The sequence below is a fragment of the Nicoliella sp. ESL1149 genome (assembly GCF_058107265.1).
Genome location: NZ_JBYLUE010000002.1, coordinates 1 through 115343 on the forward strand (window position 1 = coordinate 1; position 115343 = coordinate 115343).

Annotated in this window: 75 protein-coding genes, 1 tRNA gene and 1 other RNA gene (1 of these 77 running past the window's edge); 17 read left to right on the plus strand and 60 right to left on the minus strand. The window is 38.2% G+C overall.

The window, feature by feature from the left end; translation table 11 throughout:
* Positions 1-1044: 1044 nt before the first annotated feature.
* On the minus strand, positions 1045-2217 hold the full coding sequence (locus AC3B6G_RS00205) for an aminotransferase class I/II-fold pyridoxal phosphate-dependent enzyme (protein ID WP_489848448.1): 1173 nt from the start codon (positions 2215-2217) through the stop codon (positions 1045-1047).
* Positions 2218-2388: 171 nt separating this feature from the next.
* Positions 2389-3354 carry a ketopantoate reductase family protein gene (locus AC3B6G_RS00210; RefSeq protein WP_489848449.1) on the minus strand — a complete coding sequence of 322 codons (966 nt, stop codon included), beginning with the start codon at positions 3352-3354 and terminating at the stop codon, positions 2389-2391.
* 228 nt (positions 3355-3582) lie between these two features.
* Here AC3B6G_RS00210 and AC3B6G_RS00215 point away from each other — a divergent pair, with 228 nt between their 5' ends.
* Complete coding sequence (locus AC3B6G_RS00215; RefSeq protein ID WP_489848450.1) at positions 3583-3720, plus strand: hypothetical protein; 138 nt, start codon at positions 3583-3585, stop codon at positions 3718-3720.
* Between the two features lie 740 nt (positions 3721-4460).
* Here the strand turns inward: AC3B6G_RS00215 and AC3B6G_RS00220 are convergent.
* The 11 genes from AC3B6G_RS00220 to AC3B6G_RS00270 all read right to left on the minus strand — a co-directional run bounded on the left by AC3B6G_RS00220 (position 4461) and on the right by AC3B6G_RS00270 (position 52279).
* Positions 4461-4952 carry a hypothetical protein gene (locus AC3B6G_RS00220; RefSeq protein WP_489848451.1) on the minus strand — a complete coding sequence of 164 codons (492 nt, stop codon included), beginning with the start codon at positions 4950-4952 and terminating at the stop codon, positions 4461-4463.
* Positions 4953-5451: 499 nt separating this feature from the next.
* The gene (locus tag AC3B6G_RS00225; RefSeq protein WP_489848452.1) at positions 5452-6597 is read right to left on the minus strand and encodes an NAD(P)-dependent alcohol dehydrogenase; all 1146 of its coding nucleotides are present in this window, start codon (positions 6595-6597) and stop codon (positions 5452-5454) included.
* 159 nt (positions 6598-6756) lie between these two features.
* On the minus strand, positions 6757-6963 hold the full coding sequence (locus AC3B6G_RS00230) for a hypothetical protein (protein ID WP_489848453.1): 207 nt from the start codon (positions 6961-6963) through the stop codon (positions 6757-6759).
* Positions 6964-7216: 253 nt separating this feature from the next.
* Positions 7217-7289 (minus strand) — tRNA-His (locus AC3B6G_RS00235).
* A gap of 369 nt (positions 7290-7658) precedes the next feature.
* Positions 7659-11735, minus strand: a complete 4077-nt coding sequence (locus AC3B6G_RS00240; protein WP_489848454.1) for a DUF5776 domain-containing protein — start codon at positions 11733-11735, stop codon at positions 7659-7661.
* Positions 11732-11959, minus strand: coding sequence for a hypothetical protein (locus tag AC3B6G_RS00245; RefSeq protein WP_489848455.1), 228 nt, complete (start codon positions 11957-11959; stop codon positions 11732-11734). Before AC3B6G_RS00245 ends, AC3B6G_RS00240 begins: the two co-directional genes overlap by 4 nt.
* Positions 11960-11967: 8 nt before the next feature.
* Positions 11968-17004 (minus strand): LPXTG cell wall anchor domain-containing protein, encoded by a 5037-nt coding sequence (locus tag AC3B6G_RS00250; protein ID WP_489848456.1) that lies wholly within the window; start codon positions 17002-17004, stop codon positions 11968-11970.
* Complete coding sequence (locus AC3B6G_RS00255; protein WP_489848457.1) at positions 16970-20386, minus strand: hypothetical protein; 3417 nt, start codon at positions 20384-20386, stop codon at positions 16970-16972. The genes AC3B6G_RS00250 and AC3B6G_RS00255 overlap by 35 nt, the downstream gene beginning before the upstream one ends.
* Positions 20387-25516: 5130 nt before the next feature.
* Entirely contained in the window at positions 25517-37927 is a 12411-nt protein-coding gene (locus AC3B6G_RS00260; protein WP_489848458.1) for a hypothetical protein, read from the minus strand.
* Positions 37928-37956: 29 nt separating this feature from the next.
* Positions 37957-51726: a BspA family leucine-rich repeat surface protein gene (locus AC3B6G_RS00265; RefSeq protein WP_489848459.1), complete on the minus strand. Its 13770-nt coding sequence runs from the start codon at positions 51724-51726 to the stop codon at positions 37957-37959.
* Between the two features lie 319 nt (positions 51727-52045).
* Positions 52046-52279 carry a hypothetical protein gene (locus tag AC3B6G_RS00270; RefSeq protein ID WP_489848460.1) on the minus strand — a complete coding sequence of 78 codons (234 nt, stop codon included), beginning with the start codon at positions 52277-52279 and terminating at the stop codon, positions 52046-52048.
* Between the two features lie 134 nt (positions 52280-52413).
* Here AC3B6G_RS00270 and AC3B6G_RS00275 point away from each other — a divergent pair, with 134 nt between their 5' ends.
* A complete protein-coding gene (locus tag AC3B6G_RS00275; protein ID WP_489848461.1) occupies positions 52414-52956 on the plus strand; it encodes a hypothetical protein in 543 nt (180 codons plus the stop codon).
* A 31-nt stretch (positions 52957-52987) separates the two neighbouring features.
* On the opposite strand, the gene AC3B6G_RS00280 is transcribed toward AC3B6G_RS00275, so the two are convergent.
* Both AC3B6G_RS00280 and AC3B6G_RS00285 read right to left on the minus strand, forming a co-directional pair.
* Positions 52988-53269 carry a hypothetical protein gene (locus AC3B6G_RS00280; RefSeq protein ID WP_489848462.1) on the minus strand — a complete coding sequence of 94 codons (282 nt, stop codon included), beginning with the start codon at positions 53267-53269 and terminating at the stop codon, positions 52988-52990.
* Between the two features lie 16 nt (positions 53270-53285).
* Positions 53286-53777 carry a thioredoxin domain-containing protein gene (locus AC3B6G_RS00285; RefSeq protein ID WP_489848463.1) on the minus strand — a complete coding sequence of 164 codons (492 nt, stop codon included), beginning with the start codon at positions 53775-53777 and terminating at the stop codon, positions 53286-53288.
* A gap of 76 nt (positions 53778-53853) precedes the next feature.
* On the opposite strand from AC3B6G_RS00285, the gene AC3B6G_RS00290 reads away from it, so the two are divergent.
* Positions 53854-54357 (plus strand): O-acetyl-ADP-ribose deacetylase, encoded by a 504-nt coding sequence (locus AC3B6G_RS00290; RefSeq protein WP_489848464.1) that lies wholly within the window; start codon positions 53854-53856, stop codon positions 54355-54357.
* A gap of 69 nt (positions 54358-54426) precedes the next feature.
* Positions 54427-55176 (plus strand): hypothetical protein, encoded by a 750-nt coding sequence (locus tag AC3B6G_RS00295; protein WP_489848465.1) that lies wholly within the window; start codon positions 54427-54429, stop codon positions 55174-55176.
* A 35-nt stretch (positions 55177-55211) separates the two neighbouring features.
* Here the strand turns inward: AC3B6G_RS00295 and AC3B6G_RS00300 are convergent, their stop codons facing one another.
* Positions 55212-55712: a GNAT family N-acetyltransferase gene (locus AC3B6G_RS00300; protein WP_489848466.1), complete on the minus strand. Its 501-nt coding sequence runs from the start codon at positions 55710-55712 to the stop codon at positions 55212-55214.
* A 49-nt stretch (positions 55713-55761) separates the two neighbouring features.
* Positions 55762-56106, minus strand: a complete 345-nt coding sequence (locus AC3B6G_RS00305; protein ID WP_489848467.1) for a hypothetical protein — start codon at positions 56104-56106, stop codon at positions 55762-55764.
* A gap of 142 nt (positions 56107-56248) precedes the next feature.
* Here AC3B6G_RS00305 and pepF point away from each other — a divergent pair, with 142 nt between their 5' ends.
* From pepF to AC3B6G_RS00320, 3 genes are all read left to right on the plus strand, one after another.
* Positions 56249-58054: an oligoendopeptidase F gene (gene pepF, locus AC3B6G_RS00310; RefSeq protein ID WP_489848468.1), complete on the plus strand. Its 1806-nt coding sequence runs from the start codon at positions 56249-56251 to the stop codon at positions 58052-58054.
* A 27-nt stretch (positions 58055-58081) separates the two neighbouring features.
* Positions 58082-58258, plus strand: coding sequence for a hypothetical protein (locus tag AC3B6G_RS00315; protein WP_489848469.1), 177 nt, complete (start codon positions 58082-58084; stop codon positions 58256-58258).
* A 430-nt stretch (positions 58259-58688) separates the two neighbouring features.
* On the plus strand, positions 58689-59567 hold the full coding sequence (locus tag AC3B6G_RS00320) for a GRP family sugar transporter (protein WP_489848470.1): 879 nt from the start codon (positions 58689-58691) through the stop codon (positions 59565-59567).
* Positions 59568-59606: 39 nt separating this feature from the next.
* Here AC3B6G_RS00320 and AC3B6G_RS00325 read toward each other — a convergent pair whose 3' ends face one another.
* The 7 genes from AC3B6G_RS00325 to AC3B6G_RS00355 are packed head-to-tail and all read right to left on the minus strand — an operon-like array spanning position 59607 to position 67178.
* Positions 59607-62096: a carbamoyl phosphate synthase preATP-grasp domain-containing protein gene (locus AC3B6G_RS00325; RefSeq protein WP_489848471.1), complete on the minus strand. Its 2490-nt coding sequence runs from the start codon at positions 62094-62096 to the stop codon at positions 59607-59609.
* Position 62097: 1 nt separating this feature from the next.
* Positions 62098-63171 carry a carbamoyl phosphate synthase small subunit gene (locus tag AC3B6G_RS00330; RefSeq protein ID WP_489848472.1) on the minus strand — a complete coding sequence of 358 codons (1074 nt, stop codon included), beginning with the start codon at positions 63169-63171 and terminating at the stop codon, positions 62098-62100.
* Positions 63172-63198: 27 nt separating this feature from the next.
* A complete protein-coding gene (pyrR, locus tag AC3B6G_RS00335; protein WP_489848473.1) occupies positions 63199-63720 on the minus strand; it encodes a bifunctional pyr operon transcriptional regulator/uracil phosphoribosyltransferase PyrR in 522 nt (173 codons plus the stop codon).
* 12 nt (positions 63721-63732) lie between these two features.
* Positions 63733-64635 carry an RluA family pseudouridine synthase gene (locus tag AC3B6G_RS00340; RefSeq protein WP_489848474.1) on the minus strand — a complete coding sequence of 301 codons (903 nt, stop codon included), beginning with the start codon at positions 64633-64635 and terminating at the stop codon, positions 63733-63735.
* A 19-nt stretch (positions 64636-64654) separates the two neighbouring features.
* On the minus strand, positions 64655-65098 hold the full coding sequence (gene lspA, locus AC3B6G_RS00345; protein WP_489848475.1) for a signal peptidase II: 444 nt from the start codon (positions 65096-65098) through the stop codon (positions 64655-64657).
* A gap of 10 nt (positions 65099-65108) precedes the next feature.
* Positions 65109-66770, minus strand: a complete 1662-nt coding sequence (locus AC3B6G_RS00350; RefSeq protein ID WP_489848476.1) for a formate--tetrahydrofolate ligase — start codon at positions 66768-66770, stop codon at positions 65109-65111.
* Positions 66771-66788: 18 nt separating this feature from the next.
* A complete protein-coding gene (locus tag AC3B6G_RS00355) occupies positions 66789-67178 on the minus strand; it encodes an EbsA family protein (RefSeq protein WP_489848477.1) in 390 nt (129 codons plus the stop codon).
* Between the two features lie 41 nt (positions 67179-67219).
* Here AC3B6G_RS00355 and AC3B6G_RS00360 point away from each other — a divergent pair, with 41 nt between their 5' ends.
* Positions 67220-67615, plus strand: coding sequence for an RNase H family protein (locus tag AC3B6G_RS00360; RefSeq protein ID WP_489848478.1), 396 nt, complete (start codon positions 67220-67222; stop codon positions 67613-67615).
* Here AC3B6G_RS00360 and AC3B6G_RS00365 read toward each other — a convergent pair.
* The 5 genes from AC3B6G_RS00365 to AC3B6G_RS00385 form a co-directional block, all read right to left on the minus strand.
* Positions 67603-68700, minus strand: coding sequence for an NAD(P)/FAD-dependent oxidoreductase (locus AC3B6G_RS00365; protein ID WP_489848479.1), 1098 nt, complete (start codon positions 68698-68700; stop codon positions 67603-67605). The two genes, AC3B6G_RS00360 and AC3B6G_RS00365, sit on opposite strands and share 13 nt — an antisense overlap.
* An 11-nt stretch (positions 68701-68711) precedes the next feature.
* A complete protein-coding gene (locus AC3B6G_RS00370) occupies positions 68712-69848 on the minus strand; it encodes a THUMP domain-containing class I SAM-dependent RNA methyltransferase (protein ID WP_489848480.1) in 1137 nt (378 codons plus the stop codon).
* Between the two features lie 82 nt (positions 69849-69930).
* Positions 69931-70307: RNase P RNA component class B (gene rnpB / locus AC3B6G_RS00375), an RNA gene on the minus strand.
* A 24-nt stretch (positions 70308-70331) separates the two neighbouring features.
* Positions 70332-70715, minus strand: coding sequence for a cell division regulator GpsB (gpsB, locus tag AC3B6G_RS00380; RefSeq protein ID WP_489848481.1), 384 nt, complete (start codon positions 70713-70715; stop codon positions 70332-70334).
* Positions 70716-70765: 50 nt separating this feature from the next.
* Positions 70766-71335: an SLOG family protein gene (locus tag AC3B6G_RS00385; RefSeq protein WP_489848482.1), complete on the minus strand. Its 570-nt coding sequence runs from the start codon at positions 71333-71335 to the stop codon at positions 70766-70768.
* A gap of 79 nt (positions 71336-71414) precedes the next feature.
* Here AC3B6G_RS00385 and recU point away from each other — a divergent pair, with 79 nt between their 5' ends.
* On the plus strand, positions 71415-72026 hold the full coding sequence (recU, locus tag AC3B6G_RS00390) for a Holliday junction resolvase RecU (RefSeq protein ID WP_489848483.1): 612 nt from the start codon (positions 71415-71417) through the stop codon (positions 72024-72026).
* A gap of 13 nt (positions 72027-72039) precedes the next feature.
* On the plus strand, positions 72040-74352 hold the full coding sequence (locus tag AC3B6G_RS00395) for a PBP1A family penicillin-binding protein (RefSeq protein WP_489848484.1): 2313 nt from the start codon (positions 72040-72042) through the stop codon (positions 74350-74352).
* Positions 74353-74419: 67 nt separating this feature from the next.
* Here AC3B6G_RS00395 and AC3B6G_RS00400 read toward each other — a convergent pair whose 3' ends face one another.
* The 4 genes from AC3B6G_RS00400 to AC3B6G_RS00415 all read right to left on the minus strand — a co-directional run bounded on the left by AC3B6G_RS00400 (position 74420) and on the right by AC3B6G_RS00415 (position 79661).
* Positions 74420-75142, minus strand: coding sequence for a DnaD domain protein (locus AC3B6G_RS00400; protein ID WP_489848485.1), 723 nt, complete (start codon positions 75140-75142; stop codon positions 74420-74422).
* 63 nt (positions 75143-75205) lie between these two features.
* The gene (gene asnS, locus AC3B6G_RS00405) at positions 75206-76501 is read right to left on the minus strand and encodes an asparagine--tRNA ligase (RefSeq protein ID WP_489848486.1); all 1296 of its coding nucleotides are present in this window, start codon (positions 76499-76501) and stop codon (positions 75206-75208) included.
* 30 nt (positions 76502-76531) lie between these two features.
* Positions 76532-77035, minus strand: coding sequence for a cell wall elongation regulator TseB-like domain-containing protein (locus AC3B6G_RS00410; RefSeq protein ID WP_489848487.1), 504 nt, complete (start codon positions 77033-77035; stop codon positions 76532-76534).
* A 61-nt stretch (positions 77036-77096) separates the two neighbouring features.
* Positions 77097-79661, minus strand: a complete 2565-nt coding sequence (locus tag AC3B6G_RS00415; RefSeq protein ID WP_489848488.1) for an exonuclease domain-containing protein — start codon at positions 79659-79661, stop codon at positions 77097-77099.
* A 191-nt stretch (positions 79662-79852) separates the two neighbouring features.
* Here AC3B6G_RS00415 and mvk point away from each other — a divergent pair, with 191 nt between their 5' ends.
* Genes mvk through fni form a run of 4 tightly spaced genes read left to right on the plus strand, consistent with a single transcriptional unit; the run spans position 79853 to position 83919 of the window.
* Positions 79853-80782: a mevalonate kinase gene (mvk, locus tag AC3B6G_RS00420; protein WP_489848489.1), complete on the plus strand. Its 930-nt coding sequence runs from the start codon at positions 79853-79855 to the stop codon at positions 80780-80782.
* Positions 80783-80799: 17 nt separating this feature from the next.
* The gene (gene mvaD / locus AC3B6G_RS00425; protein ID WP_489848490.1) at positions 80800-81774 is read left to right on the plus strand and encodes a diphosphomevalonate decarboxylase; all 975 of its coding nucleotides are present in this window, start codon (positions 80800-80802) and stop codon (positions 81772-81774) included.
* A gap of 23 nt (positions 81775-81797) precedes the next feature.
* Positions 81798-82865: a phosphomevalonate kinase gene (locus AC3B6G_RS00430; RefSeq protein ID WP_489848491.1), complete on the plus strand. Its 1068-nt coding sequence runs from the start codon at positions 81798-81800 to the stop codon at positions 82863-82865.
* A 10-nt stretch (positions 82866-82875) separates the two neighbouring features.
* Entirely contained in the window at positions 82876-83919 is a 1044-nt protein-coding gene (gene fni / locus AC3B6G_RS00435) for a type 2 isopentenyl-diphosphate Delta-isomerase (protein WP_489848492.1), read from the plus strand.
* A gap of 50 nt (positions 83920-83969) precedes the next feature.
* Here fni and AC3B6G_RS00440 read toward each other — a convergent pair whose 3' ends face one another.
* Positions 83970-85310 (minus strand): RsmF rRNA methyltransferase first C-terminal domain-containing protein, encoded by a 1341-nt coding sequence (locus tag AC3B6G_RS00440; protein ID WP_489848493.1) that lies wholly within the window; start codon positions 85308-85310, stop codon positions 83970-83972.
* A gap of 78 nt (positions 85311-85388) precedes the next feature.
* Between AC3B6G_RS00440 and AC3B6G_RS00445 the strand changes: the two genes are divergently transcribed.
* Positions 85389-86213, plus strand: coding sequence for a Cof-type HAD-IIB family hydrolase (locus AC3B6G_RS00445; RefSeq protein WP_489848494.1), 825 nt, complete (start codon positions 85389-85391; stop codon positions 86211-86213).
* Here the strand turns inward: AC3B6G_RS00445 and glpK are convergent.
* The gene (gene glpK / locus AC3B6G_RS00450) at positions 86210-87709 is read right to left on the minus strand and encodes a glycerol kinase GlpK (protein ID WP_489848495.1); all 1500 of its coding nucleotides are present in this window, start codon (positions 87707-87709) and stop codon (positions 86210-86212) included. The genes AC3B6G_RS00445 and glpK overlap by 4 nt on opposite strands.
* A 121-nt stretch (positions 87710-87830) precedes the next feature.
* On the opposite strand from glpK, the gene AC3B6G_RS00455 reads away from it, so the two are divergent.
* Entirely contained in the window at positions 87831-89255 is a 1425-nt protein-coding gene (locus AC3B6G_RS00455; RefSeq protein WP_489848496.1) for a C69 family dipeptidase, read from the plus strand.
* 109 nt (positions 89256-89364) lie between these two features.
* Here AC3B6G_RS00455 and rplS read toward each other — a convergent pair whose 3' ends face one another.
* The 18 genes from rplS to AC3B6G_RS00545 all read right to left on the minus strand — a co-directional run bounded on the left by rplS (position 89365) and on the right by AC3B6G_RS00545 (position 107726).
* The gene (gene rplS, locus AC3B6G_RS00460) at positions 89365-89724 is read right to left on the minus strand and encodes a 50S ribosomal protein L19 (protein WP_489848497.1); all 360 of its coding nucleotides are present in this window, start codon (positions 89722-89724) and stop codon (positions 89365-89367) included.
* 131 nt (positions 89725-89855) lie between these two features.
* Entirely contained in the window at positions 89856-90620 is a 765-nt protein-coding gene (trmD, locus tag AC3B6G_RS00465; protein WP_489848498.1) for a tRNA (guanosine(37)-N1)-methyltransferase TrmD, read from the minus strand.
* Positions 90620-91144 carry a ribosome maturation factor RimM gene (gene rimM, locus AC3B6G_RS00470; RefSeq protein ID WP_489848499.1) on the minus strand — a complete coding sequence of 175 codons (525 nt, stop codon included), beginning with the start codon at positions 91142-91144 and terminating at the stop codon, positions 90620-90622. The genes trmD and rimM overlap by 1 nt, the downstream gene beginning before the upstream one ends.
* Positions 91145-91187: 43 nt before the next feature.
* Positions 91188-91448 carry a KH domain-containing protein gene (locus tag AC3B6G_RS00475; RefSeq protein ID WP_489848500.1) on the minus strand — a complete coding sequence of 87 codons (261 nt, stop codon included), beginning with the start codon at positions 91446-91448 and terminating at the stop codon, positions 91188-91190.
* Between the two features lie 10 nt (positions 91449-91458).
* Positions 91459-91734, minus strand: a complete 276-nt coding sequence (gene rpsP / locus AC3B6G_RS00480) for a 30S ribosomal protein S16 (protein WP_489848501.1) — start codon at positions 91732-91734, stop codon at positions 91459-91461.
* Positions 91735-91826: 92 nt separating this feature from the next.
* Positions 91827-92090, minus strand: coding sequence for a hypothetical protein (locus tag AC3B6G_RS00485; protein ID WP_489848502.1), 264 nt, complete (start codon positions 92088-92090; stop codon positions 91827-91829).
* Positions 92091-92137: 47 nt separating this feature from the next.
* Positions 92138-93310, minus strand: a complete 1173-nt coding sequence (locus AC3B6G_RS00490; RefSeq protein ID WP_489848503.1) for a vWA domain-containing protein — start codon at positions 93308-93310, stop codon at positions 92138-92140.
* 1 nt (position 93311) lies between these two features.
* A complete protein-coding gene (locus tag AC3B6G_RS00495; protein WP_489848504.1) occupies positions 93312-94469 on the minus strand; it encodes an AAA family ATPase in 1158 nt (385 codons plus the stop codon).
* 48 nt (positions 94470-94517) lie between these two features.
* Positions 94518-95981, minus strand: coding sequence for a signal recognition particle protein (ffh, locus tag AC3B6G_RS00500; protein WP_489848505.1), 1464 nt, complete (start codon positions 95979-95981; stop codon positions 94518-94520).
* 14 nt (positions 95982-95995) lie between these two features.
* Positions 95996-96337, minus strand: coding sequence for a putative DNA-binding protein (locus AC3B6G_RS00505; RefSeq protein ID WP_489848506.1), 342 nt, complete (start codon positions 96335-96337; stop codon positions 95996-95998).
* Between the two features lie 21 nt (positions 96338-96358).
* Positions 96359-97921: a signal recognition particle-docking protein FtsY gene (ftsY, locus tag AC3B6G_RS00510; RefSeq protein WP_489848507.1), complete on the minus strand. Its 1563-nt coding sequence runs from the start codon at positions 97919-97921 to the stop codon at positions 96359-96361.
* Positions 97921-101448 carry a chromosome segregation protein SMC gene (gene smc / locus AC3B6G_RS00515; protein ID WP_489848508.1) on the minus strand — a complete coding sequence of 1176 codons (3528 nt, stop codon included), beginning with the start codon at positions 101446-101448 and terminating at the stop codon, positions 97921-97923. Before smc ends, ftsY begins: the two co-directional genes overlap by 1 nt.
* A 20-nt stretch (positions 101449-101468) precedes the next feature.
* Positions 101469-102167 (minus strand): ribonuclease III, encoded by a 699-nt coding sequence (gene rnc, locus AC3B6G_RS00520; RefSeq protein ID WP_489848509.1) that lies wholly within the window; start codon positions 102165-102167, stop codon positions 101469-101471.
* A gap of 54 nt (positions 102168-102221) precedes the next feature.
* A complete protein-coding gene (gene acpP, locus AC3B6G_RS00525) occupies positions 102222-102467 on the minus strand; it encodes an acyl carrier protein (RefSeq protein ID WP_489848510.1) in 246 nt (81 codons plus the stop codon).
* Between the two features lie 24 nt (positions 102468-102491).
* Complete coding sequence (plsX, locus tag AC3B6G_RS00530; RefSeq protein ID WP_489848511.1) at positions 102492-103532, minus strand: phosphate acyltransferase PlsX; 1041 nt, start codon at positions 103530-103532, stop codon at positions 102492-102494.
* A 17-nt stretch (positions 103533-103549) separates the two neighbouring features.
* Positions 103550-105580, minus strand: a complete 2031-nt coding sequence (gene recG, locus AC3B6G_RS00535; RefSeq protein ID WP_489849546.1) for an ATP-dependent DNA helicase RecG — start codon at positions 105578-105580, stop codon at positions 103550-103552.
* A gap of 61 nt (positions 105581-105641) precedes the next feature.
* A complete protein-coding gene (locus AC3B6G_RS00540; protein ID WP_489848512.1) occupies positions 105642-107330 on the minus strand; it encodes a DAK2 domain-containing protein in 1689 nt (562 codons plus the stop codon).
* A gap of 33 nt (positions 107331-107363) precedes the next feature.
* Positions 107364-107726, minus strand: coding sequence for an Asp23/Gls24 family envelope stress response protein (locus tag AC3B6G_RS00545; RefSeq protein WP_489848513.1), 363 nt, complete (start codon positions 107724-107726; stop codon positions 107364-107366).
* Between the two features lie 246 nt (positions 107727-107972).
* Here AC3B6G_RS00545 and rpmB point away from each other — a divergent pair, with 246 nt between their 5' ends.
* Positions 107973-108158, plus strand: coding sequence for a 50S ribosomal protein L28 (rpmB, locus tag AC3B6G_RS00550; protein WP_489848514.1), 186 nt, complete (start codon positions 107973-107975; stop codon positions 108156-108158).
* A 102-nt stretch (positions 108159-108260) separates the two neighbouring features.
* Here the strand turns inward: rpmB and AC3B6G_RS00555 are convergent, their stop codons facing one another.
* The 7 genes in view from AC3B6G_RS00555 to fmt are tightly spaced (at most 10 nt apart) and all read right to left on the minus strand, a layout consistent with a single transcriptional unit that may run on beyond the window.
* The gene (locus tag AC3B6G_RS00555; RefSeq protein ID WP_489848515.1) at positions 108261-108905 is read right to left on the minus strand and encodes a thiamine diphosphokinase; all 645 of its coding nucleotides are present in this window, start codon (positions 108903-108905) and stop codon (positions 108261-108263) included.
* Positions 108905-109558, minus strand: a complete 654-nt coding sequence (gene rpe / locus AC3B6G_RS00560; protein ID WP_489848516.1) for a ribulose-phosphate 3-epimerase — start codon at positions 109556-109558, stop codon at positions 108905-108907. The genes AC3B6G_RS00555 and rpe overlap by 1 nt, the downstream gene beginning before the upstream one ends.
* A 10-nt stretch (positions 109559-109568) precedes the next feature.
* A complete protein-coding gene (gene rsgA, locus AC3B6G_RS00565) occupies positions 109569-110477 on the minus strand; it encodes a ribosome small subunit-dependent GTPase A (RefSeq protein WP_489848517.1) in 909 nt (302 codons plus the stop codon).
* Positions 110458-112362 (minus strand): Stk1 family PASTA domain-containing Ser/Thr kinase, encoded by a 1905-nt coding sequence (gene pknB, locus AC3B6G_RS00570; RefSeq protein WP_489848518.1) that lies wholly within the window; start codon positions 112360-112362, stop codon positions 110458-110460. Before pknB ends, rsgA begins: the two co-directional genes overlap by 20 nt.
* Positions 112355-113104 (minus strand): Stp1/IreP family PP2C-type Ser/Thr phosphatase, encoded by a 750-nt coding sequence (locus tag AC3B6G_RS00575; RefSeq protein ID WP_489848519.1) that lies wholly within the window; start codon positions 113102-113104, stop codon positions 112355-112357. The genes pknB and AC3B6G_RS00575 overlap by 8 nt, the downstream gene beginning before the upstream one ends.
* A 1-nt stretch (position 113105) precedes the next feature.
* Complete coding sequence (gene rsmB, locus AC3B6G_RS00580) at positions 113106-114431, minus strand: 16S rRNA (cytosine(967)-C(5))-methyltransferase RsmB (protein ID WP_489848520.1); 1326 nt, start codon at positions 114429-114431, stop codon at positions 113106-113108.
* On the minus strand, positions 114421-115343 hold the 3' portion of the coding sequence (fmt, locus tag AC3B6G_RS00585) for a methionyl-tRNA formyltransferase (protein WP_489848521.1). It continues 31 nt past the right edge of the window; 923 of the gene's 954 nt are visible here — the last part of the coding sequence; its start codon lies off the right edge, out of view — the gene reads right to left on this strand; its stop codon occupies positions 114421-114423. Before fmt ends, rsmB begins: the two co-directional genes overlap by 11 nt.

Sequence of the window (115343 nt, forward strand, 5' to 3'; positions counted from 1 at the left end):
ACTCTCCCTATTGTCTTAAAAGGCCCCAGGGAGACGACTTCGATGAGATGTCATGTATCTTGAAAGTGCCATCCCTTAAAACTACGATCATTCATCCCTGTTTCAACGGCATTCCTATCTCACGATTACATACTAACAGTGACATAGGATAAAAATAACGTTAAATGATTAATAATAATGACGTTTGGTTATGTTTTTATATATATAATGTACAAACTTATTAACAAAATTTTTTTAAATAGATTATTATTATTGATTAATTAAGATGTTTTACTATTGTTAATATTACTGTGATAACAACATTTAAGACATTATTTAGACTATTCAGGATACAAATAGAGTCCTCATTCATTGTTTTGTTGTATAGTTTATTTGTTTTTTGTTTTATTAAGTTAAAAGTAAAATATATCAACTTACATTTTTTTTATAAATGTTAAATAAAAAGATAAATCCTGGGAATCTAATCCCGTGAGATTTATCTTTAACTCTAGCCAGTTATTCAACTGATTCATAATTCCTTAAGCATCTTCATAATAGTTCTTTTATTTAGAAAACGCAAGTGACATCCCTAATAAAATATAAAATAAATAAATAGATTCATCTGTTGAAAAATACAATACCATTAATTCGTTAGCTGACAAGTATTTTTACTTGTCAGCTAATTACTTTTTGAAATAAAAAGATAAGTCCTCGGCAACTCAGCCCTGCTAGACTTATCTAAATACCTTAGCCAGTTATTCAACTGATTCATAATTCCTTAAGTATCTTTATAGTAGTCCATTTATTTATAAAATGCAAGTAAATCTAAGTCTAATTTAAATTAATTATTTAAATATCAAGCATACCCTCCAAAAATGAATCATTATATATTTTTAATTAGTGCATAAAAAAGATAAGTCCTGGGCAACTAATCCCGTGAGACTTATCTAAATACCTTAGCCAGTTATTCAACTGATTCATAATTCCTTAAGCATCTTTATAATAGTTCTTTTAAACTAAGATAATGCAAGGACATTCGTAAATTAATTTATTTTTTCATCTCAACTAATTATTATCAACGAACTGTTGAATCTGTGCAACTACTTTTTTAAGATCATCACTACTAGCGGCATAACTAAAACGAAGATAACCTTCTCCACCAGGTCCAAAGATTACCCCCGGCATGACACCAACTTTAGCTTCTTTAGCTAGCCGTAATGCAAATGCGACACTATCATGGCCATATTTAGCAGGGATCTTTGCGAAGATGTAAAAAGCCCCTGTTGGTTCAGGACTTAAAAAACCGGCTTTCGTTAAACCATCCCGTAACAAAGCTCTTCGTTTAAGATAAGCTCGCTTCATTGGTTCAGCATCATCTTCACCATGTAAGAATGCCTCACTAGCCGCATATTCTGCATTATTAGTTGCATGAGTCGTGATTAAAGTATGAACCGCATTAATTTTTTTGATCAATGGAGCCGGACCACAGATCAAACCGATTCTCCAGCCAGTCATTGCGAACGTTTTTGAAGCTCCATTTAAAAGAATCGTTTGTTCTGGCAGGATCTTAGCGATTGAAAAATGAGGTTCATCGTAAGTCATTTCACTATAGATCTCATCACTGATCAAGAAGATATTATGTTTTTTAATCACATTGGCTAGCGCTGTTAACTGGTCTTTAGTATAGGTATTGCCGACTGGATTGTTAGGATAATTAATGATCACTGCTTTGGCTTTAGGATGGTCTTTTAAGGCCGTATTTAATCGCTCTGGGGTCAAAATGAAGTCATCTTTTGCGGTATTGATAAAGATCGGTTCACCACCGCAAAAATTGATATTAGCCGCATAGAGTGGATATGTTGGGGTAGGAACGATGACTTCATCTCCGGGGTTCAATAGAGTCGTAAAAACATCATGGATTCCTTCTGCTACCCCTACCGTTGTAATGATCTGATCATCTGGATCATAATCAAGGTCATATTTATCGTGAAGAAATTTAGCAGCGTTGACCCGTAATGGTTCGATACCCAGCGAATCAGTATAATGACTTTGGTCATCATTGATTGCTTGGATGGCAGCTGATTTAATGTGTTCTGGCGTCGGAAAATCTGGTTCCCCATAAGTAAGTGAGATCAGTCCTGGAATATTAGCGATTCGCATATTAAAATCAACGATTTGATTTGATTGCATCGTTTGCACTTTTTGATTCAAATGTTGTAATTGTTGTTTTAGATCCATCAATGATTCCCTCCTTCTGCAAGGCCCTTTTTAAATGTTTCCACAATTAGGCATCCCCATCGTTAAATTCAATCTAACAGCTAAACTATTCGTTAGAACCATCATCTCAAAAGGATGCCGCCTAGAGAAAGCCTCACTAAACATTTCAATAAATGCATAATTAGCTTGAACTTATTTAGCTTGGTCTCCGCGAATTTGATGCAATTTTTCTGCCAAGTGAACTAATCCAATTGCGAACTTATGATTATGTGCAATATAGCCATGCTTAAGGCCTAAGCGATAAATATAGCCATTAATGTATTCAACTTCGGTTGGTCGGTCAGTTACCAGATCTTGGTACATTGAAGGATAATGTTCTGGATTAACGTCATGGGCAGTATGATAGATTACTTGCCATTCTTCTTCACGCGTATTCAATAGTTCGATCCCAGCTCGTTCACAAACATCGAACGCTTCATTAATCAGGTCGATACTCATCGATTTAGCTGAAGGCGCTTCGATGAATTCACCATAGGCACATTGGAAACTAGTGGAAAGACTGTTCAAGACGGAATTGAAGATGACTTTAGACAATAACGTTCCCATGAAATTAGTATGGATACTAGCGTTCAATCCTGCTTCAGTAAATTCTTTAGCAATTTCTTTAGTCGTAGCATCAACTTTTTCGGTTTGATTAGCTAGATTACAGGAACCAGTCCCTTTTTTCGCTACATAATCAACATCCCCAGGTTTAGTTAAGATACTACCGATCAAAGCAGTTCCCCCGATCACATGTTGTTTAGGGAAATATTGATCGATCTTTTCAATATGACCCATCCCATTCATTAAAGTGACCGCATATTGGTCATCATTGAAGAAATGAGCACAACGTTTAAGCATTTCTGACAGACCGATCTGTTTGGTAAATGGGATCACAACATCAGGATGCCCATGATATTCTTCAGGATAATAAATATTGTCGATCGGAACTAAATGACGTCCTTGGCCTCGGCGAGAAACGTAAACACCATGTTGTTTCCTGATCGTTTCAACTTGAGGTTCCCAAGTATCGATAAAGTCAACTTGATACCCTACTTCTTGTAATAATGTTCCAAAATGAAGGCCCATGCCCCCAGCACCTAAAATTGCGTATTTCATCGTTCAACATCCTTTCTTGGTCAACGTTATTTAAAAATATGATCACAACTAAGTTGATCGTATAAGTATTGATAACACACTGAATATATTCCTGATTACCTTAATTTCGTAAAAAACAAAAAACCCCGCTTCTAAATTAATAGAAACGGGGTAACCGTGGTACCATTCTAATTCAGATACAGTTCAAGCTGCATCCCTCACTAACGTCTAACAACGCGTGCACTAGTAATGAAGTGCCAAGCCATCATTGCCTCATTGACAATGCCAAATCACAACCCATCTTCATTCGTCCGCTTCGATCGTCTCACAGCCAGTGACGATTTTCTGGCACCAAGAACGAATTACTCTGCTGCTCATTTTGTTTAATTACGAAATTAATTAATATATATTCTAGGCCAAAAGAAAATAAAGTCAATTATTTTAATAAAAAGCCTTTAATTAAATTTGGAGCGTTCTTAATTATTAATATTGTAAATTTTGATAGCTGACAAGTAAAATTACTTGTCAGTCGTTGCTTTTTAAAATAAAAAAAGATAAGTCCTGGTAACTGAGCCCGTGAGACTTATCTAAACATCTTAGCCAATTGATTCATAACTGATTCAAATTATTTTTAACTTTGTTAATTCCTTAAGCATCTTCATAATAAATCATTTTTAACTTTGTTGCAAGTTTTTAGTTAATTTGTTTTGTTATTTTTGTTTATTTAAAGTTAAAGTAAAATATAATTAATTACAATTATATAATTATAAATCAAAAATTATCGCCTTTATTATTCCTTACCATTCCAATCTAGTTCTTCCAAATAAAAAACGACCAATATTTTTACATTGATCGTTTTTTTATTGAATCTAATTTGATTAATAATTAGATGGAACTAGACTGCCACTTACGACCCATCCCTTAAGTGTATGATGTAACGAGTCAATCTGATAATAGGTATTGCCATCATTTGTCTTAGCAATTCTTTGCACTCTAAATAGTCGCCTTGTTTAGCTAATTGATTCACATCAACTTGATTTGAAATGATCTTGGCACCGTTCAATGCACTAGGTTTATTAAACACGCGTGCTTTACCATTCAAAACGTGGGTTATAGTTATGATCACTTTAATGATCATCTTTCAACACGATATTAGTGATCTTAACTTTAATAAAAGCATTCGTAACAATTGGAGCAGCTTTGATCCCATTCCATCCCCAAACACTGTGATGTTGAGAAACCACCTTATAATAGAAGGTCCCATCATTAGTTCGTGCCACTTGATAAGTCATGAAACGAGCTCCTTGATTGATCAACTTATTCACATCAGCTCCATTGGAAATCAATTTGGCATTCGCTAACCCACTAGGCCGGTCAAAGATCCATCGCATCCCAGTCAAACTCTTGTTATAGGTTTGATGAGCAAGTTTATGTTGAGCTACGATCTTTAAATTGTTATTAGATCGAACAATATTATTGGCACCACTATTAGAACTGTTAGTTTTCTTACTAGTCGTAATAGTAATTTTAGTATTAGCACTAGCAGGTAATACTCCCCCTACTATAAAAAATAATAAGACACTTACCAATAGACATATTTTAGTAATTTTCTTTCCCATAATTAAGACTCCATCCATATATAAAAATAGCTTTATTGGACTTATCGTATATCCTTTCATCTGACCTACCCACATAGTCAGAACTGATCATGGGACTCAAAATATTTTTCCTACCAGTTAGTAACATGCTTTATAATAACAATTTTTACTTCTAAGGTACAAACGTTTTAAAAGTGTCACCCATCAATAACATCGATTTACAAATTTTAATCTCATTTTTTGATGTTCGAATTAGTTACTAGACCTATTATTCATGGCTATGAACAATTTTTGAGCGAACAGCTTTTTTCATCAAATAACTTTTAAAAAAAGTGACAAACCATTCTTTTTATCCCATTCGTAATAGCAACACTTTTTATCCGTATGCATCCCGATACTTTTTTAGTTGCAAATCATAACTTTTAACAATAAAAAAGCTTACTGGAATTCACCAATAAGCTTTTTGCTTTCGTCCAATTACGAAATGAAATTTTTACTCTTGAACGATTTTAATTTTTAATTATTTTCCAGGAACATAGTCCTTGTCGATGATCAAAATTGGTTTAATAACAGAGCCATCGTTAGAAGCTTTATCGGCTTCATTAATGTCTTTAAAATCAAAAGTCTTTTCCAACGTATCAAATGGGAAGTTCCCTGCTTGCCAGAATTCGATCAATTTCTTGATCGTAATTTGAGGAACTGCATTACCCATTAAGACCCCATCAATATGTTTTTGACTAGCTTCAAGATCAGTCCATGGGTTAACGGTCATACTATGTTGAGTAACTGCTAATGGCGCAAAATGACCACCAGGAGCTAAGGCTGTCACACATTCTTCTTGTAACTTAGTCAAACCAGTCGTATCAACAACATAATCTGCACCTAAGCCATCAGTAAGATCTTGAACCGCTTTGATCCAATCGGTCTTCGCATTATTGATCACATCGGTTGCTCCTAACTTCTTAGCAACTTCCAACCGGGCATCATGGTGGTTAACACCAATTATCTTAGAACAACCCATGATCTTAGCAGCCATTAAAGCACCGAGACCAACAGCTCCAGTTCCCATGATAACGATCGAAGAACCAGGAGCTGGTTTCAAAGCGTTGAAGATAGTTCCAGCACCGGTAACAAAACCACAACCTAAAGGTCCTACCTTACGAAGATCGATATCCTTAGGAACCTTGATAATATTACGGTCGTTAACGATCGTTTCAGTCGTAAAACTAGATTGATCAAAGAAATTCGAAATAGGTGAACCATCTTTGGCAAAGAAAGCATGTTTACCGTTTGCACGAACTCCACAAGCATTCAATTTACCCCAGTTCACACAACTAGCTGGAAAACCAGCAAGACAGTTCTTACAAGTTCCATCATAAGCATAACTTAGAACAACATGATCACCGGCTTCGATACCCTTGACATCGTTACCAACTTTTTCAACGATCCCAGCCCCTTCATGTCCAGCAATTGCAGGATAAGGGAAGGTCCCAGTTTGTCCATCAACATCTCCGTTCCGGACAGTTTCATCAGTATGACAGATCCCAGAAGCGACCATGTGAACGAGCACTTCATTGCTATCTAATTCATCATCTAAATCTACTTTTTCTAACTTAAAGGCGGCGTTACGTTCATCAACGACGGCTGCGGTAATTTCTTTCTTCATTCTATTCCACTCCTTTTCACGATCATCGGGAGACTATCAAAACTTAGTTTCTCGAACTACCCTTAATATATTCTTTTCCCATTTAAAAGCAATCATTTAGTCTAAAAAGATGCTTTATTTTCCATAAAGCTAGTGCTAACTTAAATTATTTAGTTTTGATTAGGAACTAGTTAATTTGAGCCGTGGTAAATATAATTTGTCAGGTCCTGCTAGATCATGTTTTCGTTTTAAGTACCCCTGCGCTTCTAAACGATCCATGATCTGGACACACTGAACTACAGATACTTCCAACTGATGACTAAGTTCTTCCATTGGGTATGTAATGAAAGCTTCTTCCGGATGCATATATCGATAAGCTAAGCGCACTGCTCTTTCCGTTCCTCCAAACACCCCAACACATAAGCCGCTCGAATATCCCCATGTTCCATAATGTATTTTAAATCCATCCTGCTCCACCTCTTTTAATAGCACATAGGATTAAATACGTAGAAAAGAACATAAGTTGATGTGAAATGTTTTTTTATTATTTATTTTTTTATTTTTAAGTTAAAGTAAAATATTATAAATATACATGTAAAATGACACAAAAAAAGCATCCCTTTTCAGGAATGCCTACTTAGGCGGTATGTGGGAATCGAACCCACGCGTGCTGGATCCACAAACCAGTGTGTTAACCCCTTCACCAATACCGCCATATCATTATTAACAAGATATTATTGTAGCTTATTTTAAGAGTCCCGTCAAATCTATGAATATACTAAAGGTCAAATTATCATGCTCATTAATAATGATAAAATTATTTTATATTGACTAATAATATGAAAAATAGTCTAATTTTCTGCTAAAAATCGCTCTATTCATCTCTAAATTCATATTAAAGTAAATAATACTATTAAGATAATTATTCCTTGTTGAGGGAATTTTATTAACATTTTAATTAGTTTTATTTTTATATAAGTTAAAGTAAATAAGTATTATATTCATTTTATAATACTATCTATATAGAACACAAAAAAAGACATCCCCTTTTGGAGATGTCTTTTTTAATTAATCAGAAGTGATTAAAGTAATGATTTAACGCACTTCTTATTACTGGTAATGTAACGTCCATCGCTAAGATAGAAACGAGTAATGGTACCTTGTCTTACCGTCTTAACGATCTTGAACTTACGTCCCTTAGCAACCCATTTACCTTTATCGCTAAAGTCTTTGGTTGAATGGATTTGGATTCCACCACGTTTAGTAACTTTGACTAATCTAACTTTATCAGCCTTTTCGTAGTAAACATCGTGAAGATGTACATTAGCGAGAATGTACTTACCATTTGCTAATTTGTAGAACGTCTTACCATTCTTTGTGATCTTGCCAACAACTCTGAATACCTTGGCATCAGCAAGTTTTTCAGCCTTGTAATAAGCACCCTTAGCACTCTTAAGATCAGGTTGACTGTAAAGTTGAACCCCACGAGTACTGTAAAGATGTTTAGTTACAGGAACTAACTTGTCTGCAGCAGAGCTTGCGTTCGATGAAGCAGAACTAGCATTACTACCGTTAGAAGCACTACTGTTACCACCATTCGAAGCGCTAGAAGCACTTGAACTAGCATGACTACTGTTGGATGATGCAGCACTGGAGCCATTGGAACTAGAGTTACTACCGTTAGAAGCAGAACTTGAACCGTTATTAGAACCAGAGTTACCACCATTTGAAGTAGAGCCAGAACCATTGGATCCTGAGTTACCACCATTGGAAGCAGAACCGGAACCATTGGATCCTGAGTTACCACCATTGGAGGCAGAACCGGAACCATTGGAACTAGAACTGGATGGAGTAGCTGAGCTTCCGTTCGATGAAGCAGAACTGGAATTAGAACTGCTGGATGATGCGGAACTAGCGTGACTACTGTTGGATGATGCAGAACTAGAACTGGAGCTACTGGATGATGCGGAACTAGCATGACTACTGTTAGATGAAGCGGAGCTAGAACTGGAACTGCTGGATGATGCAGAGCTAGAACTACTGGATGATGCGGAGCTCTTTGCGGATGCACTTGAAGCAGAAGATGCAATTGATTTAGCAGTTGATTCTGCAGTAGCTGCACTAGATGCAATTGAAGCTTCAGATTTAGCAGCAGATGATGCTACTGAAATAGCAATATTAGCAGCTGAAACATCCTTGATTTGAGCAGCGTATGAAGCAGCAACATTATTTTCAGATTCTAGTTGAGCTATTTCACCCTTAGCTTGATATGACTTAGCAAGTGATTGAGCAGATTGCATAGCACTTTGAGCACTTGCATTAGAAACTGCTTGTGCCTTTACAGAATTACCTTCTCTATCAGCAGCAGATGCGTACTTAGATGCTGCAATTGAAGCAGCACTAAACTTAGCAGCTTCTGAACTAGCAGCAGCACTAGCACTAGCAATGATCGAATCATAGTTAGTAGCGGAACTAGCAGCGGATGCACTGGATGAAGTTGCACCGAATGTCCGAACAGCACCGAAGCCTTGAGTTGCGGAAACTGTTTGAGCATCGTTGTCATCACCCATTCTGTCGAAATCATCCCCATCAGTAACAGTAACATTGTTAATACCAGCAAATAATGAAGCAATGATACTATTTGCATCGGCACTAACTTGAGCAGCGTGGTCATTTCCAGAACTAACGATTGAATTAGTATTGGCCATGATGGAGTTAGCAACACTAACGTTGTTTGAAGCAACGGAAGCGGCACTAGCAACAATGCTCATTGGAACATCGATACCAGCAGCAGCATCGGAAACTGCCTTAGCAGCATCAGAAGCCTTAACTGTTTCACCATTCGTAGCACTAGCAGCACTAGCAGCCATGGAAGTGAACATGTTAACATTTGCAGAGTCACCTTCAACACTGGCAGCTAATCTAGCAGCATTGTTATCACCGCTTTGATAAGCATTAACAGCATCTTTGGCAGCATCATTAGCAGCTGTAACAGCTGATTGAGCACTGTTGTTATTAGCAACAGTACTTGCAACCAAGTTCAATGCGCTAGCATAAGCTTGGCTAGCAACGACCGTAGCGGAACTAGCAGCAGTCGTCAAGTTGTTGATCCGAGCGTTAGCACTATCAGCAGCAGCTTTAGCACTAGCAACCACAACGTTTTGTTGACTATTAGCAGCAAAACCACTCAACAAGTTGATGTTAGCTTGAGCTTGACCAGCAGTGGTGATCATACTTTGATAACCAGCACTAGCTTGGTTAGCGTAACTACCAGCAAGACTAGCAGAAGCACTAGCAGCACTAACACTTAATGAACCAGCAGCAGCCTTACTGTCAGCAGCGCTCTTAACGTTGTTAACAGCAGCAACTTCAGAGTTGATCTCGTTAACGATTTGATCAGCCTTGACCTTGTCAGTAGCAGTTCTGGTATTCAACTTAACAGCACTTGTAGCTAATGAGTTGACGTTAGAACCACCAGAATGACTACCATCAGTAGCAACACTAGCAACAGCGGAGTTAACAGCTGTTTGTGATTCAGCAGCACTTAAAGCATTCATAGCGTAACTAGCTTGCTTCAAGTAAGCATCCCCTAAGACGTTGTTACCAAATGCGTAAGCCATGGAAGCTTGAGCAGCATTCTTATCAACTAAGGAAGCAGCTTGACTTGCCAAAGCAGCATTGATAGCAGCATCATTAGCAGCTTGATCAGCCCGACTAGCATTGGAACTAGTCTTTTGAGCTTCTTGACTAGCTTGGTTAGCTAATGCGGAAGCGCTATTAGCAGCGTTAGAAGCATTAGAAGCAAGACTAGCTAAGGAAGCATTACCAGGGAACAAGTTGGCATCGCTTTGAACTGCGGCAGCACTTTGTTGTGCTTGAGCAGCTTCACTAGCCATTTGACTAGCAACGACACTGGCCATCTTAGCGTAGCTATCAGCAGCATCGGCGTTCATGCGAGCACCAGAAGCATTTGCACTAGCAGATGCGTTCATTGCAGCAGCACTAGCAATTGGAGTATTGGCAGCACTACTACCGGCATTAGCAGAAGCAGAAGTTAAGCTATCAGCACTAACGAGGTCAGCCACAGCCTTGGAAGCAGCAATTGAAGCATTGGCTTCATCACTGTTTGCAGAGGCAGCAGCAAGACTAGCAGTCTTAACAGCGGAAGTCATAGTAGACATTGCGCTGCGTGAGTTGAGCTTGTAAGCACTAGTTACAACACTAGCAGCACTGTTCAACAATGAATCGTAAGTTTCAGTTAATGAAACGTTACCTTCAGCACGAGCTGATTGTTCAGCACTAGCATACTTGGAAGCATCATCAGCAGCAGAACTACCGATCAAGTAATTTTGAACAGCCGCACTAGCAGCAACACTACCAACTAAGGAAGCACCGTTAGCCCGAGCAGATTCTTGTTCAGCTAATTGATCAGCAGCACTAGCTAAGCTGACTTGTTGTTCAGCATCACTAGCAAGTCCAGCGATAACAGCATTATCACTTTCGTTGACTGCAGCAGCCTTAGCAGCTTGACTAGCAGCACTCATTGCTAAGCTGACGTAACTTCTAGAAGCACTAGCAGCTTCGCTAGTAGCAATGGAGTAACTGTTAAGATCATTAGACATGCTGTTGACACTATCGATGATAGCACTATCAGCACTATTAGCACTGGATGCGGCAGATGAAGCACTAGCAGCGGATGAAGCACCACTGGTTTGAGCCTTAGCAGCTTGGCTAATTGCCTTGCTTGCGCTGTTAGCAGCGGAAGCAGCGGAACTAGCAATGCTCTTATCACTTTGAGCAGCACTATTAGCAGATTCAGCAGCAGAACGATCAGCACTAGCAGTACTACTATCGGCACTAGCCTTACTATCAGCGGAACTAGCAATTGCAGCAGCGGATGAAGCACCAGAAGCATCTCCATGAGCAGCAGCAGAACTAGCAGCCTTAGCAGCGGAACTGGCAATGCTTGCAGCATTAGAAGCATCACTAGCAGCAGAGTTAGCATCACTAGCAGCAGAACTAGCAGTTGAAGCAGCAGAACTAGCATCTGAGTTAGCACTATCGGCATCAGAAGCAGCGGAACTGATTACATCAGCAGCACTACTGATGACGCTGTTAGCAGGGTTGTTAGAAGCCATGCTTGCAGCACTGGAACTCATTGAATCGGTCTTAGAAGCAATGGAGTTCGTTGCAGATGATGCGGAACCAGCAGAACTAGCAGCTCTGGATGCAGCGGAAGCATCTGATTTAGCACCAGAAGCATCACTAGCAGCCTTAGAAGCATCACTAGCAGCGGAGTTAGCAGCATTGCTTGCACCACTTGTAGCGGAACTAGCATCGCTAGCGGCCTTAGAAGCGGCGGAACTAGCAGCGTTAGAAGCACTGGATGCTTCACTTCACTAGCAGCAGAACTTGCATCACTAGCAGCCTTAGAGGCAGCAGAGCTTTCACTCGATGCCTTAGAAGCAGCACTCGATGCAGCAGAAGCAGCACTCGATGCAGCGGAACTTGCACTCGATGCGATCGAAGCGGCACTGGATGCAGCGGAACTGTCACCACTTTGGGCAGCAGAACTAGCGGCAGAAGCAGCACTCGATGCTTGACTAGCAGCGGAGCTGGCAGCACTGGATGCGGAACTGGCATCACTAGCAGCGCTTGAAGCAGCGGAGGCAGCACTTGAAGCATCGCTGTTATCACTAGCAGCCTTGCTTGCAGCACTGGATGCCTTCGAAGCAGCGGAACTGGCTTGACTAGCAGCAGAACTGGCGGCACTGTTACCAGAAGCAGCAGAGGCAGCAGAACTGGCTTGACTAGCAGCAGAACTTGCTCCAGAAGCAGCAGAACTGGCATTGCTTGCGGCACTGGATGCAGCACTGGAGTTGCTTGAAGCACCAGAAGCAGCGGAGCGGAGCTGGCACCACTATTTGCAGAACTAGCAGCGGAACTGTTGGAACTTGCGGAACTAGCATCACTAGCAGCAGAACTTGCTGACTTAGCAGCGGAACTGGCTTGACTAGCATCACTAGCAGCACTTGAAGCAGTTGAACTTGCACTAGATGCAATTGAAGCAGCCTTAGAAGCATCACTAGCAGCAGAACTAGCATCGCTAGCATGTGAACTAGCAGCACTGGCAGCACTGGATGCAGCACTAGCAGCGGAACTAGCTTCACTAGCGTGCTTGCTTGCATCACTAGCGGCACTAGATGCAGCAGAACTGTTACCACTTTGAGCAGCAGAACTTGCGGCACTAGAATCACTGGATGCTTGACTTGCGGCGGAACTAGCTTGACTAGCAGCAGAGCTGGCAGCACTGGATTCACTAGATGCTTGACTAGCATCTGAACTAGCAGCACTAGAATCACTAGATGCTTGACTAGCAGCAGATGAAGCAGTTGAAGCAGCGCTGGATGCCTTCGAAGCAGCAGAACTGGCAGCACTGTTACCAGAAGCACCAGAAGCAGCCTTGGAAGCATCACTAGCAGCGGAACTTGCTCCAGAAGCAGCAGAACTGGCAGCACTCGATGCACTTGAAGTTGCACTCGATGCTGAGTTAGCACTCGATGCAGCCTTAGAAGCACCACTGTTATTAGAAGCAGCACTGGATGCAGCAGAACTTGCGGATGAAGCATCGCTAGATGCCTTTGAAGCATTGCTTGCAGCGGAACTAGCTTGAGCAGCAGAACTTACGTCAGCACTAACTTGACTATCTAAGCTCTTAGCCTTGGCTTGATCAGCGATTGCAGCCTTAGCAGCACTTTGAGCAGTTGAAGTTGCACTATCAGCAGTCGTCTTAGCATCACTAGCAGCATTGATAACGGCGTTAGCAGCATTAGCGTAACTAGTTGCTTGACTGATGAAGTTAGCAGCAGAGCCCATGTTACCAGCACTCATTGCGGAGTTAGCTTGACTGATAAAGATCGAAGCATTGTTAGCATTGGAACTAGCAACGACGGAAGCACTATCAGCAACACTAGCAGCAGAACTAGCAACGATGTAAGCGGAACTGGCAGCAGCGTTTTGAGCATCGGCATCGTTCTTAACAGAGTTCATAGCAGATGAAGCACTGTTCAAATCACTAGCAGCACTTGAGATCGTAGCATTGCTTGGATTACCAGCAACGATACTGCTCATCGTAGTACTTTGTGAAGTAACATCGGCAGAGTAACTAGTTACTGCCGTGTCAGCACTGGATGCTTGGCTAGCAGCAATACTTGCCTTCGTAGCATCGTCATTTGCAGCGGATGCAAACTTAGATGTTTGAGCAGAAGCATTTGATGCTTCGGAACTAGCAGCACTAGCAGCACTTGAAGCAGCACTGTTACCACCATTAGCGGCACTGGATGCAGCAGCAGATGCACTAGCTTCATAACTAGCAGCAGCACTTTCATCAGCGATGGCCTTAGAAGCAGCGATCGAAGCAACTGTAGTAGCAGAAGCAGCGATTACTGATTGAGCATTCGCATTAGCTTCGTAACTCTTCAATGAAGCAGCGGAAGCAACCGCTTGATCATTAAGAGCACTACCTAATGTTTCGTTACCAGCATTGTAAGCGCTAGCGGCTTGACTAGCTAAGCTAGTAACATTGACTGCTCCGGCAGAAGCAGCAGCATTATCACTATCAGCCTTAACAGCTGCGGCACTGGCAGCAGTTGCGGCATTAGATGCTTTAGCAGCTTGACTTTGTGCATCAGCGTTGTAACTAGCAACGGCTGAAGCAGCAGAACTAGCAGCAGAGTTAGCACTGTTTACGGCACTGTTTTGAGTATTAGCAGCAGCGTAACTTGAAGCAATGGCAGCTTGACTAGTTGCTAAACTATTGTAACCAGCAGTTACACTAGCAGCGGAACTAGCTTCAGCAGCGTAGCTTTCAGCTAAGGAAGCATTAGCATCAACTGAGCCTGCAATTGCGGAAGTTGCAGATGCAGTGGAGTTAGCATCACTAGCAGCGGAACTAGTATTGCTTGCACCGGACTTACCGGCACTAGCAGCACTGGATGCAGCGGAGTTAGCGGAACTAGCATCACTAGCAGCAGAACTGGCAGTTGAGTTATCAGATGAAGCTCTGGATGCAGCACTGGATGCCTTACTTGCAGCACTGGATGCAGCAGATGAAGCACTAGATGCAGCGGAGCTATCAGCAGATGCCTTACTTGCAGCACTAGATGCCTTAGATGCATCAGAACTAGCAGCGGAACTGTTACCACTTTGAGCAGCGGAACTAGCAGCACTGGAAGCACTGGATGCTTCACTAGCAGCAGAACTTGCATCACTAGCAGCGGAACTAGCCTTGCTTGCAGCGGAACTGGCTTCACTAGATGCGGAACTTGCTTCGCTAGAAGCGGAACTTGCATCACTAGCAGCAGAACTGGCCTTGCTTGCAGCACTGGATGCCTTAGAGCAGCAGGAACTAGCAGCGGAGTTACCAGAAGCACCAGAAGCAGTTGATGAAGCTTGACTAGCAGCAGAGCTGGCCTTGCTTGCAGCACTGGATGCAGCACTGGAATCAGAACTAGCAGCGGAACTTGCGGAACTAGCATCAGAACTAGCAGAACTTGCACCAGAAGCAGCAGATGAAGCACCAGAGTTAGCGGAGCTTGCGGATGAAGCAGCGCTTGATGCATCAGATGCATGACTAGCAGCACCACTAGCAATGGATGCCTTCGTTACATCAGCCTTAGCTTGGCTATCAAGAGCGGAAGCCTTAGCTTGATCAGCGATCGCAGCACTAGCAGCAGCCTTAGCACTGGCAGTCATACTGTCAGCATCGGACTTAGCAGATGCAGCAGCACTGATGACTGCGTGAGCAGCATTAGCATAACTAGTAGCGGCATTAGCAAATGAGGTAGCAGCGGAAGTGTTACCAGCACTAGCAGCGGAGTCAGCTTGACTAGCAACGAAGCTGGCCATGTTGGCAGCGGAACTAGCAACTGTTGCAGCACTAGCAGTTGCACTAGCATCGTTCTTAGCAGCAGCAGCGGCGGAACTAGCAATTGCGTTTTGACTATCAGCATCACTCTTAACGCTGTTCATAGCACTTTGAGCACTGTTCAAGTCAGCAGCAGCACTAGCAATTGCGGAGTTGCTTGGGTTACCAGAAACGAAGCTGGCCATGTTAGCACTTTGAGCATTAACATCGTTGGAGTAACTAGTTACGGCATTGTCAGCACTAGATGCTTCGGAAGCATAACTTTGAGCAGCAGAAGCATCAGCTTGAGCAGCGGAGTTGAATGCAGAAGCACTAGCAGAATCACTGGCAGCAGAACTGGCAGCACTATTAGCGGAACTAGCAGCACTACTATTAGCACCAGAAGCAGCCTTAGAAGCAGCATTGGAAGCAGAGTTCAAGGAAGCAGAAGCAACCTTGGCAGTGTTTTCATCAGCAACCGCTTGACTAGCAGCGGAAACAGCGATCTTAGTTAAGCTAGATGTTGCGGTAGTTGCACTAGCAGCAACCGTAGCATTTTGACTAGCGATAGATGCGTAAGATTCGATTTGGGCAGTTTGAGCAGTAGCACTAGCAAGGTTACCGTTGTTGTAGTTAGCAGCAGCTTGACTAGCTATAAAGTTAGCCATGTTGTTGGCACTTTGAGCAGCGGAGTTAGCAGCACTGATCACAGCAACTTGTGAGTTAACGGCACTATCAGCACTGATGGCGATACTCTTTTGATCTTGAGCATCACTATTAGCACTATTGATGATGGCCATTTGACTGTTAGCATCAGAAGCGGTACTTGCAAGACTAGCATTGGAAGGATCAACCGTAACTAAGCTATTGATCTTAGCAGCAGTATTACTACCAGCACTCGTGTCAGCACTAACAACGGAAGCAGCAGAGATGGCAACTGAAGTTGCACTATCAGCGACACTCTTATTAGCACTAGCAAGGTTAACATCGTTAGAGGTTGCACTAGCAGCGGAACTAGCAGCACTGGATGCTGAATTAGCAGAACTAGCACCACTCTTACCACCGTTAGCAGCGGAACTGGCAGCACTTGAAGCACTAGCAGTTACACTAGCTTGAAGTGCGATGGTTTGAACATCCTTAGCAGCTTGAGCAGCAGCGGAACTAGCAATATCAGTTTGTGATTGAATTGCAGTGGAGTTAGCAACCATGGAGGCAGCGTTAACACTAGCAACGATCACAGCTGACTTAGCTGCAGCAGCGTAACTAGAAGCAGATGTGACATCCCCTGCTAAGTAAGCAGAGTTTGCAGATGCATCATTAGCACTAACGGCATCAGAAGCACTTGAAACGGCAGCACTTAAGGCAGCAGTTGAAGCGTTGATGCTGTTAGCAAGACTAGCAGCGTTAGTTGCGATAGCAGATTGACTATTAGCATCACTATCAGCAGATGTGATAGCAGCAATAGCAGAACTAGCAGCAGCAGCGTAACTAGCTAATGACATTAGCGGAGTTTGCAGATGCAAGTGAAGCAACACTGTCGTTAGCCTTTTCAGCAGAAGCAGTATCACTATTTGCAACTACGGCGTAAGATCTAGCTTCACTAGCGTAACTATTAGCAGCAGATGCATTAGCATTAGCACCAGATGCAGCACTGTTAGTAACTGTTTCAGCGGAGTTAGCAGATGAAGCATTGCTAGAAGCAGCGGAACTGTTACCACTAGCTTGACTAGCAGCACTAGAAGCGTTGGAAGCATCGGATTTAACATCGATAGACAAACTACCAGCAGCCTTTTCATCGGCAACGGCTTGAGATGCAGCCGACTTAGCAGTTGAAGTTGCAGCGTCAGCGACACTCAATTGAACAGTGGCATCACTTTCGTAGCCCTTCAATGCATTAGCTGAAGCAGTAGCTTGACCAGCATAGATATCACCATTAGCGGTGTTACCAGCATTGTAGTAGCTTACGGCAACGCTAGCTAAGCTATTGATATTGATAACGGCATTAGAAGTATTGGCATTATCATTATCAGCCTTGTTAGCAGCAGCGGAAGCAACACTAGCAGCACTAGCAGCAATTGATGATTGACTTTGTGCATCAGCATTGTAACTGGCAACGGCTGAAGCAGCAGAACTAGCAGCAGAGTTGGCACTGTTTACTAGGCTGTTTTGCGTATTAGCAGCGGCGAAGCTAGAAGCAATCGCAGCTTCACTAACCGCAGCACTGTTATAACCAGAAGTTACACTAGCAGCGGAACTAGCGATCACAGCATAGCTTTGGGCGGCAGTAGCATCAGCATCGACCTTACCGGCAGTTACTGAAGTTGCACTGGCAGTTGAAGCAGCAGATCCTGGAATATTGCTTGCAGAATTAGCACCAGACTTACCAGAGCTAGCAGCACTTGAAGCATCACTAGCAGCAGAACTGGCAGCACTTGCGGCACTGGAAGCAGTTGAGCTATCAGCGGAAGCCTTGGATGCAGCGCTCTTAGCCTTGCTTGCAGCACTTGAAGCATCACTAGCAGCACTAGATGCAGCGGAACTAGCAGAAGCAGCCTTGGATGCATCACTAGCAGCCTTGCTTGCAGCGGAACTAGCGGCAGAACTGTTACCACTTTGAGCAGCAGAACTAGCATCGCTAGCAGCCTTCGAAGCATCACTGGCAGCGGAACTAGCATCACTAGCAGCGGAACTAGCAGCCTTGCTTGCGGAACTAGCGGCACTGGATGCGGAACTAGCATCACTAGCAGCTGAGCTAGCATCGCTAGCAGCGGAACTAGCTTGACTAGCAGCACTGGATGCCTTAGATGCATCACTGGCAGCGGAACTGTTACCAGAAGCATCAGAAGCAGCCTTGCTTGCAGCACTGGCAGCACTGGATGCATTTGAAGCATTGCTAGAAGCACCACTGGCATCACTACCAGCCTTGCTTGCAGCAGAACTAGCATCAGAACTATCAGAACCGGCATTAGAAGAGTTAGAACCAGCAGCGGAACTACCATTAGCGGAGTTCGAAGCTTGACTGGCAGCACTGGATGCCTTAGATGCATCACTATCGGCACCACTAGCAGCATTAGCGGAGTTAACAGCAACACTGATATCAGTATCTAATGACTTAGCAGCAGCTTGATCAGCAATTGCCTTACTTGCAGCAACTGAAGCATTGTCAGTTGCACTCTTAGCAGTTGCAGCAGCAGAACTAGCATCACTGATAACATTGATAGCTTGACTAGCAGCACTTTCAGCTTGTGAAGTTAATGCAGCAGCATCGGAATTGTGATGTGCATTGATAGCAGCAGCAGCTTGACTTGCATAAGTGTTAGCCATATTAGCAGCAGAACTTGCAACTTGACTGTCCACATTAGCTTGACTAGCAGCAGATTGAGCAACTAAAGCGTTGGCACTAGCAGTACTGTTTTGAACATCAGCATCATTCTTAACACTGGTCATTGCAGAAGTATCACTATTCAATCTAGCAGCGGCACTGGAAATAGCAGCGTTACTTGGGTTGTTAGAAACAATGGCGTCCATAGCCTTACTTTGTTGATCAGCATCAGCAGAGTAACTGTTTACAGCACTATCAGCACTAGATGCTTCGCTAGCATATTTAACAGCGTTAGCAGCATCAGCATTAGCAGCACTTGCGTAGCTGTTAACTTGTGCAGAAGCACTTTGACCAGCCGCACTAGCAGAACTTGCAGCACTGGAACCACCCTTAGCAGCAGAACTGTTAGCAGATGATGCGGAACTTGCAGCACTACTCATAGCAGCAGAAGCAACATTCGCAGTATTTTCATCATCCTTAGCCTTGCTTGCAGCGATACTACCAACAGAAGTTAAGCTTGTTGTAGCATCAGCAGCAATCTTGGCAGCGGAAGCATTAGCAACCGCAACAGATGCAGCACTAGAAGCTTGTGAAGTAAAGTTATCACCAGTTGTGGTTTGACCAGCATTGTAAGCACTAGCAGCTTCACTAGCATATTGGTTAGCAAAGGTATTAGCATTTTGAGCAACACTATTAGCAGAACTTACGATGGCAACTTGAGAATCAACGGCGCTATCAGCACTAGCAGCAATACTCTTTTGAGTTTGCGCATCACTATTAGCACTATTGATAACGATCATTGCACTGGATGCAACTACAGCAGCGGAACTAATATCGGCATTGCTTGGGTTGTCGCTCATGTAACTGTTGATGATAGCAGCTTCACTACTATTAATAATTGCATTGGAACTTACAACGGAAGCAGCGGAACTTGCAACGGCAGCATAACTTGAAGCAGCAATTTGGTTACCACTAGCAAGACTTACATCAGAAGTAGTTGCACTAGCAGCGGAACCAGCAGCACTAGATGCGGAACTTGCGGACTTGGAGCCCTTAGAGCCATTCGATGCAGCAGAACTAGCAGCACTTGAAGCACTTGAAGTTACGCTAGCATTGATGGATACAGTTTGAGCATCTTCAGAAGCCTTAGTAGCAGCATTGGAAGCAACCGTAGTGTAACTTTGAATTGCACTGGAGTTGTTCTTCATTACTGTAGCAATGGATTCAGCAGCAGCAACTTGGCTAGCAGCAACTGATGAGTAAACATCACCATTAGCAGAATTACCAGCGTTGTATGCGGAGTTAGCTTGACTATCAGCAGTAGCTACAGCAACTGAAGCAGCTGAAATGGCAGCAACTAAGGAAGTATCACCAGAAGCAAGACTTTCAGCAGCACTAGCAGCCTTAGTAGCAATACCAGATTGAACATTAGCATCACTATCAGCAGCAGTTAATGAAGCCATCGCAGAACTAGCAATTGCAGCATAGCTTGCTAAGGAACTATTAGCAGGGTTTTGACTTACTAAGCTCGTCAAACTACTGTATTGACCATTGGCAATTGCAGTATTGCTATTAGCGATCACAGCGTATGATACAGCTTCAGAAGCATAACCAGATGCTAAGGCAGCATTGTTAGCATCAGCAGCAGCAATACTATTAGCAATTGATGAAGCAGAAAAGTTGCAGCAGAACTGTTGTTACCGGAGTTGTTAGAAGCGGAACTAGCAGCACTGGATGCCTTACTTGCTCCACTAGCAGCAGATGAAGCAGCGGATTCATAAGCAGCAGCAGAACTTTCATCAGCAATTGCTTGAGCAGCAGCCTTAGAAGCAACTACAGTTGCAGCACTAGCAGCACTAGATTGAACAGTTGCATCAGTTTCGTACTTAGCCATTGAAGTAACCGCAGAACTAGCTAAGCTAGTAAAGGTACTTCCACCATTGTTATCACCATTGGAGAATGCCGTGTTGGCTTGACTGATAAAGCCATTAACAACACTAGCACCGGAAGCGGCATTGGCGTTATCTTGATCAGCACTTGAAGCAGCAGCACTAGCAACTTGGTAAGCACTAGCAGCAATGCTTGCTTGGTTAGCAGCATCAGCATTCAAACTACTGATTGCAGCAGCAGCGGAACTGGCAGCAGCATTATCACTATTGATGACACTGTTTTGTGGATATGCAGAAGCAATTGCGGAAGTAACTGCAGCTTGACTAGTAGCATCAGCATTGTAACTAGCCACCTTAACAGCAGCACTGGATGCTTGACTAGCGTACTTGCTTGCGTCCTTAGCACTGGCATCGGCACCAGAAGCAGCGATGCTAGTTGCAGCAGAAATACTATTAGCAGAACTAGAAGCACTGGAGTTACCAGAAGCACCGGAACTTGCCGCACTAGATGCACTAGATGCAGCAGAGTTAGCGGAACTAGCATCACTAGATGCAGAACTAGCAGTTGAGTTAGCACTGGATGCCTTCGAAGCAGCAGATGAAGCATCACTGTTGGCACTCTTAGCATCACTAGCAGCAGATGAAGCATCAGCACTAGCGGACTTAGCGTCACTAGCAGCGGAACTTGCGATCGAAGCGTCCTTAGAAGCAGTTGAACTATCACCACTTTGAGCAGCAGAACTAGCATTAGATGCCGCACTAGATGCGATGCTATTAGCAGAAGCAGCCTTGCTTGCATCAGAAGCAGCCTTACTGTTATCACTAGCAGCCTTAGATGCAGCTGAACTTGCTTGACTAGCAGCACTGGATGCATCAGAAGCAGCAGAACTGGCAGTTGAAGCAGCAGAACTGGCAGCACTAGCAGCAGAACTCATCGTACTGTTACCAGGATGAGCAGAAGCAGCAGAAGCAGCCTTGCTTGCATCACTTGCAGCACTCTTAGCATCGCTAGAAGCACTGGATGCATCACTAGCAGCGGAACTAGCAGTTGATGAAGCTTGGCTAGCAGCTGAACTAGTATCAGCAGAATCACTATCAGTACCAGAGTTAGCACTAGATGCTTCACTAGCAGCACTGGATGCGTTAGAAGCATCACTATCAGCAGCACTAGCAGCGTTAGCGGACTTAATAGCATCATTGATCGAACCATTCAATGCCTTAGCAGCACTGTCATCACTTTGAGCTTGAGCAGCAGCCTTTGATGCTACAATCGTAGCAGATGAAGCACTATCAGCTTGGCTAGCAGCATCACTAATGATAGCTTCAGTAGCACTAGCAGCACTGGCAGCTTGTGAATTGAATGTAGCAGCAGCGTTGTTGTTGTGATCATTATTGATAGCTGAAACAGCTTGACTAGCAAAGATACTTGCCATAGCGGCATTTGAACTAGCAGCAAAGCTGTCCTTAGTAGCTTGACTGGCAGCAGTTGAAGCTACACTAGCAGCAGAACTGGCAATTGTCTTTTGACTGTCAGCGTCGCTAGTAAGACTAGCAATTGAAGCACTGTCACTAGCAATTGCTTTAGAAGCACTATTGATTACGGCATTACTTGCGTTACTGGAGTTAGCACTTTGAATGGAGTTAATAGTTGAAGTTGCTGAATTTGCATTAGCAGAGTAACTATTAACATCACTATCAGCACTGGATGCAACACTAGCATAACTTTCAGCGTTTTGAGCATCAGCATTAGCAGCACTAGCAAATCCAGAAATAGTAGCAGAAGCACTAGATGCAGCAGAACTGGCGGAACTAGCGGACTTAGAACCACCACTATTAGCAGAACTATTAGCACTAGATGCGGCACTAGATGCAGCGTTCATGGAAAGTGCAGCAGCATTAGCAGCACTTTCATCAGAAACCGCCTTGCTTGCAGCAATACTACCATCACTAGTTAAGCTATCAGCATTAGAAGCAGTACTCTTAGCAAGATCAGCATTGGATACAGCAACTGATGCAGCACTGACAGCTTGAGAAGTAAATCCATCAGCAACACTGTTTTGACCAGCATTGTAGTAGGAAGCAGCTTGACTAGCGAATTGGTTAGCTAATGAATTAGCAAATGAAGCAGCTTGGTTAGCAGAACTTACAACTGCAACATCACTATCAACCCCTGCCTTAGCACTGGATGCGGTAGCATTTTGAAGTTGTGCATCGGTGTTAGCACTGTTGATGACACTCATTGCACTCGATGCAACCGAAGCGGCACTTCTGATGACAGTATCACTTGGGTTAGCATTGAATTCACTGTTGATTTGAGCAGCAACACTACTATTAGTAGTAACATCACCACTAACAACAGCAGCAGCACTGGATGCAATTGATGCATACTTAGTAGCATCAGCATCATCAGCATTAACCTTAGTTACAACAGATGCAATTGCACTGGATGCAGAATTAGCAGCACTGGATGCAGAACTAGCGGACTTAGAACCACCGGAAGCACTCGATGCAGCAGAGCTGGCACCACTGGCAGCACTCGATGCAGCACTGGCACTGATGTTAATCGTGTTAACATCAGCAGATGCCTTGGCAGCAGCATCACTAGCAATATTAGTGTAACTTTGAATTGCACTAGAGTTAGCAGTTAAGGAAGCAACCGCACTCTTAGCAGCATCGACATCAGAGACAGCAGCCGTTGAGTATTGACTAGCAGCACTTAAGTTTCCAGCTAAGTAAGCGGAGTTAGCATTACTATCAGCTACATTAACGGCATTTGATGCACTATTAACAGATACTAATGCGGAATCAGTAACATTAACTGATTGAGCAGCACTGGCAGCATTACTTGCGATACTCTTTTGATCTTGAGCATCACTATTAGCAGCAGTTAAACTAGCCATTGCGGAACTAGCAACATTGTAGTAACTGTTCAAGACAGCGTTATTCTTGTTTTCGTTTTGGTTAACTAAGTTAGTCAAACTAGTAAATTGAGTTTGAGCACTATTAGTATCACTATTAGCAATACTTGCATACTTAGCAGCATCACCAGCATAAGAAACAGCTAAACTAGCATTCGTATTAGCAGCAGCAGCAATACTATAAGCAATAGCACTTGCGGAATTAGCAGCACTACTGTTGGAACTGGAACCACTAGCAGCGGAACTTGCTCCACTAGCAGCACTGGATGCAGAACTAGCATCAGAAGCAGCACTTTGAGCATAAGCAGAAGCTGAACTTTCATCGGCAATTGCCTTAGCAGCAGCGTTAGAGGCAACGATCGTAGCAGATGAAGCAGCATCAGATTGAGCAACTGCATCATTTTGATACTTGATCATATCCTTGGCAGTAGCACTGGCTTGACTAGCAAAGATACTACCATTAGTAATACTACCGGCACTAAATGCACTATTTGCAGCAGCTACATAACTATTAACAGTTGATGCACTGGCACTTGCATTAGCATTATCACGATCTGCACTATTTGCAGCGGCACTAGCTACCTTGTAAGCACTAGTTGCGATTGATGCTTGGCTAGTAGCATCAGTATTCAAACTAGCAACCGCAGAAGCAGCATCGCTAGCAGCCTTATTAGCACTTTGAACTAAGCTGTTCGTAGCGTTAGCAGAGGCAAAACCAGAAGCAACCGCAGCTTGACTATTGGCATCACTAAGGTAACCAGAAGTCTTAGCAGCCGCACTATTAGCTTCACTAGCATATTGACTAGCAGCATTAGCATTAGCATCGGCACCACTAGCAATTACGCTAGTTGCGTTGGCAATACTGGAAGCAGAACCAGAAGCACTAGAGTTACCAGAAGCAGCGGAACTTGCTGCACTGGATGCACTGGATGCAGCACTATTAGCAGACTTAGCGTCATTATCAGCAGAACTAGCAATGGAGTTATCATTGTCAGCCCGACTAGCAGCACTCTTAGCAGCAGAAGCAGCAGAACTGGCATCGTTAGCAGCACTCTTAGCAGCAGAACTGGCAGCAGAAGCACTGTTGGCAGCATTAGAAGCCGTACTTTCAGCAGCACTAGCAGCGGAACTGTCACCACTTTGGGCAGCCTTAGATGCAGCGTTAGCAGCGGAACTAGCCGTAGATGCAGCCTTGCTTGCAGCACTGTTGGCACTATTAGCAGCACTGTTAGCACTGTTAGCCGCACTAGATGCACTATTAGCAGCACTAGATGCGATCGAAGCATCACTAGCAGCGGAACTAGCAGTTGAGGCAGCCTTGCTTGCAGCACTTGCAGCACTCTTAGCAGCTGGGTTATCACCAGCATTAGAAGCAGTTGAGGCAGCAGCACTTGCAGCGGAACCAGCATCACTGGCATCACTACCAGCACCAGCAGCAGCAGAACTGGCATCACTAGATGCACTATTAGCAGCAGAGCTATCATCATTAGCACTGGATGCATTTGAAGTAGCACCGGATTCACCAGAAGCATCACTAGCAGCAGAACTAGCTTCACTAGCAGCCTTCGATGCGGAACTATCAGCAGCACTGGCAGCACTAGCAGCACTCATGGCCCCATTGATCGTATTCATTTCATCAGAAGCAGCACTTTCATCAGAAACGGCTTGTTTAGCAGCACTTTGAGCAGTTGAAGTAGCAGTAGCAACAGAAGCAGTGTATTGACTAGCAGAACCGATAGCATTCGTAACATCACTAGCGTAACTAGCAGCCATACTGTTCCAAGTAGTAGCTTGAGCAGATGAACCAGCAGTTACAGCGGAAGCAGCTTGACTAGCATAGAGACTAGCCATGGCTTCGTTGGACTTAGCGGCAACGTTGATGCTATCAACAATTACACCAGCAGAACTAGCAACACTTGTAAGCAGAACTGGCAGCACTCTTTTGTGCTTGAGCATCAGAATTGTAATTTGAAACAGCAGCACTAGCAGAACTGAATACCTTCGCATCACTGGCAATAGCGGAGTTACCGGAGTTAGCAGCAATGTAACCACTCATAACCGCACTATCTTGATCAGCAACGGCTTTGTCACTAGCAACAACACTAGCGGCACTAGCAGCAGTACTATTAGCAATACTTGCAGCATTTACATCAGCATCAGCAGTACTTGCGAAACTGAAGATTTGCTTGCTACCAGAAGCAGCAGCAGAACTAGCAGAACTTGCGGAACTAGCTGCACTACTATTAGCTGAACTATTAGCACTTGAAGCATCACTAGCAGCACTGTTCATCTTACTAAATGCTAAACTAGCAGTATTTTCATCATCGATTGCCTTGCTTGCAGCAACACTGGCAACACCAGTTAAGCTAGTCGTATTAGCAGCAGCACTAGATGCAACTACAGCATCATCACTGGCAACCGCAGCAGCGGATTCAGCAATTGCAGTGTAGCTAGATGCAGCAGTGTAACTACCACCAGCAAGGGCAACAGAAGCATTCATAGAGTTAGAAGCAATAACACTGATAGCACTTGCAACTGCAGAACTTTGTGCAGCAATCACACTAACTTGACTAACGACCGCACTGTAAGCACTGGATGCTGTGTTGTTTTGAATTTGAGCATCACTATTAGCACTATTGATAGCACTCATGGCACTAGTTGCAGTTTCGTGAGCACTCTTAAGAACAGAATCAGTCGTGTTGTTGTTGTAGTAACTATTGATCTCGTTAGCAACGTTCGAAGCACTTGAAGTCGTGTTACTTACAACTGTAGCAGCAGAACTGGCTTCTGCAGAGTACTTAGCAGCATTAGATGCATTAGCACTAGCAACGTTACCATCGATAACGATCGCACTAGCAGCAGAACTAGCAGCACTAGAAGCTGAGCTGTTACCACTAGCAGCACTAGAACCACCTGAAGCAGCAGAACTAGCAGCACTGGATGCACTAGAAGTAATACTTGCGTTCAAGCTGATGGTTTGAACATCATTGGAAGCTTGACTAGCAGCAGTACTTGCGATGTTAGTGTAACTTTGAATTGCACTGGAGTTAGCAACCAATTGGTTAGCAGTTGATTGAGCAGCTGAAACAGCATCACTAGCGGCTTTAGCATAGCTATCACCATCAGCAGTACTTCCAGCTAAGTAAGCGGAGTTAGCATTACTATCAGCAACACTTACGGCATCAACATAACTACTATTAGCAGCAACTAAAGCAGCATCAGTAGAATTGATACTTTGAGCTGAGCTATTAGCGCTAGTAGCAATACCAGATTGAACATTAGCATCACTATCAGCAGCATTAACAGAACTCATTGCTGCACTTGCAATCTTAGCGTAGCTAGCTAATGAAGTATTAACAGCATTTTGACTAGCTAAAGCACTAACACTGTTGTAAGCAGTTTGAGCACTAGCAGTATCACTATTAGCGATCTTAGCGTAGGAAACAGCAGCACTAGCATATTGACTTGCTAACTTAGCATTAGTTGAAGCACCAGTAGATGCACTGTTAGCAATACTCTTAGCACTGGAAGCATTACTACTATTAGAACTTGAACCACTAGCGGCCGAACTGGCTTGACTAGCAGCACTTGAAGCATTTGAAGCATCGGAGGTAGCACTCTTAGCGTAATCAGAAGCAGATTGTTCATCAGCCTTAGCCTTAGCAGCAGCACTATCAGCAATTACTCGAGCAGAACTAGCAGCGATCGAAGCATTCGATGCATCAGTTTGGTAATGAGCCATGGATGCAGCAGCAGAAGTTGCTTGACTAGCAAATTGAGTTCCACCAGCAGTATCTCCGGCAGCAAAGGCACTATTAGCTTGACTGATCAAGTTATTAACGTTAGATACCCCGGTTGTGGTATTGGTATTAGCTTGGTCGGCACTCTTAGCAGCAGCACTAGCAACTTGGTAAGCACTTGTAGCGATACTTGCTTGGTTAGAAGCATCAGCATTGTAACTAGCAACTAATGAAGCGGCAGAACTGGCAGCTTGGTTAGCACTATTAACGATACTGTTCTTAGCATTAGCAGAAGCAATGCTTGAAGCAACAGCAGCTTCACTCGTAGCAGTACTGTTGTAACCAGAAGTTACGACAGCAGCGGAGTTAGCTTCACTGGCATCGACGCTGGCTTTAGAAGCATCGGCATCAGCACCAGAAGCATAACTTCCTGTTGCACTGGCAATACTATTAGCAGAAGCAGAAGCACTGGAGTTACCAGAAGCACCGGAACTAGCAGCATTGGAAGCACTAGAAGCAGCGGAGTTAGCGGAACTAGCAGCACTATTAGCGGAACTAGCGATCGAGCTATCGTTGTCAGCACGGGAAGCAGCACTCTTAGCATCGGAAGCAGCAGAACTGGCAATACTTGCAGCCTTGCTTGCAGCCGAACTGTCAGCAGAAGCACTAGCAGCAGCACTGGATGCTTTACTTTCAGCGGAACTAGCAGCGGAACTGTCCCCACTTTGTGCAGCTTTACTTGCATCACTAGCAGCACTAGATGCAGCAGAAGCAGCAGAACTAGCAGCACTGGATGCATTAGATGCATCACTAGCAGCGGAACTAGCAGTACTATTAGCAGAACTGGCGGCACTCGATGCAATACTTGCGTCACTAGCAGCAGAACTGGCAGTTGAAGCGGCCTTACTTGCATCACTAGCAGCACTCTTAGCAGCTGGGTTATTGGAAGCAGCAGAAGCAGTTGAGGAAGCTTCACTAGCAGCCTTGGATGCATCACTAGCATTGCTACCTGCCTTAGAAGCAGCAGAACTAGCATCATTAGAAGCACTGGATGCAGCAGATGCATCAGAACTAGCACTAGCAGAATTAGAACCAGCACCAGATTTACCAGAAGCATCACTAGCAGCAGAACTGGCTTCACTAGCAGCCTTCGATGCGGAACTATCAGCAGCACTGGCAGCGTTAGCTGAATTCATGGCATTACTGATAACACCCATTTCAGCATTGGCACTGTTCTCATCAGCAACGGCCTTATCAGCAGCACTCTTAGCACTAGCAGTAGCAGTTGCAACGGATGATGTATAAGCACTAGCAGTACTTTCAGCATTTACAACAGCAGCAGCATAACTAGCAGCACTACTGTTCAAGGCATTGATTTGATCATCTGATTGACCATTAACAGCAGCAGTACTTGCTTGGTTAGCATAGATGCTTGCCATTGTAGCATTGGACTTAGCAACCGTGTTGATACTATCAACGATGGCAGCATTGGAACTAGCAACCACGTAAGCGGAACTAGCAGCACTCTTTTGAGCTTGGGCATCAGTATTGTAACCGGATACGGCAGTACTTGCGGAGTTGAAGGAGTTCAATGCACTACTCATTGCAGAGTTACCACTGTTTTGCGTAGCAATACTATTGATGACCGCACTATCGGAAGTTGCAGTTGAACTATCAGCAGCAACGACACTAGCAGCACTGGATGCAATACTTGCATCAACGCTAGCGGAGTTAGCATCGGCATCAGCAGTACTTGCTAAGCTAATGATGATGGCACTACCATTGGAAGCAGCGGAACTGGCAGAACTAGCGGAACTTGAGCCGGAGTTAGCACCAGATGCAGCACTAGAAGCAGCTGAGTTAGCAGAACTTGCAGCGTTGGATGCTGAACTTGCAGCAGAACTATCATTCGAAGCTCTAGATGCAGCAGATGAAGCATCACTGTTATCACTTTGAGCCGCACTAGCAGCGTTAGAAGCAATGGCACTAGCGCTCTTAGCAGCACTGGCTGCAGAACTAGCAATGATCGATTGAGCAGATGCAGTTGAACTGTCACCACTTTGAGCAGCAGCACTGGCTGCGGATGCAGCATTGGATGCAGCAGAGTTATCGGAGTTAGCATCAGAAGTTGCACTAGATGCAATTCCACTTTCACTAGCAGCTCTGGAAGCAGCGGATGCAGCACTGGTAGCAGCACTGGATGCATCACTAGCAGCGGAACTAGCAGCATTAGCAGCAGACTTAGCAGCACTAGCAGCAGAATTCATCGCACTGTTCTTAGGATTTGCAGAAGCAGCACTGGCAGCCTTAGATGCATCAGCAGATGCACTGTTAGCAGAGTTATCAGCACTGGATGCATCACTAGCAGCGGAACTAGCTTCACTAGCAGCACTAGTAGCAGCAGAACCAGCAGCCTTAGATGAATCATCAGCACCAGAAGTAGCACTAGATGCGATACTTGCATCATTAGAAGCACCGGATGCATAACTATCAGCGGCACTAGCATTTTGGGCAGATGTAACAGCAGCACTGATCGTCTTATCTAAGTCAGCAGCCTTACTTTGGTCAGCTTCAGCGGAACTAGCAGCAGTTGATGCAGTGTCCGTAGCAGTCTTAGCAGCGGCAGCAGCAGAACTAGCATCACTGATGACCCCTTCAGCATCACTAGCGTAACTAGCAGCTGTAGAGTTGAACTTAGCAGCATCAGTATTGTTGTGAGCAGCATTAGCAGATGATGCTTGACTAGCAAAGACGCTGGCCATATTAGCATTGGAACTAGCAGCTTGACTATCTTTGTCAGCTTGACTTGCAGCTGATTCAGCAGTCTTAGCAGCGGAACTAGCAATTGCGTTTTGATTATCAGCATCACTCTTCAAACCACTGATTGCGGAACTAGCACTAGCGACTGTTGAAGCAGCGGACTTGATCGTCGCATTGCTTGCATTACTGGAGTTAGCACTAATGATCGCTGCAACAGAAGCACTCTTAGCAGTAGCATCACTAGCATAACTAGTTACGGCACTATCGGCACTGGATGCATTGATAGAGTATTGTTCAGCATTAGCTGCATCAGCATTGGCAGCACTAGCGTAACTATTAACGATGGAGTTAGCGCTAGATGCAGCAGAACTAGCGGAACTAGCAGAACTATTAGCCCCACTATTAGCAGAACTATTAGCACTGGATGCATCACTAGCCGCACTGTTCATGGAAGCAGCAGCAATACTTGCGTGGTTTTCATCATCGACCGCCTTGCTTGCAGCAGTACTTGCCGTGTTGGTGTAACTAGCAGCAGCAACTACAGCATCAGAAGCAATGTTAGCGTTGGAAACAGCGATCGAAGCATAACTTTCGGTCAATGAAGTAAAGTTGTCAGCTAGGGAAATACTTCCAGTATTGTAAGCACTCGCAGCTTGGATAGCATAAACATTAGCTTGGGTATTAGCACTTTGAGCAACAGTGTTAGCGGAACTTACAACGGCAACTTCACTATTTACAGCGGAGTCAGCATCAGAAGCGGTTTGCTTTTGAACTTGCGCATCAGTATTAGCACTGTTGATGACGATCATGGCACTAGATGCAACAGCAGAAGCACTCTTGATCGTGGAATTAGTAGTATTAGCACTGTAGAAGCTGTTGATCTCATTAGCAGTTTGACTGTTAAGGACGGCATTAGAACTTACTACTGAAGCAGCAGAACTAGCAACTGCAGCATAACTATCAGCAGCTGACTTATCAGCACTAACTGAAGTTACATCATTAGAAGTTGCGCTAGCAGCGGAACTAGCCGCACTAGATGCAGAACTAGCAGCCTTAGATCCCTTAGAACCATTATCAGAAGCAGAACTAGCCGCACTCGAAGCACTGGAAGTTACGCTAGCATTGAAGGATACGGTTTGAACATCAGCAGATGCTTGTGCAGCAGCCTTACTTGCAATGTTAGTGTAGCTTTGGATGGCAGTGGAGTTAGCTTCAATTTGTTGAACGTATGAACTAGCAGAAGCAACTTGAGAAGTAGCATCCTTAGCGTAGCTATCACCTTGAGCGGTACTACCAGCTAAGTAAGCGGAATTAGCTAAGCTGTCGTAATTATCTACAGCACTGGATGCGGCAACTACACTAGCGTTCAATGCGGAGTTAGCGGAATTGATCGTTTGAGCGGAACTGTTAGCACTAACCGCGATACTAGATTGAACGTTAGCATCACTATCAGCAGCACTAACGGCAGCCATAGCAGAACTGGCAAGCGTAGCATAACTAGCTAAGGAAGTGTTAGATGCGTTTTGACTAGCTAAAGCACTAACGCTGTTGTATGCCTTTTGAGCATCGGCAGTATCTGTATTAGCAGTCTTAGCGTATGAAACAGCTTCACTAGCATATTGACTAGCTAAGTTAGCATTCGTTTGAGCCCCAGTTGATGCAGAGTTAGCAGCACTCTTAGCAGAGTTAGCAGAACTACTATTGGCACTGGAACCACTATTAGCGGAACTAGCTTGACTAGCAGCACTCGAAGCATTCGAGGCATCACTAGCAGCGGAACTAGCAAAGGCAGAAGCAGAACTTTCATCAGCGATGGCCTTTGCAGCAGCACTATCAGCAATTACCCGAGCCGAACTAGCGGCGATCGAAGCGTTCGAGGCATCAGTTTCGTATTGCGCCATGCTGGCAGCAGACGTATTAGCTTGGTTAGCGTAGATACTTCCACCAGCAACATCACCGGCAGCATAAGCACTATTAGCTTGACTGATCAAGTTGTTAACGTTTGAATCAGCCGTCGAAGCATTCGTGTTAGCTTGGTCGGCACTTCTAGCAGCGGAACTAGCAACTTGGTAAGCACTAGTTGCGATGCTTGCTTGAACGATCGCATCTGAATTAAAGGCTGATACTTGAGCCGCAGCAGAACTAGCCGCACTATTAGCACTAGCGACCACACTGTTCTTAGCATTGGCACTAGCAAAACTAGAAGCAACGGCAGCTTCACTCGTAGCAGCACTGTTGTAACCAGAAGTTACGGCCGCAGCAGAGTTAGCTTCACTGGCATCAGTACTTGCTTTGGCAGCATCACTATCAGCACCAGAAGCATAAGTAGCGGTCTTATCAGCAATACTCTTAGCACTGGCAGAAGCACTGGAGTTACCAGAAGTACCGGAACTAGCAGCCGAACTAGCACTGGATGCGGAACTGGCCGCACTGGAAGCCGTACTATTAGCGGAACTAGCGGTACTGTTATCGCTAGAAGCCCGACTAGCAGCCGAACTGGCCGCACTGGATTGGTTCTTAGCGTCATTAGCAGCACTGGAAGCAGCATTAGAGTTGATGATGGCATTGGATGCGGCACTAGATGCGATACTTGCATCGGTCGAAGCTTTCGCACTGTCACCCTTTTGAGCAGCAGAACTAGCATCAGAAGCAGCACTGGATGCTAAGGAATTATCGGAACTAGTAGCACTAGCAGCAGAACTGGCAATTGCATTGTCACTTTCGGCGGCACTAGCAGCGGAACTAGCATCCTTGCTTGCGGAGTCAGCATCAGAAGCAGCTGAACTGGCAACGGAAGCGGCACTCTTGGCAGTCGAAGCAGCGGAACTGTAAGCACTGTTCCCAGATGCGATACTTGCAGCTTCACTAGCAGCGTTAGAAGCAGAACTTGCTTGAGCATGGGCAGAACTAGCATCGGAACCAGCAGCATCAGAAGCCTTCTTAGCATCGGAAGTAATGGAACTTACCGTTGCGGAATCCTTCTTAGTACCGGCATCAGCACTAGAAGCAATGCTTGCATCACTAGATGCATTAGAAGCATAACTATCAGCACCACTAGCAGTCGAAGCAGCACTCATCGCAGCAGCGATCGAATCGTTCAAAGCACTAGCTTGAGCTTCGTCACTCAAAGCAACGGAAGAAGCATCTTCAGCAGCCTTCGTAGCAGTAGCGGCATTGGAAGCGTAACTACTTACCGTCGCCACGGAGCTAACGACTTGATCAGCGTAGCTCGTAGCTAAGCTATTGAACTTGGTGATATCGGAAAGATTACCAGCTTGAACGGCTTCACTAGCTTGCGCAGCATAAACACTGGCCATGTTCGCATTGGAAACGGCACTCGCATTAACACTATCAGCAAGACTAGCAGCAGTACTTGCCACACTGTAATCGGAAGCAGCAGAACTGTTAGCAGCATCGGCGTTCTTGGCAACCGAGCTCAAAGCAGCACTGGCACTTTGGAAGTTGGAGTTAGCAGTACTTACAGCGGAGTTACTAGAGTTATTGGCAACATAGCCACTCATGATGGCACTGTCTTGATCAGCAGTGTTGGAGTAACTGTGAACGACACTGGTTGCAGAACTAGCAACACTAGCAGCTTGGCTAGCGACCTTAGCATTAGCATCGGCCCCACTAGCTAAGCTAATGGTGGCAGCACTTCCGGATGATGCAGCAGAACTGGCGGAACTAGCAGAACTGGAACCACCACTAGTGGCACTACTTTGAGCCGCACTATTAGCAGATGATGCAGTGGAGGCAGCGGAACTAGCAGTACTGTTATCATTTGAAGCAGCACTCTTAGCACTGTCAGCATCAGAAGCGGCACTCTTAGCAGCACTGGCAGCGGAACTAGCCTTGTTGCTATCACTGGATGCAGCACTAGCAGCGGAACTAGCAGCAGATTCAGCAGAGGAAGCAGCCGAACTGTTACCACTTTGCGCAGCCGAACTGGCAGCAGAAGCGGCACTAGATGCGATCGAAGCTTGAGAACTGGCATCGGAGTTAGCGGAACTAGCATCGGAGTTCGCAGAACTGGCAATGGAGTTAGCGGAACTAGCGATACTTGATTGCTTAGAAGCATCGGAAGCAGCGGAACTAGCAATTGAAGCCGCACTCGATGCCGTAGAAGCATCAGAGGCGATCGAACTGTTAGTTGGGTTAGCAGAAGCGGCACTCTTAGCAGCACTAGCTGCGGAACTGGCATCGGAAGCATGGGAACCAGCTTGACTAGCAGCAGAGCTAGTTGCACTAGAATCACCACTAGTATCAGCGGAAGCTGAACTAGTTGCAGCGGAAGCACTGGAAGTACCGTTAGAACCAGCGGCACTCGATGCATTGCTTGCTTCACTCGATGCTTTCTTAGCACTACTATCAGCAGCACTAGCATCTGCAGCGGAACTAGCTTGAGCACTGATGACAGCTAAGACGCTGTTAGCAGCACTTTCATCGGTGATGGCTTGGGTAGCTGCACTTTGAGCAGCCTTAGTTTGCTTGTCGATATCATTAGCAGAATTTTGGGCACTACTGAACAAGGTGTTGGCACTGGCAGCAACCGCAGCATTGGAACTTTCGTCCTTCGCAACGGCACTGGCGTCACCAGCAGCAGCGTCATTTGAAATTTGCGTAGCAAGCGAGTTAGCAGAAGCGACGTAACTCTTTGCAGTGGCGTCAGCACTAGTTAAACCATTGTAATCAACAACGGCATTACTGTATGCAGCACTGGCAGCTTGGTTTTGGTTAGAAGCATCGTTGTTCAAGCTGTTAAGAACGACGTTAGCACTTGAGATCGCAGCAGATGCACTCGTAATAACGGGGTTAGTAGCATTTGATGAGTTCGTGTTATCGTTCATGATGCTATTAACAGTCGTAGCGTAACTGGATCCCTTTGCGGAATCAGCATTAACAACAGTTGCAGCAGAACTTGCTGCGATACTTGCAGCTTTGGCAGCATCTACATCGCCACTAGCAGAAGTTGCTAAGGAAGCAATGCTGGAACTGATACTGTTGATAGCCGAACTGGCGGAACTACCACCACTGGCATTACTTGCATTGGAAGCAGCTTTGATGGCGATATCAGCCATGGAACTAGCGACGTTTCGATCACTGATGGCCTTCGAAGCAGCAACAGAAGCACTCGTAGTGACACTAACGGCAACGGAAGCCGCACTCGTAGCACTAGTTTCATAAGCACTCATACCAGCGATCAATGCACTAGCTTGAGAAGCAAAGGTACTACCAGTACTATTGTCACCCTTGCTGAAGGCACTATTAGCTTGCGAGATCAAAGAGTTAGCTTGACTAGCAGTGTAACTAGCATTGGCATTGTTACTATTAGCAACACTAGCAGCACTAGATACCGTAGCGGAGTAACTCAAAGCAGCGGAAGATTCAACGATGGCATCGGATAAGGCTGCACTAGCGGTATTAGATGCGGATCTAGCCACACTGTTCTGACCACTGACCACGGAGTTAGTTGGGTTAGCATTCGCAATACTTGCAGCAAGCGAAGCATTGTTGCTTACTGTGGTGTTGAAGCCACTAGTTGCGTTCGCAGCGGAAACCGCTTCACTAGCGTACTTGGATGCGTCAGAGTTAGCAGCATTGGCAGATGATGCTTGAGCACTCGTAGCATCAGACATACTATTAGCGGAACTGGATGCTCCACTATTAGCCCCACTTTGGGCGTTACTGTTGGCACTGGATGCCGTGGAAGCAGCGGAACTGGCGGTACTTGCCGCACTGGATGCAGCGGCACTAGCAGAACTAGCATCGTTAGCCGCCTTGGATCCATCTGTAGCAGCTGATGAAGCCGCACTGGAATCAGCCTTAGCCTTGGAATCGGCAGATGAAGCAGATTGTTCAGCCGATGAAGCTGCGGAGCTATCACCATTTGAGGCCGCAGAACTAGCAATACTGTGAGCGATGCTGGCTTGACTAGCAGCAGAACTAGCATCAGAAGCCGCACTGGATGCAATACTGTTATCGGAAGCAGCCCGACTAGCGGCACTGGAGGCCTTCGAAGCATCAGATTGAGCATCAGAAGCAGCGGAACTAGCAATACTGGAAGCACTCTTAGCAGTCGAAGCAGCGGAACTGATGGCACTGTTACTTGGGTTAGCAGAGGCAGCACTGGCAGCCGCACTAGCGGCACTGGATGCGATACTAGATGCAGAGTTTGCACTTTGGGCACTGTTAGAAGCAGCGGAAGCATCTGAACTAGCTTGACTAGCAGCGGAACTAGCTTCAGAAGAACTACTACCGGCACCATTGGAACCAGTAGCGGCACTGGAAGCTTCACTGGCTTCACTAGCAGCCTTAGAAGCAGAACTATCAGCGGCACTAGCAGCTTGAGCACTAGTCAAAGCAGCGTCAACGGAAGCCTTGGCAGCATCGGCAGCAGCTTGATCACTAGCAGCCCGGACCGAAGCACTGGATGCGGAACTGGCAGCAGATTGGGCAATCGAAGCTTGTGATTGAGCGTTCGTAGCATCTTGAGCAGCAGCATTACTTGCATCAGTAACAGAATTACTAAATGCGTCTCCAGAGGATTGGTTACCAGCGGAGTAGTAACTATTAGCAGTCGAAGCAGCACTAGATGCGATCGAAGCTTTGCTACTTGCATCAGCAGCATAACTATCAGCACTCTTAGCAGCAGTACTTGCGGCACTATTAGCACTAGCAGCGTCACTAGATGCGATCGCAGCGTCACTGGAGGCACTGGATACAACGGCACTCGCAGAGTTAGCCGTACTTACCGCATTGCTGATAACGGGGTTACCAGAGTTAACGGCTGCACTTGCGATACTTGCGATCTCACTAGAAGTGGAACTAACGTTAGTGGAATCAGCGATGACTTGTGCATCAGCGGAACTAGTTGCGCTAGCGGAATTGGATGCTTCTACAGAATACTTATCAGCATCAGTAGCAGCAGCAGAAGCTTCGTTCGCAGCATTACTTGCATTCGCAGCGGCATGGGAAGTATTAGATGCACTCCCACTTCCGGCACTGGCAGCATTCGAAGCCGTATTGGCTGCAGAACTGGCCGTATTAGCAGCGGAACTAGCGGTACTACTATCGTTAGCAGCCGCATTACTTGCCGCACTAGCGGAGTTCTCTTGACTTTGGGCGTCAGAAGCCGCACTAGCGGCCGCACTCGATGCACTGGATGCAATGATCGAATCCGCACTCGCAATCGCTTCAGCCGATGAAGCAGCGGAACTATTTCCTTGACTAGCAACAGAACTAGCCACACTAGCAGCCGAACTAGCATCCTTAGCAGCAGAACTGGCTAAGGAAGCCGCACTACTTGCGACAGTATTATCAGAAGCAGCCCGACTGGCAGCAGATGAGGCAATGATACTTTGTGATTGCGCATCGGAAGCAGCGGAACTTGCTTGACTAGCGGCACTCTTAGCAACTGACGTTGCTGAACTGACCGTGGAGTTCTTTGGATTTGCAGAAGCGATCGCAGCCGCAGAGTTAGCGTCGCTTTCCGCAGCACTGGCATTCGTAGAAGCACTTTGGGCGTTCTTAGAAGTACCTTGAGCATCATTAGAAGCAATGGTAGCAGCCGAACTAGCTACGGATGAACTAATTGCAGCCCCAGAAGCAGACGCACTAGCTCCACTAGCTTCAGTAGCTGCCTTTTGAGCACTACTATCAGCGGCACTAGCAGATTGGGCACTAGCAACTTCATTGCTGATCGTAGCTAAGATACTGTTAGCGGAACTTTCATCATTGATAGCTTGACTAGCTGCACTTTGAGCAACCTTAGTTTGACTGTCGACCCCATTAGCGTAACCTTGGGCACTACTGAACAAGGTGTTGGCACTGGAAGCAGTTTGCGAATCTAATTTTTCATCATTTGATACAATGCAATGGCATTTCCAGCGGCAGCGTCATTAGAGATTTGCGTAGCAAGCGAGTTAGCAGATACAACATAACTAGAAGCAACACTTTGGGCACTCGTCAAACTATTGTAATTAGTTTGCGCACCGGAATAAGCCCCACTGGCAATGGAACTTTGTTTGGTAGCATCAGCGCTTAAACTATTGAGTGCACTATTAGCATTGGAGATCGCTGCTGAAGCACTAGCGATCACTGAGTTCGAACGGTTCATAGAATTAGTAGGACTCAAATCGGTCATCTTAGCGACCGTTTCAGCATAACTAGCACCTTGACTTGAATCCGCACTGACAACCGCAGAAGCACTTGCTGCTTGGGAATTAGCGATCGAAGCTGCAGTGATGTCGCCACTTGCGGAATTAGCTAAGGAAGCAATGTTAGAACTGATACTACTGATAGCGGAACTAGCAGAACTACCACCACTGGCATTACTTGCGTTCGAAGCAGCCTTGATGGCAATATCAGCCATCGAACTGGCGACCGCTTGGTCGCTGATGGCCTTCGAAGCAGCTACTGAGGCACTTGCAGTCACACTACTTGCAACGGAAGCGGCACTCGTAGCAGCACTTTGGTAACCACTCATACCAGCTAAGGCAGTATTAGCTTGGGAAGCAAAGGTACTACCCAAACTATTGTTACCTTGCGCAAAGGCACTATTTGCTTGCGATACCAAGGAGTTGACTTGACTAGCCGCAAAACTAGCAGTGGTATTATTACTATTTGCCACACTAGCCGCACTGGATACTTCTGTGGAGTAACTTAATGCAGCGGATGATTGAACGATCGCATCGGATAAGGCCGCACTAGCAGTATTAGATGCCGATTTAGCAAGACTATTTTGACTGGATACCACGGAATCACTAGTGTTAGCACTGGCAATACTTGCAGCAAGCGAAGCATTGTTACTTACTGTGGTGTTGAAGCCACTAGTAGCGTTCGCAGCAGAAACCGCTTCACTAGCGTACTTAGAAGCGTCAGAGTTAGCAGCATTGGCACTGGAAGCAGCCGCACTCGTTGCATCTGACATACTATTAGCAGAACTAGAGTTCCCACTGTTGGCTCCACTTTGGGCGTCACTGTTGGCACTCGAAGCTTGACTGGCAGCGGAACTGGCAGTTGAATTATCGGCACTGGCAGCATTAGATGCGTCACTAGCAGAATCTGCAGCACTCTTAGCCGCACTAGCAGCGGAACTTGCTACACTAGAATCAGCCTTAGCCTTGGAATCAGCAGAACTAGCGGATTGTTCAGCGGATGAGGCAGCGGAACTATCCCCTTGTGAAGCAGCCGAACTGGCGATACTGTGAGCAATACTTGCTTGTGAAGCAGCCGAACTAGCATCAGAAGCCGCACTGGATGCGGTATTAGCATCTGAACTAGCTTGACTAGCATAACTAGAAGCCTTAGATGCATCTGATTGGGCATTCGAAGCAGCGGAACTGGCCGTACTTGCCGCACTCTTAGCAGTCGAAGCAGCGGAACTGATCGTACTGTTACTTGGGTTAGCAGAGGCCGCACTTGCGGCGGCACTAGCATTGCTAGAAGCTGCACTAGCTTCAGAACTAGCACTTTGGGCACTATTAGAAGCCGAAGCAGCATCAGAAGCAGCGGAACTGGCAGCCGAACTGGCGATCGATGAACTACTACCGGCTCCATTGGAACCAGTGGCAGCACTGGATGCTTCGCTGGCTTCACTGGAAGCCTTGGAAGCATAACTATCGGCGGCACTAGCAGCTTGGGCACTAGTCAAGGCCGCATCAACGGAGGCCTTCGCAGCATCAGCAGCTGATTGATCACTAGCCGCACGAACCGAAGCACTAGAAGCCGAACTAGCGTTCGATTGCGCAATAACCGCTTCACTTTGTGCATTCGTAGCATCTTGAGCAGCAGCTTGTGAAGCAGTATTTACAGAATTACTGTAAGCATCTCCAGAAGCTTGGTTACCAGCCTTGTAGTAACTATTGGCAATTGAAGCATAGCTAGAAGCGTTCGATGCCTGGTTACTTGCATCGGAAGCATAACTATCAGCACTGGAGGCAGCAGTACTTGCCGCACTCTTAGCACTAGCAGCTTGACTAGATGCGATCGCAGCGTCACTAGAAGCACTGGAGGCAACTGAACTTGCTGAAGTAGCAACACTAGATGCAGATGCAATCACGGGGTTACCAGAGTTAACGGCATCGTTAGCGATTGAAGCAATGGCACTAGATGTAGTATTGATAGCATTAGAATCATTGATGACTGCAGCATCAGCAGAACTAGTAGCACTAGCGGAATCAGAAGCGATCTTAGCATAACTATCAGCCGAGTTAGCAGCTGTCCGTGCTTGGTTAGCAGCGTCACTGGCATTCGCAGCCGCGTTAGAAGTGTTAGATGCACTATTGCTACCTGCGGTCGCAGCACTAGCGGCCTTGGAAGCAGCCGAACTAGCACTATCGGCAGCATTGGAAGCAGCGGAACTATCGTTAGCAGCGGCCGTAGATGCAGCTTGCGCCTTACTGTCTTCGTTCTTAGCGTCAGCAGCGGCATTACTTGCGGCGATCGAAGCACTTTGAGCAGAATTAGAATCATTACTTGCAACAGCAGCAGCGGAGGAAGCCGTGGAGCTATCACCCTTAGAAGCAGCGGAACTTGCCACACTAGCAGCAGAACTGGCATCGGAAGCTGCTTTACTTGCGATGGCAGATTGTGAACTAGCAACCTTGGCATCTGAACCAGCTTGACTAGCCGCACTGGATGCGATCGCAGCTTGACTAGATGCATCGGAAGCAGCCGAACTAGCCACACTGGATGCAGATTGAGCAACAGAGTTAGCAGAGCTTACCGTAGCGTTACTTGCGTTCGCAGCCGCAATGGATGCCGCAGAACTTGCGTAACTAGAAGCCTTAGCGGAGTTACTAGATGCACTTTGGGCATTAGCAGAAGCATAGTTAGCAGCATTCGAAGCATCAGAAGCATATGAACTAGCTTCAGAGGAACTACTACCGGCTCCATTAGATCCAGTGGCAGAAGCACTCGCAGCCTTAGCTTCAGAACTTGCCAAAGAAGCACTGCTATCAGCTGCACTAGCAGCTTGAGCACTCGTTAATGCAGCATCAACAGACGCCTTAGCAGCATCAGCTTTAGCTTGATCACTAGCAGCTCGAACCGAAGCACTGGATGCAGAACTGGCTGCTGATTGAGCTACCGTGGCTTCACTTTGAGCATTGGTGGCATCTTGAGCAGCTGCCTTAGATGCATTGATAACTGAATTACTGTAGGCATCTCCGGATGCTTGGTTACCAGCAGAGTAGTAACTGTCAGCAATAGCGGCATTACTTCCAGCAATTGAAGCTTGGTTTGAAGCATCTTTAGCGTAACTATCCGCATTGGAGGCCGCAATACTGGCCACACTATTAGCACTGACAGCCTGACTACTTGCAATTGCGGCATCACTGGAAGCAAATGAAACTACTCCACTTGCTGAAGTTGCAACACTAGAAGCGGATTTAATCACTGGATTACCAGAATTAACAGCATCAGAAGCAATCGATGCAATCGCACTGGAAGCTGAACTTACGTCCGTTGAATCAGTGATGACTTGGGCATCAGCTGAACTAGTGGCGATTGCAGATGATGATGCTTCTTTAGAGTAATTATCGGCATCATTAGCAGCATTCGAAGCTTCATTTGCCGCAGCACTAGCATTATTAGCAGCGTTCGAAGTATTCGTAGCACTTCCACTACCCGCAGTAGCGGCACTGGAAGCCGCACTATTGGCGGAACTAGCTGTAGAAGAAGCATCATGAGCCGTTTTACTATCGTTAGCAGCCGCATTCGAGGCATTTGCAGCAGAAGTTTCTTGTGCGATTGCATCAGCAGCCGCATTACTTGCAGCGATTGAAGCACTTTGGGCGGAAGCAGAAGCGGTACTTGCAACTACTTGAGCAGATGAAGCTGCAGAACTATCACCCTTGGCAGCAGCAGAACTAGCAATGATGGCTGCAGAACTAGCATCAGTAGCAGCAGAACTAGCTAAAACCGCTTGACTACTTGCAACTGTGGCATCGGAACCTGCCCGACTAGCCGCACTGGATGCAATACTGCTTTGAGATTGAGCATCAGAAGCTGCAGAACTAGCTTGTTCAGCAGCACTCTTAGCAACTGACGTTGCGGAACTGACCGTTGAGTTCTTTGGATTAGCGGAAGCAATCTTAGCAGCATCACTGGCATAATCAGAAGCACTCGCAGCATCAACAGATGCACTTTGGGCGTTCTTAGCAGCCCCTTGGGCATCATTAGAAGCAACACTGGCGGCAGAACTAGCTACAGATGAACTACTGCCGGCTCCGTTGGAGCCAGTGGCAGAAGCACTGGCAGCCCTAGCTTCAGAGCTAGCCAAAGAAGCACTGTTATCCGCAGCACTGGCTGCTTGGGCACTAGTTAAAGCAGCATCAACGGATGCCTTTGCAGCATCAGCAGCAGCTTGATCACTAGCAGCTCGAACTGAAGCACTGGATGCCGAACTAGCATTCGATTGGGCAATAACAGCTTCACTTTGAGCATTCGTTGCGTCTTGGGCAGCAGCTTGTGAATCAGCATTAACAGTATTACTGAAAGCATCTCCGGAAGCTTGGTTACCAGCAGAGTAGTAACTATTAGCGATTGAAGCATTCGAGGATGCTAAGGAAGCTTTGTTACTTGCATCGGAAGCATAACTATCAGCACTGGAAGCAGCTTCACTAGCGGCACTCTTCGCACTAGCAGCTTGACTAGATGCGATTGCAGCGTCACTGGAAGCACTGGATGCAACGGAACTAGCAGAAGTAGCTACACTTGAAGCAGATGCAATTACAGGGTTACCAGAATTAACAGAAGCATTAGAAATTGCCGCAATCTCACTGGAAGCAGTATTAACAACATTAGAATCATCGATCACTTGATCATCAGCAGAACTGGTGGCAATTGCAGAATCAGATGCGATCTTAGCATAACTATCAGCAGAGTTAGCAGCTGTCCGTGCTTGGTTAGCAGCGTCACTAGCATTGGCAGCAGCTTGTTTAGCATTCGAAGCACTATTGCTACCTGCGGTCGCAGCACTAGCCGCCTTCGAAGCAGCGGAACTAGCACTATCGGCAGCATTAGATGCGGCAGCACTATCGTTTGAAGCCGCATTACTTGCGTCTTTGGCTTTTTGATCTTCGTTCTTGGCATCAGCTGCCGCATTACTTGCAGCAATTGATGCACTTTGCGCGGAGTTAGAATCATTGCTTGCGACAGCAGCAGCGGAGGAAGCCGTAGAGCTATCTCCCTTAGCAGCAGCGGAACTAGCGACACTAGCGGCAGAACTAGCATTAACAGCAGCTTGACTTGCAATAGCAGATTGAGAACTAGCAACTTTGGCATCCGAACCAGCTTGACTAGCAGCTGATGAAGCGATAGCAGCTTGACTGGATGCATCAGAAGCAGCGGAACTAGCTACTTTAGACGCACTTTGAGCCACGGAGTTAGCAGAGCTTACAGTTGCATTACTTGCATTCGCAGCCGCAATGGAAGCCGCAGAACTAGCATAACTAGAAGTCTTAGTAGCGTTACTGGATGCACTTTGAGCATTTACAGAGGCCGAGTTAGCAGCCGTAGAAGCATCGGAAGCATATGAACTAGCTTCAGAAGAACTACTACCGGCTCCATTAGAACCAGTTGCAGAACTAGAAGCGGAACTAGCGGCACTCTTAGCAGCAGAAGCATAGCTATCGGCAGTGCTGGCATCTTCAGCAGACTTCAATTCTGCTTGAACATTAACATTGACATTAGATGCACTACTTTCATCTTTAATAGCTTGAGAAGCAGCGCTTTGGGCTACGGAAGTTGCACTAGAAATAGTTGCAGAAGTATTTTGAGCAGTTGTGAGTAATGTGTTCGCAGACGAAACGACATTTGCCGCATCAGCTTCATCATTTGCTAAAGCAGTTGCATTCCCAGCACTAGCATCAGAAGCAATTTGTTTATTGATATTACTAATCTGTGTTGCATAACTATCTGCACTACTCTTGTAACTAGTAAAGCTTGCATACGCATTAGATGCAACAATGTATTCACCACTTGCAACTGAGTTGGCAGAACTAGCATCCGCACTGTATGAACTCAATGAAGTAAGATCATTCTTAACAGCAGTCGAGGCACTTGAAATGACTGGGTTCCCACTATTAACCGCATCATTGTAAATACTATTGATCGTACTTGCGATACTACTGCCGTCGCTGTAGTAACTGTTAACTTTCGTATCAGCGGAACTAGCAGCAATCGATGCTTGTTTAGCAGCGTCTAAAGATGCACTGGCAGAGTTAGCAATTGATGCGATTGCAGCACTGATACTAGTTGCTTGACTACTTGCCGAAGAACCAGCAGCACTACCTGCAGCACTGTTAGCAGCATTGTTAGCACTCGAAGCCATACTGTTAGCAGCACTAGCAGTACTATTATCAGCAGAAGCAGAAGCATTAGCGGCACTAGCAATATTTTCCTGACCTTTAGCATCAGCAGCGGCATTACTTGCAGCGATCGAAGCACTTTGGGCGGAAGCAGAAGCAGTGCTTGCATCAATTTCAGCAGATGAGGCAATAGAACTATTACCTTGCGAAGCAGCAGAACTGGCAACACTAGCAGCACTACTTGCTACCTTAGCAGCTGATGAAGCTGCAGAAGCTTGATTACTTGCAACAGTTGCATCAGAGCTTGCTCTCTGAGCTGCACTGGAAGCAATACTACTTTGAGATTGAGCATCAGAAGCTGCTGAACTAGCTGTACTTGCGGCACTCTTAGCAGTCGCAGCAGCGGAACTAACGGTACTATTAGTTGGGTTAGCAGAGGCGACTTGGGAGGCTGCACTAGCATAACTAGAAGCACTCGAAGCTTCATTGGAAGCACTTTGAGCATTTTGAGATGCCGAGACAGCATCTTTAGAAGTGACACTAGCTGCAGAACTAGCGACAGATGTGCTGCTGCCGGCTCCGTTGGAGCCAGTGGCCGAAGCACTCGCTGCACTAGCTTCAGAGCCGGCCAAAGAAGCACTGCTGTCCGCAGCACTAGCAGCTTGAGCACTAGTTAAGGCCGCATCAACGGATGCCTTAGCGGCATCAGCTTTAGCTTGGTCACTAGCGGCACGAACTGAAGCACTCGATGCAGAACTAGCGGCAGATTGGGCAATACTTGCTTGTGATTGAGCATTCGTATCATCTTGGGCCGCAGCCTTAGAAGCATTGATAACGGAATTACTGTAAGCATCTCCCGATGCTTGATTTCCAGCAGAATAATAACTATTAGCGATTGCGGCATTACTACCGGCGATCGAAGCTTGTTTACTTGCGTCAGAAGCATAACTATGAGCATTCTTAGCAGCATTACTTGCAGCACTATTAGCACTGGCAGCGTCACTACTTGCAATGGCAGCGTCACTGAAAGCACTGGAAGCTACTGTACTTGCTGAAGTTGCAACACTAGAAGCGGATTGAATGACTGGATTACCGGAGTTAACAGCAGCAGAAGCAATCGAGGCGATGGCACTGGAAGCTGAACTTACGTCCGTTGAATCAGTAATGACTTGAGCATCAGCTGAACTAGTGGCGATTGCAGATGATGATGCTTCTTTAGAGTACTTATCAGCATCATTAGCAGCGTTGGAAGCTTCGTTGGCAGCTGCACTGGCATTCGTAGCAGCATTCGAAGTGTTCGCAGCACTCCCACTACCTGCGGTAGCGGCACTCGAAGCCGCACTATTGGCGGAACTAGCTGTTGAAGCGGCATCATGAGCCGTCTTACTATCGTTAGCAGCCGCATTCGAGGCATTTGCAGCGGAAGTTTCTTGCGCAATTGCATCGGCAGCCGCTTTACTTGCGGCAATCGAAGCATTTTCAGCAGAAGCAGAAGCGGTACTTGCAACTACTTGAGCTGATGAAGCAGCCGAACTATCACCCTTTGAAGCAGCCGAACTAGCAACAATGGCAGCTGAACTAGCATCAGTAGCTGCGGAGCTAGCTAAAACCGCTTGACTACTTGCAACTGTGGCATCGGAACCTGCCCGACTAGCCGCACTGGATGCAATACTGCTTTGAGATTGAGCATCAGAAGCTGCAGAACTAGCTTGTTCAGCAGCACTCTTAGCAACTGACGTTGCGGAACTGACCGTTGAGTTCTTTGGATTAGCGGAAGCAATCTTAGCAGCATCACTGGCATAATCAGAAGCACTCGCAGCATCAACAGATGCACTTTGGGCGTTCTTAGCAGCCCCTTGGGCATCATTAGAAGCAACATTGGCGGCAGAACTAGCTACAGATGAACTACTACCGGCTCCGTTCGATCCTGTAGCTGAATTACTTGCTGCACTGGCTTCAGAGTTTGCCAAAGAAGCACTGCTATCAGCAGCACTGGCATCCTCAGCTGACTTTAAATTAGCTTGAATATTTGCATCAGCAATAGAAGCGCTATTTTCATCAAGAATTGCCTGTGATGCAGCACTACTAATCACAACTTCAGCAGAAGAAAGATTAGTTAAATCATTATTTGCATCAGAAACAAAATTTACTACATTTCTTACAATAATAGCACCCGGACCAATATTATTATTAATTTGTTTACCCTGATTTATCAAACCGTTTAACGTTTTGCTGTTAGTAGCAAAATCTTTATTAGCACTAGAGGCCGTGATATATTGATTACTTGCAACCGAGTTAGCAGAACTAGCATCATTACGATATGACGTTAAGGAAATCATATCACTATTTGCTGCACTTTTAGCTGCAGAAATAATCGAATTACTACTATTAACCGCATCAGAAGCAATACTATTAATCTTGCTAGTAGCACTACTACCATCAGAATAATACTCATTCACTTTGTTATTTGCAGAACTAGCTGCATTGGAATTAACAATAGCAGAACTATTTGCCACACTGACTTTACCAGAAAGTGAAATCATTGTTGAACTAGCACTTACCATCACACTATTTATTACTGATTTTAACTTTTGTATTCCGACTTGATCTTCATTAGAAGCCGCTAACGCAGCAGAATTAGCTGTTGAAGAATCCACAGCTGCAATACTGGCAGCAGTTGAAGCATTATTTTCATATTGAACAGTTTCAGAAGCAGCATTACTAGCAGTAATTGAAGCTGATAAAGCAACACTAGCAGCTGAACTAGCAATTGATCCCTGATAACTTGCATCAGAAATATTACCAGCATTAGAATCATTTAAAGCTGTTGAAGCAGCATTGGATGCAACGATATTAGCAGAACTAGCCGTCCAAGCAGCCAAACTTGCTGTTGATGATGTAGCAAAAGTTAAACTTACTGCTGAATTTGCAGCGGCAGATTGTTTATTAAGATCTAATTTAGCAGAACTTTCAACCGAAGAAGCACTCTTTACAGCATCAAAAACAGAATCAATAACACTACTATCTATTAATTGATAATTTAAATTAACTTGTGATAATACAGTAGCCGTAGTATATGCACTATTAGCAATTATATCAATATTAGTATTTTCACTAGAATATACAGCTATAGCAGAAGAATTTAATATAGCTGCAGATCTTGCACTACTTGCAAGTGAACTACTACTATTCGCACCACTATTAGCGGAACTAGCAATAAATGAATCGACTGCGGCAGATTCTGCAGTCAAAGTCAACGCTGCACTAGAAGCAACATTACTATTATTTGAAACAATTAATTCTGCACTTGAAGTAGTATTATAAGCACTTGTTGCTGTAGAAGCATATGCATTCATACTACTAATATTAGCATTAGCAGATATAATATCATTTGAAGCCTTAATGGCATATTCGCTAGCACTTGTTTGATTACCAGCTATAGCGTAAGAAAGTGCCATTGATGAATTATTACTTGCATCATTATTATAAGAAGAAACAGCACTAGCATAACTATGAGCAGAAGCGAAAGCATTGTCCGCAACTACTTTAGCTGATTGAGCTTCACTATCATTTATCGAACCAGCAGCATATGCTGAAGACATAGCTAAAGAAGCATTTGAAGCAATACTGTAGGCACTTTTCACTACAGACTCACTTGGATAATCAGAAGAAACACTAGTAATAAATTTAAATGCGGAACTCACGATAACTTGATTACTAGTAATACCATTACTACCGTTCATTTCAGAATCAGCTTTACTTGCTAGAGAATCAGCATTACTATCAGCTGTTGAAGCATTGGCATTTTGAGCACTACCTAGAGCATCAATAACAGATGCTCTTGCAGAATCAGCTTTTGATTGATCACTAGCAGCTCGAACAAAAGCACTTGAAGCAGAACTAGCTGCTGATTGAGCAACATTAACTTGAGCTTTTGCACTTGCAACGTCATCAGTAGCTGCTTTTGAAGCATCGTTAGCAGCAGTACTCATTGCAGAAGCTGAAGCTTGGTTCCCATCATTGTAATAACTAGTTGCCTCTAAAGCAGCAGATGATGCAATTGATGATTGAAGCGATGCATTGCTAGCATAACTACGCGTATTGGAAGCAGCAATACTTGCAGCACTATTAGCACTAACAGCATCCTCAGAAGCAATCGCCGCATCACTAGATGCAAAAGATACTACACCACTTGCAGACGTAGCAACACTAGAAGCAGATTGGATAATTGAATTGCTGGAATTAACAGCGACAGAAGCAATTGAAGCAATCGCACTAGATGCAGAACTTACAGTTATAGAGTCATTAATAATATTTCCATCAGCAGAACTAGTTGAAATAGCAAATGAAGAAGCTTCCTTAGAATATTCATCTGCATTAACAGCAATATCTGCGGCTGCGGAAGACGAAGAACTGGCACTAGTAGCGTTATCATTCCAAGTACCAACTGATTTATTAAGGTAAACTCCCTTTTTAACATTCGAGTTGGTAACTAAATTAGTGGTTTCACCATCACCAACTAAATACCAATTTCCAGTTAAACTATTGCCATTAAATACTGCATGCGCATTGGATAAATCTATTTTTTGAAATGCCCAATAAGCATTTGTGTCTCCAAACATGTATCCGGTATTAGCATTATTAACAACATTTAAATTCTTAAAGTTAAGAGTTTGAAGACCATGATCACTAGCAAACATTGCTCCAAAAGTAGTCACTTTATCAGTATTAAAATTAGAAAGATCCAAATTTGTTAAAGATTCGTCAAGCATAAACATACCAGCCATTGTGGTAACATTACTTGTATCAAACTTTGAAACATCAATTGATTTTAATTGTCCCATATCAAAGAACATATTAGAAATGTCCTTGGCTTTAGGAGTTCTGAAACTACTAAGATCTAAACTAGTTAGCCCCTTTACTGACTGGAACATGTTATGAAAATCTGTAACATTGGAAGTATCAAAGTTATTTAGATTAAGAGATGTTAACTTATCTTCATAAAAAAACATATTACTCATATCAGTAACATTGGAAGTATTAAAATGACTAAGATCTAAACTTGCAAGTGTACTCGTTTGTCCCTGACTACCATTAAAGAACATACTAGCCATATTAGTAACTTTACTAGTGTCCCAAGTATTAAAACCAGTAATAGTAGGACTATCAACATTTGCAAACATTGAATTCATATTCGTAGTGTTACTAGTATCCAAACCAGATACGTCAAATGAGTTTAAATGTAATCCAAAATCAAATAAATGTGAACTATCAACTGGTGCTTTAGTATTAGTAATTGTAATACTTTTAATACTACTTGCATTTGTCGCATCTTTAATTGCTTGTGGAGTAACATTCGTTTCTAAATCACCATTAGAAATTGCTAAATTGCCGGTTGATGAGTCAAGTTCGTAAGTGGCTGTCCCCCATTTTCCAATTGCATTAACACCCCAGGTACCCTGATGTGATTGTCCATCCGCTAAATTAACAGATACGGGATTATCATTATCTACTTGATACATTGTAGGAGCTGATTCCCATGAATTAGAAGCCAATGTGGTTTTGTTCCCAAGAATAATTGTTTTTAAATTAGTGTTTGAAACCATATCATGCATATCAGTTACTTTTGATGTATCAAAATTACTTAGATTTATATTTTCTAACTTAGTGTCTCCAGAAAACATACCACTCATATTAGTTACTTTTGATGTGTCAAAATTACTTAGATTTATATTTTTTAAATTAGTGTTTTGTAAAAACATATAGCTCATATTAGTTATTTTTGATGTATCAAAATTGCTTAGATTTATATTTTCTAATGCGTTATCGAACGCAAACATATATCTAGTATTAGTTACTTTCGATGTATCTAATCCATTTCCATCAAACGAAACTAATCCATCCATATAAGCAAATAAGCCATCAGAGTTAATTGGAGCAACTGCATTATTAAAAGAAATTGACTTTACTTTATTAATTACACTATTAATACCAGATTGACTTTTATCTAAAGTCCCGTCATGAACAAATAATGCCCCTTGATCATCCAAGGTCCAAGATGCTGTCCCCCATTTTCCACTAGCAACTTCAGTTGCACCAATTCTATCCATATCTAAATCATCAATTTCCGCTAATGATGATTTAGCGTTGGCAGCACTAGTGTAATTAGTATAGTCATTTAAAGCCTGTTGAACATTATCTGCAAAGCCACTTACTTGTTTAGAGTCTAATGTAATTTGATTAGCAGCATTTACTGCTAAATTAGCAGTAGAAAAAGCTGATTTTATATAGTCTGAATTAGATGAATCAGATTGAGTTATTAAGTTAGCATATGAATGAGTCATTAAGTCAGCATCTAAAACTGTGTTTGCATTACTTTTCGCATTTTGATTAACATTAGAAGCATTTTCAACCAATTGTCCCATTGTCGTTAAAGCATTTGAGGCTGTTGATCGTGTATCAGAATTAGTGAATATCAATTGACTAAAACTTGACTTAAGACCATCGTTTATCGAACTTAAAGATAAGTACTGTGAATTCATTTCTGAAGATGATACCACAGCTGAAGATAAGGCACTGTCAGCTAAAGAAACTGCATCATTAGTATCATCATCAGATGAACTGTTAGTGGTAGTTTTACCATCAAAAGAAGAACTAGACCCATTACTCGTGATGAATGATGAAACTGAACTAGCCGATACAGTAGTGCTAGATTGTGTTAAGGAAATTCCACTTGTTGTAACATTAACATCATTTTGATCGACTGAATTGCTATTCATTGAACTATCTGATGATGTGCTTACACTATCCACATTAGATTTTGTATCATTTGAACTAAGTGAAACAGTTACATTAGAAGAACTATTCTTACTATTATCATCAACATTACTATTTTGACTAGTAGCAGTTTGACTTTCTTGATTCGTAGATGTAGCAATGCTTTTTTCGCTTGAACTATTAACATCATTACTGATAGATCCTACAACTTTATTATCAACAGAACTGCTTACTGAGGAAGTTTCATAACCAGAAGCTGAATTCACACTTGCGGACTGTGTACTGGTACTCGTTGCACTAACCGAAGCTGAAGACATCTCACTATTTGAAGTACTATCGTATCCCGATCCATAGTTGGAATTGGTATCCGCATGAACAGTTGTTGTATCAGATTGAACTAAGTGAGATATTCCATAACCACCAATTACCGTAAACAAAGAAGCAGAAACGACAACCCATTGTTTCTTAACTTTTTTCATTATTTTTTTATCATTAACTTTTTTAAATTCAAATTTATTATATATCATACATACTTACCCCCTATGTAAATATAATTCTAATCATTTTCATTTAATAACAACTAAGAAGAAAATTATTATAATAATCCTCTTGTATTTTTATGTAGTAACTATATGCTATCACATACTACCCTCATTTTTCCATCCCATTGTAATACTATTAATTAAAAATATCTACCCATTAGTTTATGTCTAAATGTCTAAAAAAATGAGATTCTCAAATGAGAATCTCATTTAATGTTTATTAATTAAATTGCTTTAACCTACTTTTTATTACTTGTGATGTAACAGCCATCGCTGAGGTAGAAAGTAGTAATCGTACCTTGTTTTATTGTCTTAACAATCTTAAACTTACGTCCTTTGGCAACCATTTACCCTTATCGCTGAATTCACGACGATAATGAATCTGAATACCGCAACGTTTAGTAACTCTTACCATCTTAACCTTATCAGCCTTAGGGTAATAAATACTGTAAAGGTATGCCAACTTACAGATGTAGTAACCACTGGATGCTAGAACAACATGGCTTCTAGTATCATAACAGGCGATGTTTGTACTCAAATTTATTGTAAATCATGTTTTTTGACTTTCCATAAATATTTTTGATACTTGAAAAGCAGGTAAAATAAACATTCAAAAAGAGAATTCCAAAATATTAATTGAATGATATAATAATTACAAGGAGATGAATTTTAATGGCATTCATATTATTCGTCATCATCACTTTAATAACATTAATTATTGTTTTTGGATTGATTGGTGAAGGACTTTTAAATTATAAGCACCTACAATTTGTAAAGAAAAGTTGGCCTAGTTTAACAACGATCGATCTTATTAATCGGCATCAATACATATTTGATTATAGGATGAAACTTAGCATTAAAAATGTATACCAATACTATGCGAATTTAATTACTTATGGAATCATGCTTATTACACTTGGAATCAGTATTGGCGGATATTTAATTGCTGATGTTAACTTAGCTTTAATTCCAATTATTACCTTATGTCTTGAACTTTCTTTTTATTTTTTTATTAACACAAATTTAATTAAGCAAAAAAATGATGATTACAAACAATACAGTCGCACCCATTTAGATAATGAAATTAAAATTATTATCATTCCAGATAGCTTTATTAAAGCCGTTCGGATAATAAGAAGAATTTTAGTATTAGCTTTCTTCTTTGATGCTATAAGCCTTTATGGTGTTTTAGTATTACTTAATCATATGAACTAAAAAACTCGGTAGGATTTCTCCTATCGAGTTTTTAAATTTTATTCAATACGGAACGCATCACTAAGTTAAAATTTGTATCAGTCGGAATCCCCTGCCAAAAAATTTGGGCATCCTTCTTAATCTGATATTCTTTACTTCCGGAAACAGCAGTGATTAAAAAATCAACCTGACGACCATGATAATTTTCAATCGTAATAACCCAACTTCTATGATCAGGTCGTGCAACAGATTTTAAATCATTGGTTGATGAAATTATATCCATAGCTGTAGCCCATTGAGCAAACATTCGAATTCGTTGCTTGATACTTGGCATTATTAAAACCTATTTCCTATTTACTGTAATCAGCTAATTTGTAATTACTATCACCAACAATTTTACCATCCATAATAATAGTAGGAACGGATGTTAATCCATTGGCTTCGTATTCTTTAATATTATCCTCAGCTACTTCATCACTGACATGACGGCTAGCACCTAATTCTTCTTCTAAATAATGAGCCACATCATCATGATCAAGATTATCGATAATTTCTTGGGAAGCGTAAGCCTTATCGATAAATTCCAATGCCTCGCTAGGCTTTGAATAGTCAACATCATCATTGGCAACATTTCCATTTAATAAACCTGGTTTTGGTTTGTTCCAGAATTTAATGTGAATGTTCAAACTACCTGCTTCACTGTTTTGTTTAATTGCCTTGCGATTAGCTAAATAAAATTTACGGCAAAATGGACAACCCAAATTAAGAACAATTGTTAATTCGTGTTCAGCATTAGGATTTCCTAAATTTAAAGTTGTTTTGTCAGAATAATCAAAGTTCATAATAATACCCCCATGTAGTTTTATGCTTTATAATTACATTGTATACAATCAATTTAAAAAAACAAGGATGATGCTTATGAATAAAATTAAAGTTACGCTCGGCGATATTACTAAATATCATGGCGATGCCATTGTCAATGCTGCAAATCGTGGATTACTTGGTGGTGGCGGCGTTGATGGTGCCATCCACCGAGCTGCTGGAAAACAAGAACTAGATGCAGCTTGTCAAAAATTGCATGGATGTCCAACTGGTGAGGCTAAAGCAACCTCTGCTTTTAATTTAAATGCAAAATACATTATTCACACCGTCGGACCAATTTGGCAAGGCGGCTCGTTCGAAGAGGCCAAATCGTTAAAAAATTGTTATCAAAATAGTTTGAAATTAGCAAATAAATTGGGTTGCAAAACGATTGCTTTTCCTTCAATTAGTACAGGTGTTTATGGATATCCGCTAAAAGATGCTGCTCAAATTGCAATCAAAAGTATTCAACAATTTAATTCTTCATTATCCGTTACATTTGTCTGTTTCGATCAGCTGACATATGAAATGTATTCTAAAGCAAACACGTCATTATCCTAAAGCTATTTAATCAGGTTTAGAATTGTTGTATAATAAAGATATTATTCTGTTTAGAAAGTGGTGAGATTTTTGTCTTTAAACAGTTCAGATTTTCAGGAATTAATTCCTATTTTTATTATTATCATCGGAATTGCAATTCTAGTTGCTGTTTTCTTTAGTTCAAAACGAAAGTATAAAAGAAAAAATGAAGTCAACATCCGTTATGGTAAGATGCATTTTTTCTATGTAGGTAGAGTTAGACAAAGAAAATATAAATTAATACATACAAATTTAGATGTTTGGGCTGAACATCAGGGCGTTAAAAATGTTGATAAAGCTGCTTACTTTAAATTAAAAAAAGAGTACTCATTTTCGCAAAGGGAACTACGTTATTTGAACGATCCGCAAATAGAAGAATTAACTAAGTGCTTAATTCGATATTCAGATACAGTTTTTGATGCTGTTTATAATGGAAAGAATATTAAAGAATTTACAAGAATTAAAAATGAATTAAAACGATTTAAAGTCTTAATTAAAAAACGACAAATTAAAAATGATACTCAAAAAAATTATTTATTAATGAATCGTGATTCTCAGTTAATTGCTTTAAAGAAAAAATATTCATTAAATAAACAAAATCTCAAGACGTTATCGTCAAAAGAAGAAACAGACTTAAATGATTGCATTGATGCGTACCTACATCTTCTTAAAACCGTTGACTTCAATCCTAATTCTGTCGTCGTATTAGATAGTTTAAAAACTAAGATGGCTGACACTAAAAAGGATATGTTAGATCGAGTTAACATTACTCGTCAAATTACTGATTCAATTCATTCATAAAAAAAAGGATTACCATGTTTGGTAATCCTTTTTTATTATTCATTGACATGTTTTCCTAAGATGTCTAAATCATATTTTTGATGCTCGATTTCTGCAACAGCTGGCAAATGTCCCCATTCAACGAATGAATGTTTTTTAAATAGATTGATACTAGGCGTATTATGATGAAAAATATAAGCTACGATTGTATCAATTGATAACTCTGGACACATTTTTTCAATGTCAGTTAACACTTGATTAGCAATTCCCTGATGTTGAAATTCACTATCAATGTAGATACTTATTTCAGCCGTATGTTCATAAGCTTCTCGACCATAAAAATCGTTCAAGCTGACCCATCCTACCCGCTCATCATCATTTAAAATTATAAAAATGGGTCTCTTAGATTGATCTCGATCACGCATCCAAAGGATTCGATCACTAACACTAATAGGATTTAAGTCTGCCGTAGCCTGATGTCCAGCAATGCTTTGATTGTAAACATCAATAATATACGGCAATTCAGATCGATTTGCTTTTTGAAAAGTTAGTTCCATAGTTAAACACCACCTTATTCAATATTTTACTAAATAAGAGGTTAAAAAACTAATTAATTGCCTGAATATCAAACAGAGAATAAAATTGAAGTCCGTTACTAGTTAGAATTGAAACTTGGTTATTTGAAACATTTTTAAAAATTCCTTCAATTGTTACTCCAACCATTTTTATTTGAACTAATTTTTTGGAACGAATCATTTCTTTAATTAATTGTCGGATCAACATAGGACTTTGTTGAGGTAAATGATTATTCATTTTAACACTACGGTCACTGCGATGATTATTCATTAAGTCTTTTTTCAAATTTTTATCGTTCCAACGACTAAAACTACGACGTTTTGCCTGAATTTCATTTGTTTCATCATTGACTACTCGATTATATTTCAAGGTCATATCTATCGCTCCTTTTTATTTACGTTTTCTCTATGTTTTTTATTATACGAACATATGTTCCCGTTGGCAAGAATTTTATCCATTTTCTTTAAGAAAAATGTATAATACAATAGATATAAATAAATTAAGAAAGGATTTTATTATGAACGAGATAAAACAAAGACCACTAAGAAAAGACGTTCCAACTGAATTAACGTGGGATTTAACCACTATTTTTCCAAGCGACGAAGCTTTTAATGATGCCTTTAAAAATGTTCAAAACCAGTTAAAAGGTATTAAAGATTTAAAGGACCATTTAAATGAAAGTGGTTCCCAATTGTTGAAAACAATTGAACAACTAGATAATTTTGATCGTGAAATTGAAAAACTATTTGTTTATGCTAATTTAAAACGTGACCAAGATACTAGTAATGACACTTATCAAGCTATGAGTGCTAAGGTTGAACAATTTGCTTCAAAGGCAGCTACTGCATCTTCATGGTTCACATATGAATTCCTGCAAATTCCTGTTGATCAAATAAGCGCAATGATTAAAGCCGAACCTGCTTTACGAAAATACCAACATTCATTTGATGCTCTTCAAAAAGAAAAACCACATATCCTTAGCCCTGATAAAGAGTCATTATTAGCTCAGTTTAGTGATGTTAGCGGAGCCTCTTCAAGAACTTATGACACCCTTTCAAATTCTGATTTGGAATTTCCTGTTATTAAAGATGAGGATGATAATGATGTTCAACTTTCCGAAGGACTGTATGGGACTTTAATTAAATCCCAAAAGCGAGCCGTTCGAAAAACAGCCTTTCAACAGTTATTTAAAGTATATAAACAATTTCGTCATACATTCGCAACTACCTTATCGGGGGAAGTTAAAGCTCATAATTTAAATGCTAAGGTCCGCCATTACGAAAGTGCTCGTCAAGCCGCAATGGAGGAAAACGAAGTCCCTACTGTTGTGTATGACAACTTGATTAAGGTTGTCCATAAATACACTCCACTCCTTCATCGTTATATGAAACTTAAAAAACAAATTTTAGGACTAGATGAATTTCATATGTATGATATGTATACCCCATTAGTCAAAAAGCCACCTTTAAAATATAATTTTAAGGAAGCCAAAAAAGAAGCTCTAAATGCACTCCAAATTATGGGAAATGATTATACTAGTCATTTAAAAGAGGAATTTAGTCATCGTTGGATCGATGTTGTGGAAAATAAAGGTAAAACTAGTGGAGCATATTCTGGCGGAATGTATGATACCAACCCATTTATTCTTTTAAATTGGCAAGATGGATTAGACGATTTATTCACTCTTGTTCACGAAAGTGGCCATAGTATGCATAGTTACTACACTCGTCACTTCCAAGATTATCACTATGGTGATTATCCAATCTTTATTGCAGAAATTGCTTCAACAACAAATGAGAATCTTTTGACCGATTACCTATTAAAACATAACGATGACTTAGAGACTCAAAAGTATGTTTTAAATCATTATCTAGACGGTTTTAAAGGAACCGTTTTTCGCCAAACCCAGTTTGCTGAATTTGAAGAATTTATTCACGAACAGGATCAAAACGGAAATCCATTAACTGCACAATCAATTAGTGATTTTTACTATCAATTAAATCAAAAGTATTATGGTCCAAATGTTATTCCTGACAATGAGATAGCTTTCGAGTGGACTCGCATCCCTCATTTTTATCTTAATTATTATGTTTACCAATATGCAACTGGTTTTGCTGCTGCAACAACACTTTCAAAGGGGATCATTAAAAATGATGACCATCAGTTAGATAAGTATATTAATTTCTTAAAAGCTGGTAGCTCTGACTATCCAACTGAAGTAATGAAAAAAGCTGGTGTCGACATGACAAAAGTTGATTATCTTGAATCAGCATTTAAGACTTTTGAAAATCGTTTAAATCAATTTGAAAAACTTTATCAATAATTTGGTTGTTACATGGAGGCTAATTAAATGTTCATTCTAGCATTATTAATGTTCTTTGGTTTATGGCTCACTTGGAAATTTTTGACCAGCTGGTTATGGTGGTTATTATTATTTGCTCTAATTATTGTTGCTTTAAAATTTGTCTTTTGGATTGCTATTATTTTTGTTTTTCTAGCGATGTTCGGCCTCTTTAGACAAAGGTAAACCTTATTCAATTTTTAAATCAATTTTTATAATATAGATATCGTAATATTTAATCAAACTAAATCTTTACTGAATAATCAGATGGTTTATTAACCGTAATAACGGTTAGTGTCCATTAGCTAATATTCTTATTTTAAAATTATTCATTTTATTTCATTAATTGCTTTTAAATAAAAAGTAATCATATAAAAGCCGTTATAGCAATGTTATTTAACTTCTCCACTAAAGTTTAAAATTATTTTTAAATCCATAAAATTGTGATGAAATTCTTTTAAAATATGAAATAAATATAATAAAATAATTGTGAATCAACATAAGTTTAATTCTTCTAGATTCAACATAAGAATAAGCTGCTCTTTTTGAGCAGCTTATTTTTTGTTTTTAAAAAGTGTATAATAAAAAATATTACACAAATATCGGAGGGATTATTTTGAATATAATAATTGGATTAGTTCCAGCTATGTTATGGGGAATTACCCCATTATGGGTTCATTTTATGGGTGGTAAGCCAATTCAACAATTATTGGGAACTACATATGGAGCTATTATTGTTGGGATTTTAATTTGGATAATTAAGCGACCAGAAGTAACTGCTGAAACATTCATATGGTGTTTCATAGGTGGAATGGGTTGGTCTTTAGGTCAACTTACTCAATATAATGCCTTTAAAAAATTAGGTGTAGCAACGACTACACCAATTACGACTGGTTTACAACTTGTTGGAGTAAATATTCTTGGGGTTTTATTCTTTGGTAGCTGGGCTTCAGGAATTGCAAAGGGAATTGGTTTCACTGCTGTTATTTTAGTTGCAATCGGGGTATATCTTACAACTAGGACTGATAATCCAGAAAATAGTGGTGTTGATAAAAAGCAATTTACCAAGAGTTTAATTGAATTAATTGCTGGTTCAGGAATTGGGTACACTGCCTGTTCTGTTCTTCCCAAAATTTCCAATGCTAGTGGTTGGTCAACATTCCCTCCCCAATCAATGGGAATGCTATTTGCTGCAATTGTTTTCTCATTAATAATCAAAGATTATCGTGATCAAAAACCTTTCCTAAAGAAGGCAACATTTAAAAATATTCTTACTGGGCTTAATTCCGGAACTGGAACAACTGGATATCTAATTTCAATTACTTTAAATGGTGTTTCAACCGGATTTACTCTTTCTCAAATGTGTGTTGCTGTTTCCACATTTGGCGGACTAGTCATCCTAAGGGAACATAAGACAAAACGAGAACTGCTTAATACTGTTCTTGGCGTTCTCTTAGTCTTAATTGGCGGTGTCATGACAAGTTTCATCCACTAAAAAAGATATCGATCATCAATATATGTGATCGATATCTTTTTATTTATTTCGATACGTTAGCCGTCCTCCGACTTCATAATCTGGATTTGGATGATAGTCCTTTAAACCTAGTTTTCGATATGGGTAAGTAGCAATTAAATCTGCTTCTTGTGGTTTCATATTATTAAGTAATTTCTTTAAATTATCTAGATCTAATTGTCCAGTATATAACTTAACGAGTTCACTTAACCAATTAATATTAGTTGTTTTATTAAGAAAAATTGTTTCAATAATTCTAACGGGTCTAATTCCATTTAATTGATAATCATCATTATCATAAGAAACAATCACTTGAACCAAGCCACGCCAATCATAATTTTTAATCATTGGTTTAGCTTGTTCGATCAATTGTTTCAATTTAGATTGTGGAATATCGCAATCAGTGCTTAACCCCTTCGAGAACTTCAGACGATGTTCATAACCATTGATTTTTACTGTATCAATGAACAGCGCTTCATCGTTAGTAACAAAGAAGTTTAAAGTATAATCTGCTTTATCAGGAAGTTTAACGTTCGTCTCTTGATCTGGAGGTAAAACAAAAACCGGACAGGTGACACTTTTTTTAATTTCGCGAACTAAATAGTGGCGATTCCCTGGAACAATAACATACTTTGGATGCTCAATTCTGATAATATCTAAAATATTCCCTAATTGAATCGGTTCGATGTATCGACGATCACTTACGGTATTTGTTAAAGTTGCTGAATTAGGATTATGATTAATAATTATCGTTTTAAAACCTAATTTTTTCATCTGCAATAATAACTCTGAAGTATAGTAATCAGCCGCTGTATTAGGGCCAAGATGATTGCCACCTCGGCCAATTACCAAAACGGTGTTATCAGATAACGGTTCAGCTTCATTTTCTGTTTCATAACTACTATAAAATGAATTTAAATTATAAATAATTTCCCCTGCAGAGGGATCTAACATCTTAAAAGTTGGCAAACTATCAGCCTTTTGAGCAAATTTTTCAATTGTACTAATTGGTAATTGCCATGTTGTCGCTAACATTCCATCTCCAAAACCATTCCGATGGGCAGCAGCAACCGTTTCTGGACTCTTGGGATTTTCCAAGACCAAATCCTCTGCTAATAATAAATGTTGAAATTTCGTTAAATAGAAGGAATCAATTTTGGTCAATTCAGTTAAGTCTGTGATTTGATAATCGCGACGTAATGCTTCAACTAAAACTTGAATTCTGTTGGCTTGGGGATGAATCAACTGATTAATCAATTGATCATCAGTCAATTCATGTTTATTTGGCAAGACATCTCGAGGGCTAAACTGAGAACTCCTTAAGGCTTTTAAAAGGGCCTCTTCAACCGTTCGTCCAATTCCAATCGCAGAACCAACTGATTTCATGTTTTGTCTCAAACGCGGACTAAGGCCTTTAATATCTTGAAATGGCCAAATTGGCATTCTTACCATTGTTCGATCGATAGTTGGCTCCATTAAGGGTGTTAGCGGATGATAATTATCTGAAATTTTAATCTCATCAATAGAGTTCTTAACCAATAAATTACTAAAGACTTCCATTAATGGATATCCTGAAGTTAATTCTGCTAACGACATCCCTCTTGTGTAATATGGCGTAATTTTAGTTATAAAATACTCTTCACTGACAGGATCAACAGCAAAGCTAACCTCACAAAAACCTTTTAAGTTCAAGCCTTCAATTATTTTAAAAGTTGCATTCCTTAATTGTTGATATTGATAATCACTAATCGTTTGAATTGGTGAGATTGCAATCGAGTCACCAGAATGAATTCCGACTGCATCGATATCTTCAATCCCATTAATAATAATCTTAGTTCCTTGATTATCACGTATTGCTGTTAAACTAAGTTCTTTATCTCCAACGATACTTTTTTCAATCACACATCGATCAACTTTTGAGTTTACCATCTGCGTATTCAACATTTGTTCGAGCGTATCCATGTCTTTACATTCTTTATGACTCCGTTTTTCTTGAGGAAGAACCGCCTTAACGATTACTGGTAATCCCATTTCACGAATAACTGGAAAAGCTTCATCAGTTGAATGAATAATTTGAGATGGTACCAACGGTTCATTAATATCATGCATTAATTGATGGATTCGTAATGGATTCCCAATGATTTGTAATGCTTCATGAGAAATTCCAATTACTGAAACATGATACTTATCCAATATCCCATCATTTAATAACCGTTGACAAATATGAGCTGCTCTAAAACCACCAAATACAGGTAAAATAGCATCTGGATGACGGCTTTTAATAATATCAATAATATTTTGGGAACTAATCGTTCGATAAAAAACATTTTTAGCCCGAATTTCAGTTGATGATAAAGAATAGGCATTATTATCTAATAATAATGACGTCACACCTAATTTTTTTAAATGAATGACCGTATTGTACACAGCAGAATCTAATTCAGTCTCTCGACCAATATTAGAAGGACCACCACCAATGATCAGAACCGTTTTGATTATTTGTTCACTCATTTTACCACGCTCCAAACGAGTTAATCATTTCTAAAAATTCATCATATAAATCAACACTGTTAGTGGGACCAGGCGCTCCATCAGGTGAAAATTGCACAGAAAAGACAGGATAATCACGATGACGCAAACCTTGAACCGAATGATTGATCAAGTCAACATCGGTAACCAATAATTTTTCTCTATCAATCGTTTTAACATCTGCAGCAAATCCCTGAGCTTGTGAAACAAATTCCACATTATTAGTAATGATATGACGAACAGGATGATTGCTACCATGATGTTCAACCTCAAGTGGAATTATTTTAACACCATTGGCCATAGCAAATAATTCGTGTCCCAACCCAATTGCGAACATGGGTACCTTGGCTTGTAACTCTCTAATCATATCCAAAACACTTTCTGGTAAATCATGTGGATCTCCAGGTCCTGTTGATAAAATGATACCATCAGGGTCTAAATTTAAAATATCCTGTGGTTTCGTTTGCCATGGAACTACAACAACATTACAATTTCTGGCCGCTAATTGACGTAAAATACCGTGTTTTAACCCAAAATCAATGACAATGATGTTATTCCCGTCTCCTGGATTAGGATAAGCTTTAGGAGTTGCAACCTGTGATACCTGTTGATTAGTTAAAACCGTTGCATGAAGTTGATCAAAAGCATGTTCATCATCCACGTCAACGATACTTGCTTTCATTGTCCCATGTTTATAAATATGATGAGCTAGTTCACGGGTATCCAGGCCGTAAATTCCTGGAATATTATGTTGTTTTAAAAAACGATCTAAATTTAATTTTTTGACACGATTAATAGAGGTATTCGCAAATTCCTTCACGATAACCCCCTTACTACTAGGTGTAATCGATTCATAACCCTTTCGACGAATCCCAACGTTTCCAATTGAAACTGTCGTAAAGACAATGATTTGATTATGATAAATAGAATTGGTAATCGTTTCTTGATACCCCATCATATTGGAATTAATGATGATTTGCCCCGTCGTTGTTGCTAATGAGCCAAAACTCTTTCCCTGATATGAAGAGCCATCTTCTAAAATTAAATATCGAATCATAGCTCGTTCTCCTTAAGTCATTCTCAATTAATCATTGATTATTTCCACTGCATCTCGCTTATCCAATTCATTTACGGATACCTTAATTTTTTCATTTCTAGCACTAGGGATGTTTTTACCCACAAAATCAGCTCGAATTGGTAACTCTCTGTGACCCCGATCAACTAAGACTGCCAAACGGATATTATTTGGACGGCCTAATTCTGAAATAGCAGTTAGTGCTGCTTTAATCGTTCGACCGGTGTATAAAACATCATCAACTAAAATAACATTCTTTCCCTCAACGGAAATTGGTGAATCCGAAACTGCTTCTGCTGAATTTTCTTTTTTATCATCACGATACTTTGTGATATCCAAAGAAATTACAGGCACATCCGAACCTTCTAATTGTTCTAAACGTTTTGCAATTCTTTGAGCCAGATAAACCCCACGCGTTTTGATACCAATTACAACTAAATCTTTAATTCCCTTATTTTTTTCAATAATTTCATAAGTAATTCTTGTTAAGGCACGTTGCATTGCCATCTTGTCTAAAACCAATTTATCCATTTTTAAACTCCTCTACTTCATCTTTCTCAATTTGGCTAGTGTTTCTTCAAATATTGGTGGTAAGGGACAACTAAATTCCATTAATTTTCCCGTTACTGGATGTCTGAATCCTAACATTTTCGCATGTAAAAATTGACCATGACCTTTAATCGTTTTTTTAGGACCATATAATGGATCTCCAGCTAAGGGATGATTGATTGATTTCATATGAACCCTAATTTGATGAGTTCGTCCTGTCTCCAATCGGCAAGCTACAAGAGTATAATTTTTAAAACGTTCTAAAACCCGATAATGAGTCACTGCATGCCGACCATCAGCAACGATTGCTTGCTTTTTTCGATCCTTTGGAGAACGACCAATTGGAGCATCAATGGTTCCTTGATTTTGTTTAATAACCCCATGCACTAAAGCAATATATTCACGCAAATTAGTTTTATTTTTTAATTGCTCTGATAGTGATTTATGAGCATTATTGTTCTTAGCAATCATCAACAATCCAGATGTATCTTTATCAATTCGATGAACAATTCCTGGTCTAAAAGTCCCATTGATATTAGATAACGGCGTATGGTACAACAAAGCATTTACTAATGTATGATCTGGATGCCCTGGCGCAGGATGAACGACCATCCCTTGGGGTTTATTAACCACAATCACATCATTATCTTCATAAACGATATCTAATGGGATATTCTCCGGAGTTAAGTTTAGATGTTTTGGTGCCGGAATCTGAATTGTAATTACGTCATTTTCACTAACTTCTGTTTTTGGTTTAATAGCTTTACCATTAATCAAAATATTACCGTCTTCAATTAATTTTTTAGCTCTAGAACGACTTAAATCCTTATTCAATTCACCAGCAATTTTATCAATTCGTCCTTCTTGGCCATGAATCTTATAATGATAATCTGTCATTTTACACCTTCAAAATCAATTATTTTTCTCTTAATATCACGATAAATAAGCATAACACCCCAATTGTTAAACATGCATCAGCAAAATTAAAAATGGGGAAACTAATAAAATCTAATTGAAACATATCAACAACATATCCCTGCATGAGTCGATCGATTAAATTACCAATTGCCCCCGCTAACAATAGGATAATTGTAAATGTTTTACCACTTGATTTACGGAATTTGAACAAATAGTAGAATAACACAACAATTACAATTGCTGTTAATATTTTAAAAAACATTTGTTGGTTTGCTAAAATACTCCAAGCTGCTCCATCGTTATGAATATTAGCAATTGATAAGATATGAGGGATCAATGGAATTGAAGTTTGGAGCGGGATTTTTATCGAAACAAGTCCCTTAATAATTTGATCAATAACGACCAATAATACTAACAATGTTGCTGTCCATCGAAAACGCATTTTGTCACTCCTAGAATAAACCTTTAATTGTTCCGTTTGCATCAATGTCCATTTCTAATGCTGCTGGATGGGAAGGTAGTCCAGGCATCGTTAAAACATTTCCAGTTAATGCGACAATAAAGCCCGCACCTAATCTTGGTTGTAATTCTCGTACATGAATCTTAAAGTTAGTTGGTGCGCCCAACTTCTTCGCATCATCAGTAAACGAGTATTGTGTTTTAGCCATACAAATAGGTAATTTATCCCAGCCGTGTTTCTTTAATTGGGCTAATTGTTTTTTTGCCTTTGAGCTTAATTCAACACCGTCACCACGATAAATTTTGGTTACAACTGCATTCATTTTGTCTACCAAATCATCACTATCATCGTACAATGGTTTAAATTCTGTCTCCTGATCACAAGCAGTTACAACTTGTTTAGCAAGGTCTTGAACGCCTTTACTTCCCTTAGCCCAACCATCACTTACTGTAACAGTAATGCCAAAGTTATCTTGAATGTACTTTTCTAAATAAGCCATCTCTTCTTCACTATCACTAGCAAAATGATTAATGGTTACTAATACTGGTTTACCATATTGAAGCATGTTCTTAACGTGCCGACCTAAATTACCAATGCCATTCTTTAAAGCATCGACATTAGATGTTGATAGATCATTCTTATCTGCCCCACCATTAAGTTTCAAAGCTCTAATCGTTGCAACGACGACAATTGCATCAGGAGCCTTTTTCAACTTAGGAACGACAATGTCTAGGAATTTTTCCGCACCTAAATCTGCCCCAAATCCAGCTTCTGTAACAGTATAATCAGCAGATTTTAACCCTGCTTTTGTAGCCAAAATACTATTACAACCATGAGCAATATTAGCAAATGGCCCTCCATGAATAAATGCAGGAGTATGTTCAAGCGTTTGAACTAAATTAGGCTTGATTGCGTCTTTTAATAGAAGCGCAATCGCCCCTTGAGCTCCTAAATCACCAACCGTAACTGGTTGACGATCGAATGTATATGCAATTAGAATTTTACTTACCCGTTGCTTTAAATCCATTAAATCATGGCTTAAGCATAAGACCGCCATTAATTCACTTGCGACTGTAATGTCAAATCCATCTTCACGGGGTACTCCTGAAGTCCGGCCACCTAAACCAATTACAGTATGTCTAAGTTCTCGATCATTTATGTCCAAAACCCGTTTCCAAGTGATTTGTCGAGGATCAATGTTTAACTGATTACCATGATGAATATGGGCATCAATCAATGCTGATAACGTATCATGAGCTTCAGTCAATGCGGCCATATCACCTGTAAAATGAAGATTAATATCTTCCATTGGAACTACTTGGGAATAACCTCCACCAGTAGCACCACCCTTTAGTCCCATAACAGGTCCTAAAGATGGTTCACGAAGTGCCAAGGCAGCTCTATAGTCTAATGATTGAAGGGCATCAGCTAACCCAATAGCAAGAGTAGTTTTTCCCTCTCCTGCAGCAGTTGGATTAATCGAAGTAACTAAAACTAATTTTCCCTTTGTATCTTGATTCTTAATTGGGATTTGTAACTTAGCCTTATTGTAACCATAAGGAATTAATTGTTTAGCAGTAAAATGTAACTTTTTGGCAATTTCAGTAATTGGTAAAATTTGACTTTCTTGCGAAATTTGGACATCAGACTTCATGAGTAAATAATCCCCTTTTTATTTATGATATGAGTTTATTATATCATTTAATTCAATCACTGAATTAACCGATAGGATAAAATTATAGACATGTTCATCTTTTTGAATTTGCAAATGATGTTTAGAAATTATTTTGGCATGAACACTATCTAAGGTAAAGTGCTTCCAATTTGGATTCATAACCTTTTCAATCTTTAATTCACCATCATCTAAAACAATTTTTCGAAATAATACTTCAATTACAATTAAAAAACCTGCTAAAATGAAGAAAAAGATGGTAATCCATTGAAAATGAGTTACCTCTAACCAAAACACGAGTCCTAATAATAAAGTTGTTAAAGTCCAACTCCAACAAATGATTGCTGTTAATATATCAGGTTGATACAGGAACGTTCTTTTTGTATTCATCTAAGAAACCCTTTCTATATAAAGAATAAGGAGGAATAATATTGATAAAAGTATATACTGATGCCGCTGTTTTATATCACGATAATAAAAGTGCTGGTGGAATTTTAATTGTCACAAATAATCATCAAGAACAAATAAAAGTATCCCTACCAGCAAGTGATAATCATAATGCTGAATTCAATACTTATTATTTGGCATTAAAAAAGCTCATTGAAATCTTGCCACATCCCGCAAATGAAATTATAAGTCAATACACCGATAGTAAAATCGTTTATGACAGTTTAGAAAAACATTATGCAAAACACTATCAGAATTGGGTTGATAAAATTATCATCTTAGAATCTAATTTTAACTTAGTATTCCATAATTTAATCTCTGATCGGCAAAACTCTGGTGCTCATGAATTAGCTCAACAAGCATTACATCAAGATAAGTAAGTCTCAATTGTTTTTGTGTAAGTATCCCAATTATTATGAGTTCCGTCAATAAGGTAACTTGCTAGTAATTTCCCAATCATGGGACCCGTTGTTAATCCAGACGAGCCAAGCCCACTGGCAACTAAAATTTTATTTTTCTGCGGAACTTCTCCAAAAAAGGGTCCAAAATCACTAGTGTATGCTCTTGTTCCCACTCTAATATTATCAACGTCTTTCATAGATAATGGGCCCAAAATTCTTTGAGCACTTGCTAATAAATCTTCTTCAACGACAGGCGACTTTGTTAAATCAAATCCCTTATCATTTTCATGTGTAGCTCCCATAATAAAGTGATTATGATCCAATGGGATAAAATCACGTTCACCTTCTGGCATTAATACAGGCATTTCAGAGTTAAATATATCTTTAGTTCTAACTTCGATCAACTGCCCTTTTTGAGGTCGGACATCGGCTGTTATTCCCAACGGTTCTAAAATTTTCCCTAACCATGCCCCTGCAGAAATAATAATTTTATCAAATGATTCTTTTCCAGTTGAAGTATTTATTTTTCCTGATTCATCCAAAAAAACTTTTTCATTTCGAAAATGAACATTTTGATTTTGAGATTGTTTTAATAGTTGTTTAATAAATGCCTCACCATTCATTTGGCCACCACCACTTAGAAAGACACCTGGCAGTGTTTTTTTCAGCATCGGTAGTTTAGCTAGTACCTGTTCACTAGTGAGCTTTGAAATCTTCCCCATTGCATGTGCATTTTCTTTTCTTTCCAATGCTAATTGATAAAGAGCTTCCAAATCATCAGGATCAGCTCTAGTAACAATCGTTCCATTTTGTTTATACATATCGCTAGTAGCATCCATCTCTTTAGCCAATTGGGGAATCAATTCAGCTCCATCTTTAGCCAAATGATACCAACGCTTATTGCGTCGTTTTGATATCCATGGTGAAATAATCCCAGCTGCTGCTTTAGTGGCCTGCCCAGTTCCATCATCAAAAATATCAATTTGAAAATCATTCTGCTTACTCAAATAATAAGCAATTGTTGAACCAACAATTCCACTTCCAATGATTGCAATTTTTTTCATCATTTACTCTCCTAATGATTCCAAACGGGATGACCCCAATATTGAAAATAATCTGTTCTTAACGAACCATTATATAGTTTTCTTTTTTTAGTTGCCTTAGCTCCAAAGTCTTTTTCAAACTCAAGATCACTGGTCAAGATATACTTGGACCAAGTTTTCAAAGGTTTAAATCTTTCTCCCATAACGTGATATAGATGCTTCACTTCATTTTCATCACTCATTCGTTCTCCATAAGGGGGATTTGAAACAATAACTCCATTCTTTAAATCCGTGTGAAAATCTTTAACGTCAGCTTGTTTAATTGTAATATCGTATTGTAATCCAGCTTCGGTTGCATTTTGAGTTGTTGCTGCAACCATTTCTGGATCGATATCTGAAGCAAAAATCTGAATTGGTGTATCATAGTCAGCTTGATTATCGGCCTCATCTCGAACTTGTTGAGCAACTTCATCATCAACCCAATTCCACTTTTCACAAATAAAGTCCCGATTAAATCCTGGAGCTATATTTCTAGCAATCAAAGCTGCTTCAATTGGTAAGGTCCCTGACCCACACATTGGATCACAAAATGGCATATCAGGTTTCCAGTTCGTTAATAAAACCAATGCGGCTGCCATATTCTCTTTTAATGGTGCCACTCCCTTTGCCTTACGATAACCACGTTTAAATAAGCTATCTCCAGTTGTATCCAGCGTTAACATAACGTGATCTTTTAAAATACTGACTTCTAATGGAAATAACGCGCCATTTTCTGGGAAAAAAGTTCTTCGATGATAGAAATCATTTAATTTATTAACAATCGCTTTTTTAGCAATTGCTTGAACATCTGGAACACTGTGCAATTGAGAATTATGTGAACGACCTTCCATTGGAAACTTAGCATCCATTGGTAATAATTCATCCCATGGAAGTGCTTTTGTTTTTTCGAACAGTTCTTCAAAACTTGTTGCATTAAATTCACCAACAATTATTTTTATCCGATCAGCCGTTCTTAACCATAAATTTGTTTTAATGACATCTTCAATCGTGCCACTAAACCGAACTCGACCATTTTCCACTTTAGTCTGATATCCCAAGTCACGTAACTCTTTACCAACAATTCCTTCAATTCCTGCAGCAGCAGTAGCTAATAGATTAAATGTTTTCATAGTTTCTCCTTAAATATAAGCATAAATTAAATTATTAAAAAAGGACGAGAGAAAATCTCTCGTCCTTCCTGAAGGTATAGGCTCCTATAAGCCATGTTTTGTGCTCATTTAAAATGTCAGGTCACATTAAATGAGTAGTAATCATCTATCTGAGAGATAAAATCTCTCCCCCACGCTTAGTTCATTTACCGTACGTGAAGCTCCCCTACCGTAGTTTGGGTTTCCCGCTCGAGGGGTTTACCGCGTTCCACCAATAGCATTTCCACTATTGTATCGTCACTGTGGCACTTTCAGAAGTACTTTGACATAGCCGAAACCTTAGTCATTTTCTTCGCCGTAACTATCGAAGATAGCTCCCCAGCTTATTTTTTCACTGAGCACGAACACTACAAGCATCTCAGCTTGTGCGAGAGTGGACTTTCCTCAGCCGACAATAGCCGGCCGCAATTACTCAAAACCTATACCTTTTATTTATCGACTAATTTAGAATCGATGTGAATCGTTATCATTATTACCCATTTGGGAACCAAAAACACGACGTTCTAGGTTCGATAAACGTTTGAGAATGTCAATGTTATTAGCACTAACATGATTACTTGAACGTTGGGTATCAAAACTATCATTAGAACGAGTATCATCATTGGAACTAACTTGACTCATTTCTAATTGACGATTTAATTCATCAACACGATTACGAAGTCGATTATTTTCATCTTGTAATCTTTGAATTTCACGACTAAACGTTCCATAATCTTTAATTACTTTATCTAAAAAAACATCAACTTCATCCGGATCATATCCTCGCATTTTTTGACGAAATGCTTTTTCGAGAATCTGTTTCGGAGTAAAATGAATTTTCTCTTCCATCCGTTTACACCTCACGAATCTTTAAACAAGAATAATTATATCAAACATTATTAACTTTGCAAATCATTTCTATGATTTTCTTGGTACTCAATTGCAAATTCTTGTAAATCATCAAAATTAACAATCTGATAATCATAATCATTATTTTGCATGTAGGTATTAATTGCTTGATAATCATATTTTGTTTTTCCTTGATTATCAATATCATATATCAAAAAGGCCTGTTCTGTATGCTCTAACATAAATTCTTGATAATTTCTTAATTGTTGAGGGCTTTCATAGGGATGATTTGAAACTGGTGCCGAGTAATCTGCCAACCGAATTGTTTGGTTGTATCTCATTTGGTTGGTTTCGTTCCATCTTTTTTCCATTTCAGTAAATGGTAACATAACTGCTACTTTAAATTCATTTGGATACTCTTTTTTTAATTCATTTGCAACTTGAACACTCCATTGTTCAATCCCCATTTGTGCTCCGGTTATGAACCATTCATATCCATCTTCAATTTTTCTTTTCATTTCTTCTTTTAAAAGAGCTTTAATTACTTTTAATTTTGGATCATCATCTTTAAAAATTCCTAATTCATAACTTCGATAACCAGTAATCCATAACCGCTTCAAATTTTTTCGTCTCCAAACTATGTTATAATTAAATGAGTTGATTTTAACACATTTTTATTCTCATTATTAAGGTGATTATATGAAAATTAATTATCCTGGTGGTCAACATCAAGATAATCGTTTCAATCATGCTTATAAAATAAAAAAGAATCGATCGCCAATTCGATTTGGCGATCGTGGAATGAGTCTGGAAAATGAAATCAATCAAAGTAATCAATACTATTTAAGTCGTGATATTGCAGTAATTCATAAAAAGCCGACACCAATTCAAATTGTGAAGGTTGATTATCCAAAACGAAGTGCTGCTATTATCAAAGAAGCATATTTTACGCATGCTTCTACTACTGATTATAATGGTGTTTATAAGGGAAGGTATATTGATTTTGACGCTAAAGAGACTCAAAACAAAACTGCTTTTCCATTGAACAATTTCCATAAACATCAAGTAGAACACATGCGTAAATGTGTCCGTCAAGGTGGTATTTGTTTTGCATTGATTAAATTTGTTCCTGATAATTCCCTATTTATTTTTAAAGCCTCTGATTTATTTGAGTTTTGGGACAAAATGAATCTTGGTGGTCGTAAATCGATCCCCAAGAATATCATTATTGAACGTGGTTATAATATTAATTACGCAATTCAACCCATAATTCCGTATCTTACCCAAGTAGATAAATTAATTGATTCATAAAGGAGAAACACGAATGTCAAATAATTCAAATTCACGTGAATCTAGAACCACCCGTAAAAATTTTAAGAAACCACGTCATCCTCGTTGGAGAATCTTCAAAAGAGTTCTTCTTTGGATGATTGCCTTTTTTGTTCTAATGATCGTATTCGGTACCGGATTATTCTTTTATTATGCTTCCAGTGCTCCTAAGATAACTGAACAAGCCCTTAGTAGTGATAATTCCACTAAGATATATGATGCTAACGGTAAAATCATTTCTCGTTTAGGAGCTCAAAACCGTGATTATGTAAAAGAAGATAAAATTCCTGACGGTTTAAAAAATGCCGTTACTTCAATTGAAGATCGTCATTTTTATCAAGAACATGGAATTGATCCTAGTCGAATCGTAAGTGCCGCATTTGGTAACTTAACTGGTTCTTCACTAGGATTACAAGGTGGAAGTACACTAACTCAACAATTAGTTAAACTATCTGTTTTTTCTACTGCTGCTTCTGATCGAACCTTTAAACGAAAAGCTCAAGAAGCTTGGCTAGCTATCAAGGTTGACCGTAAATACAGTAAAAATAAAATTCTAGAATTTTATATTAACAAAGTTTATATGGGAAATAACGTTTATGGAATGAAGACTGCTTCAGAATTTTATTTCCATAAATCATTAGGTAAGTTAAACTTGCAAGAATATGCTCTACTTGCTGGTTTACCACAATCTCCTACTCTATATAACCCATATCAATACCCTAAATATGCTTTAGAACGACGTAATCAAGTTCTCCAATCAATGGTTGAAAATCATAAGATTACTCAAGCAACAGCAAACAAGGCTAAAAAAACCAGTATTAAGAGTGGATTAGCAAAATTCCATAAAAATGGTAACTTCAATTCTGTAAAGGAAAAATACATTGATTCCTATCTAAAAGAAACCATTCAAGAACTTAAGTCAAAGGGATATGGTTCTCGTTCTGGAATCAAGGTTTATACGAACTTGAACATGAAAGTTCAAAAGAAGCTTTACAATTCTGCTAATCATAATCCTGCTTTTCCTAACAAACAATTCCAAGTTGGTGGAACAATGCTTAATGCCAAAAATGGAAAAATTGTTGCAATGATTGGTAGTCGAAAGAGTAAGATTTCATTTGGTTTGAATCGTGCTGTTCAAACCAATCGTTCTAGTGGTTCAACTATGAAACCATTAATGGATTATGGTCCTGCAATTCAATATTTGAACTTCCCTACTTATCAAACTGTTCAAGATACTCCATTCACTTATCCCGGAACCAACATCAAGTTAATGGACTTTGATGATAAGTATGAGGGTAATATGACCATGAGAAAAGCACTTGTCGAATCTAGAAATATTCCTGCCATCAGAACTTTACAAGAAGTTGGTGTTAATCAAGCCACTAAATTCTTGGGTAAATTAGGAATGAAATTCAGTAAGCCCCTTAGTTTACAAAACGGAATTGGTGGTTATATTTCAACCGTTCAAGAAGCTGGTGCTTATGCTGCGTTTGCTAATGGTGGAATTTATCATAAGCCTTACATTATTAATAAAATCGTTGAAGCGAACGGAAATGTCAAACATTTCCATTCAACAGGGCATAGAGCAATGTCGCCTGCAACTGCATTCATGATTACCGACATGCTAAAGGGTGTCTTAACTGATAGTGATGGTTCTGGAACAGCAGCCAAGATTGATGGATTAAATGAGGCTGGTAAAACTGGTACTACTCAATATCCAAGTAACTTTTTAAGCCAGGTTCCAGACATGTCATCCATGGATTCTTGGTTCACTGGATATACTCCTGACTACGTCTTATCATTATGGAGCGGGTATGACCACCCATTCCAAACTGGTCACTACGTCACTGAACAGCAAAGTACAATTGTTCAACAGATGTATAAAGCCGTGATGTCCTATGCAATGCAAGATAAGGGTAATCCTGATTGGACTCAACCATCTGACGTTGGGTCTGTCGAGAAAAATGGTAAAACTGAATATTATGTTCAGGGACATAATAATCTTTATAATCAACCTGCTAATAGTGGTGATACATCTAGCTATGATTCCAGTAGCAGTGGTAGTTATTCTTCTACACATTCTTCTTCAACATCAACAAGAAATGACTATTCTAATAGTGATTCTAAGAACGGTTCCTCATCTTCTTCGGATAAAACTAGTAGCCATGTCGATGTAACAAAAGACGATGATAGTAAGAATACTGATGATCAAAGTTCGTCATCATCATCTTCATCGAGTGATAACAATGATCAAAACCAGAACAACAACAATAATAATAATGATGATAATAATGATAACAATAATTAGATAAATAAAAAGGTTCTGACTGGGAAAATCCAGTCAGAACCTTTTTATTATTTTGCCTTAAAACAGTTTATTTAATTTTAAACATTGGAATATCAGGTCCATGGTCATCTTTTTTAGAATTATCTTTATAATTATAATTTCTTGATTCACGATTTTGTAATTCCTTTTCAACTGCCTCAGGAGTTCTAATATTCTTTTTATCCCAATTAATAAGAATTCGATCAATATACTTTAAATTGTATACTTGATTAAGAACCGCTTCTCTTAAAGCTAACACAATTAAATCAGCAGAATAATTATCATTATCTAACCATTGACCAATTGTTTCTAACTCGATTGGAGATAACGCCCGACCAAATTCAGCTTCAATTTTTTGAAATACTTTTTGTCGTTGATTTACCGTTGGATTTGGACGGCTAACTGTTTCCGCTTCCCCATCATTAGCTTTAGAAACATCATCTAATGATAATTGGGCTAATTTGTCATACATTAATGTAAAATCATAAGAATCATAATCTTGCCCTTGCTTATTTTTAACAGGTTTAATCTGCATCAACTTTTTTTCGATCAATTGATGAAAAATATCATATACTTGAGGAACTGAATATCCAGTTACCCTAGCAATACTATCAGCACTAGGAAAACGATCCTCACGGTTAGAATGACGCTTAATTTGTAAATAAATTACTAACTCAGCCGGTGTCATTCTTAAATCAGTAAAATGATCTAAAACAAAATTAGAAATACTTGTATCGCCTGAAATTAATAATCGCTTAGCAAATGCATCCATAAAATTACCTCCTCAAAATTAAAAAGCTTTCCAAAAATGGAAGGCTTTTCATTTATCAATTTACTATGGTCTTAAACGATTTAATAATCTTGGGAATGGAATCGTTTCACGAACATGATCTTCTAAAGTGATCCAAGTTAAGAATCTTTCTAATCCCATTCCAAATCCTGAATGAGGAACACTACCATACTTACGTAAATCTAAGTACCAGCTATAATCCTTAGGATCTTGACCACTCTTCTTAATTTGATCAACAAGATATTCATAACTAGTAGCTCTTTCTGAACCACCAATTATTTCACCATAACCTTCAGGTGCTAACAAGTCAGCACAGATTACAACATCATCTCTTGTTGGATGTGGTTTCATATAAAATGCTTTAATGCCCTTAGGATAGTTTAAAACAAAAACAGGTTTATCAAATTGTTCTGCTAAATAGCTTTCATCAGGGGAACCAAAGTCATCTCCCCATTTAATATCATGACCTGCTTTTTGAAGCATTTCAATTGCTTCATCATAACTAATTCGAGGATATGGTAATTGAGTATATTTCTTTAAGGTATCAATATCACGACCTAGGATCCCTAATTCGTATTCACAATTATCAATTACATTTTGAACTAGATAAGCAATATACTTCTCTTGAATTTCCAGGCTTTGTTCTTGATGCATAAATGCCATTTCTGGTTCAATCATCCAAAATTCAGTTAGATGACGACGAGTCTTTGATTCTTCAGCCCGGAAAGTTGGACCAAATGAATATACCTTCCCAAATGCTTCAGCCCCTGCTTCTTCGTACAATTGACCACTTTGCGATAAATAAGCATCTTTACCAAAGTATTCGGTGTGAAATAATTCAGTTGTTCCTTCAGGTGCACTTCCAGTAAATAATGGAGCATTGAAGTTCACAAATCCTTCTTTAGCAAAAAATTCAACAGTTGCCCGAATTACTTCATCCCGGATTTTTAAAACTGCAAATGGACGGGTTGAACGAATCCATAAATGACGATGATCTAATAAGAATTCAATTCCATGATCCTTAGGAGTAATTGGGTATCCTTCAGTTTCCGAAATCACATCAATATCTTCAATAGCAATTTCATAACCAAACTTAGACCGTTTATCTTCATGAATAACTCCAGTAACTAACATACTGGTTTCTTGATAAACACGTTTAGCAGTTTCAAAAACTTCTGGATCCACTTTATTTTTGATTACAACACCCTGGAAAAAAGCGGTCCCATCACGAAGTTGTAAAAAGGCAATTTTTCCACTGGAACGTTTGTTAGTTAGCCAAACACCAATTCTTACCTTCTCATCTACATGGTTCTTTGCATCTTTAATGTTAATTGTCTCCAACATTATCCCTCCAACTAAGAAAACTAAACTCTAAATGTTAGTAATGACTTGAATTGATTTTCCATTATCAAATCTTAGTGTCACATAACATAATTGACGACTATGATTTAAATAACTAACTACCCATACAGGTTGATTGTTGCTCATTCCAGGAGCAATATTTAAAATCTTGCTTGCATGATTATTAGTTTGAACAATTTGTTTAACTCGATTTTCACTAATTACAGAACTAGCATTTTCAACCACCGCGTGACCATTATTTTTATTAATAATTACGTAGCGTTGTTGCTTATTAGCTGTAGTCCCCAAAATGGTGTAATATGTATGCCCTAAATCAGACATAAAAAATTTTTGATCATTTTGAATTTGAGCACTTTTTTCTGCAATTGTAAATGCTTCAGAATGAGCTTTTCGCATTGGTGAACGAGCTTCAAATAAAATAAACCATATCAAAAAGAGTAACACTAATATTAAAACCAAAAGCCATTTTAAAAATTTTTCTCGATGGTGTTGGCGAATAAATTTTCTTTGCATTGCTAGCTTCCCCTTTTTTTGAATAACAATTTTATTATATCAAATATAATTAAACAACGGGCTATTTTTTTAGATTTTGCAAAAAATTATTCCAAGTTAACTTAAATTCATCTTTATCCATGGCAATTGGGCGCCAATTAATATTGGAATATCCACTCACCATAGAATTATCATTTAAAGAAGTATCTATGATTCCAACCAATTGTTGACTATTTAAGTAAGATAATAATTGCTTTCTTAACAGCTGTTTATTATTTGGATTGATTGAGATAATTAAAAGAACAGCATCCATCTTACTAATTATTTCAGAATGATCATTTATCCAGTCCTGTCCAACTAATCCAATTACTTCAGAGTTATTCATCAAATTTTTATAAAGTCGATTAGGATTAGTATTAACATTTTGTGCTAAAACATTAAACTCTTCATTAATTTGTTGTTCGACCATTAATGAATAAAATCGGTTAATTAATTTTGGTGAGTTAAAAACCAAAAGAATATTACGCTCATGATAAATTATTAATTGAAGTATTTGTTCAATCACTTCATCACTAAAATTATTAACTGATAAGTAAGAAAGATTAGTAATGTCTCGATTAGATTTCACTTGATGCAGAATTGTTTTACGAGGGATTAAATTTAAATCAATTAATAAACTATCTGTTTCCTGTCCATTTGTGTAAAATGAATTTACAATTACTGGTGGTTTGAAATATCGATAAATTCGATTTTTCAATCTTTGATTAAGGTTATTAATACTTGCTGTAATAATACAGGTATTTAAATCGTGTGGTTGTCTTGCAAATATATTGATTTTAAAATTCCCCATATTATTTGCTACCAGTTGTTGAAGTTGATGATATTTTAAGATTTCGAGTTCAAGTAATGTCAATTGCGTAAAATAGTAATTGAATAAGTATAACTGCTGAAATGGCAACTGATCAATTTTATCCTTAACTTTATTCAAGCTCAAGTTTAAAGTTAATTGAAAATGACTTTGAAAATGATTCAGTTTTTGTTTCATTTTACTAAGAAAATTTTGCATTTGTTGGGGATCTATTTGTGCATCAAGCATCCCTTTGTCTTCATCGTAATTAATTTTACCCAAAAAACATTTAGAAAAATTTTCTTGAAATTTATTCATTTCTGAACTCATTTGGGTTAGATTCAACATCAACTTATTGATTATTTTTGAATCTATTAAATCATTTAGACTAAGTGTATGTGAATTAATAACCTTGCTTTTCAATTGTCTAATCAAAGAATTGACCCGATTAAAACTAATCTTAATTTTAGAATCATCATTAGCAGAATTTAGCAACGCTAATGGTTTATAAATTAATAAGTACGGTTGTTTAAGTAATTGTCGTTCCTGATATAAATTATGATGATCTAAAACGATACAATTACTACTTTTTCTCTTATTAATCTGTAACTTAGCAAAATCAAACTTATTTTCATTCTCTTGGGGCTCTTTTAAGTATCGTAACTCGTTTAAAAATTGAGCTTGATTAATAGCAAGTTCCCTCAAATCACCTGTCTTAGTGATGGTCAACCATACTAATAAGCGCGCTTTTAAAAACTGAAAATGATTTGATTGAATTGGCTCCAATAACGAAATTTTAAAACGATGTAAATCTATTAGTTCAACAATTGGAATAAAATTACTAAAGGTAAAATTCACTTGTCGTTGCAACGTTGGTAAATATTGTTCCAAAACAAGTTGTTGCCTTTTTTTATCTGGAACACTGATGATAAGCTGTTTATTTTTTTGACCGGCAATGAACAACATCTCACGAATTAATTTTAAATCATTGGTTTTATTTGGATCCATTTCAATCAAGACGCTTTGTTGTTGTTTTAATGGTCGGTCAAAATTATTAGTTAGCCATTCTAAGCTTTTAGAATGAACTTGTGTTTTAGAATGTCTCCCCAATGAACTTTTTTTATCATTCCGAAGAATTAATCCGTCTTTTAATTTTAAATAACCAGGCAAGGGTTTAGGATGCCTTTTTTGCTTACGATAAACTTTTTCAAAAACGTTAAGTGTATCTCCAGGTAACTTTATGTTCAAATTTAAAATTTGTTTTAAAGTCAACGATGGAAGAGCGTTAATTCTTTCGAATAATAATAGTAATAATTGGGCTGTCGCACTAGCATCACTAATTGCTTCATGGGGATGCTGATGTTTTATTCCTAAGAATTGGGTCAAATCACGAAGCCGATAGCTCTTTAAATTTGGTAATAAAATTTGAGATAGCGTTACCGTATCAATGGCTAAAATATTTAAAGAAGGCAGTCCAATCCTATTCAGCTCATGGTTTAAAAATGGAAAATCAAAATTAACGTTATGGGCAACAAAAATAGTTCCCTTTAAGAGCTTCAAAATTTTTGGAGCTTCTTCTTCTAAGGTTGGTGCATTAACAACATCACTATTATCAATTCCTGTCAGCTGCGTTATTCGTTTAGATATTTCCATTTGGGGATTAATATTAGATGAAAAATTTTTGACAATTTTATTATCAACAATAATCGTACAACCAAATTGGATTATTCGATCACCACTATCAAAGCTATTACCAGTCGTTTCCAAATCAACAACTGCATACTTAGATTTAGTCTTCATCTAAATCCGCCCCACTTTCTGTAAAGTTATCCCAAATTATTATCATACTACAATTATAACTTTATTTAAAACGATACTAATTATGATAAATAAAGAAGAGATTTAAGAAGAAATTAAATCCGCTGAATTTAGTTTCGAATTTAGTTTTGAATATGATAGTATTAAGAACGTTAGAAAGTGAGCGATTAATTTTGAAAAAACATGCATTTGGAACAAGCCATGCCAAAATTATTTTAATGGGTGAACATAGCGTAGTTTACAAACAACCTGCAATTGCTTTTCCCCTAAAAAGTGTTCAAATTCGGGTTGATATTACTGCTAATCCAGAATTGAACTTAATTAAAACGTATTGTTTTTATGGCGAATTAGATGATGCACCAGCTGAATTATTAGGCGTTAAACGATTAATTCAAGCTTTAAGAAGAAAAATGGACGTAAGTGACTACGAACATTTTACAATTGAAATTCACAGTGCCATTCCTTCTGAGCGCGGGATGGGTTCATCAGCTGCAACTGCTATTGCAATCAGTCGTGCCTTCGCCAACTATTTTCATTCTCCGTTGAATGATCAGGAATTACTTGAATTTGCAAATATTGAAGAAAAGATAACCCATGGAAATCCGAGTGGAATTGATGCTGCTACAGTTAGTGCTAATTTACCGATTTGGTTCATTCCAAATCAAACTAACCAAACAATTCCAATGAATATTAATGGTTACTTAGTCATTGCTGATAGTGGTATCAAGGGCCATACTGATGTTGCGGTTAACTCAGTTCGCCAGAAATTGAACAATGAACCGAGTGCAAAAAACGATATTGAGCAACTTGGAAATTTAACATCCCAAACCAAAAGGGCTCTCGTAACTGGTGACATTAAGTCAATTGGTAAATATATGCATAAAGCTCACCAGCATTTAAATGAATTAGGGGTTAGCATTCCTGCTATTGATAAATTAATTCAAGTTACAATGAATAACGGTGCCTTAGGAGCTAAGTTGACAGGCAGTGGTCTGGGCGGATGTATCATTGCAATAACTGATGAATTAACTTCAGCTAATAAAATCAGTTCTGCTTTAGAAAAAGCTGGCGCTGTCCAAACATGGATTGAAAAAATCGAGTAGTGAGGAGTAAGCAACGTATGAATTTGGAATTCAAAAAAATTACCGCAAGAGCCCACACTAATATTGCTTTAGTTAAGTATTGGGGAAAAACTGATGAAAAAATGATAATTCCTCAAAACAGTAGTCTTTCATTAACTCTAGATCAATTTTTTACTGATACTAGTGTGCTGTTCTCCAATGAACTAAAAGCTGATGAATTCTTTTTAAATGGAACCCAAATTTCTTCAAAAAGAGTTGTCAGTTTTATGAATATTGTTAGAAATAAAGCTGGAATTAATTATTTCGCAACTATTAAATCTGAAAACAACGTGCCCACTTCCGCTGGTTTAGCTTCATCAGCATCTGCTTTTGCAGCTTTAGCTGCTGCTGCAAGTAAGGCTGCAGGACTAACCCTCAACCTTCGCGAGCTTTCAAAACTTGCTCGCCGCGGATCTGGTTCAGCATCCAGATCTATCTTTGGTAATTTTGTAGAATGGCATCGTGGTAATAATAATCAAACTTCTTTTGCTGAACCAATTCCATTCAATAAAAACTTAAAGATTGCAATGATTGCAATTGTTTTAAAAAGTACTAAAAAAGAAATTAGTAGTCGAAAGGGAATGGCAATTTCAGTAGCAACTTCTCCTTATTATGATGCCTGGAAACAAGTTACAGAACAGGACCTGAAAATTATAAAAAGAGCTCTTCGAAATGATGATTTTACTACATTAGGCAGAACAGCCGAAACTAACGCAATGCGGATGCATGCATTAACTTTAAGTTCAGATCCCGATTTCCTATATTTAAACGGCGATAGTATCAAAGTTATGAATTTAGTGAAAAATTTACGCCAAAATGGAATTGAATGCTACTACACCATGGATGCTGGTCCAAATGTTAAGATAATTTGTCAAGATGAAAATTGTCGCCACATTAAAGCTAGTTTGCAGCAAACTTTCCCTAATTGTGATGTGATCATTTCTCATCCTGGTCCAGGAATTAAATACATATAAAATTTTAAAGGAGTGATATTGTTTTGATTGAAATTAAAGTTCCAGGTAAATTATATATTGCTGGTGAATACGCGGTTGTCGAACCGGGACATCCCGCTATCATTGTGGCCATTGATAAATTTATTAGAATTAAGATCAGTGCTTCTCATACTGCATTTGGAACCATTACTTCAAAACAATATCCGCACCAAGATGTAACATGGCATCATCAAAACAACGTTGCAACACCTTTGCAAGAAAATGATTCATTTAACTACGTATTAACTGCAATCAAAGTTACTGAAAAATTTATTTCCACTCATCACAGTTTAAAAAGTTTTAATATCCAAATAAACAGTGATTTAGACAGTCAAGATGGTCGAAAATACGGGTTAGGATCATCTGCAGCTGTAACTGTTGCTACTGTTGAGGCTGTTGCAAGTTTCTATGGTGAATCCCTTTCAAAACTTACTATTTTTAAATTAGCAGCTATTGCCCATTTAACTGTTCAAGGAAATGGTTCTTTAGGTGATGTAGCAGCTAGTGTATATGGCGGTTGGATTGCATATTCATCATTTGATCGAAATTGGTTAAAACAAGCCCTATCAAGTCATCAAATTTCAGACATCATTAACTGTGATTGGCCAAAATTAATGATTACTTCCCTCACTCCACCAGATGATTTAAAATTACTTGTTGGCTGGACAGGAAGTGCTGCTTCAACATCTAAAATGGTCAATAAAGTCGCTTTAAAGAACTTCAAAAAAAGTAAAGAATATCAAATTTTTTTACAAAATAGTTCTAAATGTACCTCGAATATGTTAGATGATTTTCAAAACAATGATTTAGAGGCAATCCAAGGTGAAATCACGAATAACCGTCGTTTATTGAACCAATTAGGTAATTTAGTTGGTTTAGAAATTGAAACTCCTTGTTTAAAGAAACTATGCCAAATTGCTGTTGATAATCATGCTGCTAGTAAGTCATCAGGTGCTGGTGGCGGTGATTGTGGAATCGTTATCATTAACAAGAATGCTCCCGCCGAAAAAATTATAGCGCAATGGCGTTCTAACCAAATTCAACCTTTACGATTTAACGTTTATAAAAAATAGGAGACTAAATATGAATCAACAAGCTCATCGAAAAAATGAACATGTCTCACTTGCGGAAAAATTTTTTCAAGATGATGACCATCAATTTCAGGCTATTCGTTTAGTTCATAACCCACTGCCAGAAATTTCAATGTATGAGGTGAACCCTGATACTTCAATAGAAGATAATAAACTTAAGTTTAATTGGCCATTTTATATTGAAGCAATGACTGGTGGTAATAATGAAAGTAAAAAAATCAATGATCAATTAAGTCGAATTGCAGAACGAACTAATTTAGCAATGGCATGCGGTTCCCAGAGTGTGGCTTTAAAAGATGAATCAGCAATCGATTCATTTAAAATCATTCGCAAAAATTTAAAATCACAACCAGTCATCGCTAATATCGGTGCTGGACATAGTGTTGATGATGTCAAAAAAGTAATTAAAATGATAAATGCAAATGCAATTGAAATTCACATTAATGTGATTCAAGAAATGATCATGCCTGAGGGTGATCGAAAGTTTCATTGGATTAATAATTTAAAACAAATATTAACTGAAATTAATATTCCCATCATCATTAAAGAAGTCGGTTTTGGGATGGATAAGGATACTTTAGCAAAATTAAAGCAACTTGGTTTTAAAAACATTAATATCAGTGGACGTGGTGGAACTAGTTTTGCTCAAATTGAAAATTTTAGACGACCACGAAAAGAACTTACTGATTTAACAGAACTTGGACAAACCACTGTTGAATCCCTTTTAGAGGCACAACAAATTAACAATGATGTTTGTATCATTGCCTCTGGTGGAATTAAAAATGCTTTAGACATCATTAAATCAATTGCCTTAGGAGCTAAAATCGTTGGGGTTGCCGGAACTATTTTAAATTCTCTAATTACAAATGGTGAAGCTAAAACAATTGAAATGATTCAAGATTGGCAAAACGAAATTATTACTGTTATGACCATTCTTGGTTGCAAAAATATTGATGAGTTGCGTCATCATCCCATTATTTTATCATCTGATCTCTTAAATTATTTAAAACAACGTCATTTAAAATTAAACAAATAAAAAACTATCGATATTGGAAGTATGATATGCACCCCAATATCGATAGTTTTTTAAATTTTAAATCTAAGCCCCTTTGGGAAAAAGTTTTTAACCGTTCCATTAACAACTTTTCCAAATGCAAATGGTTGTTTATGATTTACTAATTGATACCAGCCTTTTTTTAAACTAGTGTCAACTTGAATCGTGTCTCCATGCATGTATTTAGCCCAATCTTCATCACTAACTTGAATATGATTCTCGGTCTCTTCTGTTGTTAAAGCCAGTGACAATGCATAACTTGGTTCAAATCGATTCTTTTTAAATGTTCCTAATTCTAAACCAGGACGCATTACTTTCAACCCTTTTAAATCTGGAATTCCATCCACAAATGAGTATAATTTATTTCCAAAAACGATTAAATTTTGTGGATCAAAATTGTTTAAATTATTTTGCCGGTACTCATCCCATAGCTTTTGTTCATCCCGTGAAATTTGATTTGCTTGCTTTTTCACTTTGGGTTCCTTGGATTCTCCATTTAACCTTAATTTTGCAATGAAATGCCCCTCACCACGGACTAAATTAGGAAACAGGCGAACTGCATTGGCAATTGAAGCATTTCCATCCGCCCATTCAGGCTTAGCAGATACCATTCCAGGATACTTTTTAATTGGAAGTGTCTCAACATCATAATTAGCTAACAACCACGCAATAATCTGTTCATCTTCTTCTGGTGAAAACGTACAAGTAGAATAAATCAATTCCCCACCTGGTTTTAACATTTTCATCGTTGCTTTTAAAATTTGTTTTTGACGTGTCGCACATTCACTAGGATAATCTGTATTCCAATAAGTCATTGCATCATCATTTTTATGAAACATTCCTTCACCAGAACAAGGTGCATCAACTAAAATTTGATCAAAATAGCCCTTAAAATGTTTTTTTAATGTGTCTGGATCCTCATTTAAAATCAGAGCATTTCGAACGCCAAATCGTTCCACATTTTCAACTAAAATTTTAGCCCGATTACGTATAATTTCATTTGTAACCAATAACCCTTTGTTTTTCATAAAACTAGCTAGATGAGTCGTTTTTCCACCAGGAGCAGCGCAAAGATCTAGAACTTTCATTCCTGGTCGAGGAGCTGCAACTTCTCCAACATACATTGCACTAGGTTCTTGACTGTAAACACTACCACTTTGATGTTCAACACTTTTTCCGTTAACCTTGCCATAGTATCCCCATTTAGAATAAGGAATTGGATCATTCAAATCTACATTTTCTGGTTCAAAGGCTTTTAAGGGGTTAATTCGAAATCCATGTTGAACCGGTTTATCAAAACTAGCAAAAAAAGACTCTGCATCTTTTCCCAATAATTTTTTATACTTTACTTTAAAACTGTTTAATAGTTCCAATTTTGCACTCCTTACTAACTTAACTGTATAATTAAAAATATTATTTATATTTTCGAAAGGGATTAAAAAGGTATTTCAATGAAACAAAAATTAATTGCCCTAGATTTAGATGGGACTACGTTGAACGATCAATCAAAAATCACAGAAAAAACTAAACATGTTTTAAGAACCCTCGATGAGCAAGGACACATCATTAGTATAGTAACTGGTAGACCATATCGTTTAACCAAAGATATCTATAATGAACTTGGCATTCGTAAACCAATCATTAATTTTAATGGTAGCACCGGAATGATTCCAGATGAAAATTGGAACGGTAGTTATGAATACACCGTTAATCGTGATATCGTTCTTGATCTTTTGAACCATCAAAAAGAACTTGGCATTAAATTAATGGCAGCTGAAAGAATCAATAGCATTTTAGGTAGTAAAAATGCCCCTACTGATTATGCTAAAGCCACCGTCGGTTTTTTCCCCGATAATTTAAAAGCAGATCAAATTTTATCAAAGCAAACATTAAAGAATAACCCAATCGAAGCAGCCATTAATTTTGATCCAACGCAATTTGAAAAACTAAAACAATACGTTGAAGAACAATATAATGGAACTGTTGCTTTATCAGTATGGGGTGGTAATCATAACGTTGTTGAACTGACTAAAAAGGGAATCACCAAGGCTACTGGAATCAAAGCGTTAATCAATTATTATCAAATTCCACTTGCTGATACGATTGCTTTTGGTGATCAATTAAATGATAAACCTAATTTAACATGTGTTGGTCACGCTGTTGCAATGAAAAATGCCATTCCAGAAATTAAACAAATTGCAGATGATATTACAAAATTTGATAATAATCACGACGGTGTCGCTAATTACCTAGAAGAATATTTTAAACTGAACTAGTATTGAAATACTTGAGCCGCTTTCACCGCATTTTGCCAACCGCGATAATACATATCGCGGTCTTTTTGATTCATTTTTGGTTCAAAGTCATCTTTAACTTGACTCAGATTTTGAATCTCTTTCATATCATGCCAATATCCAACAGCTAATCCGGACAAATAGGCAACTCCTAAGGCCGTTGTTTCTGAAACTTGAGATCGCTCAATTGGTAAGTTTAAAATATCAGCTTGAAATTGCATTAAATAGTTATTATTAGCGGCACCACCATCAACACTTAGATTTTTTAACTTTAATCCAGTATCTTTAACCATTGTATCTAACACATCTCTTGTTTGATAAGCTAATGAATTTAAGGTTGCGCAAACAAAATCCTCTCGACTCGTTCCCCGAGTTAAACCAAAAATTGCTCCCCGCGTTTTTTGATTCCAATATGGAGCCCCAAGTCCAGTAAAAGCCGGAACGACATAAATTCCTTGCCCGTTTTTAGCTTTTTTAGCTAAATCCTCTGATTCACTAGAATGTTGAATCAAACGCATTCCATCTCTTAACCATTGAATTGCTGAACCAGCAACGAAAATGCTCCCCTCTAAAGCATAATTAACTTTTCCGTCTATTCCATAAGCAATTGTTGTTAATAATCCTTGATCTGAAATCGTGGGCTGTTCACCAGTGTTCATAACTATAAATGCTCCAGTTCCATAGGTGTTTTTAACCATGCCAGCTTCCCAAGCTCGTTGACCAAATAACGCAGCTTGTTGATCACCTGCAATTCCTGCAATTGGTACCTGGACACCTAAGAAACTGTATCCTTCTGTATATCCATAATGATATGATGATGGATGAACTTCTGGGAGCATCTTTTGTGGAATATCAAGATAATCTAAAATTTCTTGATCCCATTTTAAATCATGGATATTGTACATCATCGTACGACTAGCATTAGTATAATCAGTTGCGTGAACATGCCCACCAGTCATTTTCCAAAGCAGCCAAGTATCAATTGTTCCAAAAAGGAGATCTCCACCTTCAGCTAATTGACGAGCGCCTTCAACATTATCTAAAATCCATTTTAATTTGGTCGCTGAAAAATATGAATCAACTACTAACCCAGTTTTTTGATGAATTTTTTCACTCCAACCATCATTTTTTATTTTATCAGCAATGTCACTAGTTTGTTTAGACTGCCAAACAATGGCGTTATAAATTGGTTTCCCTGTTAAGCGATTCCAAACGACTGTTGTTTCCCGTTGGTTCGTAATCCCAATTCCTCTTACCTTGTAAGGCTGAATTTGAGATTCAATCAACGATTCTGAAATAACGCTTTGAACCTTATGCCAAATCTCAGTTGCATTATGTTCAACCCATCCTGAGTGAGGAAAATACTGCTTAAATTCTCGTTGACTTTTACTTACAATTTCTCCCTTATGATTAAATAGAATGGCACGGACGCTGGTTGTTCCAGCATCAATTGACATAATGTACTGTTCATTATTCATATTTTTTCTCCGTTCTTTCGATAGATTATTCTTTAATTGTAAGTTATGCATCAAAGATTGGCAAACTCTAAAAAGGCATCTATAATTAATCTTTAAAATAACCATTGAAAGGAATTTTAAAATGGAAAATAAATATAGCGCTTGTACCAGCATTATTATTGGTAAAAAAGCCAGTATTGATGGATCTATCATGATTGGCCGGAACGAAGATTCTAAATCATCATGGCCAAAGAAATTCATCGTTCATCCACATGCCCAGTTCACATCTCCACAAGAATTTGTATCACAGGATAACAATTTTAAGATGTCCCTCCCACAGGAAAGAATGAAATACTCTGCCACTCCAGAATGGACATCTAAATTTGGCCTTTTTGAAGAGGATGGGTTCAATGAACTTAATGTTGCTATGAGTGCAACTGAAAGTACATATGGAAATGAACTTGTCCTTGGTTGCGATCCATTGGTAAAAAATGGAATTGGAGAAGAAGCAATGGTTACAGTTGTTCTCCCTTATATTCATTCTGCACGTGAAGGCGTTAAAAGATTAGGTAAAATTATTACTGAATATGGTTCTTCTGAAACTAATGGCATTTTATTTGCTGATAATAACGAAGCTTGGTATTTTGAAAATGGTTCTGGTCATCATTGGGTGGCAGTTAGGATTCCCGATGATTGCTATGCTGTTATGGCAAATCAAACTGCTATTCAAGAAATTAATTTTAACGATCCCCAAAACTTCATGTGGTCAAATGGAATTCAAGAATTTGTCACAAAAAATCATCTTAATCCTGAGCCAAATAAACCTTTTAACTTTAGAATTATTTTTGGGACTCATAGTCAAGCTGATACCATTTACAACACTCCTCGGGTTTGGTATGGACAAAAAATGTTCAATCCTGAAATCAGTCAGGATCCCACATCACAAAATATGCCAATGATTAGGAAGGCATCTAAATTACTTTCGGTTTTAGATGCTCAAAATTTCTTGTCTTCTCATTTCCAAGATACTCAATATGACCCCCTCGGAAATGGCTTAGAGAAAGATAAACATCGTTTTAGACCAATTAGTCTAGCCAAGACACAAGAATCTCATATCTTACAAATTCGCCCTAATTTACCAAAAGAAATTGCGGGGATTCATTGGTTGGCAATGGGAGTGAGTGCCCAAAGCACTTACGTTCCATTTTATAGCAGTATTGATACAACTCCACAACCTTATCATATTGGTCAAATTGATTATGATCCAAAATCTGCATATTGGATTTTTAAATTAGCAGGTGTCCTTTTAGATCCTCACTACTTAGAATTAAGCTCAATTGTTAGTGATGTTCAAACAAAATTACAAATTCAATTTCGAAATAATTTAAATAAAGTAGATTCTCAATCAGCAAAAATTACCAGCGATGAACTTAAAACATTAGCCCAAAAAATTAGTAATCGGAATGCTGAATTAGCAATTTCAGAATTTGAGAAATTAACTGGCACGTTAGTTAGTTCATCAACCGATTTTTCTAAACTAAATTATCATCAAGATCAAAATTTATAAAAACAAAAAAGCCAATCACATAAGTGATTGGCTTTTTCTAACTTGATGAATTACATAATTAAATTCAATATTATTTTAACTGATTTTTTTCAAAAAAACAACTAAAAAATTAACGTTTACGACGTGCAGCTGGAATACGAGCAGCTTTACCATTTAAGTTACGTAAGTAGTATAACTTAGCACGACGAACACGGCCTTGACGAACAACTTCAATCTTGGCAACACGAGGTGAATGGAGTGGGAAAATTCTTTCCACACCAACACCACTAGCTACTTTACGAACAGTATAAGTAGCTTGAATTCCGGAACCATGACGTTTAATAACAACTCCTGTAAAGAGTTGGATACGTTCACGTTTTCCTTCAACAACTCGAACATGAACCTTAACAGTATCTCCAGGACGGAAATCTGGTACATCGTTCTTTAATTGATCTTTGTTAATCTTTTCGATTAATGCATTTTGTCGCATATTATTTTTCTTCCTTTCAACTAGCATTCATGTCGTGTTACTAATCCATGGCAGCGGAATACCGTTTTATTATTTGAATGTGACATTTCAAACATATTTTATATTATCATAGCTAAAATTAAATTGCAAAATTAATCATAATCATGGGCTGGATTAAGTTCCGCTTTAATATCTGCCAACAATTTTTTCTGAGTAGCAGTTAATTTATGATAATCAATTAAATCAGGACGTCTTAAGTATGTCTTTTTTAAAGCTTGTTTTTGACGCCATAAAGCAATTTTTTGATGATTACCACTCATTAGAACATCTGGAACCTTCATTCCTCTAAAATCTGCAGGACGGGTATATTGAGGATGTTCTAATAATCCACTTGAAAATGAATCCGTTGGGGCAGAATCACTATTTCCTAAAACGCCTGGAACTAGTCTTGAAATAGAATCAATCATTACCATTGCAGGTAATTCTCCACCAGTTAAAACAAAATCACCAAGCGAGTATTCATCAGTAATTAAGGTTTTAATTCTTTCATCATATCCCTCGTAATGACCACAAATGAAAGTCAGATGATCTTCTTGAGCTAATTTTTCAGCTTCTTTTTGGGTAAATTGTTTTCCAGCAGGATCCATTAATAAAATGCGTCCCTTACCAATATTTTCTTTTTGGGATGCTTCTTGGGTAGCAGCAATAGCATCAAAAATTGGTTGGGCCTGCAGAAGCATTCCTGCCCCACCACCAAAGGGGTAATCATCTACATTATTGTGTTTATTTGTAGAATACTTTCTAAAATCAGTAATATTAAAATCAATTAATTTACGTTCAACGGCTTTTCCAAGCATTGATTCACTCATTGGACCCTCAAACATATTCGGAAATAAACTCAAAACATCAATTTTCATTATTCAAGTCCTTCCAATAAATCAATTGTTACTTTTTGACTATCCAAATCAACATTTTTAATTACATCGTCAATTTTTGGAAGCAGAATTTCACTTCCATCATCTTTTTCAACGACCCAGACATCATTTGCACCAGTTTGCATTATGTCTGTTATTTTACCAATATAGTTTTGATCTAAATCATATACTGATAACCCAACAATATCTTGAAAAAAATATTCTCCATCTGCTAAATCAGTTGATTTTTGTTGATCTGTACTAATTTTTAACATTGCTTTTTTCAAATATTCTACATCATTAATAGATGGGCGATCTGCAAAATGAAGAATGACAAGTCCCTTTTTCGTTCTTGCTTTATCAACTGTTAACAATTCATGATCACCATTTGGTAAAAACACATGAAGCTGACTTCCTTTTTTAAAACGTTGATCCGGAAAATCAGTTCTTGATAAAACACGCACTTCACCATGAATTCCCTGCGTGTTAACAATTTGTCCAACATTTAAATATTTAATTTCAAACACCTCGTTTATATTAAAAAAGCTCTTAAGAAACCAATACGGTTAGTTAAGAGTTTTTATTATGACCATCATCAATGATTAACCGGATTTTCTTATTACTATCAATCCGTACACTATAGATAATTGTCCGAATAGTTTGGGCAATATGACCCTTTTTACCAATAATTCGTCCAACATCTTTCGGGTTCGTATTTAAATGATATTCAAAAAAACGGTCCGTCTCAAAATGATTAATCTCAATATCGTTAGGATATTCGACTAGCGGTCTAACGATTGTTTGAATTAATTTATCAAAATCAGTCGTCATTTTGTATCACTTATTTCTTAGCATGCTTAGCTTCATGAAGCTTCTTCATGATACCAGCGTTAGATAACAAGTTACGAACAGTATCTGATGGTTGTGCACCATTTTGTAACCAGTTCATAATGCTGTCTTCTTCTAAAGTAACTTTAGTAGGTACTGAAACTGGGTCGTAAGTACCAACCTTTTCGATGAAACGACCATCACGAGGGCTTCTTGAATCAGCCACAACGATACGATAGTAAGGACGTTTCTTTGAACCTACACGTCTTAAACGAATTTTTACTGACATGTAAACACCTCCTGTATTTCTATTAACGTTTATAAATATATCAAAAATTTAGAAGGTTGTAAAGGTTTTTTTCTTTACACCCTTAAATTTATTTATTCAAATGGTTTTAAGAGCCATTGTTGAGCTGATTGATCTAAAAAGTTACTATTTTTAACAATAAATTCATGAACAGATGAATAATCATTAAAATCAATTTTGGAATCGAACAATTCTGCAGCATTCAGTTTTTTTGCCATTTGAACATCGTTAATTCCTAAGCGATCACTTTGAAATTTACGATCATCCATCACTGATTGGCAATCATCTTTTAAAATTGCCACTGCTGTTTTAATTATTGAATCTTTTTTTATCAACATTTTAAGTAACTCGGGTTTGATGATTTCCATTGTGAATTTCCTTCTCCTCAAATTGAGATTACAGTTCCAGTTACGTTTTTAACCGAAAATTGGGTCCTCGGTTGACTTAATACCCAGATTAAATTATTAATTTGATAATAATTTAATCGTTCTTCACCATAACCATCAGTCAAAATAATATTTAATGCTTGGGGATCATAGTGGTGATGAAGCCAATCAAAAATTGGTTGAAAATTAGTTCCACCACCACTATGCCGACAATACTTTAATTGATTTGCATGTTTTAAATGATAATGCTCCTCAACATGAACCTGACTATCAAAACTAAACATTGTCACTAATGGATGGAACTCCTTTAACAATCCCCCAATTTGAGCTAATAATTTTGCAATCGTTTCATCACCCATAGATCCAGAATTATCAACAAAAATATTAACTGATTGAAGATAATCGGGCAACGTACCATTTAAATCCATTCGATAAGGTTGTCGCCGATTAAAACGGCTCGTTGTTGGTCGATACTTCCATAGCTCTTGACTGAACCCCTTCTTCAAATATTTTTGCCATTTTATATCTGTTAATGGCGCGTGATGTGTAATTGATTCAACTAACGTTGAATTCATTTTCCCACGGCTATGGTTATCAGTATTTTGCCATGCTTCAGTAATCACCCTATCAATTGTTGCATCAATATTCATTGGATTTTGTTCATTAAAACTGTTCCATTTTTGATGACTATCGGGGGCTTGATTTAAAAATTTTTTTGCTTTTGAAATTTCTTTTTTAGACAGAAATGCACTTTTTAATAAATTTAAATATGTTTTTGCTCCCTGATATTCAGGCAAATGTAAATCAAATTGATAGTTAAACTTTTGAAACTGATTAATGGCAGGATCTAAATATTGATCAACGGTTAAATCAGTTGCAATTCGTGATAATACATTCCCATTATGAAAACGAAGGGGATGTTTAAAAATCAAATGTAATCCAATGTGTTGTAAAGGCAATAATAGTTGATCGGATTTTACATAACGTTGATTCAATATTACCGGATTATACAACAAGTTAATCTGACCATTTTGATACTGTAAATCGAATGCATCTTTCAAATCAGTATCAATTTTTCGTGGTAATTGAGTAAAAATATTCCCATAAAAACGATTTTGCCTTAATAATGAAATGATTCCCTTTGTAATCTTTTTGTTTGCTTGTTCATTCATTTTACCACCCTAGCAAGCTGATTTGTTCTAGTTTTAAGTAAAATTGCTTTCCAAATTCTGTTCGTTGAGCTAATTGATAAAGATTGTCCAGTAATTGACTGTCATTGGCAATTGACACTAACAACGCATATTGATTATCTGGATTCATTAATGTTAGTAACTTTATCATTCTATTTGCTAAATTATCATCAATTGTTGGTTGCAACGCGAATGTTGCTTTTAGGGTTGCCAATTTTTGTGGCTCATTCATTGCTTTAAAACGTTTTAATAATAAATCGATTGGCATTGTTAACAATTCTTTAGCAACTAATCCAGCTTCAATTTGACTCATGAATTGAATAAATTTAGTTGCTGTTTGAGCCCCAATGCTTCCAGCAAAAACTTCCAATTGAATTTGATTTATTTGTGAATAATCGAGTAGTTCCAATTGATATAAACAATTCGATACTCGCTGCCACGCCCGTGGAGTTGGAAAAATATCATCAGATACGTTCGGAGCATATAAATCTGCTGGTTGTTCTTCTAAATATCTAACAACTCTTGGATGAATATTAGTTCGATTTAAAGAAGAATTAAAAGTCTTTGCCCACGTCAACCAATCATTGATATCTGGCTTCATCACTAACCGAACCGTTCGGTCTTTAATTGCGTCATCACTACTAGATACACCATAATCGCTAGTATCAAATCCTGTCATTGTGTCGTCTGGATTCTCAGCCATAATGATGTGAACTTGTGATGGTAAAGATAAATCATTGATTTTTCTTTGTAACACTAAATTCATTAACTCACTTTGAACATCCTGACTTCCTCGATTGAACTCATCTAAGAACCAATAAATCGGTGTTTCTGGTTTAGTGACCGTTTCTTTCAGGATTTGAATTAACGTATGATTATATCCAAATTGAACATCTGCTAGTTGTCCATACTGACCAATTTTAACGAAAGATTTATCAGTTAATGGTGGAATTGGTAAAGCTAAATCACCCTTTTGCATTAAACTAACGACCGTCGTGAACAACTTGGCATGTTCTTTATGGGCTAATTGCGTCACTAAAGCCGTTTTTCCAATTCCAGCTTCTCCAACAATATTTGGAACACCACCACTTTTAATCACTAACTGAGTGGCAAGTGTCAAATCATTAAATCCTAATGCCATTTCAATAAACCTCCTTTAAAAAAGCAAAAAAGAGGACCCTGTCCTCTTTTATTTACGTTTCATCCGTTTTAATTTTTTCAATTTCTTTTGTTTATTCTTTTTGAATTTACGACCCATTCGCTTCATTGCCATTTGTGACATTTTACCACCAAGGCCACCACCAATACCGGCACCACTCATTTGGTTCATCATGTTTTCCATACCAGCCATATTTCCGTTGGTCATCTTGTTCATCATATCTTTCATTTGCTTGAACTGTTTGATCATTCGGTTAACTTCATGAATTGGCCGACCAGAACCAGCAGCAATTCTTCTTCTTCTAGATGGGTTTAAGACATCTGGATCAGTTCGTTCTTCTTCCGTCATTGAATAGATACTTGCCTTTATGTGTTCCAAATCTTTAGGATCCATATTGACGTTCTTTAAGGCAGGGTTATTTGCCATCCCTGGAATCATTTTCATAATATCTTCCAATGGACCCATTTTTTGAATTTGCATTAATTGATCTAAGAAATCATTGAAATCAAAGGTATTAGCCTGCATTTTTTCAGCTAACTCAGCTGCATGCTTCTCATCAACATCTTTTTGGGTTTTTTCAATTAAAGAAAGAATATCACCCATTCCAAGAATCCGAGATGCCATCCGATCAGGATGGAAAACATCCAACGCAGTTAATTTTTCCCCTTGACCAACGAACTTAATTGGTTTCCCAGTTACAGCTCGAATTGATAATGCCGCTCCACCACGGGTATCACCATCTAACTTAGTTAAAGTCACTCCAGTAATATCAAGGTCATCATTGAATCCTTTTGCAGTTTCGACAGCACTTTGTCCGGTCATTGCATCAACAACTAACATAATTTCATTTGGTTTAGCTAGCTTCTTGATATTTTTAAGCTCATCCATCAACTTGGCATCAATTTGAAGCCGACCAGCTGTATCAATGATAACGTAATCATTATGATCTGATTTAGCTTTTTCCAATCCTTGTTTAACAATTTCAACTGGATCAGTATCAGTTCCCATTTCGAACACTGGAACGTCAACTTGTTGTCCTACCCGTTGCAATTGATCAATCGCTGCTGGACGATAAACATCGGCTGCAATCATTAATGGTCGAGCATTATCTTCATTTTTTAACTTTAGAGCTAATTTTCCTGCAGTCGTAGTTTTACCAGCCCCTTGAAGTCCAACCATCATAATAATCGTTGGAATCTTAGGTGCTTTATTTAATGGAACCGCAGATTCACCCATCATCTTTGTTAGTTCATCATCAACAATTTTAACGATTTGTTGACCTGGGTTCAATCCTTCTAATACGTCGGTTCCCTTAGCCCGTTCTCTTACCTTTTTAACAAAATCTCGAACAACCGTAAAGTTAACATCGGCTTCTAATAGGGCCAATCTGATTTCACGCATTGTAGAACGTAAATCAGCTTCACTAACTTTACCCTTTCCTCGCAAACTACGAAACGCGTTTTGGAGGCGTTCTGTTAAACCCTCAAATGCCATTTATTTCACCACTCTCATTCTTCTTCAGTTTTTTCTAATTTATTGATCAAATCCATTAATTTGAAATCGTCATTATAATTTAATTTTACATATGCTTTCAATTCATCAATTTGTTGATTACGAGTTACAAAATCACTATATAAGTGTAATTGTTTTTCATATTTTTCTAAAATTGATTCTGTTCTTCTAATATTATCATAAACTGCTTGCCGACTAATATTAAATTCAGCAGAAATCTCTCCTAAAGAATAATCATCAACATAGTACAATTGCATATAATCGTTTTGCTTTTTGGTCAAAAGCGGCCAGTAGAACTCAAATAAAGAATTAATTCGATAATTTTTTTGAATCTCCACATTAACGGCCTCCCTTATTTATTATTTCAACAATCCCTTGAATAATCCATAAATGTAATCATTGGCATTAAATGGTCTAAGATCATTAATTTGTTCCCCTAAACCAACCAATTTTACAGGAATGTGTAATTCATTCCGAATTGCTAAAATAATTCCTCCACGTGCGGAGCCATCTAATTTTGTTAAGACGATTCCGGTCACGTTAGTAGTTTCCTTAAACAATTTTGCCTGATTTAAAGCATTTTGTCCAGTCGTGGCATCTAATACCAAAAGAACTTCGTGAGGGGCATCTGGAATTTCACGAGTTAGAACTTTCTTCATTTTGGCTAATTCATTCATTAAATTAACTTTATTTTGAAGTCGTCCAGCAGTATCAACAAATAAGACGTCATAGTTTTCTTTCTTAGCTTTATTTACTGCTTCATAAACAACAGCAGCAGGATCACTACCCTCGGACTTCTTCACGATATCAACACCAGCTCGCTTAGCCCAAACGTCTAATTGTTGGATTGCTCCTGCTCTAAATGTATCAGCAGCAGCTAATAAAACCTTTTTACCCTCTTTTTTATATTGGTTAGCCATTTTCCCAACAGTTGTGGTTTTTCCAACCCCATTAACTCCAACAAAGAAGATAACTGTTGGTCCTTTTTTAGCAAAATGAATTGATGTATCACTATTTCCATCTTGATCATAGAGTTCAATCAATTTTTGAACAACAACATTTTGAACTTCACTAGCTTTTTTAACATTCTTTAATTTAACTTCTTCACGAAGCTGATCAGTTAATTCTATCGCCATGTTATAACCAACATCTGATTCGATTAAAGTATCTTCCAACTCATCAAAGAAATCATCATCAACACTTCTAAAGTTAGCAAATAATGCATTCAACTTTTGTCCAAATGAAGATCTTGATTTGGCTAATCCATGTTCAAATTTTTCAGCATCTTCATTTTCTGAGGTTTTATCAAACGATTCTTTTTCATCATTTTCAACAGATTTTGAATTGGTACTATTAGATTCAACAGCTGATTCAGTAGCTACATCACCACTTTCTGAACTGACAATTGAATTAGAAGATTCATCATCTTTTTTAAGGGATAATTCACTATTTGGATGCTGTAATTCATCTGAAACTTGTTCATTCGGTTCAACCTCAGATTGATCATTCTTAACTGCTGTAGAATCATTAGTAGATGAATCTAGGATATCCCTTGTGGATTTATGATCAGAATTATCATCGGAATTAGAAATTAAAGATTCAAGTACTTGTTCACTAGCTGACGATTCAGATGAAGAACTTATTGAACTACTTTTAAATTCTTTTTCATTTGTAGAAGTAGATGATTCAGTCGCTGATTGAGGGCTATTGGATGATTCGGATGATCCTTGGTCACTTGTTAAATCAACTACAGATTTTGATTCAGATGAAGTTGCATTAATACTATCATTAGTAGCTGATTGAAAATCATTGGATGAATTTGATGACGATACAGATTGTTGTTCTTTTACTTCATTTTCATTCTGCTTTTCTTTTTCTTTCGCCTTTTTTGAACGGCGTTTAAATATATCAAATAATCCCATTATTCGTCCTCCGCTTGTTGAATTTGTTTAAGATTAACATCAATCAATTGAGATACTCCAGAATTTTGCATTGTGACTCCGTATAATTGATCTGCATATACCATCGTTTCTTTTCGATGGGTAATTACTATAAATTGAGTCTGATTCTTAAACTTGCTAATATAACTAGCAAAACGATCTACGTTTGCTGAATCTAGAGCAGATTCAGCTTCGTCCAAAATACAAAATGGAACTGGAGTAAGCTTTAGAGTTGCAAATAGTAGTGCAATTGCAGTCAGTGCTCTCTCACCACCAGACAATAAACTCATGTTTCGATATTTTTTGCCAGGAGGTTGCGCCATAATTTCAATTCCAGTCGTTAATAAATGATGCGGATCGTCTAAAAGCAACTTGGCATCCCCACCACCAAAGATTTGAACAAATGTTTCTTTAAATGCAACCTGTAATTTATCAAAAGTCGTTTTAAACTTATCACGAACCGTTCTATCCATCTTATCCATCGTTCTTGTTAGCTGTTCTTGAGCTGTCTTTAAATCCTCCGCTTGGCCACTTAAGAACTGATAACGTTCATTAACAGAATCATATTCATCAATTGAATTAATATTAACACTACCAATTCCAATTATCTCTTGATTGAGATTATTTAAATCACTTCGAACTTGATCAATATCGATCTCTGAAACATTGATCTTTAATTGACTTGGTTGTTCCGCTAATGTTCGCTGACAATTTTGAATTTGAGAACTAGTTTGATCCAATTGATTTTGGAGCCGGTCTAATTGTCGATGAATATTGATTAGATTATTTTGATGTTGACTGATTAATTTTTCCAATGGAGATTGTTTGGATTGAAGTTCATCGATTTGTTGTTTTAATGATGAAATTTTTTCCTGCCACTCGTCAATTTGTTTCTGATTTTTTTGAATTGAAATTGTTAAAGCATTAATATCAATAGCTTGATGCTGATTATTATTCAAATCCGCTTCTTGTTGGATCAAGGTCTTCAAATGATTATCATTTTGATCGATTTTAAATTGATTATTCTTCAATTCTACTTTTAAATCATTCAAATTTTGTTGCTGTTGTTTCAACTCTTGATTTAATTTTTGGGCAGATTCACTTGTAACCGATTGATCATCAGTAAGTTGTTGAATTTTTGCATTTAAATCAGCAATTTCATTTTTATTTTCAGACAATTTCTGATTCAATTCTTCTTTTTTAGCATCATCAACGGATTGAAACTGGTTTGGTGCTTCTTTATTGATTGATTTCTGAATTGAATCTATCTGTTCCTTAATTAGAGTAATTTCATTTTTCAATGTTTCATATTTAGAATTGATTCGATTTACTTCTGGTTGACGAGGGTTAAGTTCATGATTAACTTTAGTTAATTCATCTTGGGTTGTTTTAACGGTTTTCTTCAAAGCTTGTAACTTTTGTTCTAAACTCTGATTTAATTCTTTTAATTCGTTAAAAGCAGCTACTTTTTTAGCTAACTCTGTTTGTTGGGCTAAAACGCTGATTCGATTATTTTTCTTCGCCCCACCAGTTACAGAACCACCAGCGTTAACAACTTGACCATCTAAAGTTACGACTTTAAATCGATGTTGAACCATATCACTAACTGTAAATGCATCATGAAGCGTTTTAACAACCAAGACATTTCCCAATAAGTATCTTCGTACTAATTTTAATTTTTCTGGCATCATCACTAATTGATCACCGGTGTTAATAAAACCCTCATAATGCTGCAAATTACTTAAAATTGAATCATTGATGTGATGATCACTTAAGTTATCCTTAGGTAACACCGTAGCTCTACCTAATCGTTGTTGTTTTAAATAGTTCAAAGCTTGATGAGCTGCTGATCTATTTTCAACAATTACTTGTTGGACTCGATTTCCTAGAGCTGTATCAATTGCCATAGTGTATTGAGAATCAACTCTAACAAAATCCGAAACAGCACCAATAACTCCGTTCAATTTAGCTTTCAATAACTCCTGACTTCCTTGATAAAAACCAACATGATTATCAATTGCTTGTTTTAATCCATCAACTCGACTTTCAAGTTGTTGAACTTTTTTCAAACTATCGTACCATTGGTTTTGACAATTATTCATTTCAGAAGTCTTCGATTCTAACGTTTTTTGACACTTTTTTTGAAGAGCCAATTGCTCCTGCAAATCATTTTGTAACTCAAGACGCTGCTGTTTTACAGCCTTAAAATCATTTTCATAGGCTAATAAATGCGTCCGATGATCTTTTAATGATTTTTGAAGTTCACCAAAACGTTGTCTAGATTGTTCACGTGATTGTTTTTTTAGTTCTAAGGCTTGATTTAAATCATTAATTTGCTGTGTGATTTCAAAATGTTGATTGTGAAGTTGTAAAATTCGTTGATTAGCAGCAGTTATCTGTTGATTTAAACTTTTGTCACTAACTAATGCTGCGTTTTGATTTAAAGCCTGTAATTTCTTTTCAGCTTCTTCATATTTTTGTTGAATTGATTTTTTTTGTTCTAATAATTTTCTTTGTTGCAGCTTTGCACTTTTTATTTCGGAATTTAAATTTGATAATTGTTCTTCTTTAAAATCATTAGTCTGGGAAGCAAGTTGTTTTTTACTAATTTGTTTTTCAACTTGATTACTAGTTTTTAATAACTGTTCTTGTAATTTATCATTGCTAGCTAATGCAACATGTAAATTTTGTTGCACAGTTTCTTTTTGAAAACTAAGTTGTTTAATTTGTTCTTGGGATTCTTTTTCAGTGTTTAGTAAAGCTTGTCTTTTTTGGCTATCATCTTTTAACTTATTTTGTAAATGAAAAAGCGTATAAGTTAACTTAACATCATTTAAACGGCCAACTTTTTTCTTTAAATCTAGGTATTTTTGAGCAGTTTCACTTTGTGTTTTAAGTCGTTTTACTTGAGTAGATAACTCAAAAACAATGTCATTAACACGATCTAAATTTTCATTAGTCACTGTTAATTTCTTTTCTGCTTGTTCTTTTTGTAACTTGTACTTATAAATTCCAGCTGTGGTCTCAATAATTGTCCGGCGATCTTCAGGCTTACTGTTAAATATTTTTTCAACATTACCTTGAGAAATGATTGAAAACGAACCCTTCCCAATTCCTGAATCAACAAGCAAATTATTAATATCTTTTAAACGACATTCATTTTGATTTAGTAAATACTCACCCTGCCCATCACGGAAGATACGACGAGTAATTGTTATTTCACTATACTTGGAATTTAAATAATGATCTGAATTATCAAACGTTAAACTAACTTCAGCCCTATTCAAAGAACGATGGTTGTCAGAACCAGAAAAAATAACATCATTCATTTTATTACCTCGCAAGTTCTTGGCAGATTGTTCTCCCAAAACCCATCGAATTGCTTCAATAATATTACTCTTTCCACTACCGTTAGGACCAACGATAGCAGTAAAACCTGATTCAAAATTAATCGTAGTTGGATTAGCAAATGATTTAAACCCAACAATTTTTAATGATTTGAGTTTCAAAAATCAACTCTCCATTCTATCTAATCTTCGGTAAAATGTGGTAATGCTTGAAAAGCAGCATGTTGTTCAGCATCCTTCTTAGAATGTCCAACACCGGTTCCATATTCTTTATCGTTAATAAAAACTGCTACTTTAAATTGTTCCGCATTATCTGGTTCATCTTTTTCATCTAAAAGACGGTATTCAATTTTTACTGGACCCTTTTCTTGAGCCAATTCTTGAAGTTCAGTCTTATGATCAAAGAAATCATTGAACCAACCTTCATCTAATTTAGGAAAAATAACCTTATGACAGAAATTAACCACTGGTTTCATTCCTTGATCTAAATATACCGCTCCAATAAACGATTCAAAAATATCACAAAGTAAAGAATCACGATCACGAGCATTAGCCTTTTCTTCACCATGTCCTAATCGAATATACTTATCAAAATGGCATTCTCTAGCAAACGCGCTAAAACTCTGTTCATTTACCATTGCAGCTCTTAATCTAGTCAACCGACCTTGGGGTAATTTAGGAAAACGTCTAAAAATGTAATCAGAAACTACCAATTCATATACTGCATCCCCTAAGAATTCGAGCCTTTCATAAAATTTTAAATTTTTTCCTGGATGTTCATTAACATAAGAAGCTTGTGTAAAAGCTTCATCTAACAATGATTCATCATTAAAGACAATACCATAATTATCTTTTAGCAGCTTATTAAACTCTGCATCCATTTTCATCACTCCTATTAATAATAAAAGCGATTACTGCTGTAACCGCTTTTTCGTTTATTTCTTTAAATGTGAATAAATATAATCAACTGCTTCGTCAACTGTATTTAATTTTTCCGCATCTTCATCACTAATTTCAGAATCGAAAGTGGTTTCTAAATCTAAAACAAATTCTACAAAATCAATTGAATCGGCATCTAAATCATTTTTAAAATTTAAATTACCGTTAATTTTACTTTTATCAATATCGAATTGATCAGAAATCATATCTACAATTTTATTATAAATTTCTTCTTTTGACATTTCTCCACTCCACAAAATATAAATTTAGATGTTCTTAACATCTTCCTTAATTGCCTTCATTGCATCAGCATGGGAACTAAAATAATCAACAATATTAGGAACGGTATTATTCTTTAACATTGCACTAATTTGTCCAACTGTATTGCAAACTGTAGGTGCTTTAGTACTACCATGCATCTTAACAACTGGAGCTTTAACCCCCATTAAAACAGCACCACCATGTTTAGAATAATCTAATGTGCCAGCGATGTCTTTAAAAGTACTTTTAAGAAGTAAAGCACCTAACTTACCACTAATACCACTCTTCATTATACTACTTTTAATTAAATTAAGCATTGACAAGGCTGTTCCTTCGGTACTCTTTAAAGCAGCGTTCCCAGTAAATCCATCGGTGATAACTACATCAGCAGCTCCATTCAATAATTCACGGGCCTCAACATTACCAATAAAGTTTAAATCCTTATTATTAGCTAATAATTCATGAACAGCCTTATGAAGTTTATCACCCTTATCAGCCTCGGTTCCATTATTAAGTAAACCAATTGTTGGATTTTCAAATCCCATTACATTTTGAGCATAGTATTTACCCATAAAGGCATATTGATACAAATTAAACGGTCTAGAATCGGCATTTGCTCCAACATCCAACATTACAAAACTATCATGATTCCCATCAGTGATTACTGGTAAGGTTGTTGTTAGTCCAGGACGATCAATTCCTTTAATTCTACCAACAACAAATAAACCTGCAGCTAAAATAGCTCCGGTATTTCCAGCAGATAAAAATGCATCCGCATCCCCTTCATGAACTGATTGAGCAGCAAGCACTAAACTGGAATGTTTTTTCTTCCGAACGGCCCGAACTGGTTCTTCACCCATTTCAATAAATTCATCTGCTTGAACTAATTCAATTCGATCATTATTTTGAACCAGTGGTTTAATTTTATCTAATGGTCCAAAAATTTGAAATGTGAGATCTTGATACTTATCACGAGCCATTTCAATTCCCTTTACAATTTCTATTGGAGCATAGTCTCCACCTAAACCATCTACTGCAATTTTCATATTATAATTTTCCTCCATTAATCAATTAAATCTTGATTATTATCATCACTTGAAATTAACTTTACTAATCCTAAGTTATCATCCTGGACCATCCAATTAGGTTGGCTTAACATTTCAATAACATCTTTTTGAATATATTGAAACATTACATTATCAGCAATAATGTCTGCAACTTTAAAAATTGGCATTCCAGATTGTTGACGTCCTGTAATATCACCTGGTCCTCTTAGTTCTAGGTCCTTTTGAGCAATTACAAAACCATCATTACTCTCAACTAAAACATTCATCCGTTCTTTCCCTAACTCATTTTTAGGATCAGCAACTAAAATACAGTAAGACTGAAACGCACCTCTTCCAACTCGTCCACGAAGTTGATGGAGTTGAGACAATCCAAAATGATCAGCATTGTATATCAACATCATCGTTGCATTAGAAACATCCACTCCAACTTCAATCACCGTTGTTGAAATTAAAATCTGAATTTGATTTTGTTTAAAAGCCTCCATGATATCGTTCTTTTCACTATCTTGCATTTTACCATGTAATAAGCCAACTTTAAACTCCGGAAATCTCTTTTGATATTGTTGAAAAGTATCAACTGCATTTTGCATATTCATGCTATCTGATTCTTCGATCAAGGGTGCAATTACGTATATTTGACGTCCTTTTTTTAATTCACTTTCAATTTTAGGCTTAATATTATTTAACTGGGCACTTTTAATACAAATCGTGTTAATAGGCTTTCTTCCATTAGGAAGTTCATCAATTATTGAAACATCCATTTCTCCATATGTAGTGGCTTGAAGAGTCCGTGGAATTGGTGTTGCCGTCATTGCCAAAACATTAGTCGATTCACCTTTTTCTCTTAACTTCCGACGTTGATTAACTCCGAATCGATGTTGTTCATCAACAATTGCCAATCCCAAGTTACCAAATTTAACCGGTTCTTGAATTAATGCATGAGTCCCAATAACTAAGTTAATTTCACCACTAAGTAATCGACTAAGGATTTCTTTGCGGGCTTTCACTTTAGTATCACCTGTCAAAAGTGCAATGTGGACATCAGTTCCTGCAAACAAATCAGCTAATTTATTAGCATGTTGCTCCGCTAAAATTTCCGTTGGAACCATTAAAGCAGCTTGATATCCAGCTGATATTGTTGCAAGAATTGCAATTGCCGCAACAATTGTTTTCCCACTTCCAACATCACCCTGAAGCAACCGGTTCATTTGAGATGGTGATTCTAAATTAGTAATTATCTCTTTAATTACTCTATGCTGAGCATCAGTTAATTTAAAAGGCAACTCATTTATAAAATTATTAATCAATTTTTGATCAACATCAAATGGATCAACTTCAATCTTATGATTCTTGGCTTTTATTAACTGAAGACGAACTTCATATAAAAATAGTTCATTATATTTAGCAGTTCTTCTTGCTTTCTTAGCGGATCTAGTATCATTAGGAAAATGCATGTCGTGGATTACTTGCTTTAAGTTTTCCAACTTATATCTTTTTCGAAGCAATAACGGAACATAATCATCAATTACATCACTATACTCATTAAACGCCTTTTTAACTAAGTCTTGAATTGTCTTTTGTCTAATTCCCTGACTAGAAGGATAAACGGCTGCCATTTCATCATGATCATTAGCTTGAAGAATCTTAATCCCACTCATTCCAACTCTTGCTCGATTGAATCTGCCGTAAACCTTAATCCGTTGATTAGGCTTAATTTTTTTTTGTAACCATGGTTGGTTAAAAAAAACAACATCAACACTTACGTTATTAACCAATAATTTAAAATTCAAACGAGTTTTTCGATAACCAAATCGACTGATAATTGGTTGATTAACTACAATCCCTTCAATTGTAATATTAGCAGCATCAGGAGCTGATTGAATATCTTTAGCCTTGAAATCCTCATACCGAAATGGAAAATAAGTTAATAAATCATGAATGCTACTAATTCCCAACCGTTCTAAAACATGCTGGCGTTTCGGGCCCACTCCACTTAATTTGGAAACGGAATCACTCAATTTTTTAATCAATCTCATCTCCTATCAAAAAAGACCGAAACTAGAAGTTTCGACCTATCAAATAATAAACTTATTCAACCGATATTAAAAATGGATATATAGGTTGATTTCCTTCATGAACGTCAACTTCTAAATCAGGATCAATTTCTAGAACTTGATTCTTAATTTTTTGAGCATTACGTTCATTAGCACCATCTCCGTACAAGATAGTAACTGCTTCACTATCCTCATCTAACATCATTTTAAGCATATTGGTAGCTGCATCAATTTTATTAGAACTAGTAACGGTAATTTGTCCATCTACTATCCCAATGTATTGACCTTTTTTAATGTGGACACTATCTAACTTAGTATCACGAACCGCTTTGGTAATTTCACCACTCTTAACGGTAGACAAGCTATCTTCCATTGCATCTTTATTCTCAGTCAAACTTTCATCAGGATTATATCCTAACATTGCACTCATTCCCTGAGCAATCGTCTTACTATGAACGATTTCAACTGGTTTTTGAGCAACTTTTGCTGCCTGTTCAGCCGCAAGAAAAATATTTCCATTATTAGGAAGGACTAGAACTTTTTTAGCCTTAGAACGATTAATAGCATCCAAAATATCTTGAGTACTAGGATTCATCGTTTGCCCACCACTGATAAAATCAGTAGCTCCTAAACTCCGAAATAAATTTTCAATCCCATGACCAGTTGCTACGACAATAATCCCGTTCCCATTTACATATTGTTGGGCATTATTATTATCATTTGAATCAACTTCACTTTCATCTTGTTCAATAATATCTTCTTGTTGTACACGCATATTATCAACTTTTACATTTAATAAATCGCCAAAACGTTGACCCCAAGATAAAACTTTTCCCGGATGTTCTGTATGAACATGGACTTTAACTACCTCTTCATCATTTACAACTAATAACGAATCACCTAATTTAGCTAAATAGTCATAAAACTTATCATAGTCAAATGGTTCATCAACTTCTTTGCCCTTCCCCAATCGAATCATAGTTTGAGTACAATATCCATAAACAATATCATCGGGATCGATTTTTCCTTGAACACTTTCGTGATGTTCAGCATTAATCATCTCATCCATTTGACCAGAACTAAGTTCATCTGTTTCAGATGATTGACGATTATTGATCGAATCAGCAAAAGCTTTTAATACAATTACTAATCCCTGCCCCCCTGAATCAACAACGCCAACTTTCTTTAAAATTGGCAATAGTTCTGGTGTTGTTTTAAGCGCTTCATCAGCCGCATTAGCTACGCTATCAAAGAACTCTGGAATACTTTGATTATCTTCAGTCGCTTTCTTAGCAGCATCTGAAGCTCCATGAATAACTGTTAAAATCGTTCCTTCAGTTGGCTTCATAACAGAATCGTAAGCTGTATCACAACTTTCCTTCAGTGCAACGTTCAAGTCATCAACACTCAATCTTTCATGGCCAGTAACTCCTTTTGAAAAGCCACGGAAAATCTGAGACAAAATAACTCCTGAATTTCCTCGAGCCCCCATTAACAATCCTTTCGCTAATGCTGAGGCAGAATCCGAAATCGAATTACTTTGATTAGCCTTTACATATTTCCAACCACTAGCAAATGAAAGACTCATATTTGTTCCAGTATCACCATCAGGAACGGGAAAAACATTTAAAGAATTTATTAATTTAACATTTTTATTCAGTTGGTTCGCGGCCAATTGAATCATTTTTCTAAAATCTTCATTATCCAACTCTGTCGTTGTCAAAAAATCCCCTCCAAATAAAAAATCACCGCTCTACTATTTGTCTATGACTTTAATTCCTTGAACAATAATATTAACAGAGTTAGCAATGATTCCAAGCAAGCTTTCCAAATTATATTTAACACTCGATTGTACATTTCTTGAAACTTCAGAAATTTTAGTTCCGTAGTTTACAATAATATAAACATCAACAATTATTTTATTATCGTGTTGTCTAACAACGATTCCCTTATCATAATTATCACGTTTTAAAATCCGATTAAAATTATCCTTGATTTGATTCTTACTTGACATGCCAACTACACCATAATTACTGGTAGCGGCAGCCCCAACGACTGATCCGATAACATCATTATTAATATCGATCAATCCATATTGAGTTCTAATTTTAACTGCCATTTTATTCCTCCTTAGCATATTCAAGACATTTATATTAAACTTTTGAGGCATTAATTTTTTCTTTTATGTTACAATTAATCAATACATATTATATCATACCTTTAGTTTGAATATTAGTTCTGTTTAATAATGTGTCAAGTAAAATTACTTGAAAGAAAAGTATTGCAAAATAGGCCTTGATATGATAAATTATTATAGTGTATTAAGTCAAATTAAATAAGTTGCAAATTAAAGGAGGCGTTAGTAATGGCTAAAGATTTCTTAAACGGTAAAAGAACTCACTTCGGTAACAAACGTTCCCATGCTTTAAATTCATCTCGTCGTAGCTGGAAGCCAAACTTGCAAAAAGTTCGTATTTTAGTTGACGGTAAGCCAAAGAAAGTATGGGTTAGTGCTCGTACTTTAAAGTCAGGTAAAGTTACCCGTGTTTAATTTAATCAATAACACAACAAAGACTGATTAATATCGGTCTTTTTATTTTTATATAGAAAAGCTCTCCGATAAGTTACAACACTATCGGAGAGCTTTTATTTATTAATCTTTTGATTGAATTACGCATAAAACGCCATTATCAAAATTAAAACTAGCACTTTGACCAATAAATTCATTGCTTGAAAATGATTCTGGAAATTGAACTAATCGTTCATTTAAACAATATTTTTCATCTGATAAAGTCAATTTCATTGGGGTCAATGGTATAAATGCTAAGTACTTTTTATCAATTTCTTTTTGAATTTGATGAGAACCAGGTAAAAAAAACGTGATTGTATTAGTACGATCGATTAATCTTATCCGAGAAGCAAATTCACGAAACTGTGGTTTTAAAACCATAAAAAGATTCACCAGAAAATGATCAATTCGACCACCCGTTCCCCCATAAATATCAACTTGATCCGCATGATATTCATTTAATGCAATTGATAATCCACGTTCAGTATCCGTATAATCTTTTTTTGTTGGTGAAGTTCGAATATCTTGAATACTATCCTTTAATATCTTAAATTCATCATCACTAACTGAATCAAAATCACCAATAGCTACTAATGGAGTTATCCCTAATTTTAATAATCTTAAATTGCCACGATCTATTCCCAACCATTTACCAGTCACTTTATGTTCTGAAATTGTTTTGGGCCAATTAAAAACTGGCCCACCAGCCAAAAGATTAATTTTAAGCATTATTTTGTAGCATCCTTTATCGCTTGAACCTTGGCAGCAGGATCCTTAGCACCAAAAACATAAGAACCAGCAACAGCAACGGTTGCTCCAGCTTTATATGCATCAACAACAGTGTGGTCATTAACCCCACCATCAATTTCAATATCAAAAGTATAACCTTTTTCATCCTTGATTGCTTGAAGTTGTCTAATTTTTTCAACCATTTCAGGAATGAACTTTTGACCACCAAATCCAGGATTAACGGTCATTACTAATACTTGATCGACCATGTAAAGCACTGGTTTAATTGCTTCAACACTGGTCCCCGGATTGATTACAACTTCTGCTTTAACCCCTTCATTTTTAATCATTTGAATAGCTCGATGAATATGAGGAGTTGCTTCAACGTGAACCCCAATTAAATCAGCTCCAGCTTTAGCAAACGTTGTAATATATCTTTCAGGATTTCTAACCATCATATGAACATCTAAAATCATGTTAGAAATTGGACGAATTGCTTTTACCCAATTTGGTCCATATGAAATTGCTGGAACAAAATCACCATCCATAATATCAATATGAAGGTATTCTGCCCCACCTTTTTCAACCTTTTCAATGTCTCTTTGTAAGTTTACATAATCAGCACTTAAAATTGAAGGTGCAACTTTAATCATTATTCATTCCTCATTTCTTTTTATTATAAACTGGCTTTTGATCTTTGATCATCTGATATAACTGAAGATAATCTTCATAACGACTCTTCATAATTATACCATTTTCTACCAACTCTTTAATTTTACATCCTGGTTCATTAATGTGTAAACACTCTCTAAATTTACATTCATCTGAATACTTATCAAAATCAAGAAAATCATCTTTTAAATGGTAAATACTAATATCAGATAAATCATACGATGAAAATCCGGGAGTGTCAGCAACTAGTCCCCCCTCAAATGATAATAAACTTACTTTTCTAGTGGTGTGTTTCCCCCGATTTAAAGTTTTAGAAATCTCATTTGTTTCTAAATTTAAACCAGGAATTAAATGATTCAGAAGAGTAGACTTCCCAGCACCGGTTTGGCCCATTAAAACGGTTAGTTTATCGTTAAACAACCCCTTTAATTTATCTAATGATTCATTATCAAAACTCTTTTTTGGAAAAATAACAGGATAGTATTGTCCATAATAATCCATAATTTTCTTTAAATGATCGTATTGATCTGAACTTAATAAATCTGTTTTAGAAAGATAAATAACAACATCAATGTTTTTTTCTGCCATCATTACTAATTCTCGATCTAAAAGATTTTCACTAAATTCTGGTTCAACAGCAGAACTAACAATAATCACTTGATCAATATTAGCCAATGGTGGACGAACAATTTCATTTCGCCTTTTTAAAACCTTTAGTAAATAACCATCTTCAAATTCTACCATATCACCAACAATTGGCTTAATCCCTTTTTTTCTAAAATTACCCCTTGCTCTAGTTCGATATATTTTACCGTTACTTTCAATATCATAAAAACCACTTAAAGATTGATGAATTTGTCCTTGCAATACTTTTCCTCCATTACTGAATGCTCTTAACATCCATTATTTTTTTACCATCTCGAAAAATTTGGTATTGACCCTTATTATTAGCATCAATATGAAATGGTAAAATTACTTTTGAATCTTGATATATCTTTAGTTGTCGATAAATCCGGTTAATATTATGATCTCGATCACCGATATATATGTTAATCAGATTATAACCTGTCCCATTATTAAGATATGGAATGTTAAGATTTAAATTAACATTGTTATTTTGATTCGTTTTATCATTATTAGTCGCAATCACAATAATAATATTATCACCAGAGTAAACTTTCAATCCTGAGTTAGGATTTTGTTGAATTACTGTATTAGTTTTTTGATCAGACTGATATCGATATTCATAAGTTGGGTTTAACCCAACTTGATCAACATAACTCTGTGCCTCTTCCTTTGTCTGTCCTACCAGATTTCTCATTGTAAATTGATGAAATCCAATTGATTCCGTTAAAACAATCTTTTTGTCTCTCGAATCATATTTTCTTTCTGGATCAAAATTCTGTTTTAATATCAAACCACGTTTAAAATAATCAGAACTTGCCCGTTTAAAAACAACTTTAAATCCTTTTTTTCGAAGGCTGGTAGCAACTTTATGAGCATTCTGACCAATAAAATTACCTAAACTTGCAGATCCATGACCTGTACTTAAAACTAAGTCAACTCCCCAAATTCGATTAACTTTCTTTTTACTAATTGGATTTGTTTTAATTACATGTTTTCGATCAACGTTTCCGTTATCTTCATAAATAACTCGATGAACTTTAATATGGTTCCTTTTTAATTTAGTAAGCGCAGAATGATAACTAAAATTATCAACATTAGGAACAGTTGTATTCATAATTAAATAATATCCAATTACAAATAATCCGTAAATAACAACTATAATTATTGATAAATATAAATTAACGAAAGGATGTTTTGAATGAGCAGGATAATTTTTTAATAAATTAGGATGCTTTTGTTCAACATTCTTATTTAAACTAGTTAAATCGACAATCTTGGTTTCATCCGCACCATCAGTTTCTTCATCTTTTCTTTTTAAAACATATGGTCTGACATCATTTCTCAGAGCATTATGTTCAATATCGAACAACATTTCTTTTACTGAAGAATAGCGTCCATTAGGATTTTTATCAGTCGCTTTTGTAACGATATTTATTAATCCTTGAGTAGCCTTAGAATTATATTTAGTAATATTAGGCAAAATTCCTCTTGTATGTGCAAGAGCAATCGTAACTGCATTATCGCCATCAAAAGGAACTGTATCTGTTAATAATTCAAACATGATAATTCCTAAGGAATATATATCAGATTTTTCAGTTGCTCGATGCCCAGTAATCTGTTCTGGTGACAGATAATGAATTGAACCAACAACATAATTCGAACGAGTAATTGTCTTGTCAGAAGCAGTTATTGAAATTCCGAAATCTGAAATTTTAGCATCCCCGTGCTCATCTATCAAAACATTTTGCGGTTTTAAATCACGATGAATAATTCCCATGTGATGGGCTGTCATAACAGCTTTTGTGATTTGCTCCATGATTTTTATAATTTTACGATTGGATAATGGGTAGTGTTCTTTAATATATCTCTTTAAATTAGTTCCCTTAACATACTCCATTACAAGGTATTGTAGGTCACCTTGTTCTCCAAAATCATAAACTTTTACGATATATGGACTATTCAATTCTGCAATGGCTGACGCTTCATGTTTAAATCTCCGTTTAGCATCTTCATCATTTTGGAGATCAAGACGCAAAATCTTAATTGCCGCATACCGTTTTAAAATTTTATCCCAAGCTAAATAAATATCTGCCATTCCACCATGGCCAAGAACTTCGATTAATTGGTATCGATCATTTAATACCTGATTATTATGCATTTGGAGTCGCCTCCGTTTCATGTTTAATAATCATTGCAGTAATATTATCGTCTCCACCATTTTGATTTGCCAATGAAACTAGTTCATTACATTTATCTTCAATTGAAATAGATTTTATTAAAGTTGATTTAATTTCATCATCCGCGACTAAATCAGTTAGACCATCACTACATAACAGTATCAACTCTCCTGAATGCCATTTGTACCGATTATTATCTAAATTGGTTTCCTCAGAAATTCCCAAGCTTCTCACAATAACGTTTTTATATGGTGATGTCTTAGCCTCGTCAGTAGTTATTTCACCATTTTTTAATAGAGCATTAATATATGAATGATCTTCTGTTAACTGAACTAAGACATTATCATGAAAGGAATAGGCACGACTATCACCTAAATTACTAATGAGGAACTGATCTTTAAATAACATTGCACTAACAAAAGTTGTGCCCATCTTATTAATGGAAGGATTTCTTTTAGCAACACTTATAATTTGTTGATTTTCAGCTTCAATTTGTTTAGAAATCCAGGTACTGGCTTTCTTTATATTAGATAAATTAGACTCGGAAAATGATTTACCAATCTCAACGACCGCCATTTTTGAGGCAACATCACCACCACGATTCCCACCAATACCGTCTGCTACAATTGCTAAGGTCACGTTTTTATTATTAGTAAAATAATCCACATAATCCTCATTTTTTTGTCTTTTCAGACCAACTGACGTTTGGTAGGCAATCTTCATTTTAATCACGTTCCTTTATTAGATTTGATACAAAGAATCCATCAGATTCAAAATCATCTGGATATATTTTTAATAATGGTTCGCCATTATTCATTTTAATTTTGCTCGTTTTAACTGGTTTAATTGTAAAATTAGGATTTTGTTCTAAAAATTCTTGGATAACAGATTGATTTTCTTCATTCAAAATCGTGCAGGTACTGTAAGTTAATTGACCACCAACTTTAAGAACATTCGTTAAACTATTTAAAATTGATAATTGAATTCGATGTAAATGATCAATATCAGTTGGTTGTTTTTCATATCTAATTTCCGGTTTACGGCGAATTAAACCAATCCCAGAACATGGCGCATCAACTAAAATTTGATCAAAAGTATCATCATTAAATTTTTCAGTTACTTTTCTGGCATCTAAAGCAGTTGCATCAACATATTCTGCAACCCCCATTCGATAAGCATTTTCAGCAACCTGTTTCAATCTTTTAGCATGAAGATCTAATGCCAATACTTTCCCGTTTCCACTTAAATGTTCTGCGATTTGAGTTGTTTTACCACCTGGTGCTGAACACGCATCCAAAATATATTGATTAGATGTAATTGGCATTGATTCAACTGGAAGCATTGCACTTTCGTCTTGAATAGTCATTAAGCCATCTTTAAAACATTTACTGTGATTTGCAGGCAAGCCACTTAAAATTAATCCCTCACCAACCAAGTTACTTTCTGCTACATGATAGCCTTCCTGAGTTAATTTAGCGATCAACTGATCTTTAGTAATCTTTTTTAAATTAACGCGAACCGATTGTTTTGCAGGTTGATTAATACTTTTTAAAATTGACTCAGTTTTATCAATTCCAAGTTCTTGGTTTAACTTTTTTATTAACCATTTTGGAATACTGAATTGAATTGATAAACGTTCTAATGAATCTTTAATTGTTTTAGGATCACGTACCCCATTTCGATCAATATTATGCAAAACTCCAGTTACCATTTTTCTAATTCCATCATGTCCCTTTTGTTTTGCAATATTAATCGTCTCGTTAAAAATTGCTCGATTGGGAATTCGATCTAAAAATTGCATTTGATAAAGTGCAGTTTCTAGCAATGTTACCACCCAAGGTTCAACTTTCTTTTTTAAAAATGGAGTTAATTGATAGTTCAATAAAAGACGATTTTGGATTACCCCATATACAATCTGCGTTAATAATCCAGCATCTCGATGATCCATCTTTTCATCTCTTATGATATGGTTTAATTCAAGGCTGGAATAGGCACCTTTTTCAATCTTAATTAACGTTTCTAACGCTAAACGGCGAACATTATTTGTCATCTGTAATCATCCTATCTCCCACTTTTAATTTTTGACCATTCCCATTGAGATAATCACTAATCATTTGTTTCTTTTTTCCTGCTGGTTGGATCTCATTTAATTCAATGACAGTTTTATTGCCAGCCGCAATTTTTAAATGCTTTTTATTTTTCTCAACAACGGTGCCAGGATTCAAATCAGTAGTTTCATTCGTTGGTGTTGTCTTCCAAATTCTCATTCTTTTTCCTTCGACATAAACAAAAGCACCTGGATCAGGCCGTAAAGCACGAACCTTATCATCAATCAAATCAGCTGGAGCATTAAAATCAAGTTGTTCTTGTTCTCTTGTAATGTTTGGTGAAAAGACGACCTTAGCAGGGTCCTGTGGTTGTGGTTTAACTTTTTTGTTCATAATTTTAGGAAGGGTTGCTAATAGAAGGTCCCGTCCAACAATACTTAATTTATTAAACATAGAAGCAGTATCATCATCACTACCAATTGGAATTGCTTTCTGAGCTAATACATCCCCCGCATCCATTTTCTTTACCATATACATAATTGAAATACCGGTTTCTTTATCCCCATTCATAATTGAATATTGAACTGGAGCTCCTCCACGATACTTAGGTAATAAAGAACCATGGACGTTTACAGCTGCAATCTTGGCTGCTGCTAATAACTTTTCTGGTAGAAATTGACCAAACGCTGCAGTGATAATGAAATCGGGATGTAGATTAATGATTTGTTCCATTTCTTCACTACCACTTATTTTTTCTGGCTGGAAAATTTTTAAATTTAATTTTTGAGCTGCTTCTTTTAATGGTGATGCTTTTAAAATTCTTTTCCTTCCAAAAGGTCGATCTGGTTGGGTTACAATCGCTTTTACATCGTAACCACCATCGATCAATCCTTCTAAAATTGGAACACTAAAAG

Bases quoted from the DNA above. Each gene is read 5' to 3' on its own strand.
- AC3B6G_RS00205 (WP_489848448.1), bottom strand. From the start codon at position 2,217: ATGGATCTAAAACAACAATTACAACATTTGAATCAAAAAGTGCAAACG.
- AC3B6G_RS00210 (WP_489848449.1), bottom strand. From the start codon at position 3,354: ATGAAATACGCAATTTTAGGTGCTGGGGGCATGGGCCTTCATTTTGGA.
- AC3B6G_RS00215 (WP_489848450.1), top strand. From the start codon at position 3,583: ATGAAGTGCCAAGCCATCATTGCCTCATTGACAATGCCAAATCACAAC.
- AC3B6G_RS00220 (WP_489848451.1), bottom strand. From the start codon at position 4,952: ATGGGAAAGAAAATTACTAAAATATGTCTATTGGTAAGTGTCTTATTA.
- AC3B6G_RS00225 (WP_489848452.1), bottom strand. From the start codon at position 6,597: ATGAAGAAAGAAATTACCGCAGCCGTCGTTGATGAACGTAACGCCGCC.
- AC3B6G_RS00240 (WP_489848454.1), bottom strand. From the start codon at position 11,735: ATGAGTTCCAGTGCTGCAAGCATGGCTTCTAACAACCCTGCTAACAGC.
- AC3B6G_RS00265 (WP_489848459.1), bottom strand. From the start codon at position 51,726: ATGATATATAATAAATTTGAATTTAAAAAAGTTAATGATAAAAAAATA.
- AC3B6G_RS00275 (WP_489848461.1), top strand. From the start codon at position 52,414: ATGGCATTCATATTATTCGTCATCATCACTTTAATAACATTAATTATT.
- AC3B6G_RS00280 (WP_489848462.1), bottom strand. From the start codon at position 53,269: ATGCCAAGTATCAAGCAACGAATTCGAATGTTTGCTCAATGGGCTACA.
- AC3B6G_RS00285 (WP_489848463.1), bottom strand. From the start codon at position 53,777: ATGAACTTTGATTATTCTGACAAAACAACTTTAAATTTAGGAAATCCT.
- AC3B6G_RS00290 (WP_489848464.1), top strand. From the start codon at position 53,854: ATGAATAAAATTAAAGTTACGCTCGGCGATATTACTAAATATCATGGC.
- AC3B6G_RS00300 (WP_489848466.1), bottom strand. From the start codon at position 55,712: ATGGAACTAACTTTTCAAAAAGCAAATCGATCTGAATTGCCGTATATT.
- AC3B6G_RS00305 (WP_489848467.1), bottom strand. From the start codon at position 56,106: ATGACCTTGAAATATAATCGAGTAGTCAATGATGAAACAAATGAAATT.
- pepF (WP_489848468.1), top strand. From the start codon at position 56,249: ATGAACGAGATAAAACAAAGACCACTAAGAAAAGACGTTCCAACTGAA.
- AC3B6G_RS00315 (WP_489848469.1), top strand. From the start codon at position 58,082: ATGTTCATTCTAGCATTATTAATGTTCTTTGGTTTATGGCTCACTTGG.
- AC3B6G_RS00325 (WP_489848471.1), bottom strand. From the start codon at position 62,096: ATGAGTGAACAAATAATCAAAACGGTTCTGATCATTGGTGGTGGTCCT.
- AC3B6G_RS00330 (WP_489848472.1), bottom strand. From the start codon at position 63,171: ATGATTCGATATTTAATTTTAGAAGATGGCTCTTCATATCAGGGAAAG.
- pyrR (WP_489848473.1), bottom strand. From the start codon at position 63,720: ATGGATAAATTGGTTTTAGACAAGATGGCAATGCAACGTGCCTTAACA.
- AC3B6G_RS00340 (WP_489848474.1), bottom strand. From the start codon at position 64,635: ATGACAGATTATCATTATAAGATTCATGGCCAAGAAGGACGAATTGAT.
- lspA (WP_489848475.1), bottom strand. From the start codon at position 65,098: ATGCGTTTTCGATGGACAGCAACATTGTTAGTATTATTGGTCGTTATT.
- AC3B6G_RS00350 (WP_489848476.1), bottom strand. From the start codon at position 66,770: ATGAAGTCTGATGTCCAAATTTCGCAAGAAAGTCAAATTTTACCAATT.
- AC3B6G_RS00355 (WP_489848477.1), bottom strand. From the start codon at position 67,178: ATGAATACAAAAAGAACGTTCCTGTATCAACCTGATATATTAACAGCA.
- AC3B6G_RS00365 (WP_489848479.1), bottom strand. From the start codon at position 68,700: ATGAAAAAAATTGCAATCATTGGAAGTGGAATTGTTGGTTCAACAATT.
- AC3B6G_RS00370 (WP_489848480.1), bottom strand. From the start codon at position 69,848: ATGAAAACATTTAATCTATTAGCTACTGCTGCTGCAGGAATTGAAGGA.
- gpsB (WP_489848481.1), bottom strand. From the start codon at position 70,715: ATGGAAGAGAAAATTCATTTTACTCCGAAACAGATTCTCGAAAAAGCA.
- recU (WP_489848483.1), top strand. From the start codon at position 71,415: ATGAAAATTAATTATCCTGGTGGTCAACATCAAGATAATCGTTTCAAT.
- AC3B6G_RS00395 (WP_489848484.1), top strand. From the start codon at position 72,040: ATGTCAAATAATTCAAATTCACGTGAATCTAGAACCACCCGTAAAAAT.
- AC3B6G_RS00400 (WP_489848485.1), bottom strand. From the start codon at position 75,142: ATGGATGCATTTGCTAAGCGATTATTAATTTCAGGCGATACAAGTATT.
- AC3B6G_RS00410 (WP_489848487.1), bottom strand. From the start codon at position 77,035: ATGCAAAGAAAATTTATTCGCCAACACCATCGAGAAAAATTTTTAAAA.
- AC3B6G_RS00415 (WP_489848488.1), bottom strand. From the start codon at position 79,661: ATGAAGACTAAATCTAAGTATGCAGTTGTTGATTTGGAAACGACTGGT.
- mvaD (WP_489848490.1), top strand. From the start codon at position 80,800: ATGAATTTGGAATTCAAAAAAATTACCGCAAGAGCCCACACTAATATT.
- fni (WP_489848492.1), top strand. From the start codon at position 82,876: ATGAATCAACAAGCTCATCGAAAAAATGAACATGTCTCACTTGCGGAA.
- AC3B6G_RS00445 (WP_489848494.1), top strand. From the start codon at position 85,389: ATGAAACAAAAATTAATTGCCCTAGATTTAGATGGGACTACGTTGAAC.
- glpK (WP_489848495.1), bottom strand. From the start codon at position 87,709: ATGAATAATGAACAGTACATTATGTCAATTGATGCTGGAACAACCAGC.
- AC3B6G_RS00455 (WP_489848496.1), top strand. From the start codon at position 87,831: ATGGAAAATAAATATAGCGCTTGTACCAGCATTATTATTGGTAAAAAA.
- rplS (WP_489848497.1), bottom strand. From the start codon at position 89,724: ATGCGACAAAATGCATTAATCGAAAAGATTAACAAAGATCAATTAAAG.
- trmD (WP_489848498.1), bottom strand. From the start codon at position 90,620: ATGAAAATTGATGTTTTGAGTTTATTTCCGAATATGTTTGAGGGTCCA.
- AC3B6G_RS00475 (WP_489848500.1), bottom strand. From the start codon at position 91,448: ATGACGACTGATTTTGATAAATTAATTCAAACAATCGTTAGACCGCTA.
- rpsP (WP_489848501.1), bottom strand. From the start codon at position 91,734: ATGTCAGTAAAAATTCGTTTAAGACGTGTAGGTTCAAAGAAACGTCCT.
- AC3B6G_RS00485 (WP_489848502.1), bottom strand. From the start codon at position 92,090: ATGTTGATAAAAAAAGATTCAATAATTAAAACAGCAGTGGCAATTTTA.
- AC3B6G_RS00490 (WP_489848503.1), bottom strand. From the start codon at position 93,310: ATGAATGAACAAGCAAACAAAAAGATTACAAAGGGAATCATTTCATTA.
- AC3B6G_RS00495 (WP_489848504.1), bottom strand. From the start codon at position 94,469: ATGGCATTAGGATTTAATGATTTGACACTTGCCACTCAGTTAGTGATT.
- ffh (WP_489848505.1), bottom strand. From the start codon at position 95,981: ATGGCATTTGAGGGTTTAACAGAACGCCTCCAAAACGCGTTTCGTAGT.
- ftsY (WP_489848507.1), bottom strand. From the start codon at position 97,921: ATGGGATTATTTGATATATTTAAACGCCGTTCAAAAAAGGCGAAAGAA.
- rnc (WP_489848509.1), bottom strand. From the start codon at position 102,167: ATGGATGCAGAGTTTAATAAGCTGCTAAAAGATAATTATGGTATTGTC.
- acpP (WP_489848510.1), bottom strand. From the start codon at position 102,467: ATGTCAAAAGAAGAAATTTATAATAAAATTGTAGATATGATTTCTGAT.
- plsX (WP_489848511.1), bottom strand. From the start codon at position 103,532: ATGAAAATTGCAGTAGATGGTTTAGGTGGAGACTATGCTCCAATAGAA.
- AC3B6G_RS00545 (WP_489848513.1), bottom strand. From the start codon at position 107,726: ATGGCAGTTAAAATTAGAACTCAATATGGATTGATCGATATTAATAAT.
- rpmB (WP_489848514.1), top strand. From the start codon at position 107,973: ATGGCTAAAGATTTCTTAAACGGTAAAAGAACTCACTTCGGTAACAAA.
- AC3B6G_RS00555 (WP_489848515.1), bottom strand. From the start codon at position 108,905: ATGCTTAAAATTAATCTTTTGGCTGGTGGGCCAGTTTTTAATTGGCCC.
- rpe (WP_489848516.1), bottom strand. From the start codon at position 109,558: ATGATTAAAGTTGCACCTTCAATTTTAAGTGCTGATTATGTAAACTTA.
- rsgA (WP_489848517.1), bottom strand. From the start codon at position 110,477: ATGTTAAGAGCATTCAGTAATGGAGGAAAAGTATTGCAAGGACAAATT.
- pknB (WP_489848518.1), bottom strand. From the start codon at position 112,362: ATGCATAATAATCAGGTATTAAATGATCGATACCAATTAATCGAAGTT.
- AC3B6G_RS00575 (WP_489848519.1), bottom strand. From the start codon at position 113,104: ATGAAGATTGCCTACCAAACGTCAGTTGGTCTGAAAAGACAAAAAAAT.
- rsmB (WP_489848520.1), bottom strand. From the start codon at position 114,431: ATGACAAATAATGTTCGCCGTTTAGCGTTAGAAACGTTAATTAAGATT.